Source organism: Vibrio sp. 1CM7H (assembly GCF_023161645.1).
GTDB lineage: Bacteria > Pseudomonadota > Gammaproteobacteria > Enterobacterales > Vibrionaceae > Vibrio > Vibrio diabolicus.
Genome location: NZ_JALNTV010000001.1, coordinates 57672 through 173014, shown reverse-complemented (window position 1 = coordinate 173014; position 115343 = coordinate 57672). Strand labels below are relative to the sequence as shown.

Genomic DNA, 115343 nt, shown 5'->3' with positions numbered 1-115343 from the left:
CAATCAACAAAGTAGCAACGCTATTCGCTCAAACTCAAGTTGATACTCAACCATGGCTAATGGGTGGTGTTGGTATCGCAATCTGTACGCCTCCTCTAGGTATGGCACTAGCAACATTCCTATTCAAGAAGAAGTTCACTAAGCAAGAGCAAGAAGCAGGTAAAGCAGCAGCAATCATGGGTTCTATCGGTATCTCTGAAGGTGCTATCCCATTCGCAGCAAACGACCCTGTACGCGTTCTTCCTTCAATCGTTGCTGGTGGTATCGTTGGCTGTGTGTTCGGCTTCCTAACAGACGTACTACTACACGCACCATGGGGCGGTCTAATCACAGCACCTGTATCAAGCAACATCCCAATGTACGTTGTGGGTATCGCACTAGGCTCACTAACAACAGCAGTTATCGTTGGCTTCTGGAAACCAGTCGCTGAAGAAGAAATCGCAGAAGCAGCACCAGCACAAGCTCAAGCGGCTCCAGCAGCAGGCGAAGGCGAGTACGACATCGTAGCAGTAACATGTTGCCCATCTGGCGTAGCACACACATTCATGGCAGCAAAAGCACTAGAGAAAGCAGGTGCGGCAGCGGGTCTGAAAATCAAAGTAGAAACTCAAGGTCAAAACGGTATCCAGAACCGTATCACTGACCTAGATGTAGCAAACGCGAAGCTGGTTATTCTAGCTCACGATATCCAAGTAAAAGACGCTCACCGCTTTGCAAAAGCAAACGTTGTTGAGTGTTCAACGAAAGAAGCGATGCGTAACGCAGCGACTCTTGTGAAAGCTTAAACCTTAAGCTCCTCCCCCTAAGAGCCCTTTCCCCCAAAGGGCTCTATTTCAAGTTTTTAAGTTTTAGTAATACCCCTGATTTTTTAATTATATAACCCTACAATTTACAAGGCTTTAAAAATGAAATTCAAACCTTCCCTACTCGCTTGCGCAGTTTTAAGTGGTCTAGTCGGTCTGACTGGCTGTAACGACGACACAACCAACATTTATGAAGGCGGTGACACCAACCCTGCACTGCCGGATATTCCTGACGGCGGCAAGCCAGTATGTCCTCCAGTTGGCGATGGCGACTGTGATGACAAGCCAAACCCAGAAACACCTGAAATCGACATGGGTGTTCACATCCCGGTAGATTTCGCCGATATGGACGTAACACGCTACGTCAACCCATTCATCGGCACAGGTAACCTAGGCAACACCTACCCTGGTGCAACCACACCACACGGCATGGTGCAGCTTTCTCCAAACAACGGTTCTAACGGCTGGGAATACATTTCAGGCTACTACTACCACGACGCACGTACTTCCGGTTTCTCTCATACCCACCTTTCCGGAGCAGGTGCTGGCGACTTGAACGACATTCTCGTCATGCCAATCAACTCGCGTTCGGATTACATGATTGATGAAGGTTCGGCAACGCTAAACCTAGAAGCGTCTCGCTTCCAACATCGTGACGAGCAAGCTACGGCAGGCTACTACAAAGTCGAGCTATTGGATTACGACATCAAAGCCGAGTTGACGGCGTCTGATCGCGTTGGTGTACACCGCTACACCTTCCCTCGTGATGAGAAATCAGAAATCATCGTGAACACCGGCTTCAAAATTAACTGGGACTACACCTCAGATTCTTACTTGAAATGGGACAAAGACAATAACCGCCTTGAAGGTCACCGTTTCTCAGATGGTTGGGCACCAAGCCAAAAAGAATTCTTCGTGATGGAATTCGACCAACCAATCAAAAACGTTCGTTTTGCTTACTACGATAAAGAGCAAGGTCGTTACATGGACGTGCCAGAAGGCATTACAGAAATCGGTAACGAAACACGTGGCAAGTATCAATACGCACGCGCTTACGTAGAGTTCGACACATCCAAAGACGGCTTAACGGTTGAAGCGAAATTAGCGCTATCAAACGTTGAGATCGGCGAGAACGGCAAGTCTGGTGCTTCTCTTAACATGACTGAAGTTGCGGGCATGAACTTCGACCAAGTACGCGAAGCGGCAACGAAGAAATGGGAAGACGAACTCGGCAAGATCCAAGTCTCTGGCGACGAAGATTACAAACAAACCTTCTACACCGCGATGTACCACTCGTACCTAGGTCAAACCATTCACTCTGACTTAGATGGTCGCTACCGCCAAGTTCACCAAGGTCGTAACGCTTACCCAGATGGCAACACACCTCGGGGCGATAAGATTGATACGCTGAAAGAGTCAATCCGCACTGCCGATGCCAACAAAGATGGCAAAGCAGACTTCACGCGCTACGACACTTTCTCGTTGTGGGATACCTACCGCGCAGTTCAACCACTATCTTCGATTCTTGAGCCTGACCGCCTAGCCGACGTGGTTCTGTCTATGCTGTCTTACGCCGAAGAAGAATGGGTGGATGACAAAGGCAACGTGCGCAAAGGTCGCCTGCCTGAGTGGACATTCAAAGGCAACGAAACCGGCATGATGATGGGCATGCACTCAACGCCTGTGATTCATGATGTGTTGTCGAAAGGCTCACTAGAAAAACGCATGATTGATCTTGGCTTCACAGAAGCTGAACGCAAAGACGTCAAAGAGCGCTTAGTTGAAGCAATGATCACTGACGCGCGCGCCGCAACGAGCCAAGGCGTGGCATGGATCAAAGAGTACGAAGAACAAGGTTACGTGCCAGCGCAATTGCACGATACTCCACCAGATTCTTACGGCAGTCACTCACCATTTAAAGACTCTTGGACAGCATCTTACTCGCTTGAATACTCAATGAACGACTGGGCAATCGCGCAATCGATCAAAGAAGTATTTGGTGAAGAAGATCCACGCTACACCGAGTTCGCTAACCGTTCTAAAAACTGGCAAGCGCAGTTCGACTTCGGCGGTAAGCAATACCAAGGTTGGTTCAAAGCCCGTGACTACGATGGCGAGTTTATCGATGCAGGTTGGGTAGACCCAATCACCGGTCGCGCAGTAGGTAAAGACTGGCGTCCCGACATGTTCAACTGGGCATTCTCTGAGTCTAACGGCTGGCAATACTCGTTCAGTATTCAGCACGACATTCATGGCTTGATTGACCTGATGACACGATTCGACAAGACACAAAACCCTGAAGCAGAACGCGGTGACTTGTTCGCAGCTCGCTTGGATGAGTACTGGTCAACCTACCCAGATCGCAACGCAGGCGACAACCAATTCCCAGTGTTCAACACAGGTAACGTTGGTCAGCACGTTCAAGGTAACGAACCAGATATCCACGTTCCTTACTTGTACAACTACGTCGGTCAACCTTGGAAAGGTCAGGCAGCCATCGCCGCAGCAACCAACATTTGCTACAAGAACACCGCTGACGGCATTTGTGGTAACGACGACTTCGGTACGCTCTCTGCGTGGTTCGTGTTCCGTGCACTTGGCTTCTATCCAGTGAACGCTTCTTCTGGCATCTACGAAATCGGTACTCCGCTGTTTGAAAGCGCGTCTATCGATGTCGGCAACAACCAGAAGTTCACGGTGACCGCGAAGAACGTTAGCCGCGAAAACATCTTCATTCAATCGGCTCGCTACAACGGCAAAGACTTCAACCGTACTTACCTGACTCATGACGAAATCATGTACGGCGGTGAGTTGGAGTTCGTGATGGGCGACAAACCAAATCAACGTTGGGGCTCTCTAGAGCAAGATCTTCCACCAGCACAAGGCATCGGTGAGTTCTTGCATGAAGACGAGATGCCAGCAGGTTCTCGTTAATCCCAATAGTGACAACTCAGCCGGGGGAGCGCATCTCCCGGCTATCCCTACAATCAAATTTTATAAGCAGTCCTTTATAAACAGTCTCTTATAAACACTTTTATATACGAATAACGACAAAACGGTATGCACATGTTTAAACGTAATCTTATCTCTTTGGCTATCCTGGTTGGTCTGACGGGTGGCTTGGCTGGCTGTAACAGCGACAACGATTCTTCCTCTTCACTGCCGGGCGATCCAATTGTTGATCTTGCGGTATTGAAATACGTCGATCCTATGATCGGCACAGCAGCTTCTGGTCATACATTCCCGGGCGCGACGGTACCGGTAGGTATGGTTCAACTGTCTCCAGATACTTTCATCGGTTCTAACACAGACCATGAATCAGGACTTAACCCTTGGCACTCGGCATCTGGCTACTGGGATTCATCCAACTACGAAACTGGCGAAGTAGTTAACACTGACGTTCCGCTGTACGGCTTCTCCCATACTCACCTTTCAGGTACAGGCGCAACGGACTTAGGCGACATCTTGGTTCTGCCATACGCAGAAATGGCGAACACACAACTTAACTCTTTCGACAAAGCCAATGAAGAAGCAAGCGCAGGCTACTACAAAACCAAACTAAACCAAGGTCAAATCGAAGTGGAACTGAGCGCAACTAAACGCGTTGGTTTGCACAAATACACCTTTGAAGATGGCGCGGACCGTAACGTGAAGTTCGATTTGGGTCATACCCTAATGAACAACAACGGCAAGTCTTTGAAGAACAAAGTAGAAGTGGTGGACGAATACACCATTCGCGGTCGTAAAACCTCAACTGGCTGGTTCCAAGGGCAAGATCACCAAGGTCAAGACATCTTCTTCTACGCGAAATTCAACCAACCAATCGCGAAAGCACTGTTGGGCGAACAAGATCTAGAGCCAACGCGCGAAATGCGTAATGGTGCGGTTTACTCAGGCGATGATCTGACCGCTTACCTAAACTTCGGCACAGGCGAAGAGCCAATTGAAATCCGCGTCGGTATCTCTCCAGTTAACTGGCAAGGCGCACAGAAAAACTTAGAAGCGGAAGCACCAAGTTTCGACCTAGCAAAAGTAAAAGAAGACGCAGAATACGCGTGGGCTGAGAAGCTAGCGAAAATCAAAGTTGAAGGTGGCACAGACGCAGAGAAAACCAACTTCTACACTGGCATGTACCACATGATGATCGCACCAATCGAGTTCTACGATGTGGATGGTCAATACGTGGATATGCTTGGCACAGTGCGCACACTGAAAGATGGCGACACACCAAACTACTCGATTTACTCAACGTGGGATACGTTCCGCGCGGTTCACCCAATGTGGACCATCATCGACCCAGACCAAGCAACGCTATACGTAAAAGACTTGATTCGTAAATCCAACGACGAGTTTGGTCTATTACCGAAATGGGAAGGTCACGGCTCAGAAACCGGCACCATGATCGGCTACCCATCGGCAGCAATTCTAGGCGATGCGGTAACCAAAGGCTTGATTGATGCAGAGCAGGCTTACACCGCTTCAGTGAAATCAGCTCGCTACACCCCGCATGAATACCCACAGATTCATGACGACATCCTAAGCTCACTTATGGCAGGTCAGTTGAACTACCACGAGAAAGAACAGTGCGTTCGTTACCCGAACTGGAACTCAGTATCGTACTCGTTGGAATTCTCATTCTACGATTGGACGATCGCAGAAATGGCAAAAGCCGCTGGCGATATGGACGCGTATGAAGAGTTCAAAGCTCGTTCTTACAACTCTTTGAAACACTGGGATGCGAAAGCAGGTAACGCAGACGGCACGGGCTTCTTCGTACCGACAGAACTGAAAGAAGGCGACCCATGTGCGCTGAAATACGCTTCAACTGACTTCGACCCTTACAAGTCTGACGCGTTCTACTACACAGAAGGCAACGCGTGGCAGTGGCAATGGGCGTTCATGCAAGACTTGGACAAGCTGACTGAAATCATGGGCGGCACGCAAGGTCTGAACGACAAGCTGAACAACCTATTTACTGCCGATCCAAATGGCGGCGAAGCACACCAAGACATGACAGGCTACATCGGTCAGTACATTCACGGTAATGAGCCTTCGCACCACGTCATCTACTTGTACAACCGTACTGAAGAGTCTTACAAGGCGCAGGAATACCTAGACCAAGTTTACGACCAGTTCTACAAACCGACGCCAGACGGCATCATCGGTAACGAAGACGTAGGTCAAATGTCGGCGTGGTACTTGATGTCAGCACTGGGCTTCTACCAAATCTCGCCAACCGATCCAACCTACAGCATCGGTCGTCCAATCTTCGACAAAGCGACGGTAGACATTGGTTCTGGCACCTTCACGGTAACGGCTGAGAACAACGGTCCAGACAACATGTACATCAAAGAAGTGACCATCAACGGTAAGCCTCTGGATGTGTACAACACCTTCCAGCACAGCGAATTCAAAGCAGGCGGCGAACTGCACTTCGTGATGACAGCAGACAAGTCTGAAGCAATGCAAGCCAACCTAGGCGAATAATGATTTTGAGGGGACCTCGTGTCCCCTTTTCTCGTGGAATAAAAACAATGAAACTAAAAAGAACCCTACTCTCTACTGCAGTGTTAACCGCCATGCTTGGTCTTGCTGGTTGTGGCAGCGACTCTGCTCCAGAAACTCCAGTTATCTCTACCCCTACTTTGGAATTCGTTGATACCTTGATCGGCACTAAAGGTCTTGGCAACGTTAACCCTTCTCCAGTTATGCCAGAAGGTATGATTCAACCTTCACCAGATAACTTCGATCCAAACGGTTGGAATGGTAAAGGCTCGCCTGTTGAATACGATCCTGTGCACAGCCTGCTTTCTGGCTTCTCAATGACCCACATTTCCGGCGCAGGTAAAGGTGATTTAAACGACTTCGCCTTCTTGCCGTACACAGGCTTTAATACCGACGCCGTGACCATGGATAAAAGCTCGGAAGTGGCAGAAGTTGGTTACTACTCGGTTGACCTGGTAGAAACTGGCGTAAAAGCCGAGCTTTCAGCAACCGACCGCGTGGCGTTCCAACGTTACACTTTCAAACCGGGCGAAGACCGCAAAGTTCGTATCGACCTGCAACACGAACTGTTGGAGCAATACGGCAACCACTCTCGCAGCATCTACTACAAACGCGTAAACGACACCACAGTCGTAGGCGCGCGTACGTCAAACGAATGGGGTCAATGGCAAACCGTGTTCTTCGCGGCAGAATTCTCTGATCCAATCATTGAAGAGAACCTGTACACCAAGCTGGCTTCTGAAAGCAAACTCACCCCAACTGACGCTACCGAAGTCGGCTTAGAAGATTACCGTGGCTACGCAGAACACAAACCAATGCCGGGCGAACCAGAACCTGATCCAGAACGTTTGGCAAAACGCGCAAACGATGTCATGACGCATTTGAACTTTGGCAAGAGCGATGAGCCATTGGTGGTCAAGGTAGCGATTTCTGGCACTGGCGTTGACGGCGCACTGAAAAACCTAGAAGCAGACACTAACGGCTGGGACTTCGACAACGTCGTACAACAAAACCGCGTGGCTTGGGAAAACATCCTTGGCGAGTTTGAACTGGAAGGCGGCAACAAAGCCGACAAGACCATGTTCTACACCTCGCTCTACCGTACGTTTGTTGCTCCATTCCTATACCAAGACGTGGATGGCAAATACCGTGGCATGGATGGCAAAGTGCACCAAGCAGAAGATGGCTTAGTGAACTACTCAGTGTACTCAATGTGGGATACCTTCCGCGCGGCACACCCACTGAAAACTATCATCGATAAAGATCGCGCGATTGAACACGCACGCGATCTATTGAACAAATACCAAACGGGTGGCGTGCTGCCAAAATGGGAACTGCACTCGGATTACACTGGTGAAATGGTCGGTCATCCTGCAGTCTCAGTTATCGCCGATATCATGGTCAAACACCCAGAAGCCTTTACCGCTGCTGAGTTTGATTTGGCATTAAAAGCCGCTGACGAAACGGTCAACTTCAACCTTGGTAAAACTGAAAGCTGGGTGCCTTACCAAGATGCTTGGAACGGTGACAAACGCTTCACGGTCATGACACGTCATAACGACTACCAAGAAGACGTCGGCTTTATTCCAGCCAATACCAAATGGGCACCGGATTCTGGCGACAAACCGGGTTACGTGGAAGGCTTGAAAGTCGACAAATACGACGAGCTCGTGAACGAATCGGTCTCTTACGGTCTTGAGAACGCTTACTACGACTGGTGTATCGCTCAGATCGCTAAACTTGCGGGCAACGACCAGCAGTACGACCGCTACATGGCACGCTCTGAATCGTTCAAGAACTACTTCGATTACAACCCAGAGCAATACGGCAAACTGCAAGACACCAAAGGCAACGCATTGGGTGCGACAGGCTTTATGCGTCCGGCTTACATGAACAGCGGCAGCAAGGTTTGGGCAAACAACCTGAAAGCAGAATGTTTGGACGAGAACATGGCGCTGTCTATCCCAGAAGGTATGGACTACAACGCCTGTAAAGACCGCAAAGCACTCAACGAAAGTGACGTGTTCTGGCCTTACCGCGCCGAGCACCGTGGTGAAGACTTCACCGAAGGCAACACGTGGCAATGGACATGGTTTGCACCACACAACTTGAACGGTCTAGCCAACGTGATGGGTGGCGAGCACATCGACCGTACTGACTTCTCTCTTCCAGAAGATGTAACCGAACAAGGCAAAGCGGCATTCCTCGCTAACTTGAATGCGCTGTTTAATGCGGACTCCAACGCCGATACGAGCCAATCACACGACATGTCGGGCTACATTGGTCAGTTCGTGATGGGTAACGAGCCTGATCACCACGTGCCTTACCTATACAACTGGACGGCGGAACCTTGGAAGACACAAGAAATCGTCGACCAAGCGATGAACGAGTTCTACCACCCAACGCATGAAGGTCTGATCGGTAACGAAGACGTCGGTCAGATGTCGGCGTGGTATGTGATGTCTGCATTGGGCTTCTACCAAGTCACACCGGGCGAAGCAAGTTACACCATCGGTCGTCCTCTGTTCGACAAAGCCGTGATTCCAGTCGCAGACGGTAAATTCACCATCACCTCAGAAAACAACAGCCAAGAGAGCATCTACGTTAAGTCGGTGACCATCAACGGCAAACAATTGAGTGACAACTTCAGCTTCGCGCACAGCGATTTGAAAGACGGTGGTGAGCTGCATTTCGTCATGACTTCAGACAAATCTGAAGCGATGAAAGCGCAGTAGTCGACACCTATCCAAATAACGAAAGGGGGCATCTAGCCCCCTAAAAAACTTCACTTCAGTGGAACCATAAAAATGAAACTAAAAAGAACCCTTATCTCTACCGCTATACTTGCTGCCATGTTTGGTCTTGCTGGTTGTAACAGTGACGACGACAACAGCAACTCTGGTACTCCTTCCCTCGACACTACGCTAACCCAATACGTCAACCCATTGATTGGTACAGGCGCAGATGGTCACACCTTCCCAGGGGCGGTTGTGCCTTACGGTTTAGTGCAACTTTCTCCTGATACCGAAATGGAAGGCTGGGGCTCTGCCGCAGGTTACTTCGACCACGGCAAACTGACTGAAATCCCAGTGTATGGCTTCTCCCACACTCACCTTTCTGGCACAGGCATTACCGACCTTGGTGACATCTTAGTTCTGCCTTTTACCAAGAAAGAAAACGCCGTTTTCAATACCTTCGATAAAGACAACGAAACTGCAGAAGCGGGCTACTACGCGGTTGAACTGAACAAAGGCGAAATCAAAGCCGAGCTAACCACCACCCAACGTGTTGGCTTCCACCGCTACACCTTCAAAGAAGGCACTACGCCACACATCAAGTTCGATTTAGACCACACTCTCAACAAAGGTCATTTCAACAACCGCACCATGAAGGGCGATTTGGAGTTTATCGACGCTTACACCATTCGCGGTTTACGTAGCTCGAATGGCTGGGCGAACAACCAACACGTGTACTTCTACGCCACCTTCAACCAACCTATCGTCAAAGCCATTGCTTTGGTTGACGGCACAGAAACGGAAATCGATGTAAACAACGACAACATCGACGCAGTGAAAACCATCGCTTACCTAGAATTCGCACCATCATCAACACCGTTAGAAATCCAAGTAGGCTTGTCACCAACAGGCACAGAAGGTGCGGAGAAGAACCTAGAAGCAGAAGCGAAAGGTGTGTCATTTGATACTGCGCGCGCTCAAGCCAACGACGCATGGCACCAAGAACTTAGCCGCATGATGGTATCTGGTGGCACGGAAGATCAGAAAGAGATCTTCTACACCGCGCTTTACCACGCTTCTATCGCGCCAATGATTTTCCAAGATGTCGACGGTCAATACCCTGCGATGCGTACTCGCATTCAAAAAGACGCGGGCGACACACCAAACTACTCTGTGTACTCCATGTGGGATACCTTCCGCGCTGCGCATCCACTGAAAACCATCATCGACCCAGAACGTGCCGAAGAGTTTGCCAACGACCTGATTCGTAAATACGAAGACGGTGGCATCTTGCCGAAATGGGAACTGCACAGCCATTACACGGGCACTATGATCGGCTTCCCTGCGGTTTCTATCATTGCTGACGCGATGGCGAAAGGCTTAGACATCGACCCACAACTTGCCAAAGAAGCGGCTGAGTTTACGGTGCGTTACCACGAGGCGTCTGAATTCCCTGATTGGACGGAAGACAACAACATCGGCGCAGCAAACGTTGTGCAAGTGAAAGTGTACGAAGAAAACGGCTTTGTTCATCACGGTTACTGGAACAGTGCGTCTTACACGCTTGAGTTTGCATATGGTGACTGGGCAATGGCCGAAATCGCACGCATGGCTGGCGATGTAAAACTGCAAGAAGAGTTTATGGCTCGTGCCGACAACTGGCTTAACCATTGGGATGCAGAGACGGGCTTTTTACGCCCGAAAAACCACCCGCTGAGCTCATCACCAAACAAACCGCCTTTGGAGTTCAACCAACCGATTGATGAAGAGCGTTTGGATGAGTGTGAAATGGTTGAATGGCCTGAAGGCTCAGGTGTGATGAAAGAGAAATGCCCACTGCTACCATTCGACCCTTACTACGTGGACGAGTTTGCCTACACCGAAGGGAACGCGTGGCAATGGAAGTTCCAACCAATGCACGATTTCAATCGCCTGAAACAAGAAATCTACCAAGCAGACTTGGCGCAAGGCAAAGACACCACGCCAGAGAAAGCCTTCCGTGAAGACTTGGACGAGCTATTCAATGCGCGTTCTTCAAACACAGGCGAAGAGCTACCAGACCTAACGGGTTACATCGGTCAGTACATGCACGGTAACGAGCCATCGCACCACATTCCTTACCTATATGCGCTAACGGATGAGCCATGGAAAGCGCAAGAGTACCTAGACCGCATCATGTCAGAGATGTACACCAGCGAGCCAACTGGCTTGATTGGCAACGAAGACGTGGGTCAGATGAGCTCTTGGTACTTGATGTCGGCAATGGGCTTCTACCAAGTGACGCCTGCGGATCCGGTCTACACCATCGGTCGTCCTATGTTTGATGAAATCACCATTCCAGTGGAAGGCGGCGAGTTCACAGTCATCGCAGACAACAACAGCCCACACAACAAGTACGTGAAGTCCGTAACCATCAACGGCAAACCGCTAGATGCCAACTTCACCTTCAAACACAGCGAAATCAAAGCGGGCGGCGAGCTTCACTTCGTCATGACGGGTGACAAGCAAGAAGCGCTTCAAGCTCAGTAACGTTTTATGTAATTCGTGTTTAAAGAATAAGCAGATAGATTAACTCAGTGGCAGGAAGTGACGCGCTTCCTGCCTAAGGAATCAAGATTATGAACTTTACGAAAACCGCTATCGCCACCGCTGTGATTGCAAGTGTTATTGGTTTGGCTGGCTGCAACGATGACGACGATAACACCTCACCAAGCGTCGATACTTCCAACCTAAAATACGTCGACCCATTCATTGGTACCGGCTTTAACGGACACACATTCCCGGGTCCTGTTGTGCCAGAAGGCATGGTGCAACTTTCTCCAGATACCGAGCTGATCGGCTGGCACTCTTCATCAGGTTACCACTTCGATAAAAAGACTCTATTTGGCTTTTCACACACTCACCTATCCGGCACGGGTATGGGCGGCTTAGGTGACATTCTGTTCCTGCCGTTTACCGAAGACAAAGCTAAGTACATCGAAGACAGCGACGATTACCGCGAAGCGATTTCGGTCAAGATGGACAAAACCTCAGAAGTGGCAGAAGCGGGTTACTACTCGGTGAAAATTGCAGAGAACGGTATCAAAGCTGAGCTTACAGCTTCTGAACGTGTCGGCTTCCATCGTTACACCTATCCGCAAGGTCAACCACAACGTCTGAAGATTGACCTCAACTCCATCCTCAACAGTGACTGGGGTTCAACCTCTTTGCGTAACAAACTAACGGTGAGCGAAGACGGCCATACCATCACGGGCGAGCGCGATGCAGCGCACTTCTCTGGCTGGGCGAAAAACCAAAAAATCTTCTTCTATGCGACTTTCGATAAGAAGATCAAAGACGTCTACATCCTTGCCAATGGTAAGCCTGTTGACGGTCTATCGGCAGAGCACGTTTCTGAGTTGATTTACGATGACCAAGGTAATCCAGTTAAGCGTGTCAAAGCGGACGTCACTGCCTACATCGAATTTGAAGATGAAGGCTCACAAGAGTTGAATGCGCAAGTGGCGTTATCTGCGGTTGACCCACAAGGCGCAGAAAACAACTACGATGCCGAAGCGAATGTCTCTTTCGATACTGCGCGCAACAACGCGCGTGAGAAATGGGCAAAAGCACTCAACTTCTCAATTGAAGGGGGCACGGAAGATCAAAAAGAGATCTTCTACACTGCGCTTTACCACACCAAAATTGCACCTATGGTGCATCAAGACGTAGATGGTCGATTCCGTGGCATGGGTAAAGGCTCAATTCGTGAAGGCGAAGGGGAATACTCCATCGCTTACGGTCAAGCAACAGAAGAGCAACCAAACTTCTCGGTTTACTCTCTATGGGATACCCAACGTGCATTACACCCACTAAAAACCATCACTGAGCCAACCCGCGCGGTGCAATACGCGAAGAACCTAGTTCAGAAGTACACAGAAAGCGGCTTGCTGCCGAAATGGGAGCACTTAGGTGACGAGACAGGCACCATGGTCGGTTACCCAGCGGTAGCAGTGATTGCGGATGCGATGACCAAGTTCCCAGAAGAGTTTACTCAACAAGAGAAAGAGCTGGCGCTGAAAGCCGCGATCGACTCTTCAACTTATGAGAACTACCCAGCACTGCAAGCCGATTGGGATCAAGGCGTCTTGGATCGCACTTTAACCAAGCACATCGATTACATTGAGAAAAACGGCTTCACGCCTGCCATCCAACGTATCGATGGTGAACCAGTCTTTGAAGACTACACGGTTGAGTCTGTTTCTTACGGTCTAGAAAACGCGTTCTACGATTGGGCTATAGCACAAATTGCCAAAGCAGCCGGTGATACTCAAGCGGAAGAGCAATACCTTGAACGCTCAAAAGGCTACAAAAAATACTTCGATTACAACCCAACGGAATACGCAGAACATGGCGTGACGGGCTTTATGCGCCCAGTGATGATTGATGAAACCTTCATGACGCCATTCGACCCATACGGCACAGAACACGAGACAGGCAACTACACCGAAGGTAACGCATGGCAGTGGACTTGGTTTGTGCCGCATGACATCGCAGGCTTGAAGACCATCATGGGTGGCGATGCTGAGTTCCAGAAGAACCTAGAAGCCACCTTCACCGCAGAAAGCCAAGGCACAGAAACACCGGATATGTCTGGTTTGATTGGTCAAGTTGCGTTTGGTAACGAGCCTTCACACCACATTCCTTACCTATTCAACTGGACCGCAGAACCATGGAAGACGCAACAAGTCGTCGACCACATTCTTGATGACATGTACTTTGCAGCGCCAGAAGGCGTCATTGGTAACGAAGACGTAGGTGCGATGTCTGCTTGGTATGTGATGTCTGCACTAGGCTTCTACCAAGTGAACGCGGCAGAGCCTATCTACACTGTGGGTCGTCCGCTATTCGACAAAGCAGTGATTCCGGTGAAAGGCGGCACGTTCACCATCACCACAGAGAACAACGCCGATGACAACATGTACATTAAGTCTGTCACCATCAATGGCAAAGCTTTGGATAACGGCTTCTTCTTCGACCATTCCGAGTTCAAACCGGGTGGCGAGTTGCACTTCGTGATGACGGACGAGCAATCTGAAGCGATGAAAGCGCCTCAATAACCTTCACTTGAAATGTGTTCCTCAGGCCAAATCAGTCTGAGGAACACAAGCTCAAATCAATCCCTTCCACTAATGACAGTGTCATTTCTGCTGCCGAAACTTCCTTGCAACCCGACGAATTTTGTCCGCACCACAACGGCGTAAATTCATCTCGGTTTTGCTTCTCCATAAGCGCTCTTAACTGAGTCATTTCAATGGAAGCATATGGGAATTTCGGCGCAGACTCACAGATGTAGCCTAGCTCCGACATCGCGCGATTCACAATGCCTCGTGCTGGCCTGCCCGAGAAAACATTAGTCACCGCCGTATGCTGCGCGCGCTCACTGGCAATCGCATATCGATGTAAAGGCGAGGTTTTTGCCTCATCACACAACAAATAGGCGCTGCCAACCTGCACGGCACTTGCTCCTAACTTTAGCGCGGCTGCAACACCGCTTTTATCGGCGATTCCTCCTGCTGCAATAACAGGTAAATTCACACGCTTGACGATTTGCGGTAACAACGCCATCAAGCCTAATTGAGTAGATAAATCATCTGATAAAAACATTCCTCGGTGTCCACCAGCCTCCAAGCCTTGAGCAATAATGCCGTCAACGCCTTTTGCTTCCAGCCACAGTGCTTCATCCACAGTGGTCGCTGTCGAAAGGATCTTCCCTCCCCAGCCTCTAATTCGCGCTAACAAGTCATCGGCAGGCAAACCAAAGTGGAAACTGATTACTGGTGGTGCAAATGGTTCAATCGCGTCAGCAATATCATGATTGAAAGGCATCCTTGTCGGTGCGTTTGGCTGAGCCTGTACGGTTGCACCAACTTCAGCAAAATACGGTTGCAGCGTTTTTTGCCACTCTTCGTGCTTGTTAGCGTCGTATTTCGGCATTTCATGGCAAAAGAAGTTGAGGTTGAACGGTCGATTGGTCGCCTGTTGAATAAGTTGAAGTTCTTTAACGATGGCGTCTTTATTCAACATTCCACAAGGTAACGAGCCAAGCCCGCCAACATTACTCACAGCAATGGCCATTTGGCTATCTTGCACGCCAGCCATTGGGGCTTGAATAATCGGTAACTCTGTTCCCAAAAGTGTATTAAATACCTTGTTTATCATGATCTTTCCTTGAAAACTTAACCTTTACCTGTGATGGCTCTGCGCCATAGTTATCCAGACTAGACTTTCACATGATTAACCACTTATAAAGTTAAAGTGATGCATTTGTGCGCTATGCACTTTTGATAGAAATGACAAAGGGAGCACATGGCTCCCTTGATGTAGTGGCGAACAATAATTGAAATGGCTATCGTGCTACATCTGATTCAAGCTCTAATTCTGCAACCGACAGCATGGCAAACTCTTCTTCGGCAGTTGCTGCCACCAATTTGTTGCGGCTGTATAAACCATAATAAACACCACCGATAAGAAACAATCCCATTGTCATAAAAAAGGCTGAGGGATCAAAAGCATAAACACCTGTCATTGCGATCAAAGAAAGCACCAGAGAAATACTCGAAGTGATTACCCCGCCAGGCGTTTTATATGGGCGAGCTAACTCCGGCTGTTTAATTCGCAATAAAATATGGCTCAAGGACATTAATGCGTACGATACCGTCGCACCGACAACTGCCATCGCCAAGATTAAGTCCCCCTCTCCCGTAAGGGAAACCAAGAACCCAAAAACGCCCGGAACCAAAAGCGCACGAGAAGGCACTTTTTTGTCACTGGTTAGTGACAAAGTTTGCGGTAAATAACCCGCGCGGGAAAGCGCAAACACCAAGCGACTGTAACCATAAATGATAGAAAAGAAAGACGCGATAAGGCCTGCCAATCCAAGTAGGTTCACGGCCATTGCTACCGTTGAATTGCCTGTAAGCTTCAGCGCGTCAACTAATGGCACAGCGCTATCGCCTATGACCTTTGAACCAACCGCACCAGCCAAAAGAACGACCACCAGAGTTGCGGTTAGCAATAAAAACAGCATCGCACCAATGATGCCTTTTGGAACATCTTTCGCCGGATTTTTTGCCTCCTCTGCCGCTAAAGGCACACCTTCAACCGCAAGAAATAACCACATCGCAAATGGCAACGCCGCCCATACGCCATACCATCCAAACGGCAAGATTTCTGTTGCCTGAGCCGTCACCGGAGCAATATCGAATAAGTTGTTCACATCAAAGTGACCAATAAGCACAGCAGCAGTGATTAGAATAGCTAGCACAGCCAAACCGCTGATGACCATCATTACTTTGAGAGCTTCGCCAACCCCTGCCATGTGAATAGCGATAAAGACGGCGTAGAAAAGTGCGTAAACAACAGGGCCATCGATACCAACCAATTCATTTACTGCAGAGCCAATAAAAATCACTATCGCAGCAGGCGCGAGCGCATATTCAATCAAAACTGATAAGCCAGTGAAAAAGCCGCCTGTCGGCCCCATCGCCTGTCTTGCGAAGCTGTAACCACCACCCGCAGCAGGAATCGCCGCAGACATTTCAGCTAAAGACAATACTAGCGTGAAATACATTACTGCCATCGCGATAGCAGCAATAAGAAAGCCTCCCCATCCTGCTTGAGCGATGCCAAAGTTCCAACCGGCGAAGTCACCAGATATAACATACGAGACACCTAAGCCAGCAAGTAAAATCCAACCTGCGGTGCCTCTTTTTAGCTGCCTTTTGGCCAAGTACTCCTGATGTTTAGACATAGTAAATCCTTCTACTTTGATGAAATTAAAAAGTTGTCGCTGTGTTTATCTTCAACGCTTGCGCCACCTGGCTCATTGATATCTGAGCGATCTTTCAGGTTCACTCCTGACAGTTGTAATTTTCGAGCCTCCTTGAGCAAGTAAAATGCGCGTTCACAGGCATCGTCATAATTGAGCCCCTGAGGGCGCACATTGGAAATGCAGTTTCTTTGGGAATCTTTAGAGCCTCGTTTAGCCCCCCAAGTGAGATACATACCCATGCTATCCGGAGAAGTTAAACCTGGCCTCTCTCCAATTAAAACCAGCACGGCCTTAGCGTTAAAACATTCACCAACATCATCCCCTACCGCCACTCTTCCTTGCTTTACGATTGTGATAGGCGCGAATTTCCATTGATGTTCATCATCAGCGCTTAAAAGAGAAATCAATCGTGTAACAACAGGCACGGCATGGTTTTGAATTGCGACGGAAGAAAGTCCATCAGCAATAACCATCGCAAGATCAATGTCAGTGTTATGCTCATTTGCTATCGAGTTGAGCGTTTGCCAAGAAGATTCATCGAGCTGCCTTCCTAAGTCGGGCCTTTGCAGGTACATAAGCCGATCACTCACTTGACTGCTCACTACCACTGGAGGCTCTAAGGTATTTTCAAGAATCGAGTAAGAGTCAGATAAACCAGCAACGAGAGACTCAATATTCAAACTGCAATGCACTGCATCCATAGCTTGGGCATGATCCAGCTGAAATGAGAGTAACTCGTTGGTTGGTACACTGTTTCCGCTGCGACCCAGAGCGATCCGAGCAGAGGTGAAGTCGCGTAACTTGCCCCAAGGGTTGTGTGTGACAACTTCAGACTCGTCTTGTGTGGACAGAGAAATGGTGATCACTTTACCCATGAGAATACCCCTTATTCAGTTGATTAATTGCTCCCGAAAACGAGCGAGAGATTTGCTCACTTAACCGAACGTCTTGCACGCTCTCGAAAATCTGCATCTCCATTAACCATTGTTCAAACTCTGGAGCTGGCTTCAGACCGAGTACTTTCCTTGCGTAAAGGGCATCGTGAAATGAGGTAGTTTGATAGTTGAGCATGATGTCATCAGACCCTGGAATACCCATGATGAAAGAGCACTCGGCAACACCTAATAGTGTCAGCAAGTTATCCATGTCATTCTGATCGGCATAGGCATGATTGGTGTAACAGATGTCGCAACCCATAGGTAAACCAAGCAGCTTCCCACAGAAATGATCTTCAAGCCCAGCACGAATGATCTGTTTGCCATCAAACAGGTACTCTGGGCCAATGAACCCAACGACTGTATTAACCAACAAAGGATCGAACTGTTTCGCGACAGCATAAGCACGAGCTTCGCAAGTCTGTTGATCGACCCCATGAAATGCATTCGCAGACAACGCTGTACCTTGTCCGGTTTCAAAATACATCACATTGTTTCCTACGCTACCTCGATTCAAAGACAATGCCGCTTCATGGGCCTCTTTCAAAATCGATAAGTCTATTCCGAATGTATCATTCGTTCCTTGCGTGCCTCCTATCGACTGAAAAACGAGATCGACTGGTGCACCCATTTCAATGGCTTCGATCGTGTTCGTGACATGAGTTAACACACAAGACTGAGTCGGTATTTGATAGTGTTGAATCACCTCATCCATTAAGTTCATTAACTTGATAGCTTGAGGCACATTATCTGTTGCCGGATTGATACCGATAACCGCGTCGCCATTTCCGTACATCAGACCATCAAAAATGGTCGCTGCGATACCATTGAGAGAATCAGTGGGATGATTCGGCTGTAAACGAGTAGACAGGCGACTCGGCAAACCAATCGTATTCCGAAAAGCCGTGACAACTTGGCATTTTTTAGCAACGAGAATCAAATCCTGGTTGCGCATGATCTTACTGACTGCAGCCACCATTTCTGGCGTTAAACCTTGACGAATTTTAGCCAACGTTACACCATCTGCTTCTTCACTCAGCAGCCAATTTCGAAAATCTCCGACCGTCAAGTGCTCAATCGGTTTAAAGGCTTCAAGGTCATGCGTATCGATAATTAGGCGAGTGATATCGTCGCTTTCGTATGGAATAACCGCCTCGTTAAGAAACGTTTTAAGTGGTAACTCAGACAGCGCCATTTGTGCGACTACACGTTCTGCCGCTGAATGAGCACAAACCCCAGCTAACGCATCGCCTGAGCGCTCCGGTGTCGCTTTCGCCATCAAGTCAGCTAATGACTTAAAGGTATAGACTTTACTGCCTTGTTGCCGACGATAAGTTGCCGTCATTGCTCTTCCTCTTCACTATTTGGTTCGCTTTTTGCTGAACTATCAATAAGCTTTAAGAAAGTATTGCCAAATGTGTTCCGTAGCGTTATCAAAAACTGGCAACATTTATAAACCAATAATAAACAACGAGTTATGTAAACACTGCTCCAACATGACTCACAAAAAAGGAATGAGCATCACAAGGATGAGTAACCAAATGCCCCAAACTGCACCAATGCTGTGCATCCATCACACTAAGGATGCAAACCAACAAGCTGCGAGTCTGATAAACTGGCAACAGGAATATGACCAACTCAGCGATGGTCGATTTTTAGGTCAAATTCGAGAACGACGATTTCCCAATTTTCATGTATTTCGTGAAGACAGTAACCGCTCACTAAGACAGCAATGCAGGGTTGAAGAGGGAGGTATTTGGTTGGGCTTGAGTGCGGAAAATAGGCCGCTACACCTAAATCACAGTCAGTTTAATTCAAGCCAGCTTTTGCTTAGGCAAGGTGGCGCTGATTTTGAGTTAATGACACCGGAACTGTTCTCTATCTATGGAATAGTGCTCGACAAAAACTTCGTTCACATCATAGAAAATCAACTTGAGCTTGGGAGCATCCAAAACAACACATTACACTTAACGGGTTTGACGGAAAAACACATTCAACAACTTAAATACTACTTAGGCACGTTACTTGGTTCCGCCGAGCCAAGATGGTCTGAAACCACACATCAAGCAATCTTAAAAGATGTTGTGCTGGAGTTGTTCTCACTCAGTTCACTGCAGACGAGCCACCCGATATCAATCTCTCATCGTCAACATGTGATGCGCCGCATAAAGCAACAGCTACACAACTTAGATTACAGAACTCCGATCACCGTCAGTGAACTGTGTGACGCTGTGCACGTCAGTCGCCGAACACTACAGTACACCTTTGAACATTGCTGTAATACTTCGCCAAAGCAGTTCATACATCGAATGCGGCTGAATCAAGTACGTAGAGTGCTACAAAGCCCTGAAGATAATCGAACAATTGCAGAAATCGCTTTTGACTTTGGTTTTTTTCATCTCGGGCAGTTCAGTCAAAGCTACAAGCGGCTATTTGGTGAGACGCCCACTGAAACGAGAAAATGGGAGTCCAGCAAATAAAATGACATGCAGTATATTCTTTCAGATCCTGCGTTGGGGCCATGTTATGCAGTCGCAATGATTTGCTGAAACTTAGCATGAAGCTCTTCAAGTGCCGCTTCAACATCCGGTTCTGCACGGCTCAAGTGCGAGATTAACGTCATAAAATAGCAGTCAAAAATCAGCGGTATTTTTCCCTCAAGGACGCAGCTTCCCTTTACAGATTGAAACAAAGCTTGGTTAAACGACTGATAATAATCCAAATCCCAAATCACCTCTTTCAACAAGGCTCGGCTCAGCTCGACGTTCGCAAAATAGTAGCGATAGTATTTCTCCGTCAGCGCCAAACCAATGTCGATAGCTGTCTTACCTTCCACACTGACTAGCGTCTCTTGGCTGATCTGTTGCAGTTGCGTCAGCATCCCTTCGCGCAAAATCGACAGTTTGGTCGGGAAGTGGCTGAACACCGTACCATCGGCGACTCCTGCTTCTCTCGCAATCTGCCTTGTGGTCGTCATGTCATAGCCATTCTGAGCAAAAGATGCCCACGCGGCTTTTAGGATTTTGTCTCTGGTTTGTTGTCGCTTCGTCATTGATGTATCTGCTTAATGAGCCTGAAAGGATGATACCTTGAGCGGCTGATATTGACAAATTGAGCGCGCTCAATTATAAAAATGAGCACGCTCAATTTTTATATAAAAACAAAAGGAATCGCTCATGTACGTATTAAAAAAACTAGGCCAAGGATTGATTTTCTTGCCGACCATATTCTGCTTTTCTTATATTTTAAGACCCATATTGATGGTGATTCTCATACCAGGTGGACTCGCACTTTTGGCGTTAATCGGAGGGACAGAAGTCAGGGCGGAACTCAAAGCCATGCTGCTTGAGGAGCTTTTTGGGGTCAGTCCATCACACACCACCTCGAAAAAGGCGTGAGTGCGCGAGAAACGTTGGCAAGGTTAAGCAAAAAACAAAACGCGCAGGTATCGAGATATCAATACCTGCGCGATATAGATGTGATGAAAAGAGGACTGGCGTTAGTCAGTATTCATGTTCTGACCGATTCGCCATAAAACGCCACTAGGGTCAAACAAACAACATTCGCGCATACCCCAAGGTTGCTCGACCAGCTCAGTCAAACGCGAGCCAAATTCCTCATGGCCCACTTTGGATAAGTGCTGATGCCAGCTTTCTGCGTCTTCTACGAGCAAGTGCATCATGAAGTTGTTGCCGTGTTCTGGCTCATAAAAATTCTGTAAAAGAAACGCGCAGCTGCCTTGAGAGAAGTACGCCACATCACCGAAGTCTGACGCCATATCAAAGCCTATCGCCTCATAAAAACGTTTTGAGAGCGCGTAATCTTTCGCTGGAACAAATGATTTGATTTCAACAATATTGAGGTTTTCCATTTCCAATTTCCTAAGCCCTTTTCCACCAAACTGACTGACGTAATCACGCTCTGCGCCTTCTATTCGCCTTGCGTATTTTGCTGCGATGGCAGTGTTACACACTCTACCATTTGCGTTTGTAACCACGTGATGAATTTATGTTCGAGTTCTGTACGCTTTTTATCTTGGCTCAATAAAACATAATTGCAACCTGATAGCACAAAACCAAATGGCGCGACCAAATTACCGCGCTTAATATCGTCCATAACAAAAGGATACGATCCCATCGCCGCGCCTAAGCCATCCACCGCGGCTTGTATGCAAAAATAAAAATGCGCAAATGATTGCTAAGTGCTGCCGTTGAAGGTTTCACAACGTGTTGATTGCTGCCAATCCGCCCAAGCATGTGGTCTAGTTTGGCTATTCAACAATCGAACTGCATCCAAATCGTCTTGAATGGATTGCCAATACTCAGGAGAAAATACTGGCCCCACCCACTCTTCCACAAGAATGGTTTTGTTGTAATCGTGCTGCTGAGCAAAATCGTCTCGACGAATCGCCATCGAAAGCCCTGTCGATCCTAATGTTACCGGGCCTCCAGCCGTCGACAAACGAACATCAGCACGGTGTTCATCATTAAACGCAGCAAGCCTTGGCATCAACCAACGCATGGTTAATGTCGGTTCACAAGACACTTCAAGATGCTGATGCTTTTCTTGAATGAGTGTATTCACGCCTGTTTCTAGCGTTTGGAATGCCGTTTTTGTGTATGTCTTGAGTAATTCTCCTTCTGCCGTCAACACGGCTTTCCTACCCTCTTTCAAAAACAAAGGTTGCGACAGATATCGCTCAAGTTGCTTGATCTGCTTACTCACTGCTCCGTGGGTGATGTTCAGTTTGTCAGCCGCTTCAGTGTAGCTTGAAGAGCTCGCCGCAACGTGGAAGACATAGAAAGATTTTAGGTGACGCATCTGTGAGTTTTTCTCACCAATATGGGAATATTTTTCGATTATAGTCAGTAACAAAGACGCCTACAATTCCGCTACATCACAGACTTCATCATTCAAACAGGAAACCGATATGGAATTTGTAACTCTTGCGCTATTGGGGGTGCTTATTGTTATTAGCCCTGGCGCAGACTTTGTTTTGGTATTAAGAAACAGCTTAAATCAAGGACGAGAAGCTGGCGTGTACAGTGCGATTGGTATCAGCATGGCGATAAGCATCCACATCGCTTACTCCATGCTAGGAATCAGTTACTTAATTTCACAAAATGAATGGTTGTTTAATCTCGTGCGCTATCTTGGGGCTGCTTATCTTATCTACCTTGGGATTAAAGGAATATTCTCCTCGCAGCCTGCGCCAAACTCAGAAACCATTCAACAGAGCGAGTATTCAATGTGGCGATTTTTCATGCAGGGATTTCTGTGTAATTTACTCAATCCTAAGACGATGCTATTTTTTCTGAGTATTTTTAGCCAAGTGATTTCTCCCGATTCTAGTCAGCAACATATCGCCTTGTTTTACGGGATTTATATGATTGCGCTGCACGGCATTTGGTTTTCTATCGTTGCAGTTTTATTCACGTCCCCCCAATTACAAGCCTTCTTGTTGAAGATTAAGCATCGACTCAATCAAGCATGTGGGGCGGGTTTGGTCATTTTCGGCGCGATGCTGGGCTTAAAGGCTTAACACGCTTGCGGTCAGAGTTTGAACACAAAAAATGCGGCTACTAGAGCCGCATTACAATCCACAAACCTTCGGTCTGATAAGTGAAACGTTTATTGAGTGATAACGGTGAGCTTATCCCAATCAATCGTGAAGCGAATTTGTGCCTCAGTGTAGTGGCTCGTTGTGCCTTGATCGTACCAGTTACACGCATTGCGAGAGAAACCTTCTTCAACTTCTTTCATGCCAGCTCGTGCGATCATCTCCGTTTTTGGCTCTTCTCCGCGCTCAAATTCTGGTGTGAACACGTACTGGAATTTCGGTTTGAAACCGTAGATCAAACGCGGCAAGTTCTCTTCTGGTAATAGGTTCTCGTTTGAACAACCTGTGTAGTGGTAAACACCCGCCCATTTACCGTAGTACTGGTAATCGTTGGTGTAAATTTGGCTAAGAGAGGTGGTCCACTTAACGCCCATACCGCGTTCCATGGACGCCTTTGGTTTGGCTGCGGTGACGTAATCCTTACTTGAGTAGCGAGACGTATAAGCCACACCCAGGTCGGTCGTCAACGAGCCAGAAAAACTTGGTGTCGAGCCCGGTGTTGCAGTCGCGGTTAAGCCGATAGACGGAGCAACCGTGGTTGTCGATACGGAAACATCATTAGCTTCGTTTTGCGGTGAGTAATCCTCACTAAATACCGGCGTGCCACCAGCTTGATAGATACTGTAGTCGAACTCGACTGGGTAGTTTTGAGTAAAGCGATCCACAATCGCAGCATCGTAAGTGTGTTTTACACCCGGATTACCTGGTACATAACCATTCCCTAGAGTGATCACGCGAGCCGCTTTTTTGTCGTTCTTTGAATTATGGAATAACTCAACCAGTAACTTCATTTGCACACGGCTACCACGAAACGCGTACGGGAAAAGCTCAGGCTCGCTTTGCATCACGACCTCATAGCTTTTTTTCACGTAACCTTCTAGCGCGATGTCATCAATCAAGACACTTTCTACAACCTTGTTATCAGAAGCAACGGCAGTAGCGGAAATCCCTAACATTAAGGGAAGCAGTATTTTCTTATTCATTATTTTATTACCTTACTTGGGAACAGTCCCAAATCAAGCTAACACATTGAACAAGTAGCAACAATCAAACGAAAACGATTCACATTATCAATAATTTGACCTACACCCAGAAATGAAAAAAAAACAGCCAACTTACGCTGGCTGTTTCGATGCAGTTAATGAATGACCCGTGCGTCCCCTTTAAATAACTGAGACAAATCGATAGTGAATATTGTCACTGTCGGACGTTTAGGCAGAGCATTTTCGATCGAAAACTCTGGCCCAGCTGGAACGAGGGGGAAGTGAATAGCCGTCGGCCACGTTGACGAAGCTTCATTACCGCTCGGCTCAGATATTGAGAAAGAAAACGCAGGTAAACGGGTCATAACACTTACCTCAAATGACTGATTCGCGGGCTCAAGCGAGCCCGCTTAGGTTTTGCAATGTTATTGTTGTTTTAACGCCTACTTAATCACTAACGATTGATAACGTTAGATATCAAGTTCTTTGTCTTCAACGTGGTTGGTGATCATCGCTTCAGTCGTGATCATCAAGCCAGCAACAGACGCCGCGAATTGAAGCGCTGAACGTGTTACTTTCGCAGGGTCCAAGATACCCATTTCGATCATGCTGCCGTATTCACCTGTTGCAGCGTTGTAACCGTAATCGGCATCACCCGCTTTGACAGCATTCGCTACGACTGAAGCTTCGTCACCTGCGTTGGTTGCGATTTGACGGAGAGGCTCTTCCATCGCACGTAGCGCAACTCGGATACCCACGTTTTGGTCATCGTTGTCGCCTTTTAGATCCGCCAATTCTTTCGCGATCTTAGTTAGGGCAACACCACCACCAGCAACAATACCTTCTTCAACCGCTGCGCGAGTAGCGTGTAGCGCATCGTCCACGCGGTCTTTCTTCTCTTTCATCTCAACTTCGGTTGCAGCGCCGATCTTGATCACCGCTACGCCGCCAGAAAGCTTCGCAACACGTTGTTGAAGCTTGTCTTTGTCGTATTGAGAAGTGGTTGTTTCGATTTGTTTTTCAATCGAAGCCACACGATCAGCAATCGCGCTTGCTTCTGCTGCGCCACCCACAATAGTTGTTGTGTCTTTGGTGATGGTCACTTTCTTCGCGCTACCTAGTTGCTCTAGCGTTGCTTTTTCGAGTTCTAGGCCGATTTCTTCAGAGATGACCGTACCTGCGGTTAGTACCGCAATGTCTTCCATCATCGCTTTACGGTTGTCACCAAAACCAGGTGCTTTCACCGCAGTCGCACGCACGATGCCGCGCATGTTGTTCACAACCAATGTCGCTAGCGCTTCACCTTCGATATCTTCAGCAATGATCAATAGTGAGCGAGAAGATTTCGCCACTTCTTCTAGCACTGGCAATAGCTCGCGGATGCTGCTGACTTTTTTGTCCACCAATAGGATGTAAGGGTTGTCTAGCTCTACGCTGCCATTTTCTTGGTTAGTGATGAAGTATGGCGACAAGTAACCGCGGTCGAATTGCATACCTTCAACCACAGACAATTCGTTGTCTAGACCTTGGCCTTCTTCAACCGTAATCACGCCATTGCGACCCACTTTTTCCATCGCTTCTGCAATGATTTCACCGATCGCGCGATCGCTGTTTGCAGAAATGCTACCCACTTGGGTGATGGATTCTTTGTCGCTGCATGGCTTAGACATTTCACGTAGTTTCTCAACCGCCGCTTCAGTGGCTTTGTCGATACCACGTTTTAGGTCCATTGGGTTCATGCCAGAAGCTACCGCTTTAAGACCTTCGTTGATGAAAGATTGCGCCAGTACAGTAGCCGTCGTTGTACCGTCACCCGCTTCATCATTCGCTTTGGACGCCACTTGTTTCACCATTTGTGCGCCCATGTTTTCGAACTTGTCTTTCAGTTCGATTTCTTTCGCTACAGACACACCATCTTTGGTAATGGTTGGCGCGCCGTAAGATTTATCAAGCACAACGTTGCGGCCTTTAGGGCCTAGTGTCACTTTTACTGCATCCGCCAGTAAGTTCACACCTTTCAGCATTTTTTGACGTGCGTCATTAGCAAATAATACGTCTTTTGCAGCCATAATTATCTCCTCAAAAAACTACTACAAAAATAATTACTCAACGATTGCTAACACATCAGATTCGGACAGAATCAAGTATTCTGCGCCGTCAATTTTCTCGGTTTTCACGCCGTAACCGTCATTGAAAATGATTTGGTCGCCCACTTTGACTTCCATCGCAGCGCGTTCGCCATTTTCAAGGCGTTTACCTAAACCAACAGCAATGACTTTCCCGCGGTTTGATTTTTTAACCGACTGAGAAGTTAAAACGATTCCCCCTTCAGATTTATTGTCCACCTCTTGTCTTTCAACAATTAGCTTGTCATTTAAAGGACGAATTTTCATTTTTAAGTGCCTCCTACTTGGAACCAAAAATAAAAGACAGAATAAACATCAAGATGGATTTGCGAGTCGACCGCTCGCTTTCGATGAGAATAATAAGGTCGAAAAATTGGAGTTCAAGAGGTGGATTTCATAAAAATTTTTTATTGAATTGAATAAAATCTTCTATCGAAACTTTTGACATTCACGACCACTTAAAACCTCTTTATGATGGAAAATGTGTTCAATCAAATCTAGAGTGGTTACATACTCTTAAAAAGGATAATCAAACAATGAAAAAGGTCGTATCTCTGTTTCTTGCAACATTGTGCGTTGGCTTGCTTTCTCCCAACGTGGCGGCTTCTGAGCGTGCTGAGCAAGGGTGGCAACTGATTGAGAAAGGCGCAATGATTGTCGATGTACGCACGCCGCAAGAGTTCTCTGAGGGGCATGTAGACAATGCGGTCAATTTCCCTCTATCTGAGCTTGATAAACATTTCCAAGACGTCGATAAAGATCAAGCGATCGTATTGTACTGCCGCAGTGGTAATCGCTCTGGTAAAGCGTATCAATATTTGCAATCGCAAGGGTTCACGAATCTGCACAATGCAGGTGGCTTAGAAGAACTGCAAGACGCCAAATAATCATCTCTGTTCTAATTTCAAAAATAAAAGCACAGAGGGCGTTGCAGACTTATTGCAACGCCCTCTGTTACTAAATAATTCTCTTCCGCTACTACTCTATTTGGGCCCGGCCTCAAACTGAGTCAGGTTATCCGATATCTCAAGCCACGGCGCTTTGGACGCGACAAAAATATGGAAATTTGGCTTGTGGGATGGTGCATCATCCAAGACCCCTAGGCGAATATTGACAATCCCATTGTTCTTTTTCGAATACAGGCTCGACCCGCAATGGCGACAAAAACATAACATGGTATTTTCGCTTTTCTGATAAGTTTGAATATCCTCTTTTCCTTGGATAATGAGCAACTTATCTAGAGTAATACCGCCCACCGATGAATAGTCAGAGCCAGTAAATTTTCGACATTCCGAGCAATGGCAATTTCCCATGTACTTGAATTCATCTGCCACTTCCAATTTCACCTTACCACACAGACATGAGCCTTTGAGTACTTCCATTTGAGTCCCTTTTTGTTATGAATCTAATTGAATTAGACGAATACACCGACACCTTGCCACTGCAATGCGAAAAATTAAAGGCAGGTAATACAGGTTTTCAAAAATGAAACGAAAATGTAAAACACTCTATTCAGAGGAAAGATAGGTGTGCTCAGCACATGAGAGCTCAAGCTATTGTCGATACAAAAACACCAAGCAAGACGCTTGGTGTTTTCTTAATATTTTGTCTAACACAGTCATCGCTCTTAATAAGAGACGCCGTGTTGAGAAAGTGTAGTGCTTAGAAAATGCAGTGCTTAGTAAAGCTGGTGGCTTCGTTTGCACTCCAGTCACCTTTTGGCTTATCTTTCAGGTTCTCACACCATTGCTCGCTGCCCACACCATCTTGAAGAACACAGTGCTTCGCAAAGTCTACTGCGTTGTCTGCTGTCCATTCTGTTTTTGGCTTATCGCGCATGTCGTTACACCAGCCTTCAGTGCCCACTTCATCACTACAAGCGGTTAAAGCAGAAGCCGCCAACATCAGCATGACTAGTTTTTTCATAAATTTAAGGTTCCAGTTGCAAACAATATTAAAATAAAACTCAATCGCTCCAACAAATGCCCATTCAACGGTCTGAACTAAGCAGTCACTTGTTGAAGTGACTTTTATATCAACTATAACGAAATTATCAGTCTACGTGTTAAGACACCGAAAAATTATTGAGCCAAGCTGCGTAAATGACACCATAAACACCTATAAGCAGCGCGCTTGCGTTAATGCGCTGATCTTAGAAGAACCCGTGCCAAAACATGCTAAACGTAACTCTAACGCCATTTGCTCAAAGTGCTCGACCACCGCTTGAGTGCTTATGGTAGCCGCTTTCAAGACTGCGCCCGCTTGCCCAACGAGATTGGCGCCCAAATGTATGGCTTTCGCCGCTTCAAGTCCGTTATGCACACCACCTGAGGCGATCAAAGGTAATGTAGGATGCTGTGCTCGTATTTGAGTCAAACATTTTGCCGTCGGGATACCCCAATCGCGGAAAAGCTCGGCTGCACGCTGCATTTTCGGGTTATCTTGGCAATAACCTTCAACCGCGCTCCAACTTGTGCCACCCGCGCCCGCTACATCAATGGCATCCACACCGGCGTCAACCAATCGCTGCGCAACGTGACCACTTATACCAAAACCGACTTCTTTGATAATGATCGGAACATTCACGCGAGATTTAAGCTGCTCGATAGCGTGTAAGACCCCAATCCAATTATGGTCGCCATTTTTCTGAAACGCTTCCTGCATTGGGTTTACGTGTACAAACAACGCATCCGCTTGAATGGATTCAACCGCACGCTGCGCATTATCAAGTTTACCTTTGTCGCGCAACTGAGCGGCTCCAAGGTTGGAATAAAGCGGCACATCTTTGGCTAAATCACGAATGGTTTTACCTAGACCTGCGTGTTGGCGCTCTTCTAAGCTAATACGCTGCGACCCCACGCCCATCGCAATGCCTAATTCACTGGCGGCTTCAGCCAAACGACAATTGATCACTTCAGCGTCTTTCGCTCCACCTGTCATCGAGCTAATCAAAAACGGCAGCGCCAATCGGTGGCCAAGAAACTCTGTCGACAGGTCAATCGCCTGAAAGTCACATTCTGGCAGCGCGCAGTGTTCAAACTCGACAGACTCAAAGCCCGCCGTTTTATGCTTCATGCTCATGTCATGATGTAAAACAGCGTCTAGATGTAAATCTTTTCGGTTAGTTTGCGGAGTCATAATGTCACCCTAAAGTAAAACAGTCGCGCAGTATTGCGATCCTTATCAGTAACGTCAATGCGAATTTTCTGAATTCACGAGATTACTTTTCCGAAACCAGTAATGAATCACGACTTACTCTGACATTATAGGAAGAGAAACTCGCCTTCTGTTTTAAACAAGCAGGCGAGTGTTTCTCCAAGTTGAAGTAATCAGAGTGCGAGACACCACGATAAAAATGGGCCGCATACTTCTCTAATTTACTTTGCGCTTTCTGACAGAATCAGAGACACAACGGTGCTTGTGGTGGTTGGAGCAAACTGCTCAGGGTCATCACAGAATTGAATTTTCCCTTTTTCTTCAACGTGGAACAACGGTACTACCGAGTTCCCTTTGTGGTGCGCTAAGTAGTCTTGATACGTAAAGTTGTCGCTCAATTTCGTGTGTTTTATCTCTGCACCGCGGCTCAATAAACTGGCCAGCTGCGTATAGCTTACGTTACCGCCCATCAGCAATTTACCGTGGTACTCCTGAGCCACGGAGTGCTTCTCGCTACCATTGCCGTTGGTTTTCACTTTTTGCAAGCAGTGAACTTTATCTTCACCAAACTCGTCGACAAATTGCATGCAAGCCATAATGTTGAAATGCTGGTCAGGCGTTAATGCAACGACTTGTCCCACCCCTATCAGGTTCAAATTGTCATCTGCGTGACTAGAAATCGGATTCCCGTAGTAGTAATCCAGCCCCAACATACGAACTTGACTGATGTACTCCCAGTTAGAATCGGTCATCAATATACGGCGGTCATAGCGTGCCAACGCTTGACCAATTTCTCTTGCTACTCGGTTAGCACCAATCAACAAGAAGCCGCGTGGCGCTGGCTCCGCGACGCCCAACATCAATGCGACAGGACGTGCCGTTGCACTTTGTAAAACAACCGTTCCGATGATCACCATGAAGGTCATAGGAACCAGTAAAATCGCTTCATCAATACCGTATTCGGTCAATTTGATCGCGAAAAGAGACGAAATGGAGGCAGCGACAATACCGCGCGGTGCAACCCAAGACAGGAACAGTTTATCTTTAAGTCTCAAGTTACTGCGGATGGTTGAGAGGAAAATCGACAACGGACGCGACACCAACTGCATAAATACAAACAGCAATAACGCGCCACTGCCCAGCGCAGCAAAATCATCCAAGCTGATGCGTGCAGCAAGGAAAATAAATAGGCCGGTGATCAGCAATATGGTCAAGTGCTCTTTAAAGTGCAGAATTTGTTGAATATTGATGCCCTTTGCGTTGGCAAGCCACATACCCATTACAGTAACCGTTAGTAATCCGGCTTCAGACTCAATATGGTTGGAGACGGAAAATACGCCGAGCACGATCATCAAAACCGCAAATGGCTGCAAGTATTCCGGTAGCCACGCACGGCGCATAATCGTTGCGACTGCTGCGCCGGAGGCCGCACCAAGAATGACGCCCACGGCAATGAGCGTCCCGAACACTTCGACGCTATTTATCGCGCTGTGCGATACGATGAACTCATAAACCATCACAACAAAAAGCGCACCGAGTGGATCAATCAAGATCCCCTCCCAACGCAAAATATTGGCAAGCGTACTGTTGGGTCTTACCGTCCGAAGAAGTGGCACGATCACCGTCGGACCTGTTACCACGGTTAAGCTGCCGAACAACATGGCGAGCTCCCAAGTAAAACCGAGGAAATAGTGCGTCGCAATACTGGTTGCTGCCCACGAAATGATGGCCCCGATGGAAACGATACTCCAGACTGAGCCACTCACACCGCGAATTTCTTTAAAGTTTAGGGTCAAGCTGCCTTCGAAAAGAATCACCGCAACCGCCAATGAAACCAACGGAAAGAGCAAATTCCCTAAAATCTCATCTGGATTTAACCACTGCATAAATGGCCCGACAATCAACCCAGCTAGCAGCAAAAATAAAATCGCTGGTAAGCGCAATCGCCATGCCAACCACTGACAACCTAAACCAATGACCCCAACCGCTGATAGAACCAGCGCTTCATTACCCACTTGCATTAATCATTACCTGTTTTGTCTTTTTTCGCGTGAATGCGCTATACCCAAATAACCTCGGCGTGCGGTTCAATAAGCATGACTTGGCATGCAGACTAAACGGCTTACCTTCGACTATTCGACAGCATGCCTCTGAAATGCACATTTTTGAGGTCACTTGGGTATCGCATCAGAATTATGAATATAGTTGAACCCCAATGACTTAACGACTCATTTCTGTTCATCAGATCTTAAAGTGACACACAAGTATGTCGCTTCGTCGAATTCATCATTACGCATTGAGTTTCATTATGTAGAATGATTCTTAAAGAAAGCGCGGAACCTAGCACTATATGAAGCTAAGGCAAAGCGCTTGGGCTAAGCTTTAGCGTACGTGCTCAAAGTTAAGAATCGTGTGTCACGCGATGTACGCAAGGAGAAATGGATTGTACGTAATACTAGCACTGTTCATGGCGTTGCTCGCCATCCTCATCGGAGTGAAAGCCGCCAACCGAGCAGCACTTTTAGAAAAAGAGCTAACCAAACTTCGTGAAGAGGTAACATCATTGCGAGTCAGTATAAATAAGGACTCGAACCAACCAACGCGCCAACAATCCAGCGTTGAAGAGGTAACAAAAAAGGCAAACTCCTCATCCTCTAAGGAGCATGACCCGATTACCGACCGAGCATCTTATCCAAACACAACACATCAAGCTCAGTACCAGGCAAGCGAAGTTCAACTGGACGTTTTTAGTCAAGAACAAGAGTCTATATTGCCAAGTAGAGTGCAGAGTCTGTTTAGCAACATTCAAGAAAACTGGTTGGTTTGGGTGGGCGCGCTGGCAATGCTAATTGGTGGGGGGTATCTCGTACAAGTTATTGGTAGTCACATTGAGTTTTCGCCACTTATGCGTGTGTCCTTTGCGTTTGTACTCTCGTTACTTATGGTGCTTGTTGGCGAATGGTTCCACCGCAAAGAACAACAAAATCCTCAACGAGCAACACGAGCCCAAGGCTTTACTTATGTGCCTGCCGCCGTTACCGGAACAGGGCTAACTGGCATTTACTGCACGGTTATCTTTGCGTTTGTTGTTTATCAAATGCTGACGCCTAGTGTCTCGCTTATCATCTTAGCCGCTGCTGCATTTTGTAGCTTGGCTCTATCTTTACAGCAAGGGCCGTTAATGGCGGTGCTTGGTCTGATTGGTGGATATACCGCACCGTTATGGATTGGTGGAAGCGAGCCTAATTACTTCTTATTAGCTGGGTATATCAGCGCGATCTCGGTCGCGGCAACATTGCTAATGCAAAAAGTGCGTAGTGCATGGATTTCTCCAAGCATCGCGCTTCCACATGTTGTTTGGATGCTGTTGCTCATTGAAAGCATGCCGCTTGAGACGCTTTTTTCTTGGCTGGCTATTTATCTCTCCATTACTCTTTATCTTATTTTCGCCGTTCCAAGACTGGGTTGGACACTCAATCCTCGTTATCATCACTGCCAGAATAAGTGGACAAATCCGCCGACCGCTACCTCTCTCGCGATTGCGTTATTGACCTTTTCGGCTGTCACCAGAATGCCAGAATTGGACACACTGCACATGGTGTACTGTTATGCGCTACTCGTTGCGACAGTATGGCTCCCAGCGGTTCGCACAGGTTGGTCATTGCGCGTATTTTTGCCTTCCATATTGGTCTCTGCGACCGCACTTGTTGTCCTCACTGTCGCGTTTGACGCTTTGTATATGCCAGAACATGGTGCCAGTATCTTACTCGCATTGGCCACCAGTATTGCACTGATCTGCTGTCGAACTTATTGCCAGTCACTCAGTGACCGATCGCAACTTAGCGGCGTACTTCTGTTGGTACTGGCTCCAGCAATGAGTTTGATTACGTTGTTTTATGTCGACGAATTTATGCAAGGCTACCTGTGGCACTGGACTGCATTCTGCGCATTGGTGACCGTTTATTACGTTGTACTTGGTCAGCGCTTACATTCGCTAGCATTGGAATGTTCTGCCGTCATGCACGCTTTAATCGTAGGCATCGCCTTTGTTTGGTTAAGCGATACCTGGTTGACGACAGCAATCTCGATACAAGTTGCGGTAATGGCGTTGCAGACGCAATCAGGGTTATTTCGCCCCGCAAGTTGGGCGATTAAAGTGGCGATGGGGATACTGGTCATCCGCCTCACACTTTTACCCTTCATCCCTGAATGGCAACCCGTAGAAGCAGGACATTGGGCTTGGGTTATTGTGAGTTACCTACCGTCTCTCATCATCCTGCTCTATGCTCGATCAACGCTAAAGCAAGTGGACCTCGAACTGACCAACTGGTTTGAAGGTGCATTTTTGCATGTATTCTTAATGGCGCTATTCACCCAAACCAACTACTGGTTAACTGGGCAGTACGGCTATTTGGGACACCTTGATTTCACAAGCGCCATCGTTTTTGCTAACCAAGCGTTGGTTATGGGTTTGGTGTACAGCTACCGTAGCCAATTTGCACAACGCTTAATCCGCATCTATGAAGCCTACAGCTACCTGCTTTGGTGTGCCTTCGCATTGCTGATAATTTTGCTTAATACGGCAGAGTCGCCATTGGTGACTGACAACGTCTCAGCCCAAGCTCTTCCCGTCATTAATATGCTAAGCGTCGGCTGGTTGCTGCCAGCTTGCATCCTACTTATCGCAACCTTTAGAGGCTGGAATACGTTACAGGTTCATCGATTTGCGGTTGCTAGCCTAGGCTTTGCACTTGCTGCTATTTGGTTAGGTATGTCTATCCGTCAATTCTGGCAAACCACATCCATGATGTTGTACCAACCGACCAGCATGGCAGAACTGTTCAGTTATTCAGTAGCAGGTTTGCTCGTGGGTGGATTGCTTACTTGGCGCGGTGTGACACACAGAGGGTTGATGATGCAGCGCGTGGGTCTAGTGGTTTTAGCTTTTGTCGCACTCAAAGTATTCTTATGGGATGTTAGTTCTCTGGATGGGTTCTGGAGAGCAATCAGCTTCTTAGGTTTAGGAGCATCTTTAATCGCGCTTGGGTGGTTATTCCAGAAATTGAATCGCTCGGTGGCAAAAGCACTCGAACCATAAACGAATTAAAGAGAGATTCCCGACAATGCACCGTTCTCGTTATTGGGGGGCGATAGCGATGCAAAGCCGGGAATCATTGGAGTGTTCGTTATTTTAGCAACGCAACAACCGTATGACGACGCACGTTTGCTTGTGCATTCAACGCTTGAAAAGTCGAGGTAAACTCACCAGACTTCTGCACAAAACCATCCAGTTTTGCATTCACATCATCCACAGAAAGCTGCGCGGTTTTATTTTGAATTGAGCGCATTTGAGTATTCAACTCTCCATGAAATGCTTTCGCTTCCTGCAAGCTCGTTTGCACTTGTCTTAGGTGCTGGTTCACTTTGGCAATCGTCTGTTTCATACCATCGCGTGACGCCAAATCAAACCCAAGTTCTGCAATACCATCTGGCTCTGACTTTAGATTTAGAACGTTCGGCTGGCCCGCAGGAAAACGGTGCCCTTCGCCCGTGACCATCACTTTCTGCTGCATTTGCTGATAAGCGTTGTCTCTGGCTTCAAATAAAATGCTGCCATCGTCAGCTAATGAGGCACGCATCCCTAAAGCAATCAAGCTTCGGTCAAGCATTTTGACAGTTCGAGCACCATCGGCTTGTCCATCGAACTGAATCATTACCGCTTGACCCTGAGGGAAATCCAAACGAATTTGCTCAGCCTTGTCACTTAAGCGATGCACGTTCAAGCCAGGAATAGAAAAGCGACGAATGTCTGCTTTATCTAGCTTTAAATGCAGTTCGTTGTTGAGCACTTTCTGGCCGTCGAACCGAGCATGCTCCACAACGTTCTGAATGGTGGCTTTAGAACGAACCAATGTATCCTGCAAGCCAGGTACATTTTGCACGCCTTGATTCACCGCTTGCGTCAAACCACGTTTAATTTGAGTCAGCTCTTTGCCAATCACCTGCAACGATTTCGATGCGATCTGCACTGCCGTCGCTTGCTGCTGACCTTGGGTCAGTTGAATCCCAGAGACAGAGTAGGCTGACGCAGTGTCAGCCTGAACTTGCGCCGGGCGCGGTTTAATTGCAGTACTTGAGTCTGCAGAACGGGTCGGCATGATAGAGGCTTGTTCTTGCCCACCCAAGCGTATGCTATGGGGTCTAACCTCTACTGTACTCATTACCATAAAAGAACTTCCTAACCTTATAGACGGTCAAACAACGATAGATCATTGATCTTTACATAGCTCGCTTGCGTTGCTTGCAAAGCCGCCATGTAATTGCTCAAGCGTACCGATGCTTCACCGTAATCCAGAGCTGAGAGGTCACCTGATACTTTATCGACGAACAGTTTATTCTCACCATGAGCACCGCCAACCAAATCTAGGTTATTGTGTCGGCCACCAATCTCCGTCATCGTGCCAAGTACGCTTGCCAACGTATCATCAATGGCACTCAGGCTTGCGTCCACTTCAGCTTGGAAATTCGGACTCGGGTTCTCAAATTCTGTAATTAGATTATTAATTTGATCCAGTACGTTTTTGCCGCCACCAAGGTCCAAAATGTCCTTTGCCGTCATGTTGGAATCCATCGTTACGCCTTTCGCAATCGTCACGACACGTTTATCGCTGTTGCCCTCGATGACATAACTACCGCTTGCACTGTTTATAGCAGGGGTGTCAGTTTTGGTGCCTGAAAATAGGTAGTGCCCTTCTTCATCCTGAGCATTGAAAGACGACTCAATTGAATCACGATAGCTCTTTAACTCCGTGATCATACCGGTACGGTCTTGATCAGTCAGTGAGCCATTCGCGCCCCATAATGCAATATCACGCATGCTCATTAGGCTCTCTTTCACTGAGTCTAAATGTGTTTCTTGACTCGAAAGCGTGGTTTTGACGTTTGCGATATTGTTTTGATATTGGGCGATGGCGCTGTTTTCACGATCCAAATTAAGCAGCTTAATCGATGCCATTGGATCGTCAGATAGTTTAGTTAGACGCTCACCTGTCGTCATTTGTTGTAGCACGTGCCCCAGACCTGCATTGTTACCTTGCAGGCTTTGCAGCATCATTTGGCTAAATTGATTGTCACTGATTCGCATCTGGGTTTCCTTTAGAATAACTGCAATACAGAATCGAACAGCTGATTCGCTGTGCTGATCACTTTCATGTTGGCATTGTGTGCATTAGCAAACGTCATTAAGTTAGCCGCTTCTTCATCACTGTTAACGGCACTCACATTGTCACGAGCCGCATGTGCTTGCTTGTTCATGGCTAACTTAGCTTGGTAATCGGCGTCTGCTTGGCGTGCTTTAATCGCGGTTTGACCCACCATAGAACTGAATGCGTCATTCAAACTCACTGAGCCATAGCCAGTCACAGAAACAGGCTTGTTGCTTAAATTAATCAACGACTGCAATACATCCGCATTACCTGGCGTACCATCACTTGAAAACGCAAGCTCACCTGGAGTCAACTCAGTGATATCCAAACTTGCCGCTGGGTTGGCAGGGTCGTAGCTGAACAATGGTTTACCTGGGTTACCATTTAAATCTTGTCCAGTAGCGAGCACAGCGTTGTATTCATCCGCTAATGCTTTCGCCATGTCATTCAAAGCCAATTGGTTTGGTTTTAATACATCGGTTTGATAATCGTTAATCGCACCTAATTTGCCACCAAGAGAGTCACCAATCGCAAAACTTTGGCTTGAGAATGTTACGTGTAAGTCTGCTACGTAAGGGTCACTAGGATCTGGAACGGCTGCGAGTTTGCCATGGTCCGTGCCCATCACAAGTGGCTGACCAGAGGTCAGCGTTACCTGAACACTGCCGTCAGGCTGTTCTGTTGTTCTGATTTCGATGGTTTGAGATAACTCGCCGATCAATTTATCTCGTTCATCCATAAGTTGCGATGGGTTGCCGCCTGTTCCTTGCATTTCAACCAGCTGCTTGTTTACCTTCGCGATGTTTTCCATGAGGCTATTCGCGTGGTTGAGTGCCGCATTACGCTGGTCGCTCATATCTTTATGTTGGTTGTGCAAAGACTCGGTCAACGTATTAAAGCGGCGCGCCAACGCTTCAGATTCGTTGATGATTTGTTGACGGTAAGGGATCGACTCAGGCTTAACCGTAGCATCGTTAAGCGCAGCGTTTAGAGAGTCCAAACCAGCAGAAATACTGAAGCCATCGGCCCCTAGCGTATTTTCCAATTGGCTCATGTTGCTGGTGTAGCCAGAAGCGTACGCCGCCATACTGTTAGTGGACCACGTTTGCTTAATCAGAAATTGGTCTGTAACGCGGCGAATGCTGGTGACCTCTACCCCTAAACCAGGGCTTAAGCGGTTAGCTTTTCCGTCATCAACTGATGCCATCAACGCTTGTTGACGGCTGTAGCCCACAGTATTCACGTTCGCCACGTTTTGTGCCGTTACGTCTAAGGCCACGCGGTTCGCGCCTAAACCTGAAAGGGCAATATTAACTAGGTTCATTTACAGCTCCATTTTCCTGATCAACGGCTGAGAAAACGCGGTAGTCATACCGGCCTCACCGAGCACCTGTTTTACAGAGGCGACGGCTTGAGAGGCGGTATTAAATAAGCTTGAGTTCCCCTCAATCTCGTTAGCATCAAGCTGTGAGATAGATTCAGAATTCGCACCTTTACCATCGTTTGCAGATGAGATGTTACGCGCAGCATCAAAGGCGACTTCGCGCATAGAGGGGCTAAGTTGCTGGATGAGCATATTGGCAATGCCGGAGCTCTGCTTTTTTGCCAGTTCCATTGCCAGTTGCCCATCGTACATATCGCGGAAAACACCTTGCTGCTGGCTTGCAAACGGGCTGTCTTTATCCGCTAGAACATCGCTGCTGCTGCGCATTTGACGCAGCACCATTTGTAAAAACATCGCCTCAAATTGACCCGCCACTACTTCAAGCGCGCCTTCCTGATCTCGACTCTGCTTGATGTTGGCAAGTGCGCTGTTGTCGTGATACAGCATCGAATTCAGTTGAGTTTGTTCATTGGTACTGTCTAGTTTCATCCTTAACTCCTTAAATCACGACCAATTCAGCGTTCAATGCACCCGCTTCGCTCAGTGCTTGCAGGATAGACATCAAGTCAGTAGGTGTGGCACCTAAGCTGTTTACCGCAGTCACAATAGTGTTGAGCTCCGTGCCTGGAGGCCAAATTACCATTTGAGCTAAATCTTCGTTCACATCAAGATCCGTTTGGTTAACGACTTTCGTATCGCCATTTGCAAACGCATTTGGCTGACTGACTTGTTGTGATTCAGAAATTCGCACGGTTAAGTTGCCATGGCTCACTGCTGCCTCACTCACTTTGACACTCTTACCGATCACGACCGTTCCCGTACGAGAGTTAAAGACAATTCGAGCCGGCTTGCGGCCTTCCACGACGCTCATTTCTTCAAGCATCGACATCATCACTACGCGCTGTTGGGTATCTTTTGGTGCACGCATATCAATGCGCGCTTTATTGATCGCAACAGCAACGTTAGGCCCAAAAGTGTTGTTGATTTCACGCGCGATATTTTTTGCCGTTGTGAAACTTGGTTTACGCAGGTTTAAGGTGACTTCATCACGCTGGTTGAAATCAGTTTTGATTTCTCTCTCTAACGTCGCACCATTCGGGACGCGACCTGCCGTTGGTGTATTAACTTCGACTTTGGAGCCACTTCGCCCTTCTGCTGATAAACCGCCCACCACGACGTTTCCTTGTGCAATGGCATACACTTCACCATCAATACCGCGTAAAGGCGTCAACAATAGCGTACCGCCACGGAGGCTTTTCGCGTCACCAATTGAAGACACGACCACGTCCAAAGTTTGTCCAGGGCCCGCCATTGGATCAACGGTTGCTGTCACGCTCACAGAAGCCACATTTCGTAGCTTAGGGTTCATACTGTCATCAATTTGAACCCCAAACTGACGGAGCATGTTGGTAATAGATTGAGAAGTAAACTTCACTTGGTTTCGGTCACCCTGGCCAGCTAAGCCAACCACCAAACCATAACCAACCAATTGGTTTTCTCGAATGCCGCGTACATCGACCAAGTCCATGATCGGAATTTCCACTTCAGCATGTGAAGTGGTTGGTAATCCCAAGGTCAACACCAATAGGAAAGACGTAAAGAAAGATTGCATTGTCTTCATTAGAAAGGTACCCATGGGCTGTTGAAGAATTGAGTTAGCCATCCGGCTGCGTTGCTGTCAGCCAGAGCTCCGCGACCTGCGTAAGTAATTCGTGCATCAGCAATTCGTTGAGAAGAAACTTGGTTGCTGCGATTAATATCATCCACACGAACAATGCCAGTGAGACGAATAAACTCATCTCCCTGGTTTAGGCGCAGCCATTTTTCGCCACTGATACGCAATACACCATTAGGTAACACCTCGTGTACCGTTACGGTGATTGCACCTTGCAGCTTATTGCCCTGTGAGCTTGAAGCACTGCCATCAAAGTTGCGGCTGCCATCGACACTAACCCCTAACTCATCGAACGTTTTCGTTCCTATGGTCGGCGCCGCGAAATTAACCGCTGAGCTTTTGCCAAACTTAGTACCCGCTTTTTTGCTCGATGAGGTTTCTTCTGATAGTTGAACCGTTAACACATCGCCAACTCGGTAAGCACGACGATCCTGAAACAGGGTCATCGTGTATTGGTGACGATAAAGGCTACCAGACTGGGTTTCCGGCAACGTGTAATCGAGCGTTGGTGGTGCGTATTCCTCGGCATTTGGCTCAGGCGGAATAAATTCCTGACGGCCGGCACATCCCACCAGCAACACGGCGGCTACTGCCCAACTCTTAGAAAGCCATTTCATTGCTTTTTCCTTCATCATCACCAATTTCATACTTACATTGATTGCGAAACAAACTTCAGCATGTCATCTGCAGCAGAGACCACTTTCGCATTCATCTCATACGCACGTTGAGTCGTGATCATGTCGACCATCTCTTCCACTACTTGTACGTTTGAACCTTCCAATGCACCTTGCTTGATGAGGCCTGCGCCATCTTCACCAGCAATCAGTTCATCTGCCGGGCCGCTGGCTTCCGTTTCACGGAACAAGTTACCACCCACGGCCTCTAAGCCTGCTGGGTTAATGAATTTTGCGAGAGTGATTTGACCAAGCTGCTGTGGCGTTGGATCGTCCGCCGTCGTTGTTGTTACCGTGCCATCAACACCAACAGAGAATGAAGAGGCATTATCTGGGATCTGAATTTGTGGCTCTAACGGCAAGCCTTGACTGTTAACCATCAAGCCTTCAGAGTTGACATGGAACTGACCATTACGTGTGTACATGATCTGTCCATCCGAGTTTTCGATTTGAAAGAAACCCTGTCCCATAACGGCAAGGTCCAACTCTTGTGTTGTATTTTGAGTGTTACCTTGCGTAAACACTTTTTGCGTGCCAACTACGCGAACACCGCTACCTAGCTGAATACCACTTGGCAACTCGTTAACTTGGTCTACTTGAGCACCAGGTTGACGCTGAATGCTGTAGAAAAGGTCTTCGAATACAACTCGGTCACGCTTAAAGCCAACTGTATTTACGTTCGCTAGGTTGTTAGAAATGGCAGTCATCTTCGTGTCCTGCGCTGCCATGCCTGTTTTACTTACCCATAATGCTGAATGCATTTTTTATTACTCCTTGCGGGGCGAGACTTATCTCGCCGCCATTAATTTATTACCAGCTTGTGCCAACGTCTCGGCCGTTTTCATCATGCGAACTTGCATCTCGAAGTTACGCGTTAACGACATCACGCTAATCAACTCATCAATGGCAGATACGTTACTGCCCTCGATGTGCTCAGGAGAAAGTTGCACGGTTTCATCGGCAGCGAATGGCACGCCATCTACACTGTGCAGTAGGCTGTCACTCTCTTTTTGAAGTTGGTTCATTTCTGGTTTAACCAACTTCAACGTTCCCGCGACGATTTCTGCGCCACCACCTGGCGGAATCACGGATACTTGACCACGCTCGCTGATTTCAATCTTTTGATAATCAGGCACAACCAAAGGCCCATTTTCACCAAGAACAGGAAAACCGTTGATGGTCATGGCACCAAAAGTGTCGACTTGGATATTGCCCGCTCGCGTGTACGCTTCGTTACCCGCAGGAGTTTCAACAGCAAGATAACCCTCACCCATGATGGCGACATCCAACGGGCGTCCCGTTTTCATAATGTCGCCAGAATCAAAACGCGTTGAGGCAGAGTTGGTCACAACCATAGTGCGACCATCAAAACCTGGGCCTTGCATTTCTACACTGCGCACGCGCTCCATATCCGCTCGAAAGCCAGCAGTATCAGCGTTTGATAAGTTGTTTGAACGCACGTGCTGAGCCTTAAGAACTCGACTCGCACCTGACGTTGCAGTAAATAACAAGCTATCCATGCAAAACTCCCATTACACCGCGTTAAACAAAGCTTGAGTTAGCTTGTCGCTGGTAGAGATGGTTTTCGCGTTTGCTTGGTAGTTACGCTGTGCGGTCATAAGCGCCACAAGCTCACTGGTTAGGTCAACGTTAGAACCTTCTAGCGCACCTGGGGTTAAATCACCCAACGTACCTGAACCAGGGACACCCATGATTGGCGCACCAGAGCTAAAGCTTTGAGTCCATGCCGTACCACTCACTTTTGCTAAACCTTGTGTGTTGGCGAAGTCTGCAAGTACAACTTGACCTTGCAGCTGTGATTGGCCGTTAGTGTAGGTCGCGTAAACCATGCCATTACCTTCAACGCGTACTCCTGCAAGCTCACCGGATGTGTAACCGTTCGGGCTGTTAGTACTTACGCCGAATTTCGCACCAAACTGCGTGCTGCCTTTCAAGTTAATGTCGACACTCATCGCATTTGCGCCTGCCGCAGGGAATGAAACATTAAACGGAGCCGTCGGTGAAGAAAGCGAACCGTCTTTGTCAAACGTTACTGGTACCGTTGTCACTGGTGTTGCGCCACCATCCACTTGAACATTCACTTCCCAAGAGTTAGAAGCGGTCTTAGTGAAGTACTGGGTTACCGTGTGCGAGTTACCCAGCGAGTCATAGACTTTTGTGGTGTAAGACGAATTGAATGAGTTTGGATCGTCCGGATTAAACGGCGTTACCGTTTTATCAATGGCAGACGCACTTGCATCAAAGTTTGCAACAAAATCAAGACCGTCTGTCGCTTTTGCATTCAGTGATGACGTAGATACTTGGATATTGCCCACAGAGCCTGTCATCAGGTTGTTGTTGCTATCCACACTGTAACCTTGCAGTTTTGCGCCACTGTTAGCTGTAACAAAGTTATCTTTATCTGTCGCGAATACACCTGAACGCGTGTATAGCGTTTGACCCATGTTGTCTTTAGTGACAAAGAATCCGCCACCGTTGATCGCCAAGTCCATCGCACGGCCAGTTCCTGAGATACTGCCGTCTTTGTCGAAGTTCTGTGAAATTGACGCGACTTCTACACCACCAGGTTGCATGCCGTTGTATACTGCGGAGAATTCTGTGCGGCCACCTTTAAAACCATACGTTGATGCGTTGGCAATGTTGTGACTGATTGTGTTTAGCTCTGTGTTGGTCGCGTCCAGACCACTTAGTGCGATGTTAAAACTCATAAAAAGACCTCTGATTTCCCTATTTGGTTAAGCACCAAACTGAGTGATTTGATAGAAAGGAACGTTGCCAACGCCATGGACATTGACTAATGCTGCGCCGCCAGTATTTGGAATACGCACTTGCTCAACAGTGCCAGCCATGAGCACATTTGGACTTGCTTGCCCTTCTTGCACTTCTACTGCCACTGAGTATTTGCCTGGTTTAAGACCAAGTTCTTCAGGATTAATTGAAAAGTCGACGTCACCTTTGCCGTGAGCACCTAATGGCACTTTAGTAGATTGACCAAACTCATCTTTCACAACTAACGTCACTTGGTTTGAGCTATGAGCGAGTTCGATTTTTCCGTTCTGTACGCCTTCACCAAGCTCAAATTCTTTGGAGTTGACGTAAACAGTTTGTCCGACGAGCCCCGCTGTCGATAGCACTTGCATGTTGTCGAGGAGAATCATGCTCTGTTGCATTGTCTTGGACATATTCTCGGTACTTTGAACTTGAGAGAATTGAGCCAACTGACCAACGTATTCCGTGCCATCAAGTGGGTTAAGTGGATCTTGGTTTTGGATCTGCGCCACCATCAAAGAAATGAATTCGTTCTCTAATGAAGAAGCACTGTTCATATCTTTAGGGTTTGGTGCAATGCCATTGTTCTCTTTTGCTTTAGTGCTCACCGGAGCATCAGACGATAAAGGTGTATATTGTGCGAGACTCATTAACTGCCCTGCCCTAATCTAAGCAGACCTTGCTGCATACTTTTCACATTTGATAACACTTCAACATTGGTTTCGAAGCTACGTGTCGCTGACATCATGTCTGCCATTTCAGCCACGACATCGATATCTGGGTAATACACATAACCTTCACCATTGGCCAACGGGTTGTTTGGCTCAAAGCGTTTCTCGGCTTCTCCCGCATTTTTCACAACGTCAACAATGCGAACTTCAGCATTGGGATAAACCCCGTTTTCCGTTGTCAACTGCGCTTTTTGGTACACAGTCGCGAATACGGGCTTCAGCGCTTTATAAGCGTCATCTGGATTTGCAGACACCGCGTCCGCATTAGCTAAGTTACTGGCGACCGTGTTAAGACGCACAGTTTGTGCTGTCATCGCGGATCCAGTGATCGAGTAAATATCAGTGAATGACATAATTAACGTCCCTCAATCGCTTTCGTTAAGCCATTAAATTTCATGTTGAGAAACGTCAGGCTAGTTTGAAAGTCCATGTTGTTTTGCGTGAATTTCGCTTGTTCAACACCCAGTTCTACAGTGTTGCCATCTTTGCTGTTCTGGTAAGGCACCGAGTATTGGGCCTGAACCTGAAACTTAGGCACTGGTTTGTTCACACCGCCTGCAGCCACCTGGTTCATTACGGTGGTGAAACTTAGGTCTTTCGCCAAATACCCAGGGGTGTCAACATTTGCTAGGTTACTGGCAAGGACTTTGGTACGCTGAACGCGAAAATTAAGTGCCTCTGGATGTACACCTAAAGCATTTTCAAATGTGATCGCCATGCATCTTCCTTACAGTTGGCTCGAATACGTCAACATACAAACAAGATGCGTGCCATAAAAAATAGCTATATATATCAATGATTTACAAACAAGGATGGAAGCCAAACTTCCGGCTCACGGAAAGCATTAAAAGCAAGGGGAAAGTGCTTACTTCCTCAACATTGATGCTAACTCTGCTTGCTCTAGTACCAGGACAAACTTTCGCCAACACCTCTGGCAGAACCCTAAGCGTTGAGGAGATAAAATCTGTTGTAGCAGAGCATTTCAAACAAGAAGTGGCCCAAAATGCTCACTCTAACCAGTGGGGAGAATACCAACTGGATTTCGACATGTGGGTACCAGGCTCGGCGAATCACCTACCTGAGTGTGAGTCGCCTCTGGTCATCACTGGTCGCGACAATCAAGCGTTGCCAGTTGGAAACCTTAAGCGCTCAGTAAGTTGCGATGACATCGCTTCACCCTGGCGAATTAACGTCACGATAAAATCTTCTCTGACACTGCCTGTCTTGGTTGCCACAACCACGGTCGGTCGAAATGAAGTTGTGACTGCCAAGCACGTTAAACTGGAAACGCGCACCATCTCGCGACAAGACGATTTTTATACTCGCCCAGGACAAGCAATAGGCTTAGAAACCTCTCGCCGTTTACGTGCAGGGCAAGTGGTCAACCCATCCAATTTATCGGCTCCACCTTTAATCGAAAAAGGCAATGAGGTCATAGTGATTGCGAGCAAAAATGGATTTAGCGCCAGCACGAAAGGAGTCGCCTTAGAAGATGGTGCGAAAGGGCAACAAATTGAAGTAGAAAACCTAAGTTCTGGCAAGGTCATTAGAGCTGTCGTAACCGGGTTAAACCAGGTTCATACTCAATTTTGATTTTGGACTCAGAGTAACATTTTTTAATTTTGGCTCTCGTCAGTAACGCTGAATTTCGAGTACAAAAAAATATTTAATGTTTATCACATCCTAACCGCCTACTTAATTTAGAACATGATGATGAGGACCACAGCATGAAAATCGACAAAGTCGCGGGCGGTCATGTCCCACAAACAAAATTACAGCAAGCAAGCAAACAGCCTGTCGACGTCGTCGAACAGAGCAAGGTACACGAGCCTGCATTTCAAGCGAATACCGTAGCGATAGATCGCGCTCAAGCTGAAATGGCATCACTACCTGATGTTGATATGGAAAAAGTAGAACAAGTACGTAACGCATTAGCGCGTGGCGAACTTAGCCTAGATACAAAAGCACTATCAAAGGCGATCATGCAATTCCATACAGGTCACGAGTAATAACACACTAGGAAGAGATCATGGCAAGCGCAGTATCGCAGCGAATTCAACAATTTATTCGCTCAATACCTGAGGATATCAAGCTCTATCAACAACTTATCCCTTTGCTTCAACAGCAAAAAACGTTGTACTTAAAGTTTGATGGTGAGGCACTGAGCAACAATGTTCAGAAACAAATGCCAATACTCAATAAACTTAGCCGCTCAGCCAGTGATAGAAGCCAGTGTATGCGAGAGCTGGGGTTAGCGTGTAATGACGCCAGCGTAAAACGAATTTTCAATGCTTTGCCTGCCCAAATAGGTATGCAAGCTAGAAAACAATGGGCGCTATTGGAAACGTTGGTAAGTCAGTGCCAACAATACAATCAGAGCAATGGCCACAGCTCTGCGGCGTTCCATGAGTTGGTCAGTCAACTCAAACAACCTGTGCAACACACTTATGAAGATAAATCGTTCTAAACGATGTTCGTCTTGCCTACAGATTCAGTCGCCATCTCGGCTGAGTACTGTAGGCCTTTTTATTTTTATCGCCTTACTATCCTGCCTTTCAATCACCAGTCAGGCGAAACCAAGCCCAGCTGATATTCAAACGCAATATCAAGTTTTAGCCCCATACAAGCCACAAATTGCCAAACGTCTCGATTCATCCAGCCTGGTAATTCATCACATTTTCAAACAACTGCAAAGCCACTCTTTACCAAAGAGTCTAGCCTTAGTGCCAATGTTGGAATCCTCTTACAACCCCAAAGCCGTTTCTCATGCCAACGCCGCCGGACTTTGGCAACTGATACCAGCAACAGCTCAACGATTCGGGTTGACTGTAGATACAAAACAAGACGATCGTTTTGATACAGAAGCAAGCACAGCTGCAGCACTCAAGTATCTGACGTTTTTATACAACAAATTCGATCAAAACATGGCGCTGACATTAGCGGCCTACAATGCAGGTGAAGGGCGTGTCGCACGCGCTATTCAGCGAGCAGGCAGTAACGACTTCCAGAAGCTCACACTACCTAAAGAGACTCGCCAATACGTTAGTCGATTCTTCGCGCTGGAAAAGTTGATAGATATCGGTCAGTTACAATCCTCATCATTTCAACCTTTACTCTTATTTGCTTCAGATGCTCCGATGGTTTCGCAACCGCTGATCGACTTTAGTCCACTACCTCCGTTGGTCAATTTGTGATAAAAATCACGACAAAATCCAATGTCAGAAAAACGTAAAATTACAAGATCGTGTTCGGCCAATTTGAAAACTCGTGATCTCTATGCAAACGTGTGCAAAAAAGTTGAGGTAAGGTATCTCAAAGATAAGAAAGAGTAGTGGTTTATTAAAAGGTACCCAAATTGCGCTTGCCAATTGGGTAGATATGCGTCACATTGCGTTTGCAAAAAACATGAAAACCAATGGTTGGACCTAATAATTATTTACACACTAAATGTAAAACAGCTATTGTTTTCATAGTTCGAAACAAATTTAAAATATCAAGATGACGCTTCGCTTGCGCGTCTGGAATAAGTCCGGGTTCCGGGGGGGAGTCCGGACTTTTTTTATCGATTTAAAAGCTGACCTATCAACAGAACAATGAGTGGGTAAGTCACTATGAGGCAAGCTAAGTTATTTATAGTAATTCTTTAGAAATCAACTGAAGCAAAAACGTTTCGCGCTCGATGCTCATGCCTTTTTTCGGGCTTTCTGCCATGGTCTTTTCATTGTGCGCTATCGCTTCGTGAATGTTCATCCATACTGGACGCATTCCATTTTTAACTTCATAGTCTTCATAAGCCGTTTCGCCTAACTCACGATCGATTTTACATGTATAGCAATACGACACCATGTGCATTACGTCAGCGTCGTCTTTGTACCAAGGACGAAATTCCTCAAAGATCCCGAAAGGCTTAATACCATGGATATTCTGCGCGCCGGTTTCTTCTTCTAGTTCACGAACTAGTCCAGCAATCACATCTTCACCATCATCAATACCACCACCAGGCAAAGTGTAGTCATGGTAACGCTCTGTATAGAGCAACAACACATCTTCACCATCTAGTACGATGGCGCGTGCCGCATTGCGCTGGAAAATAATTTTGTCGTCCAAGTGCTCAATGTCCGGATGAACGGTCGATTTTAAGTGTCTCATCGAAAATACCACTGTCATGTTTTGCGCGCATATTACCGAACTTCACGCTTTAAATCATCGTTGTCGGTCCAAATGCGTTCAAGACATTGGTTTGAACGCAACGGTTCTAACCTTCGTAACAATCCGCAACAAATAGAAGTGTGACGTGATAACCAGTAAAAGATGAGAATATCTAAATTCTTATACGTCCCTCTTACTTTTAACATCGATAAGACAATAATCTCTGAAAGTTGCCTATAATCAATACAATACTCGCCCACCCCATGCGGAGATAAAGAATGAAAAAGACAAATTTAATGATGGCTATGGCTGCAACGTTGGTACTGGCTGGTTGTTCAACTTACGAAGGTGCCACTCGCTCGACTGAGTATACCTCCGTCGCAAATCCTGCAGCCGTTTACTGTGTTCAGCAAGGTGGTGAGTTGGATACCGTTTCGGAAAATGGCGAACGTGTGACTTACTGCGTGCTGTCTGACGATAATCGTGTCGAGCAATGGGAATACTATCGCGACAATCATAAAGAAAGTGAGAGTGGCGACTACTAAAATTTTTTGTCGACACGCCAGATTCCCTCTATCACTTAGGAGCCTTTAGGCTCCTTTTTTATTTGATTTATCAAAACTTTCTCACTTCATTTTTACATACCTCTGACTTTACCGCATATCGACACTATATCGAACAGTGTTCTATTCTTGACATTTCTCTGACATAACTTTCCACTTGGACAATAAAATCCCAAACACAGATCACACTAATTCACATTTCTTCCACATTTTCTGGAACAGGTGAGCAAGATGAAAACACAAATAGTAAAAGAAGCCGAGTCAGCCCCAAGCAACGTTGTTACTGAAGAGTCAAAGCGCATCATTTATAAATCGAGTTTAAGCGCATTGATGATTGTCGCTATCAGTATTCTCGTTAACCTCAGTCTTCGCCTTGATTATGTCGTGTTGGGTTCAAGCCTTGGTGAGCTTTCCATAACAGAAACACTCCAGCTTGTGATGCTCGCGATTGCATCGTGGTCATTTTTTAGCCTATCTAAACAACAGCCTCAGCTAAAGCATGCGGCCATTTTGATTGCCGGCTTTTTCGCGGTGCTCATTATTCGTGAAACAGACTATTGGACAGACATGATTCGTCATGGTTCTTGGGTTTTCCCTGCGCTCGCTGTCACCGCACTGGCTTGCGCCAAAGCTTACCAAGGTGGTAAAGGTACCATGAACGAAATGGCGACCATCTTAACGGTTCCCCACATGAAACTGTTAATTGGTGCCGTGATGCTATTGTTGGTCTTCTCTCGCTTGTATGGCATGGGCAGTTTTTGGCAACAAGTGATGGACGAGAACTACATCCGTGATGTTAAAAATATTTCGGAAGAAGGCATGGAACTCCTTTGCTACTGTTTGATCGCATTGAGCGCAGTCCGCACAAAACGCGAACTTAGTGAATAGACTCAGGATCCAAGCGGCGGTTCAATGCAGTTAATATCGGATGAACGATCCTTAACGCTTGTTCCGCAGCTCCTACAGATTCATCCAAGGCCGTCATTTCGACGGCCTTTTTCATGTCTTCAATCTGTTGCAAACTATCTTTATCGAGTGGTAAAGCGAGCAATTTCTGAATGGCATGTCTCGCGATCATAAGCGGCTTCTTTCGGACAACCGATAAGTCTCGTAAAAATGCTCCCTGCTTGACCCCTTCTAAATAAACTCGGTAAGTCGTGAGTTCATCCAGTAATAAAAATGCCGCCGCCACAGGCCCTTTATGTGGGTATGGTACGCTGATATGTTTGTTGATATCCAATGGTAAGTTGAGAGTAACGCCCATGGATGCGCACTCAGATTTTAGTACTCGTAATAATCCCTGCTCATCCATCAAGGTTTGGATTTCTATGATTCGCTCAAGGTGGTAGTCATTCGACAACAAGGTGACCTCAACCGGACGCGCTGACCATAACTGGAACAAACCACTATCACACAAAACACGAGAAGCGTAACGCATGTTCTGAAACGTATTCAAAGAGCGATTTTCTAAAAGTACTTGATGTTCAGGGAACGGATGCACAGCGACCGCATTTAGAGATTTAAAATAACTGTACATTGCATCTGCTTCAGAAATGCGTTGACCTTGCGTTAATCCACCACAAAAAATAATCGCCGTTCGCTCTGTCGGCAATGACGCAATCGTATTAGATAAGGCTTCGACTCTTGTTACCCCTTCAACGGTCAATCTGCTATTGACGAGGCGTTTACCTAAAACAATGACCACATTGTCTAACTTCATTTCAAAATCTCGCGCTTAGTTGGCAGTGTTACAAAAATCTTCTTTCACTCCCGGCCTACAGGCTTTAACATCTAGTTAACAACACTGTTCTAGAGACCTTTATAAAGGTTCACTGCTAAAGGAAGTCAATTATGCTGTCGATTTTCGATATATTTAAGATTGGTGTCGGGCCTTCTAGCTCCCACACTAATGGTCCTATGCTTGCCGGATTCCATTTCACTCAACTAGTTAGCGACTCTATGGCGAAAGTGCATCGGGTGCAAGTGGACCTTTATGGCTCATTATCGCTCACTGGTAGAGGGCACCACACAGACCGAGCCACTGTCCTTGGTTTAATGGGAAATAAACCCGATACCATTAAAATGAGTAGCGCTAAAAGTGCGCTACAAAATACTATAGACAACAACACGCTGCTGCTCGCTGGTACGCACCAGATTGAGTTTAGCTACGACCATGACATCGTCTTTCATAGTGACAACCTTCCCCTGCATGAAAACGGAATGACGATTACTGCACTAGACGCTGCGGGAGACCAAGTGGCGTTTGAAATTTATTATTCCATCGGAGGCGGATTCATCGCCACCGCTGACGAACTAGAAAGCGGCACGCAACAAGATGAAGTCGCGGTACCATTTCCTTTCACATCAGCGGATGAGATGCTGGAAAAAGCCGAGACTAACGGTTTTAGTTTGGGAGGTATGATTCTACAAAACGAACTGGCATTCCGCTCAGATGAAGAAATTAGCCAAAGAGCAGAACAAATTTGGAAAGTGATGTCGCTCTGCATGCAACGTGGTTTCGATACGGAAGGGATTTTAGAAGGTGGTCTCAATGTCACTCGTCGTGCACCAAACCTTTTGAAAAAGCTCGAAGCCAACGCTGCAGTTGAGAATGATCCAATGGAGATCATGGATTGGATTAACCTCTTTGCCTTTGCGGTTAGCGAAGAAAATGCAGCTGGAGGACAAGTCGTTACTTCTCCAACTAATGGCGCTGCAGGGGTTATTCCGGCGGTATTGATGTACTACCATCGCTTCATCAAAGAGCTTGATATTAAACAGCTGAAAGACTTTCTCGCAGTCGCTGGCGCTATCGGCATCTTATACAAAACTAACGCGTCAATTTCCGGCGCCGAAGTGGGTTGTCAGGGAGAGGTCGGGGTTTCTTCATCCATGGCAGCCGCTGGTTTAACGGCGCTCAGAGGCGGCAGTAACGAGCAGATTTGTATTGCTGCGGAAATTGCGATGGAGCATTCATTAGGAATGACTTGTGACCCGATCGGCGGCTTGGTTCAAGTGCCTTGCATTGAAAGAAATGCCATGGGCGCAATGAAAGCCATTAATGCCTCACGTATGGCATTAAAGCGCACGAGCAAATGCCTTATTTCATTAGATAAAGTTATCGAAACCATGTATCAAACTGGTAAAGATATGAACAAAAAATACCGTGAAACTTCCTTAGGTGGCTTGGCCGTCATTCATATGGCACCGCCATGCGAATAGTCAAATAAGCCCGCTATATCATTGCTGGCGATGCACTTCGTCAGCAATTTCCTTTCTCGCAAGACCTCTTTTTATTTGCCAGTAATCCTATAAAACCCCCTTTAGCCCCAATCAGTAATAAATACAACAAAATTAAACAAAAACAGAATTAAGCACTACTATATTCAAATTGATCTAGAACAACACATTAGTATTTAGCCACCTAAGCATTAGAAAATATAGTGCAGCATTTCCACGTTATGCGACAATTATTTCAATACTCAATCTTTCGTTTCATTACTATTTAATAGAAATAACAATACCTACCTTTCTCCGCTAATGTGAGTACAAAATTATGTGGAATAAACTAAATAAATCCATGATGTTCTGCCAAATGATGTTTGGCTTATCATTTTACGGTGTATTAGTAAGTCTAACTCGATTTTTTCTAGAGGATCTAAATTACAACGAAGCCGATACGATGATGATCGTTGGTGCTTTTTCGGCGATCGGGCCACTTTTCGCGATTGCGGGCGGCTTTATTGCAGATAAGTTTTTAGGCGCTTATCGCTCACTTTCTATCGCATATTTCGCTTTTGCATCCGGTTACGTATTACTCGTGTTGGGGGCTTCTGCTTCTAACGTTCCACTTTCAATGTGTGGTATTGCGCTCGCCAGTTACGGCCGCGGCCTGATGTCACCCTCTTACCCTAGCCTCTATAAACGAACGTTCAAATCACAAGAAGATTTTGAAAAAGGATACCCAATCAATTATTCAGTGAATAATGTTGGCGCCTTTTTAGGTCAATATTTGTTCCCAATGATTGTCCTTGTGATCGGCTTTAATGGCGGTTTTACCATCTCTGCTGTTATGGCAGCAGCGGCATTGATCATGCTATTGGTATTCCGCAAAGATCTTGTTGGCGTAGCCTCTGAGCTTGATCAAAAAACCGTAAGTTTAAAAAACTGGGTACTTTTTGCATTGATTTCATTGGCAATGATCGCGTTGGTATTTTTCATGTTTTCAAACATGGATATTGGCCAAAATATCGTATACACCATCGGAGGGGCGGCGATCGCATACTTCATATCTCTGATGCTTAAAGCAAGCAAAGCTGAGTCTTTGAAGATGGGGACCATCTTAATTGTGACCTTGCTGACAACCTGTTTCTTTGTTTACTACGGACAAATGATGACCTCGATGAACATGGTTGCTATCAACACATTAAAAGGCTCTCTATTTGGTTTTATTCCGCTCGAACCAGAAGCAGCAATGGCAATGAACCCGCTTTGGTGTATGGTTGGTGGTCCTATCGTAGCTGGCTTTTTTGGGTTGCTGGAAAAGCGCGATATCTACCTCTCTACCGCGACAAAAATCGCCTTGGCATTTGTACTGACCGCGATAGCGTTTGGTATCTTGACGTTTGCCGTGACTACCGTGGGTGAAGATGTCGTGATCATGCCAGAAATCTTTCTCGCTATTCACTTCTTCCAGGCGATTGCAGAAGTCATCGTGGGTTCGATGGTCGTAGCGTTTATTCTTTCCGTCGCGCCGAAGCACATCGAAAACTTCTCTGTTAGCCTATTTTCTGTGGCAATCGCATTAAGCGGTATTATTGGTGCTGCATTCTCAACCTCTATCGCGTTAGAGAAAGGACAGACCATCACACAAGACATTGTACAAAACGTATATGGTGATTATTTCCAATTACTCACTGTCCTTGCTGTCGTGATGGTCGCTATCGCAATGGCAGCGTCACTCATTATTCGCAAGATGCTTGATGCGGCGAAAGAAAGCGATACTCAAGCGCAACCAGTCGAGATCGAAGCTGGGGTTGAAGTTCAAAGCTGAGTTTGATGATTTACCTATCTCAAAATATAAAAAATGCCGCGATATTCTCGGCATTTTCTTAACAACAACATGTTCGATTAATCACGTCGACCACGAAGTTCAATTTTTTGTGTAGCAGCATCCGTTTGGATGATTACCCCGCCATAAGCCGTTTCATTTCGACCTTTCAGCGTCAGTTGAGAATCTGCGCGCTCGACGTCGACCTGATTTTTCGTAGCCATCGTCATATCAATCGTGCCCGTGTATGACCCATCGCCAGCTAATGCTATGTTTGTTGAGCAAACCATCAAACCAAGTGCGATTAATTTTTTCATACGTCACCTCTGTTTTTGTTCTTACTTTCTTTCGATGAAAAAACTGTAACAACAGAAACATGTTCATACGAGGAAAGTCATCATTTACCAAATGGAAACCCAAACCACTAAATTGATATGACCAAGCCTATTTGCTGCCCACCGTCGCCTTCAATAAACCATAAGATACGACAGCATGCTTAAATTGACCGAACGTTGTCTTTTATTCAGAAATTCAGAGATATGATTTCTCGGCAGAAGATAAATGAGACGATGTATGAGCATTAATCTGGACATTCAAAACATATTGGTATTAAAACGGATGTATGAGTTACGTAGCGTCCGATTGGTGGCGGATTCACTCGGAAAGACATCAGGATCAATCAGCAAAAACCTGACAAAAATGAAAGCGCAGCTCGATGATCCTTTGTTCATTCAGACTAAAAATGGCTTTGAACCGACGGCTTTTGTCGAAGCGAACATGCCACATTTTGAACAAATCCTCACCAGTATTGATTCCATCAAACCACAGAGTTTTTCACCCGCTCATTTTGACGGCTCGATCACTATTTATGCGAACACATTGTTTTGGGATTACTTTGGTGACAAGTTTTACTTAGAATTACTAAAACACGCCCCAAAAGCAAAGTTCTCTTGTTTACGTTGGGGGAGCGACGCGAAAAAGCGATTAACTGAGGGTGAAAACGCTATTGCGATTCATTATTTTGATGAGGATCTTCCGCAGTCAATTATTCAAAACGAACTAGGTCGAGGAAAAGCCGTATTTTTTGTTCGAGATGAGCATCCCGCTCAACATTTCCAAGAGCTAGAAAACTACCCCTTTTTACTTTTCAAAACGCCGGGATGGAACGACTACCGATACCCGTTGTTGGAAAGGCTCAATCATATGGGGTTCAGAACCACACCTAAGGTAGAAATTGAACATCCTGCGATGATTCAAAAAGTGCTCCTACAAACGGATCATTTTGGTATAACCATGAGTGGACATGTGCCTAAGGGCTGCCGAAGTATCGCGCTTCCTGGCGGGTTAGAGCTTGATGTTCGCTACGTGATGAGCTGTCGTCGATCACAACAGCAAGCCCCGATAAACCAGTGGTTATTCAATGTCATTAAAGATATCACCCAGCCCTAACCTAAAAGTCCTAGGGTGATTACTTGTCTATGTTTTCTTAGGTACTCGATATCGTTGAGGTAAGCGGTATGATGGCAATCTTCTAGGTTCGCTTGAAACCTATCATCACCTTGAGCGGCGCCCCCTCTCATATAATCAACTAACGCGGAGAGTCGATGTGTCATCACCTCCACCAGCTCTTCCCGTTCCAATCTCGAACACCCATAAGCGTCGCAGAAGAGTTTTGCACGCTGAATTTGTTGCTCCAAACAGCCCATTTTATCGTGCTCATCGGTTTTAAATGGTGCCCAACCATAGACCGAAAAAGCGACATCCCAAACTCTTGGCGCAGGATGCGCCGTATCAAAATCAAACACACCAACGACAAACTCTCCACGGAGTGCCACGTTATATGGCATGAAATCACCATGACAAATCACCTCTTGTGGTGTTCGTGGTGGCAGCATCCAGTGCAGCGCTTCATTTTGATATTGCTTAAGGAAACCCTCAGATGCATCGTGCATATCGCGTAACATTTTTGCCGCAGATTGGAGCGCGGAAACAGAAGCAATGTTGCCAATCAATGGATAGTTGTAAGTCTCTCCTTCGACATAGCTAACCCACTCTTTTCCTTTTTCAATACCAACCGCTTTAGGGCATGCCGTAAAGCCTCGTGAATGAAGATAGGTAAGTAGCTGATGGATAGTCATCGTCCAATAACTGGCAGGACGAGATATCAAATTCCCTTTTCGATAGATGGCATTTTCTCTACCGCCTTGCATTGTTTCCATAACAGTATCCTGTGTGGATTAAGCGCGCATCAGATAACGTAAAGCTAGATCATCATACACTCAAAGCTTTTAGAGAAGGTTGACTGACCCTATAAGAAACCGCGCATTTTGTTAGGTAAATCGCAAGAATAAGTACCGCTGTAAAAATAGACCGTAAAACATCAAAGGCTTTGTATTAACCATTGGGCAAAGGTGTTTACGTGTGACTTTTCTGATGCTCTAACCATCATATAGTGTGCGCCGGAGCTGGGCATACCCCAATCTCCGATTTGCACTAATATCCCCTGTTGCAGCTCATCCTCAACAAGAAAGTCTCTCACCAGCAATATACCAAGTTGATTGGTTGCAGCTTGAATAGCAAGCAATGAATGTTCAAATTCGGCTATCACTTTGCTCACCTTGCCTTGATAACCTTGGTACGCAAACCATACCTGCCAAGATTCATGATAACCCCCAGTGCAAATTTTAGGTGTTTGAGACAACTTCGTGAGGTCATCAATCGGATTTAACTGAATAAAGCCGGGGCTTGCTACAACGATCCAGTTTTCTTGGGTAAGCTGAATAGCTTGTTGTTCTTGCCAATCGCCATCTCCGTTAATAATTTCTATATCTGCGATCGCACTGGCGTTTGGAACCGTATTCGCGGTTGTAGAGATCTTAAAGGAAACATCTGGAAATTGACGCTGAAAATCGGCCAGCCTTGGCATTAGCCATTGTGAGCAAAAACTGTGGGCGACATGTAAGGTAATTTGCTTGTTCTGTGGGCGAGTAAATAAATGATGGGTCGAGGTTGATAAGGTTTGAAGCACATGGTTAACCACAGGCCAGTATTCTTTTGCTGAGCTGGTCAGCGTAAGGTGCGTGCCCTTGCGCTCGAATAATGTTGCATTTAACTGCAGCTCTAGCGATTTCACCTGCTGACTGACGGCCGCACGGGTCACATTGAGCTCCTCTGCGGCTTTAGTGAAGCTCTGTAATCGCGCCGTGGCTTCAAACGCTCGGAGCAAATTAAGCGGCGGTAAACTTTGCATAACACTCTCCCAAATACTCAGTAGCCATGGTATGAACTGGTGATGACAAATTGATGAAAGTGCTGAGTTTGTTAAGCGGGATCAAAAAAGCCAGCGTGATACACGCTGGCTTTTGGAACTGTCTCTCAAGCAGGAATTATTCTGCTTTCTCAGTGGTTTGGTATTCAAACGCTGGGACAACTACTTCAACACGACGGTTCATTTGACGACCTTGACGTGTTTCGTTGCTTGCTACTGGGTTAGCTTCACCCATACCTTTCACTGTCATACGCTCAGCCGCAATACCTTTTGCTTGGAACTCGTCAGCAACGGCTTTCGCGCGTTTTTCTGTAAGTTGCTGGTTGTACGCAGCAGAACCCGTCGTATCACTGTAACCCGTGATCTCAACTTGAGCTTGTGGGTAAGTGTTCATCAGATCAACGGTACCAGAAAGGGTCGATGCATCTTTCACTTCTGCACTTTCTAGGTCGAATTGTACTGTCGCTGTTGTTTGAGCAGGGTAAACATGCTCAACAATACGTGTTGCAGGGCGTGTTTCTACTACTTCCTCAACCACTTCTTCTTGAACGACTGGCTCAGAGCCGAACTTGTAGTTAAAACCAATACCGAAGAAATCTGAATCCATATCTTCAATCACGTCATCAGACATATCTTGGTAACGTTGGTATTCAGCACGTAGGCTCCAGTTGTAGTTGATTTTGTACTCAGCACCTAGAGAGCCTGTTGGTACGAAATCTTTTTCGTCACCCGCCATCATGTATGCAGCACCAACTTTCGCGAATAGATTCCAAGAATCCGTTAGCGGTAGGTTGAATTTAGGAGCAAGCGTCAACGCCCAAAGATCACCGTCAACGGTGTTTAGGCCCGGCTTTTTGAAGTTTGCAGTGAAGTCACCAAGGTAATCAACACCGTACTCTGCTGCAACGTACTCGTTGAAGCTGTAGCCCAGGTGCATAGATGCTGCAAAACTGTCGTCGTCACAAGGTTCGTTTAGGTAACACGCATCATTTAGAGAGTTGTAACCTACTTTACCGCCCATGTAAGTGTCAGCAAGTGCAACGTTTGAGATCACACCACCAGCAAGTACAGTAGCCACTGCTATAGCGATTTTTTTCATTATTCTTTTCCTTTTTCTTGTACACAAAGCAACACATCGAGGCAGCATACTGCCGTAAAATATGAAGCCGTAACTTTCTCTTTTCTTCGAACAGAAATAGCTAAATAGCGTAGGAAAGAATCAAAAAATGATATTCAAACGCCAATGACGTAAAACGGAGAAAGATAACCTCAAGACCATCTATTCATGAGCTTCATCCGCATACCCAACCGAGAAATAAAGTCTCGTTGCGTTGGTTTAGCCATAGTCAATTCGTTGCGGAGAATATCACAAAATAGCCAGTTTTCTGTGACGCAAATCACCATAAAAACCCATATTCTCAAATTTAAGAATCGATATTTAAGCCTGTGAATGGCAACAAATTTTTACAGGAGAGAATGGATACCGAAGGCATAAAAAAACAGCTCATTTAAAATGAGCTGTTTTCGAAATAATGAACAGACGTTAAGTTATCGAACTAGATTTTATCCGCCACGGTAAGCGTTGCAGCTAAGACATCTTGCCCAAATAATACACTGCGTTCTGGTGACCAACCATAAAGCGGATCTGGGTGATTGTTGTTATCTTTAAATGGCATCTCGATCGTGTACGACAGGCATTTGAACTGCTCCGCGACCCAGTTTGAGCCTACCGTCAAATTCGCTTTACCCGGCTCATCTTTATCATAACCAATCTCATCTTGGAACTCAGGTGTAATAGTCAGTAGCGCTTGCTTAAATGATGCCTCTAAAGCGGCAAGATTTTCATCGTAAGAAGGAATACCTTCTGAGCCAGCGACGAAGTTGTAAGGAATTGCTTCATCACCATGGATATCTAAAAACATGTCAACACCCGTTTCCAGCATACGTTGACGAACAAGGTAGACTTCTGGACTTTTCTCCATAGACGGAGTTTGCCATTCACGGTTCAAGTTCACGCCTACCGCGTTCGTACGCAAGTGGCCGCGAATACCACCGTCTGGGTTCATGTTTGGTACCACGTAAAGCACTGCTTTTTCCAGTAATGCACGCGCAACCGTGTCATTTTCATCCAGTAAACGTTGGATCATGCCTTCCATGAACCATTCAGCCATGGTTTCACCCGGATGTTGGCGTGCAATCATCCAGATTTTCTTTTTGCCTTCTTCCGGCTCACCAAACGTTAGCAAGCTCATGTCATTGCCGTCTAATGTGTGGCCTAGTGTTTCTAGTTGGCAGTGGTGCGCGCTTTGTGCCATGTGTAACAAGTCTAAATGACGATCGTATGTGTAAGGCGCAAAGTACGCGAAGTAAATTGAGCTACGCTCAGGGATAACAGTGAAAGTCAGCGTGTCGCCATCGAACTCTGCTGGTATACGGAACCATTCTTCACGGTCGTAAGACGCTACGACATCATAACCTTGCCACCCTTCTGGATAAGCCGACTTAGCCAAATCAAGCAGTTTGATCGTGTGCGACTGCTCGGCTTCGGTTTCTAGACGGAAATGGAACCACTGGTAGAATTCTGACATATTGTCATTAGGGATTTTAAGTTGGATGTCATTTTTGTCGTCCGCTTTCACTACGTGAATGCTGCCGCTATCGAAGTTGCTGAATACTTTCATTATATTACTCACCTTTTAAATCTGAGCTTGAAAGACAGAGGCTAACACAAGGCTACATCGCCCCCCAATGACTTTCACTGCAAACTGTCTCGTTTGTGGCTAAAGTCTTCAGTTTAGTCGAGCTTATCCGCTTTGCCTGCTGGTCCTGCGAGTTTCGCTAGCCATTTATCCCAAACAAACGGATGTTTCTCATTATCTTCCGCTTCCTCTTTTCGGCGAACAGCATTTCGTACCATCATTGCTCCCAGCCAACGTATTGGTTCTGGTGGAAAATACCCAAGCGGTCCTTGCGCTAAACCACTTCGCGTCCATTCGTTATCTAGCCCTAACACCAACGACGATAAAATTTTTCCACCCATTCGAGTTTGGGCAACGCCGTTACCTGAATAACCAAACCCGTAAAAGACATTACTTTGCTCATCCAATTGGCCAAAAAAAGGAAACCCAGTTGCGGAACGATCCGAACCGCCAGTCCAAGAGTACTCAAATTCAGCCCCTTTTAAGCGAGGAAAAAGGTTGTCGAATGATTTTTTTAGTAGAGTTTGATAACGCGTCGGCTTGTTAAACATCGCGTCAACTTGGTTGTTGAAAGAGAACTGATTACCGCCTTTGCCTAGCATCAAACGGCCATCTGGCGTATCTCGGTAATAATGTACGAAGATGCGTGAGTCCAACACACTCGAACCCGCTTGCCAACCAGATTGAGACAAAGTATCACCAAGCGGCTTGGTGATCACCATGTCGGAAGAGACCACCACGATACTGTTTTTGAACTGTTTAAACTGCTCCACCATCCATGCATTTAATGCCAACACCACCTGCTGCGCTTGAATGTTTCCTTTAGGTGTACAGACGGTGGCAGGTTTTCCATAATCTAGACGCGTCATTGGCGTGTTCTCATAAACTTCTACACCCAGATCAATAGCAACACGGCGTAACCCTCGCGCGAGTAAGGCGGGTTGTACGTTAGCAGCAACCGGAGAGTGATAGCCTTCAATATGGCGAGGTGAACCCGCATTGGCACGCAGTTCCTTCACCGAGCAACGACGCCAACTGTTCACATCTAGCCGTTGTAACTCGTCGACAACTGGCTGCATTCCACCTTTCTGAGCCTGATTGGTTGCGGTGTAATAAACCCCTTTTAAAGATAATTGCGCATCGATATTGTATTGCTGACAAAAGTCGTCAATCTCCAACACCGCTTGTTCCGACTCTTTTACCAACCAAACAGCATGTTCTTCACCGAATAACCGTTTCAACGTCGGAAACTTTGTCGACCATGTCAGCATACAGCCGCCATTCGCGCCAGATGCCCCACTGCCACACAACCCCTTTTCGATAACAACCACCTGTTTTTCAGGAGATTGCTGCTTAATCATAATCGCTGTCCAAAGTCCGGTGTAGCCACCACCGACAATAGCAACATCGGTATCAATATTTTGATGTAATGGTTGCGGCATTTCTGGCTGTTCAGCTTCAATGGCCTGTTTGAACCAGTATGAACTATGTGTCATCGGATATCCTTGTTAGTGCGTTGCATCGTTTCTGTAAACACTTTACAAACGATGAGCACAATCAACGAGCAAGAATATCTAACGCTGAGCGATAGCAAATGTTGCGCTGAGAGAGTGGAAGTTTCCGCTATCAATGAATACAAAAATGGGGAGCAGCGCTCCCCAAAACAAACAGCAAGGATATAAATTATCGGAAAATCGAGACCGTCTTAGTGGTTAGTATTTACCGGTTTCACGCATGCGGTACTCGTATTGAACATTGAGAATAGGCTGGTATACAACTTGCCCGTCACTTTGCAAGAACTCATTCACCATGACTTTTGAGTCAGTGATAGAAAACGACTGGCGATCAACATACTCTGTAAGGCTTGTAAACTCGTCACGAAGCTGACCTGGTGATTTGCTTTGATAGTTCTGAATCATGTCACGACCCATTTCATAAGCCGCTTGTTTGCTATCCATAACATCACCATGGATCGTTTCGGTATCGTTTGTCCACTGATAGCCACCAGCAAAAACAACAGAAGGTGCAGCAGTCAGAGCAATCATACTTGCTAAAGTCATTAAGCGTTTCATAAACCTCTCCTTACTTACCTTTATATCGGACCTAAATTGGCTCGATATTTATAAGGTACGTATAAAGACCAGAAACACGTCAAAATAATTTCAAATAACGTTCAATTCTTGTTCAACTCATTTCACTTTAACTTAGCAACACGGCATCATACTCTGCCAACACGAGCATTTTTCTACCTCGTAATCACAACGTTCAAAGTGGCTTCCAAACTGACATTTCCTTACCAACCCATACAATACCTAAGGTCAATTTTCTCTTAGAATCCCAACAAAAGAACAGTGTTCAAAACCTTATATAAACGTCGGGCACAGCAAAACCTCCCCTTTTAGTAGTGCTTTGCATTTCCCCCTTTTTCGGGTTCTTCGCTGCTCGTCCGTCGGTTCTTAATTGTGGCTGTTGAGCACACGTTAATCTGGAGTGAAAATGACCGCGAACAAATCCATTTTTTACCATAGCAAATTAATTTACTCAGATGATTATGCTGATGTCTATAAGCCAATTTGGACCTACAGAGCGAAGTTCATCTTGCGCGCACTTTACTACAAACGAGCGTTTAAGCATCTGTCAGATAATATTGAATCGTCATTGCTAGAGATGCTTTGTGCACGTACGCACCGATTTTTAGAAAAACCGTTTCGTCCCTACATCATCAAAAATAACTCAGCGTTCGATCGTTCAAACCTAGTGGTTGATCACTACAAAACCATTTCAGAGCTGTTTTCTAAACAGACCATTGAAGAGATCTATACCGATTCAACTGGCTTAACATTAACATCATTTGAAATCGACGAGACATTGTACTCTGTGCGATTGGTGTACGAAGCGCGTTACCAAAAAGAAGGCGACATGAGCCTAGTGCTACACAGCGCGGAGGATGGCAACTTCTATACGCTCTCATTTACTCTCGGCCACATAGAATCTGGACGCAGCATTATGATTGGCGGCTTACAAGGGCCACGCAGCAGTGAAGAGAACAACGCGAAAATTAAAAAGTTAACTCGTAAGCTTTACGGGCAAAGACCAAAAAGCTTGATGGTGAGTTTGCTCACTTTACTCGCGCAAATTTGGGAAGTGAATACGATTCTAGCGGTAAAAACACAATCCCATACTTATGCTGCACGACGCTACAGTAAAGGACGAATCAAAACGGATTACGATGCACTCTGGCAAGAGTTGGGCGGCACCGAATACAACCGTCATTTCTACTCACTCGATGTGAATGCTCCGCGTCGTGATATCGAAGGCATGTCGCGTTCTAAGCGTTCGATGTATCGACGTCGTTACGAATGGTTAGACAATACCAAAGCGGAGTTCATGACAAGGCTACGTTAACCCAACGCACCACATGACGTTTTGTTTTTTCATTTTATGATTCGGAGTTTTTATGTCTTACAAGTACGCCGTTGCATGCTTACTGTCCGCACTTTCCTTAACGGCTCATGCACAACCAACCCAACATGTTGTTGGAGCAAATTTAGGCTACGGTAATGTTAGTTACGATGTGAACAATAGCCATGATAAAGGTGACATGTTCCTTGGTGATGTATATTACCGTTACATGTTCGATCACAACTTTGGTATTGAAGCCGGCTATAAGGGCGCATTTAACGGCATTGGCTCCGTACTTATCAGTCCCTTAACAGAAATCACCGATGTCAGTTATGGCGGACCTCGACTCAGCGGTTACGCAAGTTACCCTCTGGGAGCTGGCTTTGAGCTTTACGGGAAAGGCGGTGTCACTTACTACACGTTAAGTTATACATTTAAAAATAATGGTCAGAGCAAAGAATATGATGAGTCCAGCCTTGGAGGCGAGGCCGCCGCTGGTGTCGCTTGGGCCTATAAACACTTTGGTTTGAACTTGGAGTACAACTACGCCAAGAATAGCGATTTTGATTCTGGCGGTGTGATGTTTGGTGCACAATTGCGATTTTAAAAATTTAGCTGTGCCAAGGCACCGAATCGACATCGGTGCCTTATACCTCAAGCAGAGCTCAATGACATAATGATTCCGCTCAGGATCAACAGCACCCCGACGCCTCGCGTGAAATACCATTTTTCAGCCAACAACCACACGCCCATTAATAAACCAAATACAATGCTGATTTGTCGCAAAGCCACAACAAGGCTGACGTTATCAGTCATAGTCATCGCAAACAGCACCAAGCCGTAGGTGGATGCCATCATGATGCCAGCCATGCTCGCACTTTTGCGAATCATCCAAGCGGTTTGTAGTTCTTGCTGACTCCCCGAAACAATACACCACAATAAAACCGGTACTCCCATAACCCAAAACTGCACGCCTAGATAAAAAATCGCGCTATAGTGGTCGTTAAGAATGGTCGATGTTTGTTGAGTTAGCAGATTCAGTGCTTGCTTGTCCACAACGGAGTAACCCGTCGTGCCAAACGCCGCAATCAAGGCCCAAAACACACCAACATTCAGGTACTCCCCAAGAGTAATTTGACGAAAACTGGTCACTGGAACTAGGACACAACCTAAAGTAATAAGCAGGAAACCCAACCACTGCTGAGCATTCAACTCATAACCTAAGGCGACGGTGAGTGCGCCCACCATCATTACAGGAAGTGCTCTCGCAATCGGATAAATCACTCCCACATCGGCGTGCTTGTAGGCCACGATCAAACCAACCAAATAGACGATTTGAGATAAACCACTGATAAACAGCATTCCCCAAAACACGCTGGGCAACGTCGCCCAGCCAATGTTAAAGAGATACCAAATAAGGTAGGGCGTGAGTAGAAGGCAAGCAGATAAACTTGCCGCCATCGTAAACGCGAGCCCTGAACCAGCGTTGCTTTTACCAAGAATATTCCAGCCAGCATGCATAACCGCAGACAATACAACGAGTGCGATTGCCAAGAGATCCATTCCGTTTTCCTGTTTATGATATTTAGATATCCTCATGGTGCTTGGGTACAACAAAGGCCCCAATATGGAGCCTTTGAATTTGAGATATAAATTGCTCGCTGCCAACTAGACAGATGCCCAGCAAACAGAGATTAATTCAGCTCTGCGACAGACTCGATGCTGATGGCATCATGACGCCAGTATTCGATGTCACAGTCAATCAACTCGCCATGTTGGTTGTAGTTGATACGTTCAACCACCATTGCAGGCGTACCAGACGTCGCGCGCAATGCCTGTGCCACCTCACCCAACAAAGTACTAGTCGAAATTCGGTAACGAATTTTTTGATACGTCACACCGTAGTGTTCACGATAAATGTCGGTTAACGAGTTTGATAAATCATAAGACAATAAGTTGGGAAATATGTCTGGTCGAATGTAGTTCGTTACATAAACCACCGGACGCTCTTCTAGGTAACGAACGCGGTCGACACGAAATACGTCTGAAAACGGCTGAAGGTCCAACAAACGAGCGGCCAATTTATTAGCCAAGGTGCCTTTTGCGGCTATCACTTCTGTTTTTGGCACGCGATTTTGCGCTTTTGCCATGTTTGGGAAGTTCAACGTTTGGGTTGGGTCGTAACGCAATGGCTCGGGTGAGATAAACCAACCTCGGCGATCTTCGCGATAGATTCGACCTTCTGCTTCCAGCAGTGATAAAGCTTCACGCAGAGTGACGCGTGTAGTATCGAACGATTCCGCCAACTTACGCTCTGCTGGCAGTTTTTGACGCGGCGATAGCATGCCCGCTTCAATCTGTTCAACAATCGAATCTTTAATTTTTACGTATTGCACGAAGTGTCCTTATCTTTTGCGCCAAGCTTGTGTGCGATTCTCTAACAATTTACCCAAAGTCATCTGAACAATCTTCGCAATTGCGGCAGCCATCATGATCATCACCGCCATTGCCGCAGCAGCGCCAGTTTGACCTGCATCGTCCATATTCAGAATCGAGACCGAAGCCGGAATCGTATCGGTTGAGTAAAGGAATACTACCGCAGAAGTGGTGGTCAATGCATTAACAAACAAGTAAGTTGCAATGTCCAAAATCGCAGGTAAACACACAGGTAATGTCACTTTAAAGAACAACTTGTATTGAGTAAGCTTCACCGATGCCGCCGTGGCTTCAATCTCCGATGGCAACTGCTTTAGTGCTGTCAGGGCTGTCATGTGACCCACCGTGTAGTAATGCACTACCGTGTTAATTACCAAGAATGCCATGGTGCCATAAAGCACATTCAGAGGATTGTTCGCATCATTGAAGTAAAAGATGTAACCCAAGCCAAGCACCATACCCGGAACCGCCATTGGCACCACGCTAAGCATTTGCATCACCTGACGAATTGGACCAAACGCACGCCCTTTCTCAATGCAGTAAGCACCGACAAAGATGATGGCTGTACCGATCACTGCCGTCCAACCTGCCAGCGTTAGCGAGTTGAAGAATGGGCTCCAACCGTAAGTGCTCATTTCAGCAAAGTTGTAGTTGTTTAGCGTCAGTGTTTTGTTCCAAGGCCAGAACGTAACTAACGAGCCATACACCGCCATGCCAAGCACTGCCAACACTGCAATAGAAATGATACTGCAGTAAACCAAACAAATGCTGTCGCGCGCTTTGTTAGGTTCTGGCTGATAAGGTACCGAGCGTGTGTCGAATAAGCTCTTCTGCTTTTTCTGTACCCAGCGGTCTGCGCCGAACGCCATTACCGCAGGGAATAGAAGCATAATGCTGGTCACCGCACCCATGGCAAAGTTTTGCTGTCCCACCACTTGCTTGAAGATGTCAGTCGCCAGAACGTTGTAGCTTCCACCAATCACTTTCGGCACACCAAAGTCCGTGATAACCAGTGTAAAGACGACGATAAGCGTACTGATCAAACCGTATTTCGCCGCAGGTAACGTCACCATAAAGAAGGTTTTGATGGGTGATGTTTTCAGTGCGCGGGCAGCTTCATACAAACGGGCATCAGAAGTACGCAGTGAAGTGGTCAAAATCATCAATGCATGAGGGAAGGTCCAGAAAATCAAACCCATAGAGATACCAATCACGCCGTAAACCGAGTTTCCTAACAACATCTCTTTGGCAATGCCTTGATTACCGAAAAGGAAGATCAAACTGATCGCTGGCAACAACGAAGGCGCAAGGATTGGCGCGGTACCTAGGATTTGAAACAAACCTTTAAATGGCATACATGAACGAGTCAGCGCGTAGGCATAGCCAAACGCAAGCACACCCACTACTGAGGTCACAATCACGCCCAAAGTGAAGGTGTTTCCCACCGACACCCACAAGCTTGAAGAAGAAAAGTACGTCGCAAAGTTTGCCAATCCGACAAATTCGCCATTGGCATTTTGCACACTCTTGGTCAACATTGCCCAAAGCGGCATTAAGATGAACAGCACCATCATAGTCGACAAACCAGCGAGCAAACCGAACAACACAAGGTTGTCGCGGCTGACACGTCCGAGTAGGGATTTTGCTTTGTCTTGCGTGGTTAGGCTATTCATCGTCATTGTCTTCGCATCCATGTTTACACCTACGCTGCTAGCGCTTTATCAACCGAGGGCACGGCGTAACCATGCAGCCCTTCTTCAGCAAACTGGATGTAACGTACATCGCCCGCCTTGATATTGAGTTTTTGAACCGTTTCCACAGGCACATCCACTACGATGGTTTTCATTGAGCTGTCGTTTTGCAATACGCAATCAATGCGGAAAAACGCCCCCAAAAACTCGGTTGCCGTCACTCGAACAGGTAAAGAGTTGGTGTAGTTTTCAACGAACTTGATGCTTTCAGGACGCACCGCAAGGTCGAAGCGGTCACCACGTTGGATCTTACGATTGGTCAAGCTTGGCGCTGGCATCAAGGTTTCGGCAATGCGTATTTGGGAGTCCGTTGCGACTGAGGTTTCAACAAAGTTCATGCTGCCGACAAACTCAGCGACAAAGCGCGTTGCTGGTTGTTGGTAGATCTCTTGAGGTGTGCCGACTTGCTCAATCACACCATGGTTCATTACCACGATACGATCCGCCATCGACAACGCTTCATCCTGATCGTGCGTAACCATGATGGTGGTAATGCCCAGCTTGCGTTGCAGCTTACAAATCTCGTCACGTAAGTGAACACGTACTTTTGCATCCAGCGCTGACAGCGGCTCATCCAATAACAGCAGACCCGGAGACAACGCTAATGCGCGAGCGAGTGCCACACGCTGCTGTTGACCACCAGAAAGTTGGTTAGGGAATTTCTCGCCAGAGGTTGGAAGACCAATGGTTTCTAACCAGTAGTCCACCTTCTCTAGCGCTTCTTTGGTCGACATACCTTGGTTTTTCAAACCCACCGCAATGTTCTCTTGCACAGTTAGGTTTGGGAACAATGCATATGACTGGAATACGATACCGAAATCGCGCTTCTCTGGTGGTAGGAATGTGGTCTCTTGACCGTTTTGAAAAATCGCACCAGACGTTGGCAAGTCTAAACCTGCAATAGCACGTAATAGAGTGGTTTTACCGCAGCCAGAAGGACCAAGAAAACAAACGAACTCGCCCTTTTCAATCGCTAGCGAGATTTTCTTTAATGCAGTGAACTGTCCGAATTGCTTCACTACATTTTCAATATTTAGGTAATGTTGGTTAGTTGACATAACACACGCTCCAAATGGTATATACCAACTTTAGTTTTGGAGTGTTACGTTCCAATGACAAATTTATAGCCAGAAGATGACAAATAGATGAAGGAAAATGAGGTTTGTTCAAGTGGTAATTAGAGATTCCCGACTCACTCCTTCCTCACTCTCGAGAATGACGTTGTGAGTGCGGATAGGAGTACCCAACTTTCTCAAGTCCGTCATTCCAGCGAACCTAGGTGAGACTAGGAATCTAATTGTAGCGAACTCTGAAATAAGAGGGAAAACAAAAAATCCACCTCAACCGAGGTGGATTTCAGCATTCAACTCAAAGCAAATTCAATTAAGACTTTGGTTCTGATTTCGCGTCAAACTTCTCTGACCATGCCGCTAGAATTTCTGCACGCTTGCTACCCATTTGCGCGAAGTCCATCTTCGCCATGTTCTCTTGAACGTTCGGGAAGTTAGAAACGGTCGCTTTCACTTCTTTATGTGCAACCACTGGGTACATTTCTACGTAAAGCTCGTTTGCTGCTTTAGAGATTGACCAGTCAACAACGCGCTTTGCTGCATCAGACTCTTTTACTAGACCAACGGCTTCTGATTCCCAGCCGATGCCTTTTGGCGTGATAACCGCTAGTGGTGCACCTTGTGTTTTCAGCTTCGCGCCGCGGCTCGCCATCGAAATACCGATAGCCACTTCACCCATACCCGCTTGAACACATGGCTTAGAGCCCGAGTGCGTGTAGTGTGCAATGTTCTTGTCTAAGTCACGCATGTAGTTCCATGCCTGATCTTCACCCATGTTTTGTAGCCAAGCAGAAACCTGCATGTAGCCAGTGCCTGAAGAAGCTGGGTTAGGCATTGCTATGTGACCTTTGTAAACCGGCTTTGTTAGGTCTTCCCAAGACGTTGGTTTAGGCAGATTAAGCTGTTTCGCTACCGCTTCGTTGAAACAAACTGCGTTAAAGAACGCATCGTTACCAAACCAAGCTTGGTTTGATTGAGGGTCGTTTAGGTTCGCATGCAGCTCTTCCAAACCTTTTGGTGTGTAAGGCTTAAGAAGACCTTCATCTTTAAGCAGTGCCATTGACGAGCCAGCAAGCCCCCAAACCACTTCCGCTTGAGGGTTGTTCTTTTCTGCCAGCAATTTCGCCGTCATGATACCGGTTGAATCGCGAACCCACTTAATCTTGATATCTGGGTTATCTTTCTCAAACGCAGACTTGTATTTCGCAAGAATGTCAGTTTCGAAAGCGGTGTAAACCGTGACTTCCTGTGCTGCCATTGCATTCGTAGCTAGCAGAGAGACAAGTGCAGCCAGCGATCCTTTCATCAAACGGTTTTTCATCATTTTCTCCAGTTAATTTGGCTAAGTTTTCATTTGGTCTGTACCAGTTGACGATATACACCCTACTGAGCCTTTGTGACGAAATCATGACCATTAAATGGCAGTTTTACGAAAATTTGCGCTGAATAATCGTTCAATTGATCCGCCATTTTCTGGATATTAAAGTTTTATGAAATTGGATATTCGCCTATTTACTGCCCTTTTCTTCCTCGCTAGAGTGAACTCGAAATTTGGTGTAGACCAACTAGCCTATTCTGATGGAAATCGAGATGAAAAACGAATACCTACTACTGACTCCAGGTCCTCTATCTACTTCTGAAACGGTACGTGAAGCCATGCTAAAAGACTGGTGTACTTGGGATGATGAATACAACAAAGACATTGTAGAGGTGATCCGCACTAAGCTTGTAAAACTGGCAACTCAACAAGACGGCTACACCAGCGTACTAATGCAAGGTAGCGGCACTGCATCAGTAGAAGCGACGATTGGCAGCGCCATTGGCAAAAATGGAAAATTGTTGATTGTCGACAACGGTGCTTACGGTGCGCGTATCGCTCAGATCGCTGATTACCTAAATATTCCATGCCATGTAGTTTCCCCAGGCGAAACATCACAGCCACACTTGAACGAGGTGGAAACTGCATTGGCATCGGATCCTACAATCACACACGTGGCGATTGTTCATTGCGAGACAACCACTGGCATGCTTAACCCAATTGAGGCATTTGCTTCTGCGGCAAAAGCTCACGGTAAAGTAGTGATTCTCGATGCCATGTCGAGCTTTGGTGGCATTCCTATCGATATCGCAGAGCTAGGCATCGATTTTATGATCAGCTCTGCAAACAAATGTATTCAAGGCGTGCCGGGCTTTGGCTTTGTGATTGCAAAACAAACTGAGCTCGAAAAGTGCCAAGGTCAGGCTCGTTCTTTGAGCCTTGATCTTTACGACCAGTGGCACTGTATGGAAGTGAACCACGGCAAATGGCGTTTTACGTCTCCAACGCACACGGTTCGCGCTTTCTATCAAGCATTGTTAGAGCTGGAACAAGAAGGCGGCATTGAGGCTCGTCATCACCGCTACCAAACTAACCAGAAAACACTGGTTGCAGGTATGCGTTCTCTGGGTTTCGAACCACTACTGAGTGATGACCTTCACTCGCCAATCATCACCTCTTTCTACTCTCCAACTCACAGTGATTACCAATTCAAAGCGTTCTACACGCGTTTAAAAGAGCAAGGTTTCGTGATTTATCCGGGTAAGGTATCGAACGCAGATTGCTTCCGTATCGGCAACATTGGCGAAGTTTACCCAGCAGATATCGAGCGCTTAATCGGTGCGATTGAAAAAGCAATGTATTGGCAAGTTGCGTAAAGCAGCCTTCTGATTGAGAAAGCGTTATGACTCAGAATATCAAACCGACCCATTTCCGCAGCGAAGGCGATGTCAACACGACACCAGCGCGCCAAGCTTGGAATGCATCGATGGACGATGAACGCACGCAAGCATTACTCAAGCGTGATTCGGAGGTCTTTCTTCATCAAGCCATGTCAACGCCTTGCTTAGATACCTTGGAAGCAGCAGAAGGCATCTACATCCAAGATGCCACCGGCAAAAAGTACATGGACTTCCATGGCAATAACGTCCACCAGTTGGGCTATGGTCATCCGCATGTGATTAAACGAGTGCAAGAGCAAATTGCCAAACTGCCGTTTTCACCACGTCGTTTTACCAACGAGACCGCGATTGAATGCGCCGAAAAACTCACGCAAATCTGTGGCGGCGAATTGAACCGCGTGCTTTTTGCTCCGGGCGGCACATCAGCGGTAGGCATGGCACTTAAACTAGCGCGCCATATCACGGGCAACTACAAGGTGGTGTCGCTGTGGGACTCCTTCCACGGCGCATCGCTGGATGCCATCTCTGTGGGCGGCGAAGCGTGTTTCCGCCAAGGTATGGGGCCATTAATGGCAGGTGTTGAGCGCATTCCACCAGCCGTACCTTACCGTGGCGCTTTCCCAGTCGCGGACGGCAGCGATGTGCATTACTCCGACTACCTTGAATACGTGATTGAAAAAGAAGGTGGCGTGGGCGCGTTTATCGCAGAAGCGGTTCGCAACACGGATGTACAAGTGCCGAGCAAAGCCTACTGGAAACGCATCCGTGAAATCTGTGACAAACACAATGTCATGCTGATCATCGACGACATCCCTAACGGCATGGGTCGCAGCGGTGAATGGTTTACCTACCAAGCCTACGACATCGAGCCAGATATGCTCTGCATCGGTAAAGGTTTGGGCGGAGGCTTGGTGCCTATCGCGGCCATGGTAACCAAAAACAAATACAACACCGCCGAGCAAATCTCAATGGGTCATTACACTCATGAGAAAAGCCCTATCGGTTGTGCTGCAGCACTGGCAACCATGGAAGCTATTGAACAAGACGGCTTGCTAGATAAAGCCAAAGCCGACAGCCAGTTCATGCGTGAAAAGCTGCTAGATATGAAAGCTAAGTACCCAGTGATTGGTGATGTGCGTGGCATCGGCATGTTGTGGGGCATTGAACTGGTCACCGACCACGAAACCAAAGAACGCGCGTATGACGAAGCGGAAGCTGTGCTGTACCAATGCCTCAACAACGGCGTGAGCTTCAAGGTATCGCAAGGTAACGTGATTCAACTCAGCCCACCGCTGATCATCACTCGCGAGCAACTGACAGAAGCATTGGCGATCTTCGAAGAAGCGATCGCCAAAGTGTGTAAAGACTTTAACTACTTCTAACCTCGACAAAACCAATTTATCCAGAGCGCAGTTCCAATGTGTTGGCAAGCGCTCTGGCAAGTAAGAAAAAGGATTGAACATGAACAAATCACCAATTCAAGCAGTGATCTTTGACTGGGCTGGCACTATCGTCGATTTCGGCTCTTTTGCGCCAACCAGCATCTTTGTGGAAGCGTTCAAACAAGGCTTTGACTTTGAAATCGACCTTGAAGAAGCACGTGAGCCAATGGGGCTTGGTAAGTGGGATCACATCCAAGCTGTGGGTCGTATTCCTACGGTTGATAAGCGTTGGAATGAAAAGATTGGTCGCTCAATGACCAGCGAAGACATCGACACTATCTACGCGGCATTTATGCCTCTGCAAAAAGCAAAAGTGGCTGACCACGCAGAACCAATCCTCAACGCAGTTGAAGTGGTAAACGGTCTGAAAGACAAAGGCATTAAGATCGGTTCTTGTTCGGGTTACCCGCGTGAGGTGATGGACGTACTGATTCCAGTTGCAGCGGATTACGGCTACCAACCAGATTATGTTGTCGCGACAGACGATCTGCCCCAAGGTGGTCGCCCTGCGCCGTTTATGGCACTGAAAAACGTGATTGAGCTTGGTGTAACCGACGTTAAAGCATGCGTCAAAGTGGACGATTCAGCACCAGGCATCTTTGAAGGTCACAATGCGGGCATGTGGACGGTGGGTCTGCTGCTTTCTGGTAACGAAGCGGGTCTGACATTTGAAGAATACCAAGCCGCAGACGAAGCAACCTTAGAGAAAGCTCGTGAAAAAGCACGCGCGAAGTTTATCAAGAGTGCACCTCACTACTTAATCGATACCATCTCCGATCTGCCAGAGGTGATCGTAGATATCGAACAACGCCTAGCCGCGGGCGAACGTCCGTAGTTTTCGCTCGCGAATTCAGAATGTAAAAAGCCTCTCCATCTTGAGAGGCTTTTTGTATTTATGGAAAGCGGAGGTGTCAGTTAATCGCAGTACTTGCTCGACGCTTTAGCTTAAAGCCCATACTGGTTGGTCTTTCTTCTGGCTCACCTTTGATGGCATGCAACAGCTTTTCTGCCGCCTTGGTGCCCATGCGCTCGTAATCAAATTCTGCCGATGTCAAACTTGGGTAAGCGTGCTCCCCCATAGAAGAGCCTTCAAGGCAAATAATGGCAATGTCGGTCGGGACTTTGAGCACGCGGCGATGGCACTCAAAGAGCGCACCAATTGCTATCTCCTCATGGCTACACACCAAAGCATTCAAGCTTGAATCGCGCAGCAATAACTTCGCCAATCCTTCCGCACCCAATTGTGAAGATGGCGCTTCATGAGTCGTTAGAAAATGATCTGGGGTGAGATAGTTTTCAATCATCGCACTTTGCCAACCGTGTAACTGGCGTTGCAACGTTGAGTGATTCCCGCGCGCCCCAATAAAACCAACGTTCTTAAAACCTTGTTCAATCAGGTGTCTGGTACAGGCCTTACCCACTTCAAAGTGATCCACGCCAATGTTGAGATAACTGGCCTTTGAGCTCAGTTCGGTAATCTCTAACACTGGCGTATTTGATGCCTCTAACAGTTGATGCGTTCGCTGACTATGCTCACTTCCAAACAGTACCACGCCCGCAGGACGGCTCTCTAAAAAAGTCGAAAGCAACTTTTCTTCTTGCTCAATCGAGTAGTCGCTGTAACCCAGTAATAATTGATAACCCGCTTTGTTTAACGCCTGTTGGAAGCTTGGTAAGAAATGCGCGCATGCTTTTTCAAACAGTGACGGAATGATAAGAGCGATGGAATAACTTTCTGCAGATGCGAGTGCCCCTGCGGCTTTGTTCGGGATATAGCCGAGCTCATCAACCACTTGTTGAATTTTTTCTCTCAGCTTATCGGATACCAGCTCTGGCGTTCGTAATGCTCGCGACACCGTCATAGTGCCTACGCCTGCTTGTTTGGCGACATCAGCCAAAGTGACATTGCCGGTACTTCTTCGTTTGCGAGGTTCGCTCATTGTTTTTATTTAATGTTCTCTAATTTCAGCTGCGACATCTTATCACAGCGCTTTAATGGTTTTGATATTAGCGCATTAGAACTCGAACACCAGCACATGAAACTTCGATGCCTGATAAAAATGATAGCGCTATCACAATTAATGGTAGCGCTATCAGATAGCGCTACCATTTGTGATCACTCTCAGGTTTTTATGGCAAATTGATCGATAAAGTACGCAGCAACAAAACAACAAATCGGAAACATTCCAATGCTACGTGAACTGATTACCTCTGATGTCATTCGCATCCATTCTGACGCAACCGACTGGAAAGATGCGATCAGCAAATCTTGTGAAGCTTTGATTGAAAATGGCACGATAGAACCAAGTTACGTTGAGGCAATTTACCGCTCGCACGAAGAGCTTGGTCCTTACTACGTGGTAGGTCCGGGCATGGCGATGCCACACGCTCGCCCTGAAGATGGCGTTAACCGCTTGTCATTGGCGATCACGGTGATCCAAAACGGCGTCAACTTTAACTCTGAAGAAAATGACCCAGTAAAAATGCTGGTCACGCTAGCGGCAACGGACAGTAATAGCCACGTTGATGCGATTTCGAAACTGGCGGAATTGTTTATGAATGAAGAGCATGTAGAGGCCATCTGCAACGCTCAAAGCAAAAAAGATGTTCTTGCGATCATCGACAAATACTGAGTTTTACTCCTGACATACCCCATTCACAAATGGGTATACCCCCTATAAAAAAGAAAAGGTCTGAATTATGAAAATTATGGTTGTTTGCGGTCACGGTCTTGGTACTAGCCTAATGATGGAAATGAGCATCAAAAGCATCGTAAAAGAATTGAACGTCGATGCCGCTGTGGATCACATCGATCTTGGCTCAGCAAAAGGCACAAGTTGCGACATTTTCATCGGCACAAAAGACATTGCAGAACAGTTGGAAGCACTTGGCGTTGAGCAACGTATCGTAGCGCTTGATAACATGGTCGACAAAGTCGCAATGAAAGAGCGTTTATCTGTGGCACTTCAAGAGCTTGGCGCTCTATAAGGTGGCGTTATGGAATTCTTCAGTTTCTTAATGAACGATGTCCTATCAGAGCCAGCGGTTCTGGTCGGTCTCATCGCTCTAATCGGCTTAATTGCCCAGAAAAAACCAGTCACCGAGTGCATTAAAGGCACGGTAAAAACCATTCTTGGTTTCATCGTGCTTGGCGCAGGTGCAGGCTTAGTTGTGAGCTCGCTAGGCGACTTCGCGACGATTTTCCAACACGCATTTGGCATTACAGGCGTGGTTCCAAACAACGAAGCTATCGTCTCTATCGCGCAAGAAGCGTTTGGTAAAGAGATGGCGATGATCATGTTCTTCGGTATGTTAGTGAACATCTTGATCGCTCGCTTCACGCCATGGAAATTCATCTTCCTAACCGGTCACCACACACTATTTATGTCGATGATGGTAGCAGCGATTCTGGCATCTAGCGGCATGAAAGGTGTTCCACTGATCGCGCTTGGCTCTGTGGTTGTGGGTTCTGTAATGGTGTTCTTCCCTGCGATCGCTCACAAGTACATGAAGCAAGTTACAGGTTCTGATGACGTTGCGATTGGTCACTTCTCTACCCTTTCTTACGTGCTAGCTGGCTTTATTGGCAGCAAGTTCGGTAACAAAGAACACTCTACTGAAGAGATGAATGTCCCTAAAAGCTTGTTGTTCCTACGTGATACACCAGTGGCTATCTCGTTCACAATGGGCATCATCTTTGTGGTGACGTGTTTGTTCGCTGGCGGTGATTTTGTCCGTGAAGTCAGTGGCGGTAAACATTGGTCTATGTTTGCGCTAATGCAATCCATCACATTTGCAGGTGGTGTGTACGTTATCCTGCAAGGTGTACGTATGGTTATCGCAGAAATCGTTCCTGCATTTAAAGGCATCTCAGACAAACTGGTTCCAAACGCAAAACCTGCACTGGATTGTCCGGTTGTGTTCCCATACGCACCAAATGCGGTATTGGTGGGCTTCCTATCGAGCTTTGCAGCCGGTCTAGTGGGCATGTTCCTGCTGTACGTGATGGGGCTTACTGTGATTATCCCTGGTGTAGTTCCACACTTCTTTGTGGGTGCGGCTGCGGGTGTATTTGGTAACGCAACAGGTGGTCGTCGCGGCGCAATTCTAGGTGCGTTTGCACAAGGTCTACTGATTACTTTCCTACCTGTCTTCCTAATGCCAGTACTGGGTGATCTTGGCTTTGCAAACACAACATTCAGTGATGCTGACTTCGGCATTGTAGGTATCCTACTTGGCCTGATTGTGCGCTAAGCTTTTATTCTTATGAATGCAGAATTAGGCTCGTCGGCATTCATCTCTCAAAGGCTCTAGCAGGAAAAGCACTCAAACAAAACGCCCCTCACGTGAGGGGCGTTTTTCATATTGAGGCTATCTTATTGAGACAACAACTTTCTCGTTGGTTCTTGCTCGGTGTATTCAACGGATTCATTACCAGATAGCTTATCGACGTCAGCTTGTTCGCCGCTCACCACCAGTACCTGTTGCTTCACCAACGCATCAACCACTTTAAGGTTATGTTGACGAAGAAGCGCTCTCACTTCGCTCTCTTTCCCTTTGTGATACTTAACAAAGTAACGCGTAGGTTGTTGCTCAGCTTGTTCAGAACGTTCATCCACGAGCGGAAATCCTTGATTGTTCGCCAAGCTGGCCGAGCTTAGTCCGATTGCCAATAGTGCGGTAGCACTCACCGCAGACAAAGAAAGTAAGGTCAACTTCTTCATAGCCACTCCTTATTGAAAAGTCAGAGTCCAACTGTTGATTGTGCCTGTGTCTCTTCTGGCACTGTCTACCGCTTTTAGTTCCCAAGAACCTTGTGATTCAAAACCAGAGAAATCCGCTTGGAAAGTGGCTTTGATATCGTTAGCGCTGCCGCCAGTATTATCGTGAAGCACGACTTCTCCACCAGTAGGTGAAGTTAGCGTCACTCGTAGGTCACCGATGTAAGTGTGGCTAATATCAACGTCAATACTTACTGTACCTGAATCACCAGAGCGATCGACATCTACTGCGCTGATTGCGCCAGAAGATTTGTTGTCAGGAATCGCAACAGGGCTGGTGTTTGAGAAGCTAGAGTCCGAAGAGCTACCGCCACCGTCAGGACCGTTACAGCCCGCATCCAAGAATAGTTTCGCCGCTTCCGCATTCACTAGGCCGTGACCTGTGCGGTTGTCTCGTCCAGCGACATCAATGTCTGTTGCCGTTTGAACTAGGGCATTACGTACTTGCGCTGCTGTACACGTTGGGTGGTAACTCCACACCAAGCCTGCTACGCCAGTTACATGAGGTGTTGCCATCGATGTACCATTGTAGTACTCGTAATCTTCACCAGAGGTGGTTGAAACCGTAATTTCTTGACCAACATACCCCAACAGCTCTTGACCAAATGCACGATCAACCGTTACCGAAACCATACGATAAGCGTTGTTTGTGTCTACCAAGAATGGGTTTTGTAAACCAGGTAGTTCAGAGTTGCTGTATACGATTGCAGCTCGCGCACCCGCATTGTAACAAGCCTGAACTGCATCCACTTCTGGGTAGTTACCTGAAGACTGGTTGCCAATACGCTCAGTCAAACAAATTTTGCCCGACATATCACCACAGTTAAAGTTACCGCCAGATACATCACAGCTATCTAGCATTGCTGTTACTGAACCAGCGATTGGATCTGGCACATACGAAGAACCGTTATTGATCAAACGATTGTGAGGGACAATACCGCGATCAAATTGGCTTACGCCATTCAAGGTAATATCAGAAAGTTTACCTTCGCCTACCGTAACCGTTGATAAGATCGCCACACCTGGGCCAGAGATCTCAACTTGATCAGTAGATTGCGAGAACGCCGCATGATCATTTTGGTTATCGACAGCAGCAACAGACATAACTGAATCGTAAGAAGCTGGGTAGCTGTGTGCGGTGTTACCGTCATTACCAGCTGCGGCGATTAGCAGAACGCCTTGATCGTAAATGTTTTGCAGTGCATTTTGCTCAGTTCGGCTTGATTGACTACCACCAAGACTCATGTTCACAACGTTGGCACCATTATCTGCACACGTTTGGATCGCTTTAACAAGCCCAGATGAGTAACCCCAACCTGATTCGTTAAATACTTTCACGATGTGCAAATTTACATTCTGGTTTGGCATCACACCCTTCACACCTTCGGTGTTGGCAATCGCTGCGATAGTACCTGCAACATGAGTACCGTGGGCGTTATTGTTACCCGGATCGCTCCATGATCCTGTACCACTATCGTTGGTACCTGCAACACGGTTACCGCTTAGGTCGTTGTGCGAGATGTCGTACCCTGAATCGATAATACATACAGTGCGATTACCAGCATTGAAGTCGTCTAACTGTTGAGCATTAACCGCTTCATAACCCCACGGGGTAGTTTCGCTGAGCAAATAGCGAGGCGGATCGACTTCGACATATTCCACATCACTGCGATTACGAAGTGGTTCTAAGTCATCACCATCCAACTCAACGCTGTAAATGGCGCGATTACCTAGTTTTTCCACCTTACGTGCCTTCACCTGTTCTAAAACAGACTCCTGCGCGATTCGTGGTCCCCAAAATGAGTTACCACCCATTGAAGATCGGCTGACTGCATCTTCTTTGAATTTGACGATGTACTTCGTCGGTAACTTAGATTCATCAAATCCCATTGGTGGAGCCGCAAACGCTGACATAGAAGTGGTCAGTGCTATCGCTACGGCAGACAACGAAAATAAGCCTTGTTTTTTACTTGTTGTGTAGTGCATTTGCCCTATTCCTTATTTGAGCTAATTTTTATTCACTATATTCCCATGAAAAGTCATCACCATGATGTTTGCATGAGAGCTTCAGCTATAGTTTATAGGCCAAAAATGCCAAACAATTTGTTTCATGAATATACAACTTTGTACAAAAGATCATTCAATAAACATTTTTAGTTAACATCAAAAAGCATAAACAAAACCTTATAAAGCAATCACTTAATTAACAAAAAGTGCATGTTAAATTAATGTTAGTGAGTAATTATTCTAAATAATACACATTTAATCGATTGCTATGCTGAATGGATTTTTTGACCGTGGTGCCAAAACTGAAATATTGAATATTTAGTTGTTGACTGTCTTGAGTATTGACTCAGAATTAGAAGGTTTAGTGAGAAAAATTCTCATCTAAATACTGTTATAGCCGAGCGTATTCACGTATTCGGAACCATAACCATTACAAGAAGAGTGAATGATGAAAAAAACAATCACACTATTAACTGCATTACTTCCGCTTGCCTCTGCCGTTGCAGAGGAGCCAACATTATCACCAGAAATGGTTTCTGCGTCTGAAGTGGTCAGCACGCAAGAAAATCAAACCTATACTTACGTTCGCTGCTGGTATCGTACGAGCCACTCTAAGGATGATGCGGCTACCGACTGGAAATGGGCAAAAAACCAAGATGGTAGTGACTTCACTATCGACGGTTATTGGTGGAGCTCTGTTTCATTTAAAAACATGTTCTACACCAACACTTCACAAAACGTGATTCGCCAGCGCTGTGAAGAAACACTAGATCTGGCGAACGAGAACGCAGACATTACGTTTTTTGCTGCTGACAATCGCTATTCTTATAACCACACGATCTGGAGCAATGATGCTGCAATGCAACCAGATCAAATCAACAAAGTAGTGGCTTTGGGCGACAGCTTATCTGATACAGGCAACATCTTTAACGCTTCCCAATGGCGCTTCCCTAACCCAAACAGCTGGTTCTTAGGTCACTTCTCGAACGGTTTTGTTTGGACGGAATACGTGGCTAAAGCCAAAAACTTACCGCTTTATAACTGGGCAGTTGGCGGCGCAGCAGGTGAGAACCAATACATTGCGCTAACAGGTGTCGGCGAACAAGTTTCTTCTTACTTGACCTACACAAAACTGGCGAAAAACTACAACCCAGCAAACACATTGTTTACGTTGGAGTTTGGTTTAAATGATTTCATGAACTACAACCGTAGCGTGCCGGAAGTAAAAGCGGATTACGCTGAAGCTCTGATTCGTCTAACAGACGCGGGCGCGAAGAACTTCATGTTGATGACACTGCCAGACGCAACCAAAGCACCACAGTTCAAATACTCAACGCAGGAAGAAATTGAAACGATTCGCGCGAAAGTATTGAAAATGAACGAGTTCATCAAAGCACAAGCGATGTACTATAAAGCTCAAGGTTACAACATTTCATTGTTTGATACGCACGCGCTGTTTGAGACGTTAACCTCGGCACCAGAAGAACACGGGTTCGTGAATGCAAGTGATCCTTGTCTGGACATCAACCGCTCATCTTCTGTGGATTACATGTACACCCATTCATTACGCTCTGAGTGTGCGGCATCTGGCGCAGATAAGTTTGTGTTCTGGGATGTGACTCACCCAACCACAGCCACGCATCGTTATGTTGCTGAAAAAATGTTGGAAAGCAGCAATAACTTAGAAGAGTTTCGCTTTTAATAAGACTTTCTTATAGGTTAAACTCTTAATCATCATAAATACGTTGATGATTAAAAATGGCCACGATATTTCGTGGCCATTTTGTTTTCATATACATGAGTCTAATTTATATTTAAATATAGATGAACAATAATTGAAATACAAAATTTCAAGTTATAAGTATTATAAACAAAACTTTTAAATATCAGCAAACCAGTAAAATCTAAACTTATTCAACATGCAATCCATTTAAATTTCATCATGGTCATTTTTTATTATTGAATTTAAAGAAGGGTTAAGTGACAAGTTAAATAAAAAATACCCACATAACACAGGTAAGACCGAGAGGAGTGTGTCATGTGGGTTTAAACGATAGTTCTCTTGCTGATTCGAACTACCAACGTTGGGATGCAATGGAAATACAAATGACTCAGAGTTTCCATCACGGACACTTTATCGCTGGATTTCCCTCTATTTGTTAGGGAACAGTCAGCACAATAAAAATAGAGAAGTAATACCGAAAAAATAAAAATAGAGGTTCAGGATTTAATTTACACGCAAAATAACTACTATATTCACGCCATGAAGCATTAATAAATTCAACAATAAATATTTATTAAGTTAAACTTACTTATTGTCAGCACACTGTTAGTTTTACTCCTAAATACACTGGTCAGATTTGTTTATTTTACTAATTTTCGTTGCAATACAACTTCTAATTAATTCATGAGAAAAACATGCAGCGACAATTCACTCTTTCACCGATTTATTTATTAATCGGGTTAGCCTCCTCGACGGCGTATGCCGGTGGTTTTCAAATTAACGAACATTCGGCGACGGGTCTTGGTCGTGCTTTTGCTGGTGATGCCGTCATTGGTGATAATGCGTCTGTAGTCAGCCGCAACGCCGCAGCGATGACGCTGTTTAAACAAAGTGCCTTATCGTTCGGTGTCACTTACGTCAAACCTGACGTTACCGTAAAAAATGCGCAATATCATCGAGCTAATATTAATGCAGATGTCAATGTTGGTATGGGCGGTTTTCCTCCGTCCCCTCAAGTTGACATTACCCCGTCCTTCTCTCAAACCGTGACCGACATTGATGACGTCGATGGCGTTGGTCAACCAGCCGTTGTACCCAATTTTTACTTTATTCACCCTATCAACGACGACTGGTATCTAGGCTTATCGGCATACTCCAACTTCGGAACCGACATGGAGTTTAAACCAAACTATGGCGCACCTGTTTTTGGCGGTGTCACCAGCGTAGCGAGTGTCAACCTTGGTGCAAGCTTGGCATACAAGGTGAACGACCGTTTTAGTATCGGTGGTGGTATTGATGTGATTTACGGCTCTGGTGAGCTGTACCGCGACATGGACGTGGGTGTTTGCGTTGGTGGGAACATCCTTGGAAACGAACTAGAACAACGTTGTGGATCCGTAAAAGGCAACGCACTTGATGTGGAAGCTGGCGGCATTGGGCTTGGCGCGAACATTGGCATAATGTACGAGTTTAACGAACGTCATCGCTTAGGTTTGAGCTACAAACACAGCCCTAACATTAATGCCAAGGGCGACATCCACTTTGCTGGCGAATCGTACGACTCGCTTGCCATGCCGCTACCGGATATTGCGGAGTTTTCCGGTTATCACCGCGTCTTACCTAAATTTGCCCTGCACTATTCTGTGCAGTGGATTGGTTGGTCAGCATTTGACAGCTTGAAAGCTGATGATCAGTTGCTAAAAGATTTTCAGTGGCAAGACTCCGCGCACTACTCCATCGGTGCGACTTGGTACGCCAATGAACGTTGGACACTTCGCACGGGTTACATGTTCGACAAAACACCTGTCGATGAGCTGACTTCGCTTTCTATCCCAGATTCGAACCGTCACTGGTTATCCGCGGGGGCCTCTTACCAATGGTCATCAGATACCACGGTTGACATCGGCATGACGTACTTGATTGGTGAAGATGTCAACGTAGAAGAGTACGCGTATGAAGGTGTTCCTGCACCGATGGTGACGGGCGTGACCCATTCAAATGCGTTCCTAATTGGTGCCCAACTCAGCCACCGTTTCTAATTTGTCAGGCAGTGATCAAACCTCTAGGTCATTGCCTTGTAACAACGCTTATCAAAGCGACCGAACAGAGACATTATTATGAACAAAACACTACTTGCTTTTTCACTCTCACTTCTCACTCTAAGCGCTGCTCAGGCTTCGGAATGGGGCTATGGCAATGACAAACACGGGCCAGAGCACTGGGGAGAAATCGCCAAAGACTGTGCTACCACAAAAAACCAAAGCCCAATCAACATCGACAACCCTGCCGATGCAAAACTGGAAGCATTGAACCTTTCGTACACTGGTCAGGTCATTGGTTTAACCAACAATGGTCATACGCTGCAAGCGCAAGTGAACGGACGTAACAGCTTCACCATCGATGGCGAGACGTTCGAGCTGCAACAGTTCCATTTCCACACACCTTCAGAAAACCAAATCAAAGGCCGCCAATATCCACTTGAAGCGCACTTTGTACACGCCAACGCAGACGGCGAGTTGGCGGTAATTTCGGTGATGTTTGATGCAGGCGATCAAAACGCAGCGCTGTCTAAACTGATCAACGCAATCCCACAAGAGAATCAAACCACGTTCTTTAAAGATACGTTTGAGATTAACGACTTACTGCCAAAAACTGCAAACTACTATCGATTTAACGGCTCTTTAACCACACCACCATGTTCAGAAGGTGTGCGCTGGTTTGTGCTTAAAGACACTCAAACCTTATCCAAAGATCAAGCCGCGAAACTGATGGAAGTCATGGGACAAAACAATCGTCCGCTGCAACCGCTAAATGCGCGCGTTGTACTTTCTAACTAATCGCCAAATCCGATAAGGGGCATCGTATTTGCTCCTTATTTGATTCGCTCTAACCTCACTTCGTTACAGGAACCCCCAATGAAAACTCCATCTGTTCTGTCACTCTTACTCGCACTCGCCCCGACACTCGCCTTCTCTCATAACCTTTCTGTCGGTCAAACCACCCCTTCCGTCAGCATTGATACCTATGGCGAAATGACGCTGCGAGGAGACGATGTGGCTTATCAACCTTGGGCAACTCAGCAGATGTTAGGCAAAGTCCGTGTGATACAAGCCATTGCAGGTCGTAGTAAAGCTAAAGAGATGAACGCGCCGCTGATGTCAGCAATCACTGCCGCTCACTTTCCTGAAGATCAGTATCAGACCACAACCGTGATCAACCAAGAAGACGCCATTTGGGGGACCGGTACATTTGTAAAATCGTCGGCAGAGGACAGCAAAAAGACATTCTCTTGGTCTTCCATGGTGTTAGACAAAAATGGCGTATTAGCAACAACTTGGGATCTACAGCAAGAAAGTTCTGCGATTATCGTACAAAATAAACAAGGCGAAATTTTATTCGTGAAAGAAGCGGCTTTAACTCAAGACGAAGTCACACACGTCATCGAACTGATTAAACAGAATATCTAAACCTAAGGTAAGGAAAAGCTATGAAACTGTTCAACACCATCGCGCTCTGTCTTTTAGCGGCTGTAGCCTCTTTCCAATCGGTTGCTGGAGACAGCGATTGGGACAAGATTGCAGATAAAACCGTCAGTTTTAAATCGGAAACCGACACAGTCAATCCACTATCACCATTTGCTAACGCTCGTTTCAGCCACATCAAAATCAAATGTACGCAAGGTACGGTCGATCTGAAAAGCGTTAAAGTCATCATGAAAGATGGTCAGGAAAAGACGTTCGACAGTTTAGGTGTTCTGACTAAAGGCATGTCATCAAGAAGCTTAAGCCTACCAACGAAAGATAACGCGAAATTAGACAAGATCGAGTTGAACTATGAATCGGTTGGCAGCACAGCGCTACAAGTCGCGGGGGTGACCAAGAAAGCGAAAGTAGAAATTTTAGGTAAGAAAATCGACGAGTAAGCGATGGCTCAACGAGCTCACCCGAACTAAAAACAGCGGCACTAGGCCGCTGTTTTCATTAAAAAATCGTCATGGATAACTAAATGACTTTCTTCAGCTTCGCCAAACCATAAGCAGCGATAGTGACACAATCTTTGATCGTGCCGTCGATCATCATCTGTTCGAACTCCTCAACCGAAAAAGCGCGAGTGATCAAATCCTCTTCTTCACTGTCTAGTTGATTACCCACATCCGTTAAGTCACTGGCGAAATAGACGTGACATGTCTGATTCAAAAAGCCGTATGCGATAAACTGCGCGCCGACATACGCCATTGCGCTCGCCTGCATGCCCGTTTCTTCACGTAGCTCACCTTTGGCAAGCTCAAGATGATCCGCATCTGGGTTTGATTCCCACGCCCCTTGTGGGATCTCCCAACAACGTTGACCTACGGTGTAACGGTACTGCTGAACCAAGTGAATCAACCCATTATCGATAGCCAGAATCGCAGCACAATCAGGTTTGTCGACCACACCATAGATGCCCTCTGCGCCGCTCGGACGTAAAATTTTGTCCTCACGCACCGTCATCCACTTGTTCTGGTAAACGACTTTGCTGTCTAACTGTTTGATGTCTGACATGGTTATTCCTTGATTTTTCTGGGGGTTACTGCGGAATAATACCCGATTCGGTTACGCCACCAAAATGTTCTTTAGTTCACTCAAAGACTCAACAGTGTAATTTGGTGCGATACGCTCATCGACGCTTGCGCCTGTGGTATTTAACCAGCAAGTTTCAATACCAAAGTTATTGCCACCAAGAATATCGGAATGCAGGTTGTCACCCACCATCAGTACGCGCGTTTTGCATGGGTTGCCCATTTGCTGCATCGCGTATTCAAAAATACCTAAGTCCGGTTTTGCTACGCCCACTTGTTCAGAGATCACCACTTTATCGAAATACTCAGTCATCCCTGTGCGCTCAAGGCGAATTGCTTGCAACTCTGTAAAACCGTTGGTGATGATGCCCATTTTAGCTTTGCCTTGCAGCGCTTCCATCAGCTCTTTTGCACCTGGCAACAAACTGCAAATATCGGCCATTGCTTCTAAAAATGCGCTATTGAGATCTGCTGTTGTGGTATTCAACTTCTCAGCCCACTCGGTAAAGCGGTTATGTTTTAGCTCATCTGCCGTTACTTTGCCGTCTTGGTAATCCACCCAAAGCGGTTTGTTTACGGTTTGGTAATGAGCAAAATCTTGTTCAGTAAAATCTACGCCTTTGCGAGAAAACATAAGCTGCAAACCTTTGAAAGCATCAAAGTGGAATAAGGTTTCGTCAGCGTCAAACAGGATCCAATCGTACTTCATTTTCTTCTTCCCAAAATCAAGGTCGTAATACTGATGCATAGTCTAGATTGTTTTCTTCTTGAAGATAATCTCTATAATTGGAAATTAATTGTATCCTTGTGCTCAACAATAAATGCTTCACGATGATAGGAGATTGATGTGAACGCGATTGCCTCCCTGCCCGTTTTTGTTGCTGTTGTCGAATGCGGCAGCTTTTCCCTTGCGGCCAAACAGCTGAATCTGACGAAATCGGCGATAAGCAAACGCATCAACCAACTAGAAGACGATTTGGGTATTCGTCTCCTTAACCGAACCACGCGTAAGCTGAGCCTGACCGAAGCGGGAGAACGCTATTTTGAGTACGCCTCTCAAGCGCTCAACCTAGCCCAGCAAGGCGTGGACGCGGTATCGGAGCTGCAAGGCTCTCCACAAGGTCGGCTCAAAATTACCGTGCCGATGTCTTTCGGTGTGCTGCATATCGCGCCTTTGATCAGCGAGTTTCTCGCTCGTTACCCGAAAATTGAAGTGGATTTAAACCTCGAAGACAAAATGGTCGATTTGGTTAAAGACGGTTTTGATTTGGGGATCCGTATTGGTGAACTCACCTCTTCCAATCTAATCGCAAAACGTCTCGCCCCTTGTAAAAGTGTGCTTTGTGCCTCGCCAGATTACTTAGCGGAGTTCGGCACACCACAAAAACCAAGTGATTTAGTCAGTCACAACTGCCTGCGCTACTCCTATTTCCGTGGCGGCGTCGAATGGATGTTCATCAACAACGGCAGCGAATACAAGGTACTTCCAAAAGGAAACTTTATCGTCAATAACAGCGAAGCCATTCGCCAGTTGCTGTTAAGAGGTTCGGGCATTGCGCAACTGCCGACGTTTATTGCAGGAAGAGACTTTGCTGCAGGAAATCTAAAACCGGTGATGGAAGAGTATTCTCTACCAGAACACGCCATTTATGCGGTTTTTCCTGAGCGCAAGCACATGCCGTTGAAAGTAAGAGCCTTTATCGATTTTATCAGCGAAAAACTCGGCACAGATTTACCTTACTGGGATCGTTACAACAGCCCAGAAAAATAACCATATTGATGATAAGTGAGTGAGATTTCACTACTGACATGTTCTGACATTCCATCCGCGTAACCTTATTTGGAACTCAACAGGCAATCCGCCAAAACCAATAAGGAATCACAATATGGAAACCGTTATCGAAACTGTGCAATTTCGTCTAACCACAGGCACAACAGAGCAAGACGTGATCGCCGCTGCCAAACAGTCACAAACGTTTGTGAAGAATCTGCCAGGCTTTTTGTATCGCTCACTCAGTCACGAAGCGACGGACGATGTGTGGACAGACATCATTTACTGGCGTTCAATGGACGATGCAAAACAGGCGGGAAAACAGCTTAAGCAAGCCGCTGAATTTCAGCCTCTGTTATCAATGATTGACTGCGAAAGCTTCGAGCTTAAACATCACAACTTAAAAATGTGCAGTGAGCTAGAGAAGTAATCAGCCGCACTACCACTAACAACCAGTAGGTCTAGATAAGGAACATCATGAGCAAATCAGAACGACTGTTTGAGCTACTGACGCTTTTGCGCGCAAAGCGTTACGCCGTGACAGCGAAAGAGCTCGCAGAAAGAATGGAAGTCAGCGAACGTACGATTTATCGCGATATTCAGTCGTTGCTTAGTTCTGGTGTTCCTATTCAAGGTGAAGCAGGTGTCGGCTACCTGTTGCAAGCGGGCTCTCATCTGCCGCCTTTGATGTTCTCAGAAAAAGAGATGATGGCGCTTGAACTGGGTATGCGGATGGTTCGAGCCTGGTCGGATGCCGAACTCGCCGAAGCGTCTCATTCTGCGTCCGCCAAAATACTTTCGGTATTGCCCGATAAGCTCAAACAACAAGTGGAAGATTGTCCGCTGATTGTGCCCGATTATCACACCCAATCCGAAACTGCCAAACGAGGGCAGCTTCTGCGCCACGCGATTGATCATCAGTTTAAGGTCAGTTTGGATTACCAAGATGAAAGCGGACAGGTGACCGAGAGAAAAATCCAACCGTTAGGCCAGTTCTTTTGGGGCAAAGTCTGGACGCTGGTCGCCTGGTGCGAATTGCGCGATGACTACCGCCAGTTCCGCCTCGACCGTATACAAGCACTGCGTATGCACGATGAAGAGTTTCAGAGTGCGGAAACCAAATCTCTCAAACATTATATTGCGCAGTATGAATCGAAAGATTGAGTGTTCTTCATCCCTCCATCACAAGGATTCTAAATTGCTCTGCTCAATGCGTGATATTTGGAAAGGCACATTTGGTTAAACTAATGTTTCACTTTTAACAGATGCTTAACCAACCTAAGATCGTTAACTTAAGTAGCACGTCAACCACACCGGAGCGTGAAGCTATGAAAGTACTGATTCAATACACCCAAGCAGGGAAATATCGAGATCAAGCGTGGGAGTCTTTAACTCTTCGATCTAAAGGTGATATGCAGGCCGTTACCCCTTCTTATGCTGCCCAACTTATCGAACAAAGCAAAGCGACACTTGTGATGACAGAAGACGGACAGATCATCTTTCACTCCTAAATTCCATCAATCCTATGACTAAAAAGGCCTGCATTGCTGCAGGCCTTGGTATGAGTGAATTAAGAGTTATTTACTGGAAACTCACTGCAGTTGGTAGGCGATCAAGCATCTTGTAGTAATCACCAGCCACAGCGCCGATATCACCACGCAAATACGCTTGAATCATATTGAGATCTTTCAGCCAAAGTTCTTTGTCAGCATCTGAAGACGCCATGTACCCTGCGTACACATTGTCGACCGCGAACATCATGTCTTCGGCGTGATCGTTGTAAATCAAAAGCATCGCATCAGTGTAAGCTTCGAACGCTTTCAGCTCATCGTGCGCTTTACCACCTTTGTAGCTCAATGTGCCCGAAGTTGCATCGATGACCAAATCACCAGAAGTCACATTCGCTGTCGTAAAGTTGATGAAAGACTGGCTAAACGACAGCACACCTGCCGCGATATCCGCATCAATGGTTCGCTTCATTGCGTTGACCATTGGCGCATCCAGCAGCAATACAGGATCGTGGAACGCTGGGACAATCGCTGTTCGGAATGGCCCCCAAGCGCTATCGATGCTCTCTGCAACCTTGTTAAGTGTTGCAGGCTCATAGCTATCTAGGTACGTTTTTAGATCGTAACCTTTGGACGTCACCAGTTGATTTGCGTAGTCGTAAGCCAGCTTGTTTGCTTTTGTTGCCACAAACTTCTCGCCGTCGATAACAAACTCAACCTTGTCACCCGCAATAATACCGTAGCGGTCTTGCTGCTTCGTAAACGTATCAAACTGAGATTGACCACGAGTCTTCACTGTGTAGTCGTAAGACTTCATTTGGCGCACACCCATTCTCAAGATGACATCGCCAACACGTCCGCGGCCTTCTGCACCAATATCAAGGAATCTTGCAATACCACGAGGCATTGGTGGTAGGGACTCCATTTGCTCAGTGATGTGTAGGTTCACGGTAACACCTTTTAGATTGGTGTATTCCTTACCGTCTTTACCCACCAATTTAACTGGCGTATTTAACGCATCATTTGCCACGATGTTGCCCATGATGTCTTCGTATTCAGCTTGCACCCCAGGGATATCAAGCAGCGATGCAAAGCTCACCTCATCGGTAAAACGGTTCGAGAATCGACGTGCTAAGAAGTGGCTCGCCAACGCTTTGTCTGGCCAGTTGCCCAACACAGACACCGCATTTGACCAAGGATAATCAGGGTCAAAGCTACCAATTGAGTTTAGGAAGCGTCCATTCGCAGTTTCCGCAACAGCTATATAGCCCTCATCTGAATCTTCGATAAAGCGTGCTGCCAAATCATCAAAACAGCTGGCTGTTGAAAGATCGTAATCAGCCGGAATTTGGTGTGAGTTGTTGTCTAACAGTTGACCAAAAGAAATCACTTTTTGGTTGCCTGCCGCATTTTCTATCACACATTGATGCTCTGGTGTGCGCAAGATATCAAGGAAGAACGCCGCGGATTTTTTCGCCCCATTCGCGTAATCACAGAACCATGAGTTATCGGCTTTGCCTTCGCTACAGTATTGAGGGTTTGAAGCAATGCGCAATAAGAAATCACCCGGCTTATCCGTTGACGAAGTGTAACCCAAATTGGTGTACAGGTTATCAATGCGCTCAAGATCTTCCATCTTGTCACGGATAGCGCTCATTTCCATGTAACGGCGCACTAAGTAACCAGGATAATCGGACGAGAATAATCCCGTCGTTCCATATAACTCCAAGTTGCGTCGATCATAGCTATCGAGATAGTTCTGCCACTCGTAAGAAACAATTTCTTCTAGGTTTGTACCTTCGTCAAAACGGTTACAGTCGCTGTTTAGAGAAACGTTCCCATCGGTACAGAAATCGTAAGACTTACGCTCAATTTCATTCACTTTATCTAGGTAGTAAAGTGCGCCATAACGAGTTTTCGCATTCAGTTCAGGATCATCAGACAACGCGGCGGTATCGAATCGGCTGAAGTCACAGTTGTAGAGTGATTTGCCTTTCTCGTTCCCCGTTAATGCCTTCACTTCAGAACACACCATCAGCGATGTGTTGTCTGGATTGTTGCCAAACTTGTATGCAAAGCTTTGTTGGTAGGCTTGCTGATCAGCGAGGTAACGAGCGTATGCCGCTTTGTCTTCATCGCTCGCACTGTCTGACGGTTTCGCAACAGGTGCAGGAGCTGAACCTGAAGAATCTTGAATCGTCTCGACTTTACGACCGTAGCCAAACTTAAACGCCGCAATATCGTACAGACCCCAAGTTGGCGTTTCATCCAACATGCTTGGTGCGTAGTCCATCGTCGAACTGTAAGCAGGAATGTTGTTCAAACCAAGTTGATGCGCTTGCTCTAGCGTGTAGTAGTTCGCTTTGTCATTTGAGCCTTTAAAATTATGGCGCAGACCCATGTTATGACCAAGCTCGTGAACAAGCGTATTGCTGTAAGTCGCAACCGTAATCGCATCTGCGGCTTTCACTTGCAACTCTTTTGGCAGGTATTTCCAACGCTTAAGCTGACGCGATACTTCGTTACCTGCGTCATCGAGTTTGATCTCAAAGTAACGCTCGTCATCCAACTTCAAGTTGTCCAACATGGCCTTATTGGTTGAAGAAACCCACGACGCTTCGATTGGATAGACGTTGTTCTCTGCCCAGAAAGACAAACGGTTCTCTTCAGCTTCAACCACCTTTTCAAACTCCATATCATCATTGAAGTTTTTCATTAGCTGAGTTGGGCTCTTTGTCGCCGCCTTGCCAGAAACGATGTCTTCTTTTGATACGAAAGGCGCATAAATGTTTTCATCCGATTTCAGGCTCGCCATCGCTGCCATTGTCGAGAGGGCTTCAACTCTATCCTCGACCTCTGTTTTCACCGTTTCACTATTAGTCGGCAGTGGATCCAATCCATCTAAGTCCAGCTGATTACGATTGTAGAATCGCGCCAAGTTATCCCAATAGAAAGGTACCCCCGTTCTTGCAACGCCTGCGTATTGGTTCACGTGGCCTTTGATGATTTCCCCCGTCATCGGGTTAGAAACCGACGGGCCGTAGCCAAGCAGACCGTTCGCTAGAGGCTCGTCAATCAGGTTAATCACGTTGTAACGCAGATCTCCTGGGTGTATGCCAGCCGCTTTGGTTTTGTTCACAATCTCGATTTCGGGCTTGCCTGCATCCGCCCCAAATACATTCAGCGCTTGGTTCATCTTGTCGATCGATTGCAGCGTTGCATCCAAGAACAACTTGTTCTTCTCTTCAAAGAAGTTATCGCTCAAGTAGTATTTGATAGAACCTTGATTCGGGTTGAAACGATTGAGGTAAACCACATCACGGTCGTATTTATTCGTGACTGGGTTAAGCTTTTTCGTCGACGTGGTGAAGAAACCAATGTCGTTCTCATCACCCACTGGGTACAAGATCGGTTGATAACCTTCGGTTGCCACTTCACTTTCGTGCACTAACGAGTAGTAGAACCGAGATTTAAACGCGCCATCCACAAGAGCTTCATCCAAACTCGCTTTCGTTGCAAAGTTGATGTAGTCGGAAATATTATCTAAATCGATACGGAACGTGCGCTCTAGTTCGAAATTGAGAAGACCGTTGTTAGGGTCAAAGTCCCACGAGATCAATCGTGGTGCGCCAATTTCATCAATGCCCTCGGTAATGCCATACAGATCTTCCATATTGAATTCTGCAATTTCGAGATCTTCAGGACGAGGAGTGAAGTGGGTTTTCTTCTTGTAGTTTAGGCTTGCGTCTTCATTGGTTTCTTCTTTGTTGGTGCAATCACCATGCGCGTCTTCTTGACAGCGATACGCCGCAAAGTCACCCGGAATCGTCAGCACTTGCGCGAAGTTAACGCCGTCGTCGTCTGCGACAAATTTCTCTTCACCGCAGTAATTATTGGCATCTTTGCTTAGATGCGCGTCTGGGTAGTTTTTATCGTAACTGCGAACTTCCAGACCTTCTTTGGTAAAACAAAGCTCAACGTAACGAGGTGAACCTTGCAAGAATGGGAATTGGTTCAGAGCAAAGCGTGGAGCGGCACCAGTCGTCGGAACGTAAAACCAACGACCGTCTTTAAGGTCTTTTACTGCGACTTCTTTTGCATCTCTTTCGACATAGTCATACGCCTGATCATCTGCGCCACAGCCTGCAAGTGCGGCCGTTATTGCTGACACCAGAGTCAATTTTTTAAACATTATTTGGATATCCTTAATTGTTGTTATTTTCCTAGAAGGAGTAAGTCACTGTCGCGATGTAAGACGCTTTCTCTTGGTCCAACAAATCGATGTTGCCCAAGGTGCCTCGCTCTGCATCTTGATAGAAACCCGTTGATGACGCCGCGAGTTGCAATGACCAGCTTTCATCAAACTCGTATGTGCCGTACAACGCCCCCTCATACTGCCAACTGCTTCTGCGCGTACCTTGATAACTGATGCTGTTACCACCTAACGCCGTGATCCCCACTGCGAACGATTCCCACGACTTTTCCGCAACAGCAAACAATGAGTAAGTCCACTCAGTCAGCGAGCGTCCCCCCATGGTTTTGTATTCGTGGAAATTTTTTCTCAGTCTTGGCGAAACCGAAAAATCGACGCTCCAAGCTGAAAAAGAGATCGGCACATCTAAACGAACCGCGGTGTGCAGTTCATCTTTACGAGATGTTTCTGAAGTTGGAATGGTGAGCTGACCCGCAACGCCGATTTTCCCTGTATCTCCAAAGCGATATAGGTTCGTGTATTGCAAGCCCAACACCGAATCTGTCGCGTAGGTGCCGACTTCATCTTCTAGGGCACGATAGCCACCCGTAGAAAAATAGGCTTTTGTGTCGCTCGAAAAGGAATAAACGAGATCGCCTCCCCACGAGAAATTGCGGACAGAACGGTAGTCGTCTTTATCGTAAATGTTTGTATCGTAAGATAGGTAAACGGCCCCACTAAACTTACAAACAATACAGGACGCATCTCCTTCATTTTGTGTAGATTCAGGCGTGCTAGTGCTATCAATTACACTCGTTTCCACCGCGAATGATGGCGCTGAAAACAGCGTACCCAACAACATTGCAAGCGGCGTCATCATCCACTTTGTTGTGTGCTGCATGTTTTGAAACTTCCATGAGAATTAAGTTTATTAGAATAAACTTAAAGACAAACAGATTATTGGGATGAAATTCCATAAAAATTCAGATAATCAACCCCAATAAACCTATCAACCATAAAATTACTCTTATGGTTAAATCCTTATTTAATTTTTTAATACTATTTATCTGAGTATTGTCGCGTTCTACTTTGCTTAAAAACGTACTTTAAAATGACTTTTTATAAATAAAACCACTCACCACAACATTAAAGAAGCAGCAAAGCAACGCCATTAAAATAAAAGCTAAAAGACAATTATTATCAACAACTTAAAATCAACAAAAACAGTTAAAATGAATGAGTGAAAATGTATAAGTTAAAATACAAAAAATATAAGAACATCATTCCGTTTAATTTTAGTCGTTATTGTATTGAGAAAGTTTAATTTTCAATTTCTAAAATTGGTGGGATACACATAAGAGAAATCATCAAAACCATCCGTTGTTAATAATGAATTTCGCATTTAAAACAAAAGATAGAAACAAGATCAAATTCATGTTTTCTAATATATATATTCAACCCTTGACAAGTTTGAATAGAAAATCAAACTTTCAGTCAATCTAAAATCAACAAAACATTCACCAAGTGAATACTCAAAAGATAAGTCAAAACTAAATAGCACATACGGTCAGCATATTTGTGAATTACTATTCATTAAATATTTTTTTATGAATTAAACAATAACGTGACCAGATTCACACAATTGCACTGCATGCAACATAAAGCAAACGAAATTTAAGTGTTTACGGACCCAAAACGTGTCGATAGAACAGAGATTAAACATCGAGCTGAAACACGTATTTCCCACCGAAATTTATTATACATAGCAGTGAGTTACCTGTACCCAAGCGGTTAAAATGCGTACTGATGTGACTCACTTTTGAGAGAGGAACATGAGAAGAGCAAAAGCACTAAAAGAGGATAATGCGATTTGAATAACCAGTGCTTCAAACCGCACTTATGAACTTATGCAGAGAAAGAAAGACTATCAGTTACTGTTGAATGGTTTTATGACCACAGTTTTCGCAGATCAAGTGACGTTCAAATTCATCCATAGAAGCAAGGAAGGCGCCGAATACTACGCTTTTAAGAAAGCCAGCAATGAACTCTTTCTTGTTGCGATTTTTATCGCCTTCAAAGCCACTTTTCTTTCTGACTAACACCACTACATGATGCGTTTCTACCCCACATGTAGGGCACATGAGGACTTCTGTCTTGTTCGACATCTTAGACTCCTTGGCGAATTATCCCTTTCTGATGGCATGATTCTCTTATGCCTGTAAAGCGAGTCATCATACCATCACTATCGATTCTTACTCTTCTTCGTTGAGACGACGAATCAACTTAGCTGGCGTGCCTCCGTATAGACAATCTGGCGGCACATCATGGTTGACGACCGAGTTCGCCGCAATCACCGAGCGAGCACCTATCGTCACACCTTGGTTAATGACGGAGTTACCGCCAATCCACACATCATCTTCAATCGTGATAGGTTTACAAAACGTCTCCCAACGTCGGCGACTTCGGTAATCAACAGAATGAGAAGCCGTATACAATTGCACGCTTGGACCGATTAGCACGTGGTTCCCGATGGTAATTTTGGCACCATCGAGCATGACCACGTTCATGTTGATAAAGGTCTCTTCGCCGATTTCGATGGTTTTACCGAATTCGCAATGGAAAGGGGCTTGAACAATGCAAAGACCCGCTTTGCCAAACAGCTGTTTTTGTAATTCGTCGCGCTGACTTTCGTCGGTATTGTTATTGAGCGCTCTAAGTGCTTGAAGAGCATGACTTCTAATTGCGTCAATTTCTTTGTCCATGCCATCAAAGATTTGACCAGACATCATTTTTTCGAGTTCTGTCACTGAGAGACTCCTAAAACCTGCAATTACTACTTTCAGATTAATCACACGGTACGTGAATTGCGGAATAAAAAAAGAGAAAAGCCTGCACTTTTCTCTTTCCTGTTTTTATATTTTGTGGAGTCTGTCGACTTACACGATTTCCCAGCTGTGGGTCATCTCAACACCTTCACCTAGCATTAAGCAAACCGAGCAGTATTTTTCTAGCGAGTCAGCCGCCACTTTTGCTACGACTTCTGGGTCAAGCTCGTCACCTGAAACTTCAAAGTGGATATTCACTTGCGTAAAGATACGTGGTGCGGTTTCACGACGCTCTGTGGTTAGCTTGGCATTAACAGACAAGACCTTTTGTCCTGCCGTTTTCAAACCGTCGACAACATCGACAGAGCTACAGCCACCAGCGGCCATTAGTACCATTTCCATTGGGCTTGGTGCCGTTGCACCGCCATTGCCATCCATCACTACGGAGTGACCCGACTGAGATTGCCCAAGGAATTTAAAATCTTCTACCCATTTAACTTCTGCTTGCATGATTTACCTCATTTAGCATCGCTCGTTGAAGACATCGTTGCCCTATCAAGCGGTGTATTTCGTGTCGATACTTTAGCTTTCTCGCATAAAAGGGCAACGGAATTTTCAACATTGCTGTAATTTTTTCGCTCGGTTGCCTTTCTCTATACGTAACACTTTTTATTTCAGTCACACTTTCTACGGAAAACAACGTTGAGGTAGCTATGAAGAATATATCTAAGTTATTGGTCGGATTCTCTTTCGCACTTCCTGTCTTGTTTCTACTTTTGAGTAAAGCAGGCACCGCCGATACGATGGATAAGATGAAGACTTCAGAGAATGCAGAAATCGCCACACTGGCTGGCGGCTGTTTCTGGTGTACAGAATCTGATTTGGAACAGTTAACTGGCGTAGTCGATGTCGTATCAGGCTATTCTGGTGGTCATGTTGAAAACCCAACTTATCGCCAAGTTTCATCAGGTAAATCAGGTCACATAGAAGTGATCGAAGTTAAGTACGATCCTAAAGTGGTTAGTTACGAGCAAGTGTTGGACTACTTTTTCCGTCATATCGATCCTACTGACGATAAAGGCTCTTTTGTCGACCGTGGCCCACAGTATCGCCCTGCTATTTTCTATCATAACGCTGAACAAAAGCAGATCGCAGAACAGTTTATAATGGAAATCGACAAGGCGATGATCTATCCAAAACCGTTGAAAACAGAATTGATCGAGTTTGAAAAGTTTTATCCCGCAGAAGAGTATCACCAAGACTACTACAAAAAGAGCAGCTTAAAGTATAAGTATTACCGCTATGCGTCTGGTCGAGATAAATACTTGGATGAAGTATTTGGTGATGATCGTAAAGAGAACTCAAAAACGCTTCGTCAGTTGATCGAAGAAAAAAAGTTACTATCGAAAGTGAAAGCGTACAGTAAGCCTGCTAAGTCCGAGATCAAATCAAACTTAACGGAGTTGCAATACTACGTAACGCAAGAAGAAGGCACCGAACGTCCGTTCGACAACGAATATTGGGACAACAAAGAAGCGGGGATTTACGTTGATATCGTAACTGGTGAGCCGTTGTTTTCTTCTACCGATAAATACAAATCGGGGACGGGTTGGCCAAGTTTCACTAAGCCAATCAACCCAGGTTACATCGTTGAAAAAACCGATTACAAGCTGATTTATCCAAGAACGGAAGTTCGCAGTAAGTTTGGCGATTCTCACCTTGGTCATGTTTTTAAAGACGGTCCGAAGCCGACAGGATTACGCTACTGCATGAACTCTGCGGCAATGAAATTTGTACCTGTAAGTGAAATGAAAACGCAGGGGTATGAAGAGTATCTGTATCTCTTTGATAACTAGTTCGTATTCATTCAACTTCAAGGGCATACGATGGTGAATGGGAAGGACCAGATGAAAGGTTTTAAAACACAATTACCAACAAAAATCTGCTCTGTTTGCCATCGCCCATTTTCTTGGAGAAAGAAATGGGCAAGAAATTGGGACGAAGTCGTTTACTGTTCTGAGCGCTGCCGAAGAAACAAATCAGTCAAAAGTTAGAACCACAAAAACTTTATGCCGCACTGCTAGCCTTATTTTCCAAGGTAACGTGGCCCATAAGCTGCGCTTCACCAAGGTAACAAGGCACCATCATAAGCCCAAAATGCCCCGCTATCCTGCGGGGTCGCTTTGTCAATCAATCCCCATAAGTCTCGCGCGACACGCTCTGGGCTAAACAGCTTTCCTTCAGGTACATTCGCTTGAAAAGGTGCCGACAAAGCCGTATCTGTTGTGCCTGGGTGAAGAGCGAGTACAGTCCCGTGTTTGACCATTCTCCGCCATTCAATCGACATGGTTTTGAGGAACATATTTAACGCGGCTTTCGATGCACGATAGCTGTACCAACCGCCTAAGTGATTATCACTAATACTGCCAACTTTGGCCGAAATGGTCGCAAACTTAGGGTTGGCACTGCGTTTTAACTTGGGCGTGAAGTATTTCGCCAACAGTAAACTCGGCAAAGTATTAACCATGATGGTTTGCTGAAAAAAGTCTGCGTCGAGCGAGCTAAGATTCTTCTCAGGGCCTTTCTCTTGGGTGTGCAACATACCAACGCAGTTCACCAACCAATCAACATGTTCAATTTGCTCACTGAACTCTTTCACCTGCTCATCTTGAGATACATCCACTTGATGCCAAACTACATTTGGGTGTTGCCAATCTGGTTGGTGCTCACGATAAGTGGCATGCACGCGAGCTTGAGGAAAGCGAACTAGCGCTTGTTGAACCATCGCCAATCCAATGCCGCCATTTCCACCAACGATCAGTATGTCCATTACAAGCTCTCCAAGTTTTCCATATAGTGCTCTGCGGTATCTAATATCGCTTGGCGTTGCCGCTCTTCCATATTGTCCCAAGATCGGAAAATCATCCCAATACGTGGATTCGTTGCTAAGCGTTTGTCGTGTTTGTTCATAAAGCGCCAATATAAGCTGTTGAACGGACAAGAGCCTTCTCCACTCCTAGCCTTATTGTCGTAGTGGCAACCCTTACAGTAGTCGCTCATTTTGTTGATGTAAGAGCCACTCGCCGCATACGGTTTGGTGCCAACAATCCCACCATCTGCAAACAGTGCCATACCGCGCGTATTGGGCATTTCTACCCATTCAATCGCATCAACGTAGATACCGAGATACCATTCATCCACTTGATCTGGGTCGATCTCGGTTAATAAACAAAAGTTACCGGTTACCATCAAGCGCTGAATGTGGTGCGCGTAAGCGTAATCAAGAGACTGGCCAATCGCGTTTCGCATACAGGCCATTTTGGTTTCGCCGTTCCAGAAGAAGTCTGGCAGCTTTCTACTCGCTTCCAGTTCATTCTTTTTCGGGTAATGAGGCATGTTCGCCCAATAAACGCCTCTGATGTACTCTCGCCATCCCAAGATCTGACGAATAAAACCTTCTACCTGAGAAATGTCTATGTCGGCATTGGCATGAAATGCCTTTAGTGAAGCGTCAATCACCTCTCGCGGATTCAGCAGCTTGCTGTTCAGCGAGAACGAAATCCGGCTGTGATACAAGCTCCATTTAGCATCGTGCTGACCTGTCATGGCGTCTTGAAAACGACCAAACAGTGGCAAACAGACCTGACAAAAATGCGCGAGTAAAGACAAGCTTTGAGAGCGATTTACTGGCCAAAGTAAATCACCATTTAATTTACCTATGGTTTGAATGTTGTGCCGACCTAAGCGCTCGACAATATCACTGACGTCATGACTAAACATTAATGGCTTTGGCAGCTGTTCAATGTCTTTTGCTTTAAGTTTATTTCGGTTATTGGCGTCGTAGTTCCACTTTCCACCAATAGGCTTACCGTCTTGCATCAAAATGTTGAAACGCTTACGCATACGGCGATAAAAGTGCTCCATCATGATGTGTTTACCTTGGGGAAACTGCAATTCTATTTCCTCAAACGGTAACAAAAAGTGTTCCGAATCGACGCTGCGCATCACGACCCCATCAAGCTTTAGTTTGGCTAACTGCTCTAGTAAACGGTATTCGTCGGGGCGTTGATATTCAAACTTACTTGCACCAACTTCACTCACGTAGTGTTGTAAGACTTGCGCAAGATCCTCGAAAGATTGTGTGTCATCCAACGTAAGGTGCAAAACTTGATGCCCTTCTTCCTGCAGCTCGTTAGCAAAATTCGCCATCGCAGAGAAAAAAGCACACACCTTTTGAATGTGATGCGTAACGTAAGTATTTTCTTGTTTTAACTCAGCGACAAGGTAAAGCACCGAGTCGTCTACACGTTGAAACCACGAATGCTCGCTATTAAGTTGGTCACCAAGAATGAGCCGAACCGTCTCGTAATGCATTGGTTATCTCCCGCTCTCTTTTTTTGGCGCAATCGGCCAATCCACCATATCGACACTATCAAGATGTACGCCTACGCATCTCCCCTGCCATTTGTCGATAAATGAGAAATCTGGATCATAAGTTTGTGTCTGCTTTTCTAGATTAAACTGACGTGAGCCACGTGGGTCAGCGCCAACACCAGCCAAATACTGCCAGTTGCCCCAATTAGAGCCGACATCGTAATCAATCAACTGAGTTTCAAAATAAGCAGCACCGTAGCGCCAGTCGAGTCCGAGTTCATGAACCAGACAACTCGCGACCAGTTGGCGCCCTCGGTTAGACATATAACCCGTTTTATTAAGCTGATGCATACATGCGTTAACTATTGGAAAAGGTGTCTCGCCTTTCTTCCACTGCTTAAAGCGTTGCGCATAAAAACTGGTCAGTGGTGGCTGGTTGGCGATACCGCCAAATCGAAACAACTTCTGTTGATACTTTCTCGCGTACCAATAAAAGTATTCCCGCCACAACAACTCGAAATAGATCCAATAGGTTGAATCATTTGCTCCGTTCTTCCGCTCATATTGTTTGAGCATGGCATAAATGATTGTAGGAGAGACGCAACCATGAGCTAACCAAGGTGAAAATTTAGTTGAATACTCCACCCCATCAAGCCCATTGCGCGTCTGTTTATATTCGCTCGCTAAACTTGAAGCAAAATAGCGTCGACAATGTTCAAGACCGCTCAGCTCTCCGCCATCAAATGCTGGTTTGGTGTCAAAGTAATATGTCGTGGCGGTAGGAAAATTCATACCTGAAGGTGCTGGCGGTAAAGCATGAACGCTCTCGTAAGGCTGAGAGAGGTCTAAACCTTCGACCTGCTTTCTAAATTTCGTGAAGGTCGCAGGCAGTTGCCTTAATTCAAATGGTAACTGCTCTTCGCACAACAAAGTGCGGATCGCTTGCTGTTTTATGTTCACATGGGGAGTGTCTTCAATTGCACGCTCTAGTGCCTGTTGCTCATCCGAACCAGCAAACGCATCAGCATAAATATGAGTGATACCGAAATGACTGATGGCATATTTGATCGCTTGATAGGGCGTCAGTTCAACCGTCCATAATCGTTGCCCCAATTTAGCTAAAGATTGATTAAGTTCATTAAGCGATGCCTCGAGAAACTGCAATTTCGCACGCCCTAAAGAGGTCTCCTGCGCAAAGTGCTGCAAGTAAGGTGTCACCGAGGGGCGACAATACAAACAAATTAACTCATCCATTTCTGCACAAGCGTCTACCAACAGCGGGTTGTCATGCAAACGCAGGTCATTAGTGAACCAATACAGTCCTATTTTCTTATCCAAGTCGCACCCTCTTTTTGTAAACTCGTTTTTTGTAAACTCGGAGTCCCGCGTTCTTGTTGCAAATAGCCTAAGCGCTAAGTCTTTTATTCCACTCGTTGTTGTACGGGCAATAGGGCTTTACGATCATTAGGTTACTGACAATCTCACTAAACCAATTGGCTGGTCATCTTAGAGCCCTTAACACCAAAACATCGTTTGCACATGTTTCATACTAAGATTTTATAAAATTAAAATTTGGCGATATTGATAACGGTCTTAATCACTCATTTTTTATATAAACCATGCAAAAATGATAAAAATTAAAGCGATATTGGTTAATATCCGTTAATCTAAGTCCAATTCCATTTTGCTAGTACCATCGCAGAAATGACCGACGAGTTTAAAAAATCGACCGCTAATTTGAAAAAAGCGGTCCCACTAATGATCAAAAATCATGTTGCTGCCACGCCAGCCAACTATGCGCTTTGGTATACCTACGTTGACAAGACCATTCCTGAACTCAACTTTGAGTTGGATACGGTGTTAGAAAACTACGGTATCTGCCCGCCTGCAACCAATAAACAGCTTTATAACAACTATGTTGCCAGTAAAGCAGAAACAAGCCTTGAAGATCTTAGAACCAATGTAGAAGTTCTGCTGCATGAAGTGTCCAGCTCGATGAGCGATACACTTTCAGATACTTCTTCCTTTTCTGAAATGGTAGACAAAAGTTTTAATAAGCTAGAAAAAGTTGAAGACAACAGCTTAAGTATTGAAGAAGTGATGGTGGTGATTCGTCAACTTGTCGCAGAGTCACACGAAATTCGTCACTCGACAAAGTTTTTGAATAGCCAATTAACTAATGCGAGTGAAGAAATTTCTCGCCTCAAAAATCAGCTGGCTGAAGTACAGCAAGACGCATTGTTTGATGGTCTATCCAACCTTTACAACCGTCGAGCTTTTGATAAAGATCTGTCTTCGCTTATCGCATCAAATCAAGCAATGACCTTGATCATGCTTGATATCGACCATTTCAAGTCATTTAACGACAATTACGGCCACCTTTTCGGCGATACGGTGCTAAAAGCCATTGCCCGTCGACTACAACAAAGCTGTCGAGATGGAATATGCGCGTATCGTTTTGGTGGTGAAGAGTTCGCCTTAATTGTGCCCAATAAATCTCTGCGAATTGCTCGCCAATATGCAGACACACTACGCCGCATGATAGAAAAACTGCGCATCAGAGATAAGCGTTCTGGTACACAAGTTCACAGCATTACCGCTTCTTTTGGGGTAGCAGAATATGAGGTGGGTGATACACCTGAAGCTCTGGTCAATAAAGCCGATAAGCAACTTTATGAGGCAAAACAACTCGGTCGTAACCGCGTGATGCCCATTTAAATCAATTTGTTATGTAAGCTTGGTTAATAGGACCGACTTTTTCGAAATAGAATAAAAAACCCGCACTATTGAGTGCGGGGTCTATTTATCTGGCGCTTCACATCTTAATCGACACTGTAGCAGTAGCTTAGAATATAGTCGTCACCGTTTTTCGCAGTGTATTCTTTATCTTCACTGCATGCCATCGGCTTACCTTTTTTGTCGCCTTTGATTAGGCTGATCCAGTGGCGCATCGCCGTCGGCGCATTACCCGTTAGTTCAGGATTAAACGTAGTGCGTGTTTCCAGTTGAATGTCATCAATATCCATCAACTCCACACAACCGGTGCCTTTGTGACAGCCAAATAGCACTTCTACGTGGTTACCTGAATCGTCTTTAAACAAGATCGATTTTGGATCTTCTTTCTCACCCGTATACGCCACAAAGTGTTTTGGGCTTTTCAGGCCGCTGTGTGTGCCGTCTTTGAAGTAAGCCAATACATGGCGGTAATCAATTACGTAACTTGATACATCTTGGTGCGACCCGTTCTCCAATGGGAACATGCGGTCTAGTAGTTGCTTCGCTTTTACTTGCTTCTCGCTCTGCTGCTCAGCACTTACCGCTTCGACGGCAAATACAGCTTCAGCGATAAATGGGCGTTGTTGTTGCATCTCTTTTTTATCGAAGTTCAGCATATTCATCGTCATATCCTCGCACTTAAAAAAACTCGTCCTAGAGTAAAAACTTAATTCCTTCGTTTAAGTTTCAGGCAATTCTGTGAAGTTGATGGTTAATTTCCTTGCCTGCTTATTATGTAGACTAGCGAAATATTGACTACAATTTCACAACAAAAATTTTACAATGTGAATTTTACAAAATGTCTGTGTCAAAAAGCCTTATTCGTCAGTCCCATTTTCTAGGTACGAAAATTCGCAACCTAAGGAAAAACAACCATTTAACGATGGAGGATTTATCTGCACGCTGTGTAAGGATCAATCCTGAGTACGCACCGTCGGTATCTTACCTTTCGATGATAGAGCGCGGAAAACGCGTTCCGAGTATTGATATGCTCGAAGTAATCGCGGAAGTTTTTCAAAAAGATCCTGCGTGGTTTTTAGATGATGAACCGGAATTAGAGGCCATTACCCCCAACAAAGGGAATCGTGGCGGTATCAATGGTATGGCATTGGAACCGAGCTTTTTGTTCTCCAATGATATTCTCCAAATCGCGATTCCAGAGATGTTGTCTCAAACGGGTATTACTGGACGTCAATTCGCCCACTTGTTGATCCGTGCGCACCAAGAGAACCATCAAAACCATTTTCCTGATTTAGAACGCGCTGCCGAAGAGGTCGGCTTGAAACGCCTGAATCTATCGGTAGAAGATCTGATAGATATTGCGAAAAGCATGGGGTTGGATATTCGCTGGGTAGACCGAGCACCACAGGATGTGATTGATGAACTGGGCGTCAGCGCCAAACAGTTGATTACGTCTTTCATGGAGCCACCTGGCACCATTTACCTCAATAAACGAATGCGCGACTACCCAACCCGACTGAAATATGACTTGGCGGTATACATCGGCCATCGCGTGCTCCATAGCAGTGATGCAATGAATAACGTTTTATCTATTGGGCATCAAAACAACTGGGAGCAAATGGACAGCCCAGTTTCCAACTCTGAGCTCAACTCGCAAGATATCCTACAAGCTTGGCGCGATTTTGAGTCCAGCTTTTTTGCTGGTGCCCTGCTTTGCCCCAAAGTACCATTTCGTCAGTTGCTTGACCGTTCCGGTTACGAAATTGATGTTCACAAAAAGGCCGGCGTTTCTCCTTCCGTTGCGATGCGTCGTATGACCGTGGTTTCTCCGTACCCTCATTGGCACTACTTTGATGCCTATGGTCCGGGCAAGTTGAAAGCGGTATATCGTGGAAATGGCATCCCGCTTCCTTGGGGTAATATGCGCAAAGTGAACGATCCTTGCCAACACTGGGCCGTATTTAGACGTCTAGCCCAACCTTTGGATACCAGTTCAGCGCAAATTTCGATTTTGAATGTGGGCGACGAGCCACGTATTTACTGTTGTGAATCAGTCAACGTATTTGACCCTGCGGGGAACAACCGAGTGTTGTGCGCGGGGATAGATTTAAACCCTGCGATTTCTGCACAAGGTGGTGATGCAGTTTCTATTGCGGAAGAGCTGAAGTCACTTTGTGTCGCTTCCGGCGGAAGTAGTGTCATTCCTCCCCACATCAAAAAAGACTTAACAACCATTGCTAAGATATTAAACATCAATTGGATAGAACGAGGTATTCAAACCCAAGCTAGGCTAATCTGCTCAAGAGGAGCCGTTTGTCCAAGGCAGCCTAGTTGTTACAGTAAGTGCGGAGAAGCCGATGAGACAGGTGACAACGTGAATATTATTGGTCTCTAGAAAGAAAAAACGCCAATCACAATAATCGTGATTGGCGGTATATACTTGTGAACAATGTGTATTCACTAACAACGTCAGTTGGCTAGGTGACCCTCGGCTTAATAAGGGTCACTCTAGATAAAGCACGATGCGTGCCAACTTTAAAAAGGCCGTTTTTTAATAGATCCAGATGCATATCGTTGCTTTATTGACCATAAATTTCGCAAACTGCATTTGCAAAATGCAACAACATGCAAATATGCCACTTCATGCACTGCTAATAATGACTCTCTCAGCAAAGAGTCTATTAACATGTAAAGTCATATATTCTTATACCCAAATGATGGTGAGATTTCGGATTCTTAACCTTACCACTGCTCCAAAGTCCTGATTGAAACTGGGCTCAGGTTCATCCGCCATGTTTTTGTTGATACATTCTCTCATCGGCTATTTTCATCATTTGCTCTGGAGATGACATGTCCGGATCAAATATCGCGTACCCAATGCTGGTTCTCAGGTAAATGAGCGCTTCATCGTAAATCACGGGCGTCGAACATAAAGCTAACCTGAGCTTTTGTAGCAGAGACTGAACATTTTCTTCCGTCCCAGGGTTATGAACGACAACTAAAAACTCATCACCTCCCATTCGGGCCACTATATCTGATTTACGCAGAGAGCTTCTCACTCTTTCAGCCGTAGCGACTAAGACCTTGTCGCCTGCGTCATGACCATAGGTATCGTTAATATGTTTAAACCTATCCAGATCTATATTGATTAAGGCGAAGCTGTAACGCTTTTTGTAACGTTTCGCTATTTCAAACTGCTGCTTGTAAAACTTCATAAAATAGCGACGGTTTGGTAAGTGCGTCAGTTCATCATGCAGTGCTCTATCATCCGCAATGGTGTACAAGCGATAAATCGCAATAAGCGCGAGGCTCAGTGCAAAAACAATGGGATAACCGATAAGCCTTGCTAAATAAAGCTGATGCCAAGGAATTTGACGGTCGAGTTTGTCTCCGGAGAAAACCACCATACTCCACCCACCATAAGGAAAATGAACCATTTCTTTCGCGTATGGCTTTTTGGTTTCACTCAGTGCGCCAAAGAAAACGTCACCAAAAGCACCGCCACTGTCGTAACCACGAATCATCAAAGGGTAGCGATAAGAAAAATCGATCACGCCAGTTTCTCGCATCAGAGCATCAAAATTAATCACCGCACTGATCACACCCCAATAATCTTGGTTCAACGGTGGATCAAGAAAAACCGGAACCCGCACGATCAAGCCTTTGCCGCCTTGAATCAAGTTGACAGGTCCTGCTATAAATATTTCTTGTATATCTTTAGCTTTTTGCACCTGTACCCACTGCTGTGGCACCGTTCGGTAATCGAGGCCGATTAAACGCTCATTACCTTGGCGGGGAAATATATGACTGATAACATCATTCTTCGCAATGCCAATGATCGTAATATGTTTGCTTTTGCTCAGGATGCGGTGAGCCGCAATGTTCAATTCGTCTTCTTGATTTTTAGGCAGTAAAGTAATGAGTGTCGCCAAGGTACTGGCTTTATAGATATCCGCCATAAGTACCGCTTCCAAATTGGAACGGAGGGTGGAAAGTTGCTCTTTGGCCTCAACTTGAACTCGCTCTTGGTGAAGCTCTTGCTGATTTCGATGCAACAGCTCAATAACCCCAACGCATAAAGCGAAAAAACTGAGGAAGAACAATGCAAAATAGCATCGCTTTCTGGGTAAATAACGCATTTTCTCCCCACAACTCGTATATCGTTACGAGATTTTTATTTATTGTTAAAATTCTTATTATCACAAGAATAACCAATCCCAATCGGAAAGGTAACAGTGATTAAAATTTTTTATGTTTTAGGTATGAGATGATGCATCAACAAGGCGATTTATTTGGCGGTACTCAGTGGCAAGAAGTAGAAAGGGGTAAACTCTATTACGATCCTTACTTTCTTAGCCATCTAGAAGCGGATCACTACTTTGACCAACTTCTGGAAACACTGCCATGGCATCAAGAGCGCATTACCATGTTCGGCAAGTCAGTACTTCAACCTCGTTTACAAGCGTGGCATGGTGATGCAGCATATACTTACTCTGGCTTGACCATGCAGCCTCACCCTTGGACTCCTGAGTTAACTCAGCTCAAAGTGCGCTGTGAGTCGATTGCGGATGTAGCCTTCAACTCTGTACTTGCCAACCTATACCGACACGGCCAAGATTCGATGGGCTGGCACCAAGACAATGAACCAGAGCTAGGTAGAAACCCGGTTATCGCCTCTTTGAATTTAGGTGAAACACGTCGATTTTTGCTCAGAAATTTACATTGTAAAACTGAGATTGAGTATGAGCTTTCTCACGGCTCCTTACTGGTTATGGCTGGCGAGCTCCAACATCACTGGAAACACTGTGTACCAAAAACCGCGAAAACCAAAGGTGAACGTATCAATCTGACTTTTCGACAGATTTTTAACTATTGACTCAGCTTTTACATTCTTAATTAATATTGATGGTAGGTTTAGATTCAGGACTTCATAGGGAATGGATTTATGCGTATCAAACCTCTTAGCTTAACGGTCTTACTCTCTTGCTCACTTACCTTTGCTGTTCAGGCATCACAAGAAGAGATACCGCTCCTAGATAATGCTCAATCAGCACTGTTGATTCGTAGTACCTACGAGCAGGAACTGTTCACTTTACCTGCGTTTAAAGAGGGGCACTTTGGCTTACGCATGTACCGCCAGACGTTAGATGAGAAATATCACGCTGCCGTTTGGACCGACATGGCACAAGTAGCTAGCCGATTAAACCGATTTGCTAATGAAGTCGTTGAACCTGAAGACATTATTCTTTATTCATCACAAAGACTGACCGCGTATCAAGAGAAAGAAAGTGAGCGAGGGCAACGACGCTATACCGTCACTAAACACCATCCTGAATATCTTTATCTTGGCGTGGATTTGCTTGGCGCAATGGCAAGAGCAAACGAATATGGTCTGAAACATAAGCAAGACAAGACGCTAAGAAAGATCCTGAGGCGCTACGATTTCTCGCGTTACGTTACGGACAAAGAAATGATAGAGGCGTGGGCAGCTCAGCTCGCAAACCAAGTCTACTGGCTTCGCCAGCTAGGCGAGCAAGATGTGGTCGACGAATTCACTCAAACCTTCCGTAACACCTACCCTGACGATAAAGATAAGATGCTTTCAGCGCAGCAGTATTGGAATAAACTCTATGGTATGACGCACATCATCTTTGCCGACTCACAGTACTATCAAGAACGAGTAAGCGAAAAGAAACACCAATGGATTTATGATTACTTTCGCAACAACATCGACACTATCCTACTGCGCGCCAAAGAAGACGTAATTGCAGAAGTCGGCATTTCGTTTTTGTTAGCAGGCTTGGATCACGATCCGGTCGTCGAGAAAACCCGCCAAGCCATTCGTCACGCAATCAACGCTGAAAAAGGAATGATTCCATCGGTCGATGGGAGTTTTGATCTCAAGTACGGCGAGCACCGTAACGTGCTAGCCATCATGCTGCTCGATTGGAAAGGGGTACATAAAGCGCCAACTTATCAAGAGCACCCTGACGCTTTTAAATCAATACCCTACGGCTTAATACCTAAGCCTTAGAAATAATAAAACCCGCCATTTAGGCGGGTTTTTAGTGTGCATCTTCAATCTAAATTAGAGCGAGATGAAAATGCCCGCTAAACACGCACTCATCAGGTTAGCGAGTGTGCCAGCAGCAACCGCTTTTAGGCCTAAACTTGCTACATCTTTGCGGCGCTCAGGTGCCATCACGCCGATAGAACCCAGCTGAATCGCAATTGAGCCAATGTTTGCAAAGCCACACAACGCAAAAGTGATGATGACTTGAGTATGCTCAGACAGCGTCGCTTTGTGCTGTACAAAATCGATAAACGCAACAAACTCGTTCATCACAACTTTCTGACCAATGTATGAACCCGCAGCAAGAATTTCGTGGCTTGGCACACCAATCAACCACGCTAGAGGTGCAAACAAGTAACCAAAAATCGCTTGTAGCGTCACACCAGAGAAACCAAGTATGTCACCTAAGTTTTCTAGTCCCGTGTTCACCATCGCGATAACACTAACAAAAGCGATAAGCATGGTACCAACAGCAACGGCCACTTTCATACCGCCCATGGCACCGCTTGCTAGCGCATCAATAACGTTGCTTTCTTCTGATTTATCTAGCTCAATATCGTTGTAATCGCTTGGCGTTTGGCGTTCAGGAACAATGATTTTTGCCATCATCAAACTACCTGGAGCTGCCATAAAGCTTGCCGCAATCAAGTATTTTAGGTCGACACCTAAACCGGCATAACCACCAAGCACACTACCCGCCACTGAAGCCATACCACCAGCCATCACAGCAAACAGTTCAGAGCGAGTCATGTTCGAAAGAAATGGACGAATAAGAAGTGGGGACTCGCCTTGAGATAAGAAAATGTTACCTGTTGCAACCAGAGACTCTGCTTTACTCGTACCCAAGAACTTCTGGATAGCGCCGCCAATAAATTGAATCACTTTTTGCATGATGCCCAAGTAGTAAAGGGCGGAGATAAGAGCACTGAAGAAGATGATGATAGGAAGGACACGAATAGCGAAGATAAAGCCAGAAGAAGCGAGGTCACCAAAGAGGAATTTAATCCCCTCATCAGCAAAGCTGAGTAGCCCCGCGACACCATTACTTAAACTCGCCAGCGCCGCCTGACCTAACGGGAAATAAAGCACTAAGGCAGCAAATCCCATTTGTAGCATCAAGGCGCGAGATACGGTTTTCCAATTAATGGAAGAACGGCCCTCAGAAAGTAGGAAAGCACAACCTAGCAGTGCAACAATACCAAATAGACTAAATAGAACACTCATGAGCTGGACCTACTGAACGTTGAAAAAGAAAAAAGAGCCAAAGGAATTGGCAGAAGAAAGGGACAACGCAGCGAGTGATAACTCGCCTTCAGATCCAGAATGTAGACAGAACGAATAGTTCGACATCTTATTTTTACCTTATACAAGCAATTGAACGTAGCTGGTCCGGTCCGTGGGGTCATTCACTGCTGGCGAGCGTATTGCTTGGCCTGCTCCATGTGACGGCTTGTATGGGTAAGGGTCCTGAACAACTAAACCCTAATTCCCGCTTAAACGGGACGCAAGTATAGCCAACAAAAAGAGATATTCATCACATTTATTTACGCAAACGTTCAAGCGTTCAAAATTTAGGCAAAAACGTTCTTTTGTCGTCATACTGTTAATAAAAGTAAGGGTATAAGGACAGACTTTGATGGTAAAAACGCAAAAGTGACCAATAAATACGCAATCAAACTCGAAAGATCCAAAATTCGTCATTTTGCTCTCGCCAACAGATGGATTTTGGTTATACAATTCGCGGTGCTTCTTTTCGAGGCCTCTGAGTATTCAGAGCATCATGATGCCGAGATGGTGAAATTGGTAGACACGCTAGCATGAGGTGCTAGTGCCTTTGGTGTGAGGGTTCGAGTCCCTCTCTCGGCACCATTATCCTTCTTCCCTAATTTTGTTCGAGTGTAATGCAAAGTTCTAAGCAGGCAAGACAGTCTACAGATGCTAACCAACTTCTGAGTGAGCTTGCGGTTCACGCTTTATTGCACCTGCACTTTAAAATTCACGCGTCCTCACATGGCCTCTCCCTTAAAGAGCGTAACGACTTACTGCAGAAATGGCTGAAGCCAAAACTGAAGAGTAATCGCTATAAGCTGATTAAAAAGCCGTTAAAGTCTTTGACTCAACAGGCAAAAGGCGAGAACGGAAATCTGGAAGCGTTACTCGAACGTTGCGTGGGTGCAGATAAACCAAGTAACCCTCAACCTGATCTAGATAGCTACTTGCTGTTGATTAACGAGATTGAGAAGAAGTTGGGGACTACCGTATTATTATCTCGACCGGAAGACGTCGACTTATCTCACGACCAACACGGCTGTTTGCTGTGTGTGCTTTCTGAGAACTTAAATCAGCACTTCGATGATAATAACGCCCTAATCGCTCCTATTTCGATGCTGTTCCGTGGACCAATGAGTCAACGCTCACTTTTCCTTGGCAGCATTTACGCCAGTGGTACATTCAATTATGAAGTGCAGTACCAGGACGATCAGTTCGTTCGCATTACATTAGAGTTGGCGTAACTGTAACGCTAAGAAACAAATCGAAAAAGGCCGCGAAACTCGCGGCCTTTTGTTTTTCTATATTCAAACCTTAATTAATCGATTTCTTTAAACCGAGCAGTAAAGTGGCGCAGCACTGGTGGCTCGTACTCGAAAGTGAGCCCTTTTAACTCATGTGCACGATTTTTCAGTTCGATAATCGCATCCGCAATGTAATCCATATGATCGTTTGTATAGACACGACGTGGAATGGTCAAACGCATCAACTCAAGCTCTGACGCTTTTTGTTTACCCGTTTCCGGATCTCGACCAAGCAGCAACGATCCTATCTCTACTGCTCGAATACCCGCCTCCAAGTACAAAGCATTACACAATACCTGCGCAGGGAACTGATCCGCTGGAATGTGTGGCAAAATCTTAGCGGCATCCACAAACACCGCGTGACCTCCCGTTGGGTATTGAATTGGAATACCTCCTTCACGTAAGCGCTCACCTAAGTATTGAACTTGGCTAATTCGGTAGTGAAGAAAATCTTCATCTGCCGCTTCATACAAACCTCGAGCGAGCGCTTCCATATCACGCCCAGCCATACCACCGTATGTCACAAACCCTTCCATGGGTACACAACGTGTCTGCACTGCTTGGAACAACTCTTTATGATCACGAATACAACACATACCACCAATGTTTACCATCGGGTCTTTCTTAGCCGACATCGTCAACATATCGCCGTATTGATACATCTCGCGAATGATTTCCAGAATCGATTTATCTTCGTACCCCTCTTCACGCTGCTTAATAAAGTAGGCGTTCTCACAGTAACGAGCCGAGTCAATCACCACCGGAATATCGTACTTGGTTGCGATTTCGTACACGCTGCGCATGTTTTCCATCGACACAGGCTGGCCACCGGAACTATTACAAGTAATCGTGGTGATAATCGCACAAATGTTATGTGAACCGTGCGCTTCAATTGTTGCCACCAGCTTATCGATATCAAAGTTGCCCTTCCAATCATAAGGCGTAGTGGTGTCGAATGCTTCTTCCGTTACCACGTTAATCGCTTTACCGCCATTGAGTTCAATGTGACCCGCTGTGGTATCAAAATGGTAGTTCGATATAAATACTGGCGTTTCACCACCACGCACTTGACGCATACGCTCAATCAAAGCTGGGAACAAAATTTGCTCGGCACCACGCCCTTGGTGCGCAGGCACGGTGAGCTTGTAACCAAAGAAGTGCTCCACTGCATCACATAGGTTGTAGTAATTTCGACTCCCCGCATAGGATTCATCCCCCATCATGATGCCAGCCCACTGATTATCACTCATGGCACCAGTGCCAGAGTCAGTCAGCAAATCGATATAAACATCATCACTACGAAGAAGAAATGGGTTATAACCCGCTTCTTTTAACGCGACTTCACGGTCTGCCAAAGTCGTCATTTTGATTGGCTCAACCATTTTGATACGGAAAGGTTCTGGAATACGTTTCATTGTTAATTTCCTTATACGCATTGCCCTACGCGCTATCACGTAAGACTAAAAAACAAATAGATAGAATGCTTTTCAATGCGATTGCATTGAGGAAATCAACGAGAAGAGATTTTACTAAGAAGAGACAAGCAGTAGTCTAGGTTGTACCAGAACGACAGCACCAAACGGCTATCGAGAATATCCTTTATTCTCATCGTCTTCGTCCTCCTGATAAAAATAAAAAGCCAGAAACCCCATGTTTCTGACCTTTTCAATATAGTGCAGTTTTCAATCAACTTTCAGTGAAGTCACCCTCATTTTAAGAAGGTCTCGCCCTTTTCATTCTGCGTTTGATATTACTTTCTTTGACTAAATAATCGAAAAGTGGCGCGAATAAGTTAGCAAATAGAATCGCTAACATGATGCCTTCTGGATACGCTGGGTTCAGCACTCGGATAAAAATCGTCATCACACCGATTAATAGTCCGTATGCCCATTTACCGCCATTGGTAAAAGCCGCCGAGACAGGATCTGTCGCCATAAAGAAGGTACCAAACGCGACCCCACCAATCACGAAGTGCCAGTAAAACGGCATGGAGAACATTGGGTTAGAGTCCGAACCGATCGCATTCAATAATAATGAAGCCGCCACTAAACCAACCAACACACCTGCAACGATTCGCCACGACGCTATCTTCATAAAGATAAGAATAAAGCCTGTTAGTGCAATCAACAGCGTGGAGACTTCACCCATCGAGCCTGGCAAGTTACCAACAAAAGCATCTCCCCATGAAATTGGCTGCCCCGTCATATTATTTATCAAGGCACTTTGCCCACCTTCATACCATTGGCTCAGCGGTGTAGCGCCAGAGTAACCATCTGCCGCAACCCACACGGCACCACCGGACATGTTAGCGGGATAAGCGAAGTACAAGAAGGCTCGCCCTGCTAGTGCCGGGTTTAAGAAGTTTCGCCCCGTACCACCGAAAATCTCCTTCGCCACAACAATACCGAAAGTGATACCTAAAGCCGCTTGCCACAGTGGAATTGTCGGTGGAAGGATCAGCGCAAAGAGTATAGAGCTGACAAAAAAGCCTTCATTTACCTCATGCTTTCGCACAATAGCAAACAGAACTTCCCAGAAACCACCAACGATAAACACCGTCGCATAAACGGGTAGAAAATAAGTAGCACCAAGCCACATTTTACTTGCCCACCCCGCTTGTGAAACCGCATCTAACGAGCCCCATACCCAACTCAGTTGCCACGAAGAAGCCAGCGCTTGCTGAGCTGAGGCTTGATCCATTCCATACAACAAAGCATCGCTGGACTGCTGACCTATGTTGTACATACCCCAGAACATGGCAGGGAAGACCGCCAGCCACACCATGATCATAATACGTTTTAAATCGATGCTATCTCGAACGTGAGTCATGCCCTGGTTAACCTTACCAGGCGTGTAAAAAATGGTTTCGACAGCTTCGAACAATGGATAGAACTTGTGATACTTCCCACCTGGGCCAAACTTAGGTGTCGCTTTCTCAAAGTAGTGTTTAAGGCTCATAACAACTCCTCCTTTATCTAAAAGATGGTACGCACTGCCGTAAAAAGCGATCGTTTTTTAATCTCTTAGCCTTCCTTCTTCGTATTCCATTTTGTTCGTCGCTCTTCCCTCATCTCTTCCAATTCGGCGAACTGTTAATTCGAAACTTAAAAGGGAATGCCCATGGATACACTCGCCATCGATTTAGCCAGATTCCAATTTGCCTTTACTGTCTCTTTCCACATCATTTTTCCAGCGTTTACGATTGGTTTGGCAAGTTACCTCGCCGTGTTAGAGGGCTTGTACTTAAAAACGGGCAACAAACAGTACATGCAGATATATAAATACTGGCTCAAAATCTTTGCCATCAGTTTTGGTATGGGTGTGGTAAGTGGCATCGTGTTGAGCTATCAATTCGGGACCAACTGGAGCGTATTTGCCGACAAAACAGGCCCAGTCTTAGGCCCGTTAATGGGATATGAAGTTTTCACTGCGTTTTTCCTCGAAGCGGGGTTTTTAGGCGTGATGCTCTTCGGTATGGATAAGGTAGGCAAGAAGCTTCACTTCACAGCGACTTGTATTGTTGCATTCGGGACGTTTTT

General features: G+C 46.0%; 103 protein-coding genes, 1 tRNA gene and 1 pseudogene (2 of these 105 cut by a window edge). 46 read left to right on the top strand and 59 right to left on the bottom strand.

Annotation, left to right across the window (positions count from 1 at the left end; all coding sequences use genetic code 11):
- The 6 genes from MSG33_RS00775 to MSG33_RS00750 form a co-directional block, all read left to right on the top strand.
- Positions 1–785 carry the 3' portion of a fructose-specific PTS transporter subunit EIIC gene (locus MSG33_RS00775; RefSeq protein WP_248379401.1) on the top strand. Its footprint begins 604 nt before the window's first position, so 785 of the gene's 1389 nt are visible here — the last part of the coding sequence; its start codon lies beyond the left edge, outside the window; its stop codon occupies positions 783–785.
- Between the two features lie 120 nt (positions 786–905).
- Entirely contained in the window at positions 906–3737 is a 2832-nt protein-coding gene (locus MSG33_RS00770) for a GH92 family glycosyl hydrolase (protein WP_248379399.1), read from the top strand.
- A 132-nt stretch (positions 3738–3869) separates the two neighbouring features.
- On the top strand, positions 3870–6290 hold the full coding sequence (locus tag MSG33_RS00765) for a GH92 family glycosyl hydrolase (RefSeq protein WP_248379397.1): 2421 nt from the start codon (positions 3870–3872) through the stop codon (positions 6288–6290).
- 47 nt (positions 6291–6337) lie between these two features.
- A complete protein-coding gene (locus tag MSG33_RS00760; protein WP_248379394.1) occupies positions 6338–9043 on the top strand; it encodes a GH92 family glycosyl hydrolase in 2706 nt (901 codons plus the stop codon).
- 72 nt (positions 9044–9115) lie between these two features.
- Positions 9116–11572, top strand: a complete 2457-nt coding sequence (locus MSG33_RS00755; protein ID WP_248379392.1) for a GH92 family glycosyl hydrolase — start codon at positions 9116–9118, stop codon at positions 11570–11572.
- A gap of 89 nt (positions 11573–11661) precedes the next feature.
- Positions 11662–14142 (top strand): GH92 family glycosyl hydrolase, encoded by a 2481-nt coding sequence (locus MSG33_RS00750; RefSeq protein ID WP_248379389.1) that lies wholly within the window; start codon positions 11662–11664, stop codon positions 14140–14142.
- A gap of 31 nt (positions 14143–14173) precedes the next feature.
- Here MSG33_RS00750 and MSG33_RS00745 read toward each other — a convergent pair whose 3' ends face one another.
- The 4 genes from MSG33_RS00745 to MSG33_RS00730 form a co-directional block, all read right to left on the bottom strand.
- On the bottom strand, positions 14174–15244 hold the full coding sequence (locus MSG33_RS00745) for a nitronate monooxygenase (RefSeq protein ID WP_248379387.1): 1071 nt from the start codon (positions 15242–15244) through the stop codon (positions 14174–14176).
- Between the two features lie 187 nt (positions 15245–15431).
- Positions 15432–16835, bottom strand: a complete 1404-nt coding sequence (eat, locus tag MSG33_RS00740; RefSeq protein WP_248379384.1) for an ethanolamine permease — start codon at positions 16833–16835, stop codon at positions 15432–15434.
- Between the two features lie 11 nt (positions 16836–16846).
- Complete coding sequence (gene eutC, locus MSG33_RS00735) at positions 16847–17731, bottom strand: ethanolamine ammonia-lyase subunit EutC (RefSeq protein ID WP_248379383.1); 885 nt, start codon at positions 17729–17731, stop codon at positions 16847–16849.
- On the bottom strand, positions 17724–19136 hold the full coding sequence (locus tag MSG33_RS00730; protein WP_248379382.1) for an ethanolamine ammonia-lyase subunit EutB: 1413 nt from the start codon (positions 19134–19136) through the stop codon (positions 17724–17726). The genes eutC and MSG33_RS00730 overlap by 8 nt, the downstream gene beginning before the upstream one ends.
- 184 nt (positions 19137–19320) lie before the next feature.
- On the opposite strand from MSG33_RS00730, the gene MSG33_RS00725 reads away from it, so the two are divergent.
- On the top strand, positions 19321–20271 hold the full coding sequence (locus MSG33_RS00725) for a helix-turn-helix domain-containing protein (RefSeq protein ID WP_248379381.1): 951 nt from the start codon (positions 19321–19323) through the stop codon (positions 20269–20271).
- A 44-nt stretch (positions 20272–20315) separates the two neighbouring features.
- On the opposite strand, the gene MSG33_RS00720 is transcribed toward MSG33_RS00725, so the two are convergent.
- Positions 20316–20843 (bottom strand): TetR/AcrR family transcriptional regulator, encoded by a 528-nt coding sequence (locus MSG33_RS00720; RefSeq protein ID WP_139060795.1) that lies wholly within the window; start codon positions 20841–20843, stop codon positions 20316–20318.
- Between the two features lie 124 nt (positions 20844–20967).
- Here MSG33_RS00720 and MSG33_RS00715 point away from each other — a divergent pair, with 124 nt between their 5' ends.
- On the top strand, positions 20968–21189 hold the full coding sequence (locus MSG33_RS00715; RefSeq protein WP_248379380.1) for a hypothetical protein: 222 nt from the start codon (positions 20968–20970) through the stop codon (positions 21187–21189).
- A 101-nt stretch (positions 21190–21290) separates the two neighbouring features.
- Here MSG33_RS00715 and MSG33_RS00710 read toward each other — a convergent pair whose 3' ends face one another.
- Complete coding sequence (locus MSG33_RS00710; RefSeq protein ID WP_005395273.1) at positions 21291–21662, bottom strand: VOC family protein; 372 nt, start codon at positions 21660–21662, stop codon at positions 21291–21293.
- Between the two features lie 59 nt (positions 21663–21721).
- Positions 21722–22612, bottom strand: a pseudogene (locus MSG33_RS00705) (LysR family transcriptional regulator).
- 109 nt (positions 22613–22721) lie between these two features.
- Between MSG33_RS00705 and MSG33_RS00700 the strand changes: the two are divergent.
- On the top strand, positions 22722–23333 hold the full coding sequence (locus MSG33_RS00700) for a LysE family transporter (RefSeq protein ID WP_025527347.1): 612 nt from the start codon (positions 22722–22724) through the stop codon (positions 23331–23333).
- 89 nt (positions 23334–23422) lie between these two features.
- Here MSG33_RS00700 and MSG33_RS00695 read toward each other — a convergent pair whose 3' ends face one another.
- The 4 genes from MSG33_RS00695 to MSG33_RS00680 form a co-directional block, all read right to left on the bottom strand.
- Positions 23423–24394, bottom strand: coding sequence for a leukocidin/hemolysin toxin family protein (locus MSG33_RS00695; RefSeq protein ID WP_248379379.1), 972 nt, complete (start codon positions 24392–24394; stop codon positions 23423–23425).
- Positions 24395–24549: 155 nt separating this feature from the next.
- Entirely contained in the window at positions 24550–24759 is a 210-nt protein-coding gene (locus tag MSG33_RS00690) for a hypothetical protein (protein ID WP_005395278.1), read from the bottom strand.
- 105 nt (positions 24760–24864) lie between these two features.
- On the bottom strand, positions 24865–26463 hold the full coding sequence (groL, locus tag MSG33_RS00685) for a chaperonin GroEL (RefSeq protein ID WP_005395280.1): 1599 nt from the start codon (positions 26461–26463) through the stop codon (positions 24865–24867).
- 33 nt (positions 26464–26496) lie between these two features.
- The gene (locus MSG33_RS00680) at positions 26497–26787 is read right to left on the bottom strand and encodes a co-chaperone GroES (protein WP_248379377.1); all 291 of its coding nucleotides are present in this window, start codon (positions 26785–26787) and stop codon (positions 26497–26499) included.
- A 269-nt stretch (positions 26788–27056) separates the two neighbouring features.
- Between MSG33_RS00680 and MSG33_RS00675 the strand changes: the two genes are divergently transcribed.
- Complete coding sequence (locus tag MSG33_RS00675) at positions 27057–27407, top strand: rhodanese-like domain-containing protein (RefSeq protein ID WP_047008015.1); 351 nt, start codon at positions 27057–27059, stop codon at positions 27405–27407.
- Between the two features lie 96 nt (positions 27408–27503).
- On the opposite strand, the gene MSG33_RS00670 is transcribed toward MSG33_RS00675, so the two are convergent.
- The 4 genes from MSG33_RS00670 to MSG33_RS00655 all read right to left on the bottom strand — a co-directional run bounded on the left by MSG33_RS00670 (position 27504) and on the right by MSG33_RS00655 (position 31697).
- Positions 27504–27902: a GFA family protein gene (locus MSG33_RS00670; RefSeq protein WP_248379375.1), complete on the bottom strand. Its 399-nt coding sequence runs from the start codon at positions 27900–27902 to the stop codon at positions 27504–27506.
- Positions 27903–28182: 280 nt separating this feature from the next.
- Entirely contained in the window at positions 28183–28446 is a 264-nt protein-coding gene (locus MSG33_RS00665; protein ID WP_005395285.1) for a DUF3012 domain-containing protein, read from the bottom strand.
- Between the two features lie 192 nt (positions 28447–28638).
- Positions 28639–29658, bottom strand: coding sequence for a type 2 isopentenyl-diphosphate Delta-isomerase (gene fni, locus MSG33_RS00660; RefSeq protein WP_248379373.1), 1020 nt, complete (start codon positions 29656–29658; stop codon positions 28639–28641).
- A 239-nt stretch (positions 29659–29897) separates the two neighbouring features.
- Positions 29898–31697: a sodium:proton antiporter gene (locus MSG33_RS00655; protein ID WP_005395287.1), complete on the bottom strand. Its 1800-nt coding sequence runs from the start codon at positions 31695–31697 to the stop codon at positions 29898–29900.
- Between the two features lie 422 nt (positions 31698–32119).
- Here MSG33_RS00655 and MSG33_RS00650 point away from each other — a divergent pair, with 422 nt between their 5' ends.
- Positions 32120–34774 (top strand): DUF2339 domain-containing protein, encoded by a 2655-nt coding sequence (locus tag MSG33_RS00650; RefSeq protein ID WP_248379371.1) that lies wholly within the window; start codon positions 32120–32122, stop codon positions 34772–34774.
- An 88-nt stretch (positions 34775–34862) separates the two neighbouring features.
- Here the strand turns inward: MSG33_RS00650 and MSG33_RS00645 are convergent, their stop codons facing one another.
- Genes MSG33_RS00645 through flgB form a run of 12 tightly spaced genes read right to left on the bottom strand, consistent with a single transcriptional unit; the run spans position 34863 to position 44853 of the window.
- A complete protein-coding gene (locus MSG33_RS00645) occupies positions 34863–35903 on the bottom strand; it encodes a hypothetical protein (protein ID WP_012842382.1) in 1041 nt (346 codons plus the stop codon).
- A gap of 17 nt (positions 35904–35920) precedes the next feature.
- Entirely contained in the window at positions 35921–36820 is a 900-nt protein-coding gene (gene flgL, locus MSG33_RS00640) for a flagellar hook-associated protein FlgL (RefSeq protein ID WP_005395290.1), read from the bottom strand.
- Positions 36821–36831: 11 nt separating this feature from the next.
- Complete coding sequence (gene flgK, locus MSG33_RS00635) at positions 36832–38205, bottom strand: flagellar hook-associated protein FlgK (RefSeq protein ID WP_005395291.1); 1374 nt, start codon at positions 38203–38205, stop codon at positions 36832–36834.
- Complete coding sequence (locus MSG33_RS00630) at positions 38206–38754, bottom strand: rod-binding protein (protein WP_005395292.1); 549 nt, start codon at positions 38752–38754, stop codon at positions 38206–38208.
- A 10-nt stretch (positions 38755–38764) separates the two neighbouring features.
- Positions 38765–39886: a flagellar basal body P-ring protein FlgI gene (locus MSG33_RS00625; RefSeq protein ID WP_031780462.1), complete on the bottom strand. Its 1122-nt coding sequence runs from the start codon at positions 39884–39886 to the stop codon at positions 38765–38767.
- Positions 39886–40557: a flagellar basal body L-ring protein FlgH gene (flgH, locus tag MSG33_RS00620; protein ID WP_005395295.1), complete on the bottom strand. Its 672-nt coding sequence runs from the start codon at positions 40555–40557 to the stop codon at positions 39886–39888. The genes MSG33_RS00625 and flgH overlap by 1 nt, the downstream gene beginning before the upstream one ends.
- A gap of 32 nt (positions 40558–40589) precedes the next feature.
- Positions 40590–41375 (bottom strand): flagellar basal-body rod protein FlgG, encoded by a 786-nt coding sequence (gene flgG / locus MSG33_RS00615; RefSeq protein ID WP_005395297.1) that lies wholly within the window; start codon positions 41373–41375, stop codon positions 40590–40592.
- Between the two features lie 27 nt (positions 41376–41402).
- Entirely contained in the window at positions 41403–42134 is a 732-nt protein-coding gene (gene flgF, locus MSG33_RS00610) for a flagellar basal-body rod protein FlgF (RefSeq protein ID WP_006741308.1), read from the bottom strand.
- Between the two features lie 12 nt (positions 42135–42146).
- Positions 42147–43343: a flagellar hook protein FlgE gene (gene flgE / locus MSG33_RS00605; protein WP_046873843.1), complete on the bottom strand. Its 1197-nt coding sequence runs from the start codon at positions 43341–43343 to the stop codon at positions 42147–42149.
- A 27-nt stretch (positions 43344–43370) separates the two neighbouring features.
- Complete coding sequence (flgD, locus tag MSG33_RS00600; protein ID WP_005395303.1) at positions 43371–44054, bottom strand: flagellar hook assembly protein FlgD; 684 nt, start codon at positions 44052–44054, stop codon at positions 43371–43373.
- Positions 44054–44488 (bottom strand): flagellar basal body rod protein FlgC, encoded by a 435-nt coding sequence (flgC, locus tag MSG33_RS00595; RefSeq protein WP_005395305.1) that lies wholly within the window; start codon positions 44486–44488, stop codon positions 44054–44056. Before flgC ends, flgD begins: the two co-directional genes overlap by 1 nt.
- Positions 44489–44490: 2 nt before the next feature.
- On the bottom strand, positions 44491–44853 hold the full coding sequence (flgB, locus tag MSG33_RS00590) for a flagellar basal body rod protein FlgB (RefSeq protein WP_005395306.1): 363 nt from the start codon (positions 44851–44853) through the stop codon (positions 44491–44493).
- Between the two features lie 77 nt (positions 44854–44930).
- Here flgB and flgA point away from each other — a divergent pair, with 77 nt between their 5' ends.
- The 4 genes from flgA (at position 44931) to MSG33_RS00570 (ending at position 47329) form a co-directional block, all read left to right on the top strand.
- Entirely contained in the window at positions 44931–45728 is a 798-nt protein-coding gene (flgA, locus tag MSG33_RS00585) for a flagellar basal body P-ring formation chaperone FlgA (RefSeq protein ID WP_047008010.1), read from the top strand.
- Positions 45729–45862: 134 nt separating this feature from the next.
- Positions 45863–46144 carry a flagellar biosynthesis anti-sigma factor FlgM gene (flgM, locus tag MSG33_RS00580; RefSeq protein WP_006741305.1) on the top strand — a complete coding sequence of 94 codons (282 nt, stop codon included), beginning with the start codon at positions 45863–45865 and terminating at the stop codon, positions 46142–46144.
- A gap of 20 nt (positions 46145–46164) precedes the next feature.
- Positions 46165–46602 carry a flagellar export chaperone FlgN gene (gene flgN, locus MSG33_RS00575; protein WP_006741304.1) on the top strand — a complete coding sequence of 146 codons (438 nt, stop codon included), beginning with the start codon at positions 46165–46167 and terminating at the stop codon, positions 46600–46602.
- The gene (locus MSG33_RS00570) at positions 46583–47329 is read left to right on the top strand and encodes a lytic transglycosylase domain-containing protein (RefSeq protein WP_104970254.1); all 747 of its coding nucleotides are present in this window, start codon (positions 46583–46585) and stop codon (positions 47327–47329) included. Before flgN ends, MSG33_RS00570 begins: the two co-directional genes overlap by 20 nt.
- 436 nt (positions 47330–47765) lie before the next feature.
- On the opposite strand, the gene MSG33_RS00565 is transcribed toward MSG33_RS00570, so the two are convergent.
- Positions 47766–48284 carry an NUDIX hydrolase gene (locus MSG33_RS00565; protein WP_005395311.1) on the bottom strand — a complete coding sequence of 173 codons (519 nt, stop codon included), beginning with the start codon at positions 48282–48284 and terminating at the stop codon, positions 47766–47768.
- 278 nt (positions 48285–48562) lie between these two features.
- Between MSG33_RS00565 and MSG33_RS00560 the strand changes: the two genes are divergently transcribed.
- Both MSG33_RS00560 and MSG33_RS00555 read left to right on the top strand, forming a co-directional pair.
- Positions 48563–48829 (top strand): DUF333 domain-containing protein, encoded by a 267-nt coding sequence (locus MSG33_RS00560; RefSeq protein WP_005395313.1) that lies wholly within the window; start codon positions 48563–48565, stop codon positions 48827–48829.
- A 249-nt stretch (positions 48830–49078) separates the two neighbouring features.
- Positions 49079–49735, top strand: a complete 657-nt coding sequence (locus MSG33_RS00555) for a hypothetical protein (RefSeq protein WP_085343320.1) — start codon at positions 49079–49081, stop codon at positions 49733–49735.
- On the opposite strand, the gene MSG33_RS00550 is transcribed toward MSG33_RS00555, so the two are convergent.
- Positions 49725–50567, bottom strand: a complete 843-nt coding sequence (locus MSG33_RS00550) for a YdcF family protein (RefSeq protein WP_248379369.1) — start codon at positions 50565–50567, stop codon at positions 49725–49727. The two genes, MSG33_RS00555 and MSG33_RS00550, sit on opposite strands and share 11 nt — an antisense overlap.
- 131 nt (positions 50568–50698) lie before the next feature.
- Here MSG33_RS00550 and MSG33_RS00545 point away from each other — a divergent pair, with 131 nt between their 5' ends.
- On the top strand, positions 50699–52069 hold the full coding sequence (locus tag MSG33_RS00545; RefSeq protein WP_248379367.1) for an L-serine ammonia-lyase: 1371 nt from the start codon (positions 50699–50701) through the stop codon (positions 52067–52069).
- A 334-nt stretch (positions 52070–52403) separates the two neighbouring features.
- Positions 52404–53900, top strand: coding sequence for an MFS transporter (locus tag MSG33_RS00540; RefSeq protein ID WP_248379366.1), 1497 nt, complete (start codon positions 52404–52406; stop codon positions 53898–53900).
- Between the two features lie 77 nt (positions 53901–53977).
- On the opposite strand, the gene MSG33_RS00535 is transcribed toward MSG33_RS00540, so the two are convergent.
- Positions 53978–54214: a hypothetical protein gene (locus MSG33_RS00535; RefSeq protein ID WP_005395322.1), complete on the bottom strand. Its 237-nt coding sequence runs from the start codon at positions 54212–54214 to the stop codon at positions 53978–53980.
- A 256-nt stretch (positions 54215–54470) separates the two neighbouring features.
- Here MSG33_RS00535 and MSG33_RS00530 point away from each other — a divergent pair, with 256 nt between their 5' ends.
- Positions 54471–55346 carry a LysR family transcriptional regulator gene (locus MSG33_RS00530; RefSeq protein WP_104972261.1) on the top strand — a complete coding sequence of 292 codons (876 nt, stop codon included), beginning with the start codon at positions 54471–54473 and terminating at the stop codon, positions 55344–55346.
- On the opposite strand, the gene MSG33_RS00525 is transcribed toward MSG33_RS00530, so the two are convergent.
- The 6 genes from MSG33_RS00525 to MSG33_RS00500 all read right to left on the bottom strand — a co-directional run bounded on the left by MSG33_RS00525 (position 55343) and on the right by MSG33_RS00500 (position 61936).
- Entirely contained in the window at positions 55343–56116 is a 774-nt protein-coding gene (locus MSG33_RS00525) for an aminoglycoside phosphotransferase family protein (protein WP_248379365.1), read from the bottom strand. The two genes, MSG33_RS00530 and MSG33_RS00525, sit on opposite strands and share 4 nt — an antisense overlap.
- A 161-nt stretch (positions 56117–56277) precedes the next feature.
- Positions 56278–57147, bottom strand: a complete 870-nt coding sequence (locus MSG33_RS00520) for a LysR substrate-binding domain-containing protein (protein ID WP_048624707.1) — start codon at positions 57145–57147, stop codon at positions 56278–56280.
- A gap of 136 nt (positions 57148–57283) precedes the next feature.
- Positions 57284–58264: an OmpA family protein gene (locus MSG33_RS00515; protein WP_005395330.1), complete on the bottom strand. Its 981-nt coding sequence runs from the start codon at positions 58262–58264 to the stop codon at positions 57284–57286.
- A 457-nt stretch (positions 58265–58721) separates the two neighbouring features.
- The gene (locus tag MSG33_RS00510) at positions 58722–59846 is read right to left on the bottom strand and encodes a M14-type cytosolic carboxypeptidase (protein WP_005395332.1); all 1125 of its coding nucleotides are present in this window, start codon (positions 59844–59846) and stop codon (positions 58722–58724) included.
- A 113-nt stretch (positions 59847–59959) separates the two neighbouring features.
- Positions 59960–61360, bottom strand: coding sequence for an FAD-dependent oxidoreductase (locus MSG33_RS00505; protein ID WP_248379364.1), 1401 nt, complete (start codon positions 61358–61360; stop codon positions 59960–59962).
- Positions 61361–61576: 216 nt separating this feature from the next.
- The gene (locus tag MSG33_RS00500) at positions 61577–61936 is read right to left on the bottom strand and encodes a DUF3316 domain-containing protein (protein ID WP_005395335.1); all 360 of its coding nucleotides are present in this window, start codon (positions 61934–61936) and stop codon (positions 61577–61579) included.
- Between the two features lie 424 nt (positions 61937–62360).
- On the opposite strand from MSG33_RS00500, the gene MSG33_RS00495 reads away from it, so the two are divergent.
- Positions 62361–63269, top strand: coding sequence for a VirK/YbjX family protein (locus MSG33_RS00495; protein ID WP_248379363.1), 909 nt, complete (start codon positions 62361–62363; stop codon positions 63267–63269).
- Between the two features lie 52 nt (positions 63270–63321).
- A complete protein-coding gene (locus MSG33_RS00490) occupies positions 63322–63873 on the top strand; it encodes a porin family protein (RefSeq protein WP_248379362.1) in 552 nt (183 codons plus the stop codon).
- A 47-nt stretch (positions 63874–63920) separates the two neighbouring features.
- On the opposite strand, the gene MSG33_RS00485 is transcribed toward MSG33_RS00490, so the two are convergent.
- The 5 genes from MSG33_RS00485 to MSG33_RS00465 all read right to left on the bottom strand — a co-directional run bounded on the left by MSG33_RS00485 (position 63921) and on the right by MSG33_RS00465 (position 69847).
- On the bottom strand, positions 63921–64829 hold the full coding sequence (locus MSG33_RS00485) for an EamA family transporter (protein ID WP_193447461.1): 909 nt from the start codon (positions 64827–64829) through the stop codon (positions 63921–63923).
- Positions 64830–64960: 131 nt separating this feature from the next.
- Complete coding sequence (gene phnR, locus MSG33_RS00480) at positions 64961–65662, bottom strand: phosphonate utilization transcriptional regulator PhnR (protein WP_053808131.1); 702 nt, start codon at positions 65660–65662, stop codon at positions 64961–64963.
- Between the two features lie 9 nt (positions 65663–65671).
- The gene (locus MSG33_RS00475; RefSeq protein ID WP_248379361.1) at positions 65672–67396 is read right to left on the bottom strand and encodes a putative 2-aminoethylphosphonate ABC transporter permease subunit; all 1725 of its coding nucleotides are present in this window, start codon (positions 67394–67396) and stop codon (positions 65672–65674) included.
- Between the two features lie 8 nt (positions 67397–67404).
- Positions 67405–68511 (bottom strand): putative 2-aminoethylphosphonate ABC transporter ATP-binding protein, encoded by a 1107-nt coding sequence (locus tag MSG33_RS00470; protein ID WP_248379360.1) that lies wholly within the window; start codon positions 68509–68511, stop codon positions 67405–67407.
- 325 nt (positions 68512–68836) lie between these two features.
- Positions 68837–69847 carry a putative 2-aminoethylphosphonate ABC transporter substrate-binding protein gene (locus MSG33_RS00465; RefSeq protein ID WP_005384363.1) on the bottom strand — a complete coding sequence of 337 codons (1011 nt, stop codon included), beginning with the start codon at positions 69845–69847 and terminating at the stop codon, positions 68837–68839.
- A gap of 266 nt (positions 69848–70113) precedes the next feature.
- On the opposite strand from MSG33_RS00465, the gene phnW reads away from it, so the two are divergent.
- From phnW to phnX, 3 genes are all read left to right on the top strand, one after another.
- The gene (gene phnW, locus MSG33_RS00460) at positions 70114–71217 is read left to right on the top strand and encodes a 2-aminoethylphosphonate--pyruvate transaminase (protein ID WP_248379358.1); all 1104 of its coding nucleotides are present in this window, start codon (positions 70114–70116) and stop codon (positions 71215–71217) included.
- A gap of 26 nt (positions 71218–71243) precedes the next feature.
- Positions 71244–72623 (top strand): aspartate aminotransferase family protein, encoded by a 1380-nt coding sequence (locus MSG33_RS00455; RefSeq protein WP_248379356.1) that lies wholly within the window; start codon positions 71244–71246, stop codon positions 72621–72623.
- Between the two features lie 79 nt (positions 72624–72702).
- On the top strand, positions 72703–73518 hold the full coding sequence (gene phnX / locus MSG33_RS00450) for a phosphonoacetaldehyde hydrolase (RefSeq protein WP_248379354.1): 816 nt from the start codon (positions 72703–72705) through the stop codon (positions 73516–73518).
- 76 nt (positions 73519–73594) lie between these two features.
- Here phnX and MSG33_RS00445 read toward each other — a convergent pair whose 3' ends face one another.
- Positions 73595–74623, bottom strand: coding sequence for a LacI family DNA-binding transcriptional regulator (locus MSG33_RS00445; protein WP_025501411.1), 1029 nt, complete (start codon positions 74621–74623; stop codon positions 73595–73597).
- Between the two features lie 249 nt (positions 74624–74872).
- Here MSG33_RS00445 and MSG33_RS00440 point away from each other — a divergent pair, with 249 nt between their 5' ends.
- From MSG33_RS00440 to MSG33_RS00430, 3 genes are all read left to right on the top strand, one after another.
- On the top strand, positions 74873–75316 hold the full coding sequence (locus MSG33_RS00440) for a PTS sugar transporter subunit IIA (protein ID WP_248379352.1): 444 nt from the start codon (positions 74873–74875) through the stop codon (positions 75314–75316).
- 67 nt (positions 75317–75383) lie between these two features.
- Entirely contained in the window at positions 75384–75671 is a 288-nt protein-coding gene (locus tag MSG33_RS00435) for a PTS sugar transporter subunit IIB (protein ID WP_005463968.1), read from the top strand.
- A gap of 9 nt (positions 75672–75680) precedes the next feature.
- A complete protein-coding gene (locus tag MSG33_RS00430) occupies positions 75681–76937 on the top strand; it encodes a PTS ascorbate transporter subunit IIC (protein ID WP_047007992.1) in 1257 nt (418 codons plus the stop codon).
- 122 nt (positions 76938–77059) lie between these two features.
- Here the strand turns inward: MSG33_RS00430 and MSG33_RS00425 are convergent, their stop codons facing one another.
- Both MSG33_RS00425 and MSG33_RS00420 read right to left on the bottom strand, forming a co-directional pair.
- Entirely contained in the window at positions 77060–77407 is a 348-nt protein-coding gene (locus MSG33_RS00425; RefSeq protein ID WP_005395359.1) for a hypothetical protein, read from the bottom strand.
- Between the two features lie 9 nt (positions 77408–77416).
- A complete protein-coding gene (locus tag MSG33_RS00420) occupies positions 77417–79450 on the bottom strand; it encodes a S8 family serine peptidase (RefSeq protein ID WP_006741281.1) in 2034 nt (677 codons plus the stop codon).
- A gap of 466 nt (positions 79451–79916) precedes the next feature.
- On the opposite strand from MSG33_RS00420, the gene MSG33_RS00415 reads away from it, so the two are divergent.
- From MSG33_RS00415 to MSG33_RS00395, 5 genes are all read left to right on the top strand, one after another.
- Complete coding sequence (locus MSG33_RS00415; RefSeq protein WP_005395362.1) at positions 79917–81173, top strand: type 2 secretion system lipase; 1257 nt, start codon at positions 79917–79919, stop codon at positions 81171–81173.
- Between the two features lie 716 nt (positions 81174–81889).
- Positions 81890–83233 carry an outer membrane protein transport protein gene (locus MSG33_RS00410; protein ID WP_248379350.1) on the top strand — a complete coding sequence of 448 codons (1344 nt, stop codon included), beginning with the start codon at positions 81890–81892 and terminating at the stop codon, positions 83231–83233.
- 78 nt (positions 83234–83311) lie between these two features.
- On the top strand, positions 83312–84031 hold the full coding sequence (locus MSG33_RS00405) for a carbonic anhydrase family protein (RefSeq protein WP_020841751.1): 720 nt from the start codon (positions 83312–83314) through the stop codon (positions 84029–84031).
- A gap of 78 nt (positions 84032–84109) precedes the next feature.
- On the top strand, positions 84110–84661 hold the full coding sequence (locus MSG33_RS00400; protein WP_248379348.1) for a YtfJ family protein: 552 nt from the start codon (positions 84110–84112) through the stop codon (positions 84659–84661).
- A 20-nt stretch (positions 84662–84681) separates the two neighbouring features.
- Positions 84682–85116 carry a hypothetical protein gene (locus MSG33_RS00395; RefSeq protein ID WP_054866909.1) on the top strand — a complete coding sequence of 145 codons (435 nt, stop codon included), beginning with the start codon at positions 84682–84684 and terminating at the stop codon, positions 85114–85116.
- Positions 85117–85195: 79 nt separating this feature from the next.
- Here MSG33_RS00395 and MSG33_RS00390 read toward each other — a convergent pair whose 3' ends face one another.
- Together MSG33_RS00390 and yjjG are read right to left on the bottom strand one after the other, a co-directional pair.
- The gene (locus tag MSG33_RS00390; protein WP_248379347.1) at positions 85196–85735 is read right to left on the bottom strand and encodes an NUDIX hydrolase; all 540 of its coding nucleotides are present in this window, start codon (positions 85733–85735) and stop codon (positions 85196–85198) included.
- Between the two features lie 51 nt (positions 85736–85786).
- Positions 85787–86461, bottom strand: a complete 675-nt coding sequence (gene yjjG, locus MSG33_RS00385; RefSeq protein WP_029800868.1) for a pyrimidine 5'-nucleotidase — start codon at positions 86459–86461, stop codon at positions 85787–85789.
- A gap of 138 nt (positions 86462–86599) precedes the next feature.
- Between yjjG and MSG33_RS00380 the strand changes: the two genes are divergently transcribed.
- The 4 genes from MSG33_RS00380 to MSG33_RS00365 all read left to right on the top strand — a co-directional run bounded on the left by MSG33_RS00380 (position 86600) and on the right by MSG33_RS00365 (position 89034).
- Positions 86600–87523, top strand: coding sequence for a LysR family transcriptional regulator (locus MSG33_RS00380; RefSeq protein ID WP_005384329.1), 924 nt, complete (start codon positions 86600–86602; stop codon positions 87521–87523).
- A gap of 115 nt (positions 87524–87638) precedes the next feature.
- A complete protein-coding gene (locus tag MSG33_RS00375) occupies positions 87639–87953 on the top strand; it encodes a hypothetical protein (RefSeq protein ID WP_104973374.1) in 315 nt (104 codons plus the stop codon).
- Positions 87954–88000: 47 nt separating this feature from the next.
- Entirely contained in the window at positions 88001–88687 is a 687-nt protein-coding gene (locus MSG33_RS00370) for a YafY family protein (protein ID WP_006741273.1), read from the top strand.
- A 164-nt stretch (positions 88688–88851) separates the two neighbouring features.
- On the top strand, positions 88852–89034 hold the full coding sequence (locus MSG33_RS00365; RefSeq protein ID WP_005393690.1) for a hypothetical protein: 183 nt from the start codon (positions 88852–88854) through the stop codon (positions 89032–89034).
- Between the two features lie 70 nt (positions 89035–89104).
- Here MSG33_RS00365 and MSG33_RS00360 read toward each other — a convergent pair whose 3' ends face one another.
- The 5 genes from MSG33_RS00360 to MSG33_RS00340 form a co-directional block, all read right to left on the bottom strand.
- Positions 89105–93223 carry a M66 family metalloprotease gene (locus MSG33_RS00360; protein WP_248379345.1) on the bottom strand — a complete coding sequence of 1373 codons (4119 nt, stop codon included), beginning with the start codon at positions 93221–93223 and terminating at the stop codon, positions 89105–89107.
- Between the two features lie 31 nt (positions 93224–93254).
- Positions 93255–94124, bottom strand: coding sequence for a hypothetical protein (locus MSG33_RS00355; protein ID WP_193447470.1), 870 nt, complete (start codon positions 94122–94124; stop codon positions 93255–93257).
- A 1030-nt stretch (positions 94125–95154) separates the two neighbouring features.
- A complete protein-coding gene (locus tag MSG33_RS00350; protein WP_005393681.1) occupies positions 95155–95388 on the bottom strand; it encodes a hypothetical protein in 234 nt (77 codons plus the stop codon).
- An 87-nt stretch (positions 95389–95475) separates the two neighbouring features.
- On the bottom strand, positions 95476–96030 hold the full coding sequence (locus MSG33_RS00345; protein WP_005393677.1) for a sugar O-acetyltransferase: 555 nt from the start codon (positions 96028–96030) through the stop codon (positions 95476–95478).
- A 129-nt stretch (positions 96031–96159) separates the two neighbouring features.
- Positions 96160–96558, bottom strand: coding sequence for an OsmC family protein (locus MSG33_RS00340; RefSeq protein ID WP_005393675.1), 399 nt, complete (start codon positions 96556–96558; stop codon positions 96160–96162).
- Between the two features lie 203 nt (positions 96559–96761).
- Here MSG33_RS00340 and msrB point away from each other — a divergent pair, with 203 nt between their 5' ends.
- Positions 96762–97904 (top strand): peptide-methionine (R)-S-oxide reductase MsrB, encoded by a 1143-nt coding sequence (msrB, locus tag MSG33_RS00335; protein WP_248379343.1) that lies wholly within the window; start codon positions 96762–96764, stop codon positions 97902–97904.
- A 51-nt stretch (positions 97905–97955) separates the two neighbouring features.
- Positions 97956–98102, top strand: coding sequence for a DUF2256 domain-containing protein (locus tag MSG33_RS00330; protein WP_074189751.1), 147 nt, complete (start codon positions 97956–97958; stop codon positions 98100–98102).
- Between the two features lie 68 nt (positions 98103–98170).
- Here the strand turns inward: MSG33_RS00330 and MSG33_RS00325 are convergent, their stop codons facing one another.
- The 3 genes from MSG33_RS00325 to MSG33_RS00315 are packed head-to-tail and all read right to left on the bottom strand — an operon-like array spanning position 98171 to position 101760.
- Complete coding sequence (locus MSG33_RS00325) at positions 98171–98878, bottom strand: SDR family oxidoreductase (RefSeq protein ID WP_248379341.1); 708 nt, start codon at positions 98876–98878, stop codon at positions 98171–98173.
- Complete coding sequence (locus MSG33_RS00320; RefSeq protein WP_248379339.1) at positions 98878–100422, bottom strand: cryptochrome/photolyase family protein; 1545 nt, start codon at positions 100420–100422, stop codon at positions 98878–98880. The genes MSG33_RS00325 and MSG33_RS00320 overlap by 1 nt, the downstream gene beginning before the upstream one ends.
- Positions 100423–100425: 3 nt before the next feature.
- Positions 100426–101760, bottom strand: coding sequence for a DASH family cryptochrome (locus tag MSG33_RS00315; protein ID WP_248379338.1), 1335 nt, complete (start codon positions 101758–101760; stop codon positions 100426–100428).
- 366 nt (positions 101761–102126) lie between these two features.
- Here MSG33_RS00315 and MSG33_RS00310 point away from each other — a divergent pair, with 366 nt between their 5' ends.
- The gene (locus tag MSG33_RS00310; protein ID WP_005393654.1) at positions 102127–103140 is read left to right on the top strand and encodes a GGDEF domain-containing protein; all 1014 of its coding nucleotides are present in this window, start codon (positions 102127–102129) and stop codon (positions 103138–103140) included.
- 104 nt (positions 103141–103244) lie between these two features.
- On the opposite strand, the gene MSG33_RS00305 is transcribed toward MSG33_RS00310, so the two are convergent.
- Positions 103245–103820, bottom strand: coding sequence for a hypothetical protein (locus MSG33_RS00305; RefSeq protein ID WP_248379337.1), 576 nt, complete (start codon positions 103818–103820; stop codon positions 103245–103247).
- A 176-nt stretch (positions 103821–103996) separates the two neighbouring features.
- Here MSG33_RS00305 and MSG33_RS00300 point away from each other — a divergent pair, with 176 nt between their 5' ends.
- Entirely contained in the window at positions 103997–105553 is a 1557-nt protein-coding gene (locus MSG33_RS00300; RefSeq protein ID WP_104973366.1) for a DUF3612 domain-containing protein, read from the top strand.
- A gap of 388 nt (positions 105554–105941) precedes the next feature.
- On the opposite strand, the gene MSG33_RS00295 is transcribed toward MSG33_RS00300, so the two are convergent.
- Positions 105942–107297, bottom strand: a complete 1356-nt coding sequence (locus MSG33_RS00295) for a diguanylate cyclase (RefSeq protein ID WP_164665369.1) — start codon at positions 107295–107297, stop codon at positions 105942–105944.
- A gap of 131 nt (positions 107298–107428) precedes the next feature.
- On the opposite strand from MSG33_RS00295, the gene MSG33_RS00290 reads away from it, so the two are divergent.
- The gene (locus MSG33_RS00290; RefSeq protein WP_048624683.1) at positions 107429–108034 is read left to right on the top strand and encodes an alpha-ketoglutarate-dependent dioxygenase AlkB; all 606 of its coding nucleotides are present in this window, start codon (positions 107429–107431) and stop codon (positions 108032–108034) included.
- Between the two features lie 69 nt (positions 108035–108103).
- Complete coding sequence (locus MSG33_RS00285; RefSeq protein ID WP_248379335.1) at positions 108104–109192, top strand: DUF3541 domain-containing protein; 1089 nt, start codon at positions 108104–108106, stop codon at positions 109190–109192.
- Between the two features lie 54 nt (positions 109193–109246).
- On the opposite strand, the gene MSG33_RS00280 is transcribed toward MSG33_RS00285, so the two are convergent.
- Positions 109247–110455, bottom strand: a complete 1209-nt coding sequence (locus tag MSG33_RS00280) for a NupC/NupG family nucleoside CNT transporter (RefSeq protein WP_005393641.1) — start codon at positions 110453–110455, stop codon at positions 109247–109249.
- A 561-nt stretch (positions 110456–111016) separates the two neighbouring features.
- Here MSG33_RS00280 and MSG33_RS00275 point away from each other — a divergent pair.
- Both MSG33_RS00275 and MSG33_RS00270 read left to right on the top strand, forming a co-directional pair.
- Positions 111017–111100, top strand: a tRNA-Leu gene (locus MSG33_RS00275).
- Positions 111101–111132: 32 nt separating this feature from the next.
- Complete coding sequence (locus tag MSG33_RS00270; RefSeq protein ID WP_005374167.1) at positions 111133–111744, top strand: DUF2913 family protein; 612 nt, start codon at positions 111133–111135, stop codon at positions 111742–111744.
- Between the two features lie 74 nt (positions 111745–111818).
- On the opposite strand, the gene MSG33_RS00265 is transcribed toward MSG33_RS00270, so the two are convergent.
- Together MSG33_RS00265 and MSG33_RS00260 are read right to left on the bottom strand one after the other, a co-directional pair.
- A complete protein-coding gene (locus MSG33_RS00265; protein WP_053808157.1) occupies positions 111819–113219 on the bottom strand; it encodes a tryptophanase in 1401 nt (466 codons plus the stop codon).
- A gap of 298 nt (positions 113220–113517) precedes the next feature.
- Positions 113518–114762: an NADH:ubiquinone reductase (Na(+)-transporting) subunit B gene (locus MSG33_RS00260; protein WP_248379333.1), complete on the bottom strand. Its 1245-nt coding sequence runs from the start codon at positions 114760–114762 to the stop codon at positions 113518–113520.
- Between the two features lie 162 nt (positions 114763–114924).
- Between MSG33_RS00260 and MSG33_RS00255 the strand changes: the two genes are divergently transcribed.
- On the top strand, positions 114925–115343 hold the 5' end (the start) of the coding sequence (locus MSG33_RS00255) for a cytochrome ubiquinol oxidase subunit I (protein ID WP_115386451.1). Its footprint extends 970 nt past the window's final position; the window shows 419 of its 1389 coding nt (coding positions 1–419); it begins with the start codon at positions 114925–114927; the stop codon falls past the right edge of the window.

What these genes read in the sequence shown, in the direction of transcription:
- MSG33_RS00770 (WP_248379399.1), top strand. Translation starts at nt 906, where the DNA reads ATGAAATTCAAACCTTCCCTACTCGCTTGCGCAGTTTTAAGTGGTCTA.
- MSG33_RS00765 (WP_248379397.1), top strand. Translation starts at nt 3,870, where the DNA reads ATGTTTAAACGTAATCTTATCTCTTTGGCTATCCTGGTTGGTCTGACG.
- MSG33_RS00760 (WP_248379394.1), top strand. Translation starts at nt 6,338, where the DNA reads ATGAAACTAAAAAGAACCCTACTCTCTACTGCAGTGTTAACCGCCATG.
- MSG33_RS00755 (WP_248379392.1), top strand. Translation starts at nt 9,116, where the DNA reads ATGAAACTAAAAAGAACCCTTATCTCTACCGCTATACTTGCTGCCATG.
- MSG33_RS00750 (WP_248379389.1), top strand. Translation starts at nt 11,662, where the DNA reads ATGAACTTTACGAAAACCGCTATCGCCACCGCTGTGATTGCAAGTGTT.
- MSG33_RS00745 (WP_248379387.1), bottom strand. Translation starts at nt 15,244, where the DNA reads ATGATAAACAAGGTATTTAATACACTTTTGGGAACAGAGTTACCGATT.
- eat (WP_248379384.1), bottom strand. Translation starts at nt 16,835, where the DNA reads ATGTCTAAACATCAGGAGTACTTGGCCAAAAGGCAGCTAAAAAGAGGC.
- eutC (WP_248379383.1), bottom strand. Translation starts at nt 17,731, where the DNA reads ATGGGTAAAGTGATCACCATTTCTCTGTCCACACAAGACGAGTCTGAA.
- MSG33_RS00730 (WP_248379382.1), bottom strand. Translation starts at nt 19,136, where the DNA reads ATGACGGCAACTTATCGTCGGCAACAAGGCAGTAAAGTCTATACCTTT.
- MSG33_RS00725 (WP_248379381.1), top strand. Translation starts at nt 19,321, where the DNA reads ATGAGTAACCAAATGCCCCAAACTGCACCAATGCTGTGCATCCATCAC.
- MSG33_RS00720 (WP_139060795.1), bottom strand. Translation starts at nt 20,843, where the DNA reads ATGACGAAGCGACAACAAACCAGAGACAAAATCCTAAAAGCCGCGTGG.
- MSG33_RS00715 (WP_248379380.1), top strand. Translation starts at nt 20,968, where the DNA reads ATGTACGTATTAAAAAAACTAGGCCAAGGATTGATTTTCTTGCCGACC.
- MSG33_RS00710 (WP_005395273.1), bottom strand. Translation starts at nt 21,662, where the DNA reads ATGGAAAACCTCAATATTGTTGAAATCAAATCATTTGTTCCAGCGAAA.
- MSG33_RS00700 (WP_025527347.1), top strand. Translation starts at nt 22,722, where the DNA reads ATGGAATTTGTAACTCTTGCGCTATTGGGGGTGCTTATTGTTATTAGC.
- MSG33_RS00695 (WP_248379379.1), bottom strand. Translation starts at nt 24,394, where the DNA reads ATGAATAAGAAAATACTGCTTCCCTTAATGTTAGGGATTTCCGCTACT.
- MSG33_RS00690 (WP_005395278.1), bottom strand. Translation starts at nt 24,759, where the DNA reads ATGACCCGTTTACCTGCGTTTTCTTTCTCAATATCTGAGCCGAGCGGT.
- groL (WP_005395280.1), bottom strand. Translation starts at nt 26,463, where the DNA reads ATGGCTGCAAAAGACGTATTATTTGCTAATGACGCACGTCAAAAAATG.
- MSG33_RS00680 (WP_248379377.1), bottom strand. Translation starts at nt 26,787, where the DNA reads ATGAAAATTCGTCCTTTAAATGACAAGCTAATTGTTGAAAGACAAGAG.
- MSG33_RS00675 (WP_047008015.1), top strand. Translation starts at nt 27,057, where the DNA reads ATGAAAAAGGTCGTATCTCTGTTTCTTGCAACATTGTGCGTTGGCTTG.
- MSG33_RS00670 (WP_248379375.1), bottom strand. Translation starts at nt 27,902, where the DNA reads ATGGAAGTACTCAAAGGCTCATGTCTGTGTGGTAAGGTGAAATTGGAA.
- MSG33_RS00665 (WP_005395285.1), bottom strand. Translation starts at nt 28,446, where the DNA reads ATGAAAAAACTAGTCATGCTGATGTTGGCGGCTTCTGCTTTAACCGCT.
- fni (WP_248379373.1), bottom strand. Translation starts at nt 29,658, where the DNA reads ATGACTCCGCAAACTAACCGAAAAGATTTACATCTAGACGCTGTTTTA.
- MSG33_RS00655 (WP_005395287.1), bottom strand. Translation starts at nt 31,697, where the DNA reads ATGCAAGTGGGTAATGAAGCGCTGGTTCTATCAGCGGTTGGGGTCATT.
- MSG33_RS00645 (WP_012842382.1), bottom strand. Translation starts at nt 35,903, where the DNA reads ATGGTAATGAGTACAGTAGAGGTTAGACCCCATAGCATACGCTTGGGT.
- flgL (WP_005395290.1), bottom strand. Translation starts at nt 36,820, where the DNA reads ATGCGAATCAGTGACAATCAATTTAGCCAAATGATGCTGCAAAGCCTG.
- flgK (WP_005395291.1), bottom strand. Translation starts at nt 38,205, where the DNA reads ATGAACCTAGTTAATATTGCCCTTTCAGGTTTAGGCGCGAACCGCGTG.
- MSG33_RS00630 (WP_005395292.1), bottom strand. Translation starts at nt 38,754, where the DNA reads ATGAAACTAGACAGTACCAATGAACAAACTCAACTGAATTCGATGCTG.
- MSG33_RS00625 (WP_031780462.1), bottom strand. Translation starts at nt 39,886, where the DNA reads ATGAAGACAATGCAATCTTTCTTTACGTCTTTCCTATTGGTGTTGACC.
- flgH (WP_005395295.1), bottom strand. Translation starts at nt 40,557, where the DNA reads ATGAAATGGCTTTCTAAGAGTTGGGCAGTAGCCGCCGTGTTGCTGGTG.
- flgG (WP_005395297.1), bottom strand. Translation starts at nt 41,375, where the DNA reads ATGCATTCAGCATTATGGGTAAGTAAAACAGGCATGGCAGCGCAGGAC.
- flgF (WP_006741308.1), bottom strand. Translation starts at nt 42,134, where the DNA reads ATGGATAGCTTGTTATTTACTGCAACGTCAGGTGCGAGTCGAGTTCTT.
- flgE (WP_046873843.1), bottom strand. Translation starts at nt 43,343, where the DNA reads ATGAGTTTTAACATCGCACTAAGTGGTCTGGACGCGACCAACACAGAG.
- flgD (WP_005395303.1), bottom strand. Translation starts at nt 44,054, where the DNA reads ATGAGTCTCGCACAATATACACCTTTATCGTCTGATGCTCCGGTGAGC.
- flgC (WP_005395305.1), bottom strand. Translation starts at nt 44,488, where the DNA reads ATGTCATTCACTGATATTTACTCGATCACTGGATCCGCGATGACAGCA.
- flgB (WP_005395306.1), bottom strand. Translation starts at nt 44,853, where the DNA reads ATGGCGATCACATTTGAAAATGCTTTAGGTGTACATCCAGAGGCACTT.
- flgA (WP_047008010.1), top strand. Translation starts at nt 44,931, where the DNA reads ATGATTTACAAACAAGGATGGAAGCCAAACTTCCGGCTCACGGAAAGC.
- flgM (WP_006741305.1), top strand. Translation starts at nt 45,863, where the DNA reads ATGAAAATCGACAAAGTCGCGGGCGGTCATGTCCCACAAACAAAATTA.
- flgN (WP_006741304.1), top strand. Translation starts at nt 46,165, where the DNA reads ATGGCAAGCGCAGTATCGCAGCGAATTCAACAATTTATTCGCTCAATA.
- MSG33_RS00570 (WP_104970254.1), top strand. Translation starts at nt 46,583, where the DNA reads ATGAAGATAAATCGTTCTAAACGATGTTCGTCTTGCCTACAGATTCAG.
- MSG33_RS00565 (WP_005395311.1), bottom strand. Translation starts at nt 48,284, where the DNA reads ATGAGACACTTAAAATCGACCGTTCATCCGGACATTGAGCACTTGGAC.
- MSG33_RS00560 (WP_005395313.1), top strand. Translation starts at nt 48,563, where the DNA reads ATGAAAAAGACAAATTTAATGATGGCTATGGCTGCAACGTTGGTACTG.
- MSG33_RS00555 (WP_085343320.1), top strand. Translation starts at nt 49,079, where the DNA reads ATGAAAACACAAATAGTAAAAGAAGCCGAGTCAGCCCCAAGCAACGTT.
- MSG33_RS00550 (WP_248379369.1), bottom strand. Translation starts at nt 50,567, where the DNA reads ATGAAGTTAGACAATGTGGTCATTGTTTTAGGTAAACGCCTCGTCAAT.
- MSG33_RS00545 (WP_248379367.1), top strand. Translation starts at nt 50,699, where the DNA reads ATGCTGTCGATTTTCGATATATTTAAGATTGGTGTCGGGCCTTCTAGC.
- MSG33_RS00540 (WP_248379366.1), top strand. Translation starts at nt 52,404, where the DNA reads ATGTGGAATAAACTAAATAAATCCATGATGTTCTGCCAAATGATGTTT.
- MSG33_RS00535 (WP_005395322.1), bottom strand. Translation starts at nt 54,214, where the DNA reads ATGAAAAAATTAATCGCACTTGGTTTGATGGTTTGCTCAACAAACATA.
- MSG33_RS00530 (WP_104972261.1), top strand. Translation starts at nt 54,471, where the DNA reads ATGAGCATTAATCTGGACATTCAAAACATATTGGTATTAAAACGGATG.
- MSG33_RS00525 (WP_248379365.1), bottom strand. Translation starts at nt 56,116, where the DNA reads ATGGAAACAATGCAAGGCGGTAGAGAAAATGCCATCTATCGAAAAGGG.
- MSG33_RS00520 (WP_048624707.1), bottom strand. Translation starts at nt 57,147, where the DNA reads ATGCAAAGTTTACCGCCGCTTAATTTGCTCCGAGCGTTTGAAGCCACG.
- MSG33_RS00515 (WP_005395330.1), bottom strand. Translation starts at nt 58,264, where the DNA reads ATGAAAAAAATCGCTATAGCAGTGGCTACTGTACTTGCTGGTGGTGTG.
- MSG33_RS00510 (WP_005395332.1), bottom strand. Translation starts at nt 59,846, where the DNA reads ATGAAAGTATTCAGCAACTTCGATAGCGGCAGCATTCACGTAGTGAAA.
- MSG33_RS00505 (WP_248379364.1), bottom strand. Translation starts at nt 61,360, where the DNA reads ATGACACATAGTTCATACTGGTTCAAACAGGCCATTGAAGCTGAACAG.
- MSG33_RS00500 (WP_005395335.1), bottom strand. Translation starts at nt 61,936, where the DNA reads ATGAAACGCTTAATGACTTTAGCAAGTATGATTGCTCTGACTGCTGCA.
- MSG33_RS00495 (WP_248379363.1), top strand. Translation starts at nt 62,361, where the DNA reads ATGACCGCGAACAAATCCATTTTTTACCATAGCAAATTAATTTACTCA.
- MSG33_RS00490 (WP_248379362.1), top strand. Translation starts at nt 63,322, where the DNA reads ATGTCTTACAAGTACGCCGTTGCATGCTTACTGTCCGCACTTTCCTTA.
- MSG33_RS00485 (WP_193447461.1), bottom strand. Translation starts at nt 64,829, where the DNA reads ATGGATCTCTTGGCAATCGCACTCGTTGTATTGTCTGCGGTTATGCAT.
- MSG33_RS00475 (WP_248379361.1), bottom strand. Translation starts at nt 67,396, where the DNA reads ATGGATGCGAAGACAATGACGATGAATAGCCTAACCACGCAAGACAAA.
- MSG33_RS00470 (WP_248379360.1), bottom strand. Translation starts at nt 68,511, where the DNA reads ATGTCAACTAACCAACATTACCTAAATATTGAAAATGTAGTGAAGCAA.
- MSG33_RS00465 (WP_005384363.1), bottom strand. Translation starts at nt 69,847, where the DNA reads ATGATGAAAAACCGTTTGATGAAAGGATCGCTGGCTGCACTTGTCTCT.
- phnW (WP_248379358.1), top strand. Translation starts at nt 70,114, where the DNA reads ATGAAAAACGAATACCTACTACTGACTCCAGGTCCTCTATCTACTTCT.
- MSG33_RS00455 (WP_248379356.1), top strand. Translation starts at nt 71,244, where the DNA reads ATGACTCAGAATATCAAACCGACCCATTTCCGCAGCGAAGGCGATGTC.
- phnX (WP_248379354.1), top strand. Translation starts at nt 72,703, where the DNA reads ATGAACAAATCACCAATTCAAGCAGTGATCTTTGACTGGGCTGGCACT.
- MSG33_RS00445 (WP_025501411.1), bottom strand. Translation starts at nt 74,623, where the DNA reads ATGAGCGAACCTCGCAAACGAAGAAGTACCGGCAATGTCACTTTGGCT.
- MSG33_RS00440 (WP_248379352.1), top strand. Translation starts at nt 74,873, where the DNA reads ATGCTACGTGAACTGATTACCTCTGATGTCATTCGCATCCATTCTGAC.
- MSG33_RS00435 (WP_005463968.1), top strand. Translation starts at nt 75,384, where the DNA reads ATGAAAATTATGGTTGTTTGCGGTCACGGTCTTGGTACTAGCCTAATG.
- MSG33_RS00430 (WP_047007992.1), top strand. Translation starts at nt 75,681, where the DNA reads ATGGAATTCTTCAGTTTCTTAATGAACGATGTCCTATCAGAGCCAGCG.
- MSG33_RS00425 (WP_005395359.1), bottom strand. Translation starts at nt 77,407, where the DNA reads ATGAAGAAGTTGACCTTACTTTCTTTGTCTGCGGTGAGTGCTACCGCA.
- MSG33_RS00420 (WP_006741281.1), bottom strand. Translation starts at nt 79,450, where the DNA reads ATGCACTACACAACAAGTAAAAAACAAGGCTTATTTTCGTTGTCTGCC.
- MSG33_RS00415 (WP_005395362.1), top strand. Translation starts at nt 79,917, where the DNA reads ATGATGAAAAAAACAATCACACTATTAACTGCATTACTTCCGCTTGCC.
- MSG33_RS00410 (WP_248379350.1), top strand. Translation starts at nt 81,890, where the DNA reads ATGCAGCGACAATTCACTCTTTCACCGATTTATTTATTAATCGGGTTA.
- MSG33_RS00405 (WP_020841751.1), top strand. Translation starts at nt 83,312, where the DNA reads ATGAACAAAACACTACTTGCTTTTTCACTCTCACTTCTCACTCTAAGC.
- MSG33_RS00400 (WP_248379348.1), top strand. Translation starts at nt 84,110, where the DNA reads ATGAAAACTCCATCTGTTCTGTCACTCTTACTCGCACTCGCCCCGACA.
- MSG33_RS00395 (WP_054866909.1), top strand. Translation starts at nt 84,682, where the DNA reads ATGAAACTGTTCAACACCATCGCGCTCTGTCTTTTAGCGGCTGTAGCC.
- MSG33_RS00390 (WP_248379347.1), bottom strand. Translation starts at nt 85,735, where the DNA reads ATGTCAGACATCAAACAGTTAGACAGCAAAGTCGTTTACCAGAACAAG.
- yjjG (WP_029800868.1), bottom strand. Translation starts at nt 86,461, where the DNA reads ATGAAGTACGATTGGATCCTGTTTGACGCTGACGAAACCTTATTCCAC.
- MSG33_RS00375 (WP_104973374.1), top strand. Translation starts at nt 87,639, where the DNA reads ATGGAAACCGTTATCGAAACTGTGCAATTTCGTCTAACCACAGGCACA.
- MSG33_RS00370 (WP_006741273.1), top strand. Translation starts at nt 88,001, where the DNA reads ATGAGCAAATCAGAACGACTGTTTGAGCTACTGACGCTTTTGCGCGCA.
- MSG33_RS00365 (WP_005393690.1), top strand. Translation starts at nt 88,852, where the DNA reads ATGAAAGTACTGATTCAATACACCCAAGCAGGGAAATATCGAGATCAA.
- MSG33_RS00360 (WP_248379345.1), bottom strand. Translation starts at nt 93,223, where the DNA reads ATGTTTAAAAAATTGACTCTGGTGTCAGCAATAACGGCCGCACTTGCA.
- MSG33_RS00355 (WP_193447470.1), bottom strand. Translation starts at nt 94,124, where the DNA reads ATGCAGCACACAACAAAGTGGATGATGACGCCGCTTGCAATGTTGTTG.
- MSG33_RS00350 (WP_005393681.1), bottom strand. Translation starts at nt 95,388, where the DNA reads ATGTCGAACAAGACAGAAGTCCTCATGTGCCCTACATGTGGGGTAGAA.
- MSG33_RS00340 (WP_005393675.1), bottom strand. Translation starts at nt 96,558, where the DNA reads ATGCAAGCAGAAGTTAAATGGGTAGAAGATTTTAAATTCCTTGGGCAA.
- msrB (WP_248379343.1), top strand. Translation starts at nt 96,762, where the DNA reads ATGAAGAATATATCTAAGTTATTGGTCGGATTCTCTTTCGCACTTCCT.
- MSG33_RS00330 (WP_074189751.1), top strand. Translation starts at nt 97,956, where the DNA reads ATGAAAGGTTTTAAAACACAATTACCAACAAAAATCTGCTCTGTTTGC.
- MSG33_RS00325 (WP_248379341.1), bottom strand. Translation starts at nt 98,878, where the DNA reads ATGGACATACTGATCGTTGGTGGAAATGGCGGCATTGGATTGGCGATG.
- MSG33_RS00320 (WP_248379339.1), bottom strand. Translation starts at nt 100,422, where the DNA reads ATGCATTACGAGACGGTTCGGCTCATTCTTGGTGACCAACTTAATAGC.
- MSG33_RS00310 (WP_005393654.1), top strand. Translation starts at nt 102,127, where the DNA reads ATGACCGACGAGTTTAAAAAATCGACCGCTAATTTGAAAAAAGCGGTC.
- MSG33_RS00305 (WP_248379337.1), bottom strand. Translation starts at nt 103,820, where the DNA reads ATGAATATGCTGAACTTCGATAAAAAAGAGATGCAACAACAACGCCCA.
- MSG33_RS00300 (WP_104973366.1), top strand. Translation starts at nt 103,997, where the DNA reads ATGTCTGTGTCAAAAAGCCTTATTCGTCAGTCCCATTTTCTAGGTACG.
- MSG33_RS00295 (WP_164665369.1), bottom strand. Translation starts at nt 107,297, where the DNA reads ATGCGTTATTTACCCAGAAAGCGATGCTATTTTGCATTGTTCTTCCTC.
- MSG33_RS00290 (WP_048624683.1), top strand. Translation starts at nt 107,429, where the DNA reads ATGCATCAACAAGGCGATTTATTTGGCGGTACTCAGTGGCAAGAAGTA.
- MSG33_RS00285 (WP_248379335.1), top strand. Translation starts at nt 108,104, where the DNA reads ATGCGTATCAAACCTCTTAGCTTAACGGTCTTACTCTCTTGCTCACTT.
- MSG33_RS00280 (WP_005393641.1), bottom strand. Translation starts at nt 110,455, where the DNA reads ATGAGTGTTCTATTTAGTCTATTTGGTATTGTTGCACTGCTAGGTTGT.
- MSG33_RS00270 (WP_005374167.1), top strand. Translation starts at nt 111,133, where the DNA reads ATGCAAAGTTCTAAGCAGGCAAGACAGTCTACAGATGCTAACCAACTT.
- MSG33_RS00265 (WP_053808157.1), bottom strand. Translation starts at nt 113,219, where the DNA reads ATGAAACGTATTCCAGAACCTTTCCGTATCAAAATGGTTGAGCCAATC.
- MSG33_RS00260 (WP_248379333.1), bottom strand. Translation starts at nt 114,762, where the DNA reads ATGAGCCTTAAACACTACTTTGAGAAAGCGACACCTAAGTTTGGCCCA.